Here is a 115,343-nt window from a genome sequence, read left to right as displayed (position 1 = left end):
GCCCAGCAGTTTAATGAAGCGTGTCAGATCGTTTGCCAAAGAGCATTCTACAAATGTTTCAACGGTATTGCTGAGCTGCTATATGATGCTGTTAGGCCGTTATTGCGATCAGAAAGAACTGATCGTCGGCATGCCTGCGATGGTGAGACCTGAAGAGCGATTTGATTCCTCTATTGGGCATTTTCTCAATATGCTGCCTATTCGAGGTGAACTGAAAGCGGGAGAAACTTTTTCTGAGTTTGTTTCGAGATTGCAATTCACAATCCTCGACGGACTGGATCATGCGGCTTATCCTTTTCCAAAAATGGTGCGGGATTTGAATATTTCTCGCCAGCAAGCAGGTTCACCTGTTTTTCAGACAGCTTTTTTCTATCAGAATTTTCTTCAAACTGGAAGTTATCAAAGTCTGTTGAGTAAATATAAGGATTCCTTTTCTGTTGATTTCGTTGAGAGTATTCATCAAGAGGGTGAATACGAATTGGTGTTTGAGCTATGGGAAGAAGAAGAGAAAATGGAGCTGAACATCAAATACCATACTGGGCTGTTTGATACCGCTTCTATTTCCGCTATGTTCGATCATTTTGTTTATTTAACAGAACAGGCTGTTGGGAGTCCTTCTCAGTCTTTAAATGAGTATTCTTTATTAACTGACGAAGAGGAACAAATGATTCTCAGAACGTGGAATGCTACTGACAAGAATTATCCACATGCGTGTTTTCATGAGTTATTTGAGCAGCAGGCGAAAAAGACGCCTAATCGGACGGCTGTCAGCTATAAAGGTGAAACATTGACGTATCGGGAGCTTGATGAAAAAAGCACACAGCTGGCCATATATTTGCAGGCGCATGGAGCGGGGCCGGATCGCTTGGCAGGTATCTATGTGGATCGATCGCTGGAAATGATTGTGGGTTTATTGGCGATTCTCAAGGCAGGAGGAGCATATGTGCCGTTAGACCCGTCTTATCCGGCTGAGCGATTGGAATACATGCTGAAGGACAGTGAAGTCTCCATTACACTGACTACTTCCGAATTGGCCAATACTTTAAGCTGGAATGGGATTCAGACAATTTTGTTAGATCAGGACTGGGATGAGATCACTCAAGCCGCTTTTGATCGTCGTGTTCTTTCGCGCACCGTCAAGCCGGAAAACTTGGCTTATGTCATTTATACGTCCGGCAGCACAGGGAAGCCAAAAGGTGTCATGATTCCGCATAAAGCGTTGACAAACTTTCTCGTTTCCATGGGTGAGACGCCTGGTCTTTCATCAGCGGATAGCCTGCTTGCTGTGACAACCTACTGTTTTGATATAGCTGCTTTAGAGCTATATCTCCCTTTGATAAAGGGGGCGCAGTGCCATATTTGCCAAACTGAACATACAAAAGACGTTGAAAAACTGAAGCGCGACATACAAGATATGAGACCGACAATCATGCAAGCAACCCCTGCGACATGGAAAATGCTCTTTTATTCAGGCTGGAAAAATGAAGAGGGAGTCAAGATTCTATGCGGAGGCGAAGCCTTACCTGAAAAGCTAAAGCGGTATTTTCTCAATACGGACAGCGAAGCCTGGAATATGTTCGGACCTACGGAAACAACAGTCTGGTCTGCGGTCCAGTGTGTGAATGAAGAAAGCTCTCATATCACGATAGGCCGGCCTATCGCAAATACCCGGATTTATATTACCGATTCGCAGCTAACGCCTGTCCCGGCTGGTGTCCCGGGAGAGCTTTGCATTGCGGGGGACGGAGTGGCAAAGGGCTATTACAAACAGGGTGAATTGACGAATGAAAGATTTATAGACAGCCCTTTTGAGCCTGGGTCAAAGCTTTATAGAACTGGTGACATGGCACGCTGGCTTCCGGGAGGCAGGATTGAATATATCGGCCGCATCGACAACCAGGTGAAAATACGCGGATTCCGCATTGAGCTTGGCGATATTGAAAGTCGGCTTAATGAACATCCGGCTATTCAGGAAAGCGTCATTCTTGCAGCTGAACAGGACGGAGACGAGAAGCTCGCTGCCTATTATACAGTGAAAGATGCAAATTTATCTCTATCATCAAGGGAGCTGCGGAATTATTTAAAAAACAGTTTACCAGCCTATATGGTGCCTTCTTATTTTACCCAGCTTGACCAAATGCCGTTAACACCGAACGGCAAGATAGACAGAAACACTCTGAAGAAACAAAAAGTGACAGCGAAGCAGCCAAGGCAAGGGAATGTTGCTTCTGTGAAAATACAGGAAACTATTTTATCTATTTGGCAAGATGTACTGAACGTTTATGACATTGAGCAGGAAGACGGATTTTTCGATGTGGGAGGCGATTCGCTTCTCGCTGTTACGGCGTCCGAACGCATCAAGCATGAACTATCCTGTGAGTTTACTGTCACAGACTTGTTTGAATACTCAACGATCAAAGGCATCAGTAAATATATCACTGAACAGCAAATGGCGGATACTGGTTTCTCTTTGACTTTAGCATCAGCGGAAAAGTCAGATAAGCCTATTCACATGCAAAATGTTACTGGTGATCTTCCGGATTATTATGAGGACAGTGTAGCGATTATTGGGATATCGTGTGAATTTCCAGGTGCGAAAAACCATGCTGAGTTTTGGGAGAACCTTAGAGACGGCAAGGAAAGTATTAAATTTTTCAGTACAGAAGAGCTTCGGAGTTTTGGTGTTTCAGAGGAACTGACTGAGAGCTCACGGTATGTCCCGGCTAAATCTTCGATTGAAGGGAAGGACGAGTTCGATCCAAGCTTCTTTCAAATATCACCTAAAGATGCTGAATTTATGGATCCGCAGCTGCGGATGCTCATGACTCACTCCTGGAAAGCGATAGAAGATGCAGGTTACGTGTCCAAACAGATTCCGGAAACGAGTGTTTATATGTCGGCAAGCAATAATTCATATCGCGCGCTCTTGCCAAAAGAAACAACGGAGAGCCTTGAAACGCCGGACGGTTATGTATCGTGGGTGCTTGCACAGAGCGGAACCATTCCGACGATGATTTCTCATAAGCTCGGATTGAAAGGGCCTAGCTATTTCGTTCATGCCAATTGTTCTTCTTCTTTAATCGGATTGCATTCCGCCTATCAAAGCCTGATGTCTGGTGAATCTAATTATGCTTTGGTCGGCGGAGCGACATTGCACACCGAGTCAAATATCGGCTACGTGCATCAGTCAGGTTTGAATTTTTCAAGCGATGGGCATATTAAGGCATTTGATGCCTCTGCCGACGGAATGATTGGCGGTGAGGGCGTTGCCGTTGTATTGCTGAAAAAAGCGGCGGATGCCGTAAAAGACGGCGACCATATCTATGCGTTGTTAAGAGGCATAGGTGTAAATAACGATGGAGCTGATAAAGTCGGTTTTTATGCTCCAAGTGTAAAAGGACAGGCGGACGTGATTCAAAAGGTCATGAATCAAACGAATATTCAGCCTGAATCTATCAGCTATGTGGAAGCGCACGGTACAGGTACGAAGCTTGGAGATCCAATCGAGCTGTCAGCGTTGACGGCAGTTTACAGGCAGTATACAAATAAAAAACAATTTTGCGGAATCGGATCGGTCAAATCCAATATCGGACACGCTGATACGGCCGCCGGGCTGGCAGGCTGCATTAAGGTTGTGATGAGCCTTTACCATAATGAGCTTGCTCCTAGCATCAATTATAAGGAGCCTAATCCAAATACAGACTTAGCTCATTCTCCTTTTTACGTCGTCGATCAAAAGAAAGCATTGAGTAATGAAATAAAAACGCACAGGGCTGCACTTAGTTCGTTCGGGCTTGGCGGGACAAACACTCATGCGATTTTCGAGCAATACAAAACAGTTTCTGCTGATCAGAAACAAACAGGGGCCTGCATCATTCCGATATCGGCAAAAAATAAAGAGCGGCTGCATGAGTATGTACATGGCATTCTGGTTCATTTGGAAAGAAGAGGGCTTGAAAGCGGCCGTCTGGCTGATTTTGCTTATACCCTTCAGGTCGGGCGAGAAGCAATGGAATATCGGGTTGCCTTTATCGCTGATCATGTGGATGAGTTAAAACAAAGGCTGGCTGATTTTATCAATGGAAATTCATCAATAGAAGGCTGTTATCAAGGAGAGAAGCAGCAAGCCAAGGATGTTTCATGGCTGACAGAGGATGAAGACAGCGCGGACCTGATTGGGAAGTGGATCGCAAAAGGAAAAGTGAACAAGCTGGCGGAGATATGGAGTAAAGGAGCGCATATTGATTGGCTACAGCTTTACAAAGATGTGCGTCCAAACAGAATGAGTTTGCCGACATATCCTTTTGCAAAGGAACGATACTGGGCATCACAGGATGATCACAAACTTTCGGGAAGAATGTCCGCTAAACAGACAGGCGTCAGTGCATTGCATCCGCTGCTTCATCAAAATACGTCAGACTTTTCTGAGCAGAGATTCAGTTCAGTTTTTACAGGTGAGGAATTCTTTCTGACAGATCATGTGGTGAGAGGGAAGCCGGTGCTCCCTGGGGTTGCCTACCTTGAAATGGCGCAAATGGCTGTAAACAAGGCGGCAGGCAGCACGAACGAACAGGATGTCAGAATCAAATTGAATCACGCCGTTTGGGTTCAGCCTGTAGTGGTCGAGAGTCAGCCGGTTCGTGTGCATATCAGTCTCTTTCCAGAAGAGGATGGGAAAATCACATATGACATTTACAGTACCGGAGAAGGGTCAGACTCAGCCATACACAGTCAAGGCAGTGCGGAACTGATAACTGCAGCAGAAAAGCCGGCTTGGGATCTTGGTGAATTACAGCGCCGCTGCAGCCGGAAGGAGCTTTCGCCTCACCAATTTTACGAGGAAGGCAGAAGCAGAGGAATGTTTCATGGTCCGGCATTCCAAGGAATTCAGAAAGTGAATATCGGAAACAGAGAGGTTTTGGCACGATTGCAGCTGCCAGCATCTGTTTCTGACACACAGGAACGTTTTGTGCTGCATCCAAGTATGATGGACTCCGCTGTTCAGGCCGCCACAATCTGTATCATGCAGGAATTTACTGAGCAAAAATTGATTTTGCCGTTTGCGCTTGAAGAACTTGAAGTGATCAAAGGATGTACGTCTGCGATGTGGGCATATGCCCGGTTAAGTGACGGTGATCACGGCGGGGATATGGTGCAGAAAGCGGATATCGATTTGTTTGACGAGACTGGGGACGTATGCGTAAGGATGAAGGGATTTTCAACAAGAGTATTGGAAGGAGAAGTTCATTCGCCAAAACACTCAGTTACACATGAGCGGTTAATGCTCGAGCCGATTTGGAATAAGTGTGAGGTGAGCGATAAAGAGGTGACATCTTACGGAGAGCATCTCGTTGTCTTCTGTGAAACCGAACGAAAGGTCAGCGACGGCATTGCATCCCGCATGCAGAATGTGCATGTCATTACTTTGAATGAAACTGAGGGGAATATCGCTGAACGTTTTCAAAGCTATACACAGCAGGTTTTTGAACTCATACAAAAGAAAATTCGCTCTAAAACTAATCTGATCATTCAAGTGATTGTGCCGGGGAAAGGCGAGAAGCATTTGTTTGCGGGTATGTCCGGATTACTCAAAACAGCAGAATTGGAGTACAGCAAACTTACAGCTCAGGTCATTGAGGTCGAGAATCCGGAAGAGATCATTGGCCTTCATCAAAAGCTGATAGACGACAGTCAGAGGCCTGATGACAAACAGATCAAATATGAAGCTGGAGACCGCTTTGTCAAAGGCTGGCGTGAAATAGTGCGTCCGGCAGCTGCTGAGCTTCATATGCCATGGAAGGATAATGGCGTTTACCTTATCACGGGCGGAGCGGGGAGCTTAGGGCTTTTGTTTGCAAAAGAAATTGCCAATCGAGCCGTTCATCCGGCCATCATTCTTACGGGACGCTCAGTCTTAAATGAGCATAAGGAGCAGGAGCTTGAGGCTCTCCGAAAGTTGGGTGCAGAGGTTATCTATAAACAGGCTGATGTTGGAGATCAAAAGGCGGTCTCACGGCTCATGGATGAAATCAAAGAGACGTACGGCCATCTCAATGGAATTCTTCACGGTGCAGGCATCATAAAAGATCACTTCATTGTGCATAAAACAAATAAAGAGTTTCAAGAAGTGTTACAGCCAAAAGTGAACGGTTTGTTTTATCTGGATGAATGCAGCAAAGATTGGCAGTTGGACTTTTTCATCTTGTTTTCATCTGTGTCCGGTTGTTTAGGAAACACTGGACAAGCAGACTATGCAGCAGCCAATACATTTATGGATGCATTTGCCGCGTACAGAAACGCGCTTGCCATGTCTAAGAAGCGGAACGGCACAACCATTTCCTTCAACTGGCCGTTATGGAAAGAGGGCGGTATGCAAGTTGATGCTGAAATTGAAAAGAGTATGTTGAAAAACGCAGGAATGGTCCCGATGCAAAGTGATCACGGCATTAAAGCCCTTTATCAAGGAATCGCTTCAGAAAAACAGCAAGTCTTCGTGATGGAAGGTCAGCTTGCGAAAATGAAGCAAAAATTGCTCTCTTCCGGGTCTAAAATCAAACGGATGGATCATAAAAGCGCAGATAAACATAACAGCCAAACCCGTAAATTGGAACAGTCTTTCATCCAGATGGTCGGAGAGATTTTAAAAGTAAACACTGAAGATATTGATATCAATACAGAACTCAGCGAGTACGGATTCGATTCGGTTACGTTTACTGTATTTACAAACCGGATTAATGAAGTATACCGATTGGAGTTAGCGCCGACCATTTTCTTCGAATATGGAAGCATACGAAGCTTGACTGAATATGTAATGTCTGAGTATCAGGATGAATGGCTGCGTCAAGGTGTAGCCGTCAGCGGGACTGATGAACCATCCAACTCTTTACCTGCTGCAGACAGCCTGCAAGCTTCATTGAGTCACATGGTCAGCGTCATTTTAAAAGTGAACGTTGAAGATATCGATATCAATACAGAACTGAGTGAGTATGGCTTTGATTCAGTTTCATTCACTGTATTTACGAATCAGATTAATGAAGCATATCAATTGGAATTGACGCCGACCATTTTCTTTGAATATGGAAGGATTCAAAGTTTGGCTGACTATCTGATAGATGAATACAAGGAAGCCTTTGCTGAGGAGAACGTAATATCATCGGTTCCTGAAAAAGATGAAGAAACAGCTCCTGCGGCTCCAAGCATGACAAAGAGGAGAAAACAGCGCTTTAAACAGACTGTTATGCCAAAAGAGGAAAGAAACACAAAACAGACTGCCGATTATGAGCCGATCGCCATTGTCGGCATCAGCGGCCGATTCCCTGGAGCCAATGACATAGATGAATTCTGGAGAAATCTTGAGGAAGGCAAAGACAGTATCACGGAAGTCCCGAAAGACCGTTGGGATTGGCGGGAGCATTATGGAAATCCTGATTCAGAAGCCAATAAGACTGACATCAAATGGGGCGGATTTATTGATGGTGTAGCAGAATTTGATCCGTTGTTTTTTGGGATATCACCCCGTGAAGCCCATTATGTAGATCCTCAACAGAGGCTGTTAATGGAATATGCATGGAAGGTGATAGAAGATGCCGGATGCTCGCCGCAGAGCCTTTCAGGTACAGGGACAGGCATCTTTATCGGCACAGGAAATACAGGATATAAAGATTTATTTAATAAAGAAAATCTGCCGATTGAAGGTCATGCCGCAACAGGCCATATGATTCCTTCGGTCGGTCCGAATAGAATGAGTTATTTCTTAAATACCCATGGTCCAAGTGAACCGGTAGAAACGGCTTGTTCAAGCTCGCTTGTTGCGATTCACCGTGCTGTGACTGCTATGCAAAGCGGCGACTGTGAGATGGCAATCGCAGGAGGCGTGAACACGATATTAACCGAGGAGGCGCACATTAGCTACAGCAAAGCTGGCATGCTGAGCAAAGACGGTAGATGTAAAACATTCTCTGCTGATGCGAATGGTTATGTCAGAGGAGAAGGTGTCGGAATGGTCATGCTGAAAAAGCTGGCAGATGCTGAGCGCGATGGGAATCATATTTACGGCGTCATTCGGGGTACGGCAGAAAATCACGGAGGAAGAGCCAATACTCTGACATCGCCTAATCCGAAAGCGCAAGCTGATTTGCTGGTGCGTGCATATCGCCGGGCAGGCATAGATCCGAGTACAGTCACATATATCGAAGCGCACGGAACGGGGACTGAATTGGGAGATCCGATAGAAATAAACGGGCTGAAAGCCGCGTTTAAAGAACTGTCTAATATGGATGAGCACATACAGCCGGAAGTTCCGGATCATCGATGCGGGATCGGCTCAGTTAAAAGCAATATCGGTCATTTGGAGCTGGCAGCGGGTATTTCAGGCCTGATTAAGGTACTGCTGCAGATGAAGCATAAAACCTTGGCCAAAAGTCTGCATTGCGATACGCTCAATCCTTACCTGCAGCTTACTGACAGTCCATTTTACATTGTTCAAGAAAAAGAGGAATGGAAAGCTGTCAAAGACCGGAACGGAAACGAAATCCCGCGCCGGGCAGGAATAAGTTCTTTTGGGATTGGCGGAGTAAACGCCCATATTGTGATTGAAGAATACATTCCAAAAGCAGGTTCCCGACATGCGCTTACTGAACATCCGAACATTATTGTGCTGTCGGCTAAAAATAAACAAAGGCTAATGGATCGGGCTGCACAATTGCTGGGTGCCATTCGTGACAAAAAGTATACAGATCAAGATCTGCACCGCATCGCCTACACGCTTCAAGTCGGGCGGGAAGAAATGGATGAACGTATGGCTTGTATTGCGGGCACAATGCAGGAGCTTGAAGAAAAACTGCAAGCGTATGTTGACAGCAAGGAAGGGACTGAAGGGCTCTTCCGCGGACAGGCGAATCGAAACAAAGAAGCGTTGGCCCTTTTTTCTGCCGATGAGGACTTGGCGATGGCTATTGAGGCTTGGATCAGAAAAAGGAAATACGCCAAGCTCGCGGATTTATGGGTCAAAGGTGTCGCGGTCAATTGGGCTAAACTGTATGACGAGGCGGCCAAACCGCGTCTGATGAGCCTTCCTTCATACCCGTTTGCGAAGGATTACTATTGGCTTCCGGCAGAGGAACGTCTTTCAGAACCGGACAACATAGAGTTCGTTGATCAAAGTGAAAAGCGCACCTCATGTGTTTTGACAAAACAATGGAGCGCAAGTCCGATTGCCACAAAAACGCCGGGGACAAGGGCTGTTGCGATTCTCAGCAATGAAGAGACGGCAGACTTGGCAGCTGAAGTATCAAAGCATTTCCCGAAACATCTTATATTAAATGTGAGCCGGATTGACAATGAACAGTTAAGTAATGATTGGAAACAGTTTGACGGCCTTGTGGATTTAATCGGTTGCGGCGGACACGAGGAAGAACAGCTACATTGGATTAGCTGGATTCAAAGGCTGGTTGAAGACGGGCATAAAGAGGGAATCATGCTGCTTTGTGTGACGAAAGGGCTGGAATCATTCCAAAACCCTTCCGTGCAGATGACAGGAGCCTCCCGTGCTGGCTTGTATCGTATGCTTCAAAGCGAATACAGCCATTTGAGATCAAGGCATATGGATGCGGAAGACTCTGTTCATCCTCATATTCTCGCGAAGCAGATCGCTGAGGAGTTTTATTCCGATACTGAGGAGACAGAGGTTTGCTACAGAGAGGGCTTGAGGTACCAGGCATACTTAAAAGCGCATCCGGTAACCTGGAAAGGAATCGAAGAGCGACAGACCTTCCCGGAAGAACATGTGCTTCTCATTACAGGCGGGACAAGAGGAATCGGACTATTAAGCGCCCGGCATTTTGCGGAACACTATGGAGTCAAAAAGCTGGTTTTGACAGGACGTGAGCAGCTTCCTCCGCGAGAGGAATGGGCTCATGCTGAGACATTAAATACCTCTGCGGCGCAGAAAATTCAAGCGGTGCGGGAGCTGGAGGCACAAGGCATACAAGTTCAAATGCTGTCACTCTCTTTGTCTGATGAGACACAAGTACAGCAAGCCTTACATGAAATCAATCAAACAATGGGGCCAATTGGCGGAGTCATTCATTGTGCAGGAATAACGGACATGGATACCTTGGCGTTTATCCGCAAAACAGCTGATGATATGCAGCAGGTACTGGAGCCAAAGGTGTCGGGGCTTACAACCCTATATCGCTATGTAAGTCATGAGCCACTACAGTTTTTTGTATTATTTTCTTCTGTTTCGGCCATTATTCCGGCACTTTCGGCTGGACAAGCTGATTATGCCATGGCTAACAGCTATATGGATTATTTTGCAGAAGCACATAAGGAAAGTGCGCCAATCTTCAGCATTCAGTGGCCGAATTGGAAAGAAACCGGTATGGGAGAAGTGACAAATCAAGCATATCGAGAAAGCGGCTTGCTGAGCATTACGAATTCAGAGGGCTTGCGTTTTCTGGATCAAATCTTATCCGGGACCTTGCAGCCGGTTGTCCTCCCTGCTATCACGAATCAGGAAAATTGGAAGCCAGACCGGCTGATGGAGCGGCGGATCCGGCAAGAATCTGGATTGAAAGAAGAAGCTTTGCTAATATCACAACCTGAAAAAATCGGGAAAAGCGAAGAGCCTGCTAAACATGAGCTGCTTTTAGATGAAACGCGGACATGGCTTGTTGCTTTGTTTTCTGAAGAGCTCAGAATCGAACGCGAACACCTGGAAATTGATGATCTATTTCAGGATTATGGTGTAGATTCTATTATCTTGGCACAGCTGCTCCAGCGTATTAATCGAAAGTTAGACGCAGCGCTCGATCCATCTATTCTTTATGAATATCCAACAATTCAGCGCTTTGCTGATTGGCTTGTAGGATCTTATGCCGAATCCTTGACTGCTCTGTTTGGAGACAAGATAGCGGAAAATGCGGAAGCATCTTCGGCAAATAGAACTGAGACAGTCACACCTCACCCTGCGGAGGATCCAGCTTCTGTCAGCAAAAGACAGGTGCCGGTGTCCTCGTCACCGAGTTCTTATGCAGAGGATGATATCGCCGTTGTCGGATTATCTTGCCGCTTTCCGGGGGCGGATACACTGGAATCATATTGGTCGTTATTATCTGAGGGACGCTCGTCAATCGGACCGGTTCCAGAAGAGCGCTGGGGTTATCAGTCACCGTATTATGCCGGAGTCATTGACCACATCAGCCATTTCGATCCTGATTTCTTCCTGCTCCATGAAGAGGATGTAAAGGCGATGGACCCGCAAGCGTTATTGGTATTGGAAGAATGTTTGAAACTTTGGTATCACGCCGGATATACACCAGATGAAATAAAGGGTGAATCCATCGGTGTCTATCTTGGAGGCAGAAGCCAGCACAAGCCTGATGAAGAGAGTCTTCTTCATGCGAAGAATCCTATCGTGACAGTCGGCCAGAATTATGTAGCGGCAAATATTTCACAGTTTTTTGATGTTCGCGGCCCGAGTGTTGTGTTAGATACAGCATGTTCATCAGCTTTAGTCGGCATGAACATGGCTATTCAGGCCTTACACAGCGGGGATATGAAAGCTGCTGTAGTGGGCGGTGTCAGCTTGCTTGGTTCAGACGCCTCTCACCGGCTGTTTGAGCAGCGCGGCATTTTAAGTAAGCATTCATCCTTCCATGTGTTTGATGAGCGTGCTGATGGCGTTGTTTTAGGTGAGGGTGTCGGAATGGTTCTGTTAAAAACGGTAAAACAGGCCATACAAGACGGAGATACCATTTATGCTGTGGTCAAAGCGGCCTCGGTCAATAATGACGGAAGAACCGCAGGGCCGGCAACACCTAATTTGGAGGCGCAAAAGGAAGTCATGAAGGCTGCGCTTGCCAAAAGCGGAAAACAGCCAGAGGACATCAGCTATCTTGAAGCAAACGGATCAGGTTCAATGGTAACCGATCTGCTTGAGCTTAAAGCGATACAATCCGTGTACCGTTCAGGGAACGCAAATCCCCTTTCGCTCGGATCAATCAAGCCGAATATCGGACACCCGCTTTGTGCTGAAGGAATCGCAAGTTTTATCAAGGTTGTTCTGATGATGGAAGAGCGCAGTGTTGTTCCATTTTTATCAGGTGATCAAGAGATGTCACATTTCGATAAGCAGAAAGCGAATCTCACGTTCAGCCGATCGCTGGAAAAATGGACAGAACCGCTGCCTGCTGCGGCCATTAACTGCTTTGCCGATGGGGGGACAAACGCCCATGTCATTTTAGAGGCGTGGGATGAAGATAAACAACGTGTGATTAAGCGTAGTCCAATATCGCCTCCTGAATTAAAGAAACGGGTGTTTTCGGCTGGCTCGTCAAAGCCGGAAGAGGAGACCTTAAAAATGGGCACAGCAAACATATGGGATACTTATGAAGTGGAGGTCTAACGTGAAAAATATAACGAAGCAACTCACTCTATCGTTAAAAAATCCGTTTATTTATCACCATGTGGTTTACGGACAACATGTTCTTCCGGGTTTGGCTTATATTGATATGATTTACCAGATATTCAGAGAACACGGCTATTCCTTCTCAGAGCTTCAGCTGCGGAACTTATCCATTTACCAGCCGTTGACTGCTAGACAGGATTCGGTAACTATGCTCGATATCGATTGCACAGAGAAAAATGAAGGGCATTGGCAAATATCAGTTAAAGGCTTCGAAAAACGCCGTGATAAAGAAGCGTCAGATGAAAAGCTCTATATGAAGGCTGATATGCACACCGACGTGCCGGCAGTGTTTGAAGAAACACTGGAGCTCAATCACCTCAAAGCAACTTCGGACACAATTGTCCAGCTCGATGATGTGTATGAACAGTGCAGACGTCAGGAACTTGTGCATAGCGGATATATGAAAGCGAATGGACATATTTATGAAGAGGAAGAAGGTGTGCTCCTTGATCTTTCTCTTGGCTCCGAAGCCATGCTTCATGCAGAAGGCTTTATGTTTCATCCGGCTCTCATTGATGGGAGCGGAGTGGGAGCCAACAATTTGCTTACATCCTTGCTTAAAGGGGAACAGAGGCTGTTTTTGCCTCTGTTCTATGAATCCTTTTCTGCTTCAGCCCTTTTGCAGACGCATTGCATGACAAGAATTAAGCGTTCATCTGTCCGTCAGGAAAAAGAGCTCATTTATGTAACGCTTGAATTTTTTAATGCTTCGGGAGAAAAGGTGGCTGAACTGAAAAACTTCACAAGTAAATTAGTGCGTGAAGCAGAGCTTATTCATGGAGGCCGCAAGGATTTGCCTCAAAGCCAGGAGGCGAGAAAAGATACAGCCGAACTTTCGCAGGCTGCAGAAGGAATCAAAGAGGTGTCTTCGTCAGCCGAGAGTACGGGGACATACGAGGCAGCTGAACAATTCGTCAGCCAATTAATCGCAGACAAAATCAATAAGCCGGTCGAACAGATTGAAAAGCAGGTCGGCTATTATCAAATGGGCCTGAATTCTTCCGGGTTGCTTGAAGTGGTAGAAACCATCAGTGACAAAATTGGTGAGAGCCTTTCACCGACGCTCCTGTTTGAGCATACCACGATTGCGGAGCTGTCAGCGTTTCTTGCCCAGGAGTACGGTGAGCATTTTACCGCCTCTCATTCTATTGATCAGAATGAACAAAAGCGTGCCGCTTTTCGCGCAATCGATCGCGGTACTGCTGAAAGCCGGAAGAGACGTGTACATGAGGATTCTGCCCGAACTGCACCTCTGAAGGCAGCGGAGGGAGACATTGCGATTATCGGCATGGCGGGCCGGTATCCGAATGCAAACAATATTCATGACTTTTGGAACAATCTGAAAGAGGGAATGGATTGCATTAGCGAGATTCCCGAGTCGCGCTGGGATGTGAGGCGCTTTGAAGGAATCACCTCCCCTTCAGGAAAAAGCATTTCTAAGTGGGGCGGATTTATTGATGATCCTGATTGCTTTGATCCCCAATTTTTCAGAATCACGCCTAGAGAAGCGGAGACAATGGATCCTCAGGAGCGGCTGTTTTTAGAAACATGCTGGGAAACGATTGAGGATGCTGGCTACACGCCGAAGACGTTGGCCACACCTAGAGGACGGAACAAAAGACAGCATGTAGGTGTTTTTGCCGGCGTCATGCACAAGGACTATACATTAGTCGGTGCTGAAGCAGCATCGAAGGAAAATGTGTTCCCTCTCTCTCTCAACTACGCGCAAATTGCCAACAGAGTGTCCTATTTTTGTAATTTCCACGGTCCGAGTATGGCGGTTGATACGGTATGTTCCTCATCTTTAACTGCCGTACATCTGGCGTTGGAAAGCCTTCGCCACGGAGAGTGCGAGGTCGCATTAGCCGGCGGTGTTAACCTTTCTCTGCACCCAAATAAGTATATGACGTACGGTGTTTGGGATATGTTTTCCACTGACGGGCACTGCCGCACGTTTGGCAAGGATGGGGACGGCTATGTGCCGGCAGAAGGAATTGGTGCGGTCTTATTAAAGCCTTTGCGCCAGGCCGAGAAAGATGGAGATCGGATTTATGCAGTAATTAAAGGAAGTGCAGTCAACCATGTAGGAACTGTAAGCGGGATTTCTGTGCCAAGTCCTGTTTCACAAGCTGATCTGATTGAGACATGCTTGGAGAAAACAGGGATTGACCCGCGGACTGTCAGTTATGTGGAAGCGCACGGAACCGGTACGTCTTTAGGAGATCCGATCGAATTACAGGGTCTGGTAAAAGCGTTCCGCCAATATACAGAGGATCGTCAGTTCTGTTCAATCGGTTCTGTCAAGTCAAATATCGGGCATGCGGAATCCGCCGCAGGTATCAGCGGTTTAAGCAAAGTCGCCCTTCAGCTTCACCATCAAACCCTCGTGCCTTCTTTGCATTCAGAAGAGCTGAACCCGTACGTTGACTTTGAAAAGTCGCCATTTTATGTGCAGCATAAAACCGAAACTTGGAAGCAGCCTGTTATCAATGAGAATGGTGAGAGAATCATCTATCCGCGCCGGGCAAGCATCAGTTCGTTCGGTGCAACGGGTTCTAATGCACATATGATTTTAGAAGAATACATTCCTGAAGCAGCGGAGCAGACCATGTCTGTATGTGACACCACACCGGTGATTCTTCCGCTTTCTGCCCGGAATCAAGAACGTCTTCATGTGTATGCGGAACGTCTCCTCGATTTTCTTCATGAGGGTCTTGAAATCAGAGATGTGGCTTATACATTGCAGATTGGCCGTGAGCCGATGGAAGAGCGGGTTGCTTTTTTGGCAGGCGGGATTCAAGAATTGAGAGGTCAATTAGAAGCATATCTAAAAGGACAGGAAACCATTGAGCATTGCTGGAAGGGCCGAATGACAAAAGAAACCGGTGATATTTCACTTTCAGCGGAAACAGTACATAAATGGCTGGAACAAGAAAATCTAAACCTGATCGCTGAAAAATGGGCCGGTGGATCTGCGGTTGATTGGAAGCTCTTATACGGGGAAAACAAACCTAAGCGGATCAGCTTGCCGACATACCCTTTCGCAAAAGTGCGGTATTGGGTGCCGGAGAAAGAGACAGAGACTGACTTGCCAAAACAGAATTTGACCCAAGGCCATGCCATTCATCCTCTCTTGCACGAAAATGTGTCTGACATGTCGGGCGTGCGTTTTCGTTCAGAGTTCACAGGGCGTGAATTTTTCTTAAAGGATCATGTCATTAAGGGTCAGCACATTTTACCCGGTGCAGCCTTGTTAGAAATGGTTCGGGCAGCTGCAGAAAAGGCGGCTGCGAACCAGATGCATGCAGATATTCGTCTTCAGGATATCGTTTGGATTCGCCCTGTTGCCGTCACAGATCTGCAATCAGACATATACATTCACCTTTATCCGGAAGACAATGGTGATATTTTGTTCGAAATCTGCAGGGAGAGTGACAGTGCGGGGGAGGAACCGGTGATATACGGCCAAGGAAGCGTTGTGCTTTGCCAGACTGAAGAAGCTCCTAAACTGAATATTGAAGAGGTGAAAGCAAGCTGCAGTAGACGCATTCTGCCGCCTTCTGTATGCTATGACGTTTATGCGGAAATGGGAATTGAGTACGGTGACGGCCACAGAGCGATTGATACTATATATGTCGGGGCAAACGAAGCTCTAGCTAAATTGAGTTTGCCGTCTGTCGTTTCACATACCCAAGATCATTATGTTTTGCATCCGAGCATGATTGATGCGGCATTTCAAGCTTCTATCGGTCTGAGGCTTGGAACAGAGGATGCCAGTTTCACAGAAAGCCAAGCAATGCTGCCTTTCGCATTGCAGGATGTCCAAATTTTCAAAGATTGTGAGCCTTCGATGTGGGCCCGCGTGAAATACAGCGAGGACAGTACCGCTGCGGATCGTATTCAGAAGCTTGACATCGATTTGTGTAATGAAGCGGGCCAGGTATGCGTGCGAATGAAAGGTTATTCTGCCAGAACTCTAGAAAACGAGACAGATTTAGCAACTGGCATACTTTTATTCGAGCATATATGGGAAGAAGCAGCTGTTACAGAGAAAAATGAGTTAATGGAATATCAGAGGCATAAAGTTATTGTTTGTGATATGGCAGAAAGGCAAATCGAAAGAATCCGGAACAAGTTTGACTGTACGGTATTGGAAAAAAGCGGGCAAGCAGTTCATGAGCGGTTTAAAGCGTATGCTTTACAGTTATTCGAAGACATTCAACAGCTACTAAACTCAAAACCTGGCGGTAATGTGCTCGTTCAAGTCGCTGTTCCTGCATTGGATGAACCGCAGCTGCTAAACGGCTTAACGGGACTTCTCAAAACGGCCCAGCTGGAAAACCCAGCATTCAATGGCCAGCTGATTGAATTTGATTCAGGGATATCTGCAACCGATCTGGCTGAAAAATTAGCAGAATGCAGGCAATATCCTCATGATAACCATATCCGATATTGGCAAGGAAAACGGTATGTAAGCAAATGGAAAGAGGCGGCAGCTGATCAACCCGTCACCGACATGCCATGGAAGGATAAAGGGGTTTATCTGATTACAGGCGGTGCAGGGGGGCTTGGTTTCCTATTTGCAAACGAAATTGCAAACAAAACGCGTGAGGCTGTCATGATTCTCACAGGCAGGTCTCCGCTCAATGAAAGAAAGCAGTCACAGCTTCAGAAGTTACAGGAAATGGGCGCGCGTGTTGTTTATAGACAAACCGATATGACTGAAAAAGAAGCTGTTTATGCTTTAACGAAAGAGATTCAAGAGGAATATGGCGGCTTAAATGGCATCATTCATAGCGCAGGCATTATAAAAGATAATTTCATTATTAAGAAAAAGAAAGACGAGATTCAAGATGTGCTCGCTCCAAAGGTCACCGGCCTGATTCATCTTGACGAAGCAACGAAAGATATCCCGCTCGACTTTTTTATCCTTTTTTCTTCAAATGCCGGGACAGTGGGAAGTGCAGGACAGGCGGATTACGCAATGGCAAATGCTTTTATGAATACATTCAGCGAGTACCGGAATGTCCAAGCAGCACATCACAAGCGCTACGGGAAAACCCTTTCCATGAGCTGGCCGCTGTGGAAAGACGGGGGCATGCATGTTGATGCTGAAACCGAAAGGATGCTGACGAGAGATACGGGTATGGTCGCCATGGAAACAGATGACGGAATTCAGGCATTATACCATGGGTGGGCCTCAGGAAAATCGCAGCTGATGGTGGCTGCAGGCGCGGCAAGCAAAATCCATTCATTTTTGGATCAAACAGGAAATGGACAATCTCCAAATGGAAAATACAAAAGTGAAATTCAGCATACTGAAAATGCGAGTTACGTGATGGGAGCCGACGAAGAGATGCTGAGAGAAAAAGCAGAGGATTATTTCAAGAGTGTGCTTTCCTCAGTTACAAAGCTGCCTGTCAGCCAGATTGACACCGAAGCTCCAATGGAGGATTACGGAATCGATTCAATTATGATCATGCATGTTACCGGACAATTAGAAAAAGTATTCGGTTCATTGTCTAAAACCTTGTTCTTTGAATACCTGAATATTCGGTCATTATCACAGTATTTTACTGAATCACATAGAGAAAAGCTGTTACACATCTTGGGGATTGAATCAGAAACATCTTCTTCAATAGAGGAAAATAGAAAGCCAGATTCTGAGACCGAAGAGAAAAAAGAAATTCCGGTTCGCCGCAGAAAGTCCGGATTCGTCCCCATGCAAAGAAACGGGCAAAAGCAGTCTGCTGAAAAAGAAACGGAAGAGATTGCGATTATCGGAATCTCCGGACGCTATCCGCAAGCAGACAACATCCATGAACTGTGGAAAAACTTGAGGGACGGACACGACTGTATTACCGAGATTCCTGAAGACCGCTGGGACCACAGTCTCTATTACGATAAAGATAAGGACAAACCAGAAAAAACGTACAGCAAGTGGGGAGGCTTTATTAAGGATGTAGATAAGTTTGACCCGCAATTTTTTCATATCTCTCCTCGTGAAGCAAAATTAATGGATCCGCAGGAGCGTTTATTTTTGCAATGTGTTTACGAAACGATGGAGGATGCCGGATATACAAGAGAGCACCTCGGCCGTAAACAGGATGCTGAGCTTGGCGGAAACGTAGGCGTTTACGTCGGTGTCATGTACGAAGAATATCAGCTGTACGGAGCGCAAGAACAAGCGCGTGGCCGGTCTCTGGCTTTACCGGGAAATCCGTCCTCTGTAGCAAACCGGGTATCCTATTATTTCGATTTCCATGGACCGAGTATGGCTCTGGATACGATGTGCTCTTCTTCATTGACCGCTATACATTTGGCTTGCCAAAGCTTGCAGCGCGGTGAATGTGAGGCAGCTTTCGCAGGGGGAGTCAATGTTTCAATCCACCCCAATAAATATTTGATGCTTGGACAGAACAAATTTATGTCAAGCAAAGGCAGGTGTGAAAGCTTTGGACAGGGAGGAGACGGCTATGTACCGGGAGAAGGCGTTGGAGCTGTACTCCTTAAGCCATTGTCCAAAGCGATTGAAGATGGCGATCACATTTATGGAGTCATTAAGGGCACAGCCATTAACCACGGAGGAAAAACAAACGGATACTCAGTCCCTAATCCAAAAGCTCAGGCAGAGGTCATTAAAAAGGCGGTTACAGAGGCGCAAATTGACCCGCGGGCTATCAGTTATATCGAAGCGCATGGCACAGGCACTTCACTCGGAGATCCTATTGAAATAACAGGACTGGCTAAAGTGTTCTCAGAACATACGAAAGACAAACAATTTTGTGCCATAGGCTCAGCCAAATCAAATATCGGGCACTGTGAGAGTGCAGCGGGCATTGCGGGATTAACAAAGGTATTGCTTCAAATGAAATACAGACAGCTGGCGCCTTCCCTTCATTCAAAAGTGCTGAATCCGAATATTGACTTCTTCAATTCTCCATTCAAAGTCCAGCAAGAGCTTGAAGAATGGAAGAAGCCGATCATTGAAGTAAATGGAAAAGAAATTGAATATCCGCGAATCGCAGGCCTCTCATCATTTGGCGCCGGAGGGGGTAACGCCCATATTCTAATAGAAGAATATGCTTCGAAATCTGAGCCAGAGCATTCTTCAGCGGGACAGACGGCTGTTATTGTGCTTTCAGCAAAAAATGAAGAGAGACTTCAAAAACGGGCGGAACGATTGCTGGATGCTCTCCGTGAGGGGCGTTATTCTGAAGCCGATCTGCCTCGTATCGCATATACGCTTCAGGTCGGACGGGAAGCAATGAATGAGCGTTTGGCGTTTGTGGCTGAAAATATGCAGGAGCTTAAAGAAAAGCTGAATGATTTTATATCTGGAAAAGAACACATTGATCACTTATATCGGGGACAAGTGAAGCGAAATAAAGAAACCATGGCAGTTTTTGCGGCTGATGAAGATATGGCGAAGACAATTGAAGCATGGGTTCGCAAAGGAAAATTCGCAAAGTTTTTAGACCTCTGGGTCAAAGGGTTAAATATCGATTGGAACATGCTTTATCAAAATGGTAAGCCGCGCCGTATCAGCTTGCCTGCCTATCCTTTTGCAAGAGACCGTTATTGGATAGAAGAAGCTGTGGTGAAGACAGTTGAAAAAAGACCGGTGAAGCCTGCTGTTACACCACAGTCAGTCATCCAAGCGCCATTTATTCCGGAAAAAGTCAGCGATAAGCCTGCCAATATTTCGTTACAGCCTTTGATGGCAAGCAGTCAGGAAACACCGCAAAGTACATCTGTTCTGCTGCAGCCGGTTAGAAAGCAGCAAACCATAACTGCTGAAGTCTTATGTGATGAATTGTCGGCAAGCTTAGCAGACGTGTTATATATGGATCAAAATGAAATCGACCCGGACGAGGCATTCATTGATATCGGCATGGACTCCATTACCGGTCTTGAATGGATAAAATCAATCAATAAGAAATTTGGTACATCGCTTCTTGTGACCAAGGTTTATGATTACCCGACAATCCGTGATTTTGCCGCTTTCTTAAAAGATGAAGTAAGCACACAAGCTGATGGAGAAAATGCAGAAAACCATCAGCAAAAATCAGAGGAGACGTATACACCGAACCAACGGGAATCCATCTCATCTAAACCGGATAATATTTCGTTGCAGCCTTTAGGCCATCATGAGCTGGAGCAGCAGAAACCAGTTGAAGACATTCAATATGCAGCTGCGGAAATTTCTGTTTCCAGTCAATATGCTGGAACAATTGAAACACTGAATGATGAATTAAAGGAAAGCATTGCTGAAGTGTTATGCATGGATTCCCAAGAGGTCGATATCGATGACACCTTTATCGATATCGGAATGGACTCCATTACAGGACTAGAATGGATAAAAGCAATCAATAAGCAATATAGCACATCATTTTCAGTTACCAAAGTTTATGATTATCCAACAATTCGTCAGTTTGCAAATATGTTAAAAGCCGAGCTTGTCAATCATAGTAATAGAAGTAAAGAAATAGCGGATGAGCTTTTCCAAGAGAATAAACAGCCTGAAGCACCAGCTAAAGCGAAACCCTCGGAGCGTTCGATTCAGCCCGTTCGGCTGCCAGCGATGAAAGCGCCTGAACAGAAACCAGACCGATCTCATCAAGGTTACCGAGACGATGCGATAGCCATAGTCGGGATGGCAGGCAGATACCCCGGTGCCAAGGATGTAAGAGAATATTGGGATCATCTGGTCAATGCAAGAAATGCGATCCGTGACATTCCGAAATCACGGTGGGATGTAGACAAATACTATGACCCGGCACTGAATCAAAAGGGGAAAGTCTACTGCAAATCACTGGGGATGCTGGATGATATTGAACATTTTGATCCGCTGTTTTTTAATATTCCGCCGTCAGAAGCTGAACTGATAGACCCGCAGCATCGAATCTTTTTGCAGGAAGGCTATAAAGCATTCGAGGATGCCGGATATAATGCGCAAACGTTAAGCAATAAAAAGTGCGGTGTTTATCTTGGCATTATGAGCAATGAATACGGAGTGATGCTGAATAGGAATCAGGCAAGAGCAAGCGCCACCGGAAACAGCTTTGCGATAGCGGCAGCGCGTATTCCGTATTATCTCAATTTAAAAGGACCGGCGATTCCGATCGATACGGCATGCTCATCCTCACTAGTCGGTACACATTTAGCGCGTCAAGCATTAGTAAACAAAGAAATTGATATGGCGCTGGTGGGAGGAGTCACCTTATACCTGACACCGGAATCTTATATCAGTATGTGTGAAGCCGGCATGCTGTCTCCTGATGGACAATGCAAAGCATTTGATAATGGCGCAAATGGTTTTGTTCCCGGAGAAGGGGCAGGAGCGCTCGTTTTGAAACGGCTGAAAGATGCAGAAGCGGATCGTGATCACATCTATGGTATTATTATCGGTTCGGGCATTAATCAGGACGGGAAAACAAACGGAATTACGGCACCGAGCGTGAAAAGCCAAATGGATCTGGAACGGGATATATATGAGACATATGGCATACATCCTGAAAGCATTAGCTATGTTGAAATGCACGGCACCGGAACAAAACAAGGAGATCCAATAGAATTAGAGGCGCTGTCAACCGTATTTAAAGAGAAAACAGACAAAAAGCAATTTTGTGCGATCGGTTCAGTGAAAAGCAACATTGGCCATACATCAGCGGCAGCGGGTGTTGCCGGGGTTCAAAAAGTGCTGATGTGCATGAAACATAAAACGCTGGTGCCTACATTGAACTTCTCTGAACCTAATGAGCATTTTCATTTTGAAGAATCGCCTTTGTATGTAAACACTGAGCTTAAGCATTGGGAAACGGCTGATAGAAAACCGCGGCGGGCCTGTGTGAGTTCTTTTGGATATAGCGGAACGAACGCCCACCTCGTGATTGAAGAATATCAGTCTGATAGAAACAATGATCCATTGCCAGATCGCCATCATTCAAAGTTATTTGTGCTCTCAGCGAAAAAAAGGCAGCAATTGAAGGCTTATGCCCAATCGATGAGAGACTTCGCAGATTCTAATAAAGATATCAATCTGGATGATATGGCATATACCCTTCAGACTGGCCGGGAACCAATGGACTACCGAATGGCATTTTTGGCTGATTCGAGAGAAATGCTTATCAAAACGCTTGAAGACTATATTGCAGATATTCCGAATACAGAAATGTATGACGCGCATGTCAAAACGAAGAAAAGTGAAATGAAAGTGTTTGAAACAGATAATGACGCCAAAGCCCTGCTGGAAACGTGGATTGAGAAAAAAAGGCTGGAGAAGCTGGCGGAATTATGGGTAAAAGGATTGCGAATAAACTGGAACGAGCTTTATGGCGATCACATGCCTCGCCGAATCAGTCTGCCTGCTTATCCGTTTGCAGAAGAGTACTATTGGCTGCCTAATGAAGATGCTGCAGAAAAAGACAGCCGTTCGGCATTGCCATCTGCTGCACGGCCTACGAAACAGAGCTTGTTACAAAAACAGTGGCAGTATTGCCCGATTACATCAGCAGAACGTAGGAGCCAAACGGTTGCCATATTGGCAAACGCAGAAACAAGGTCATTGGCTGGAGAGCTTTCCCAGTATTTCTCGAGCTATCGCATCATTGACAGCCAAGAGCTTGAGCATCTGTCAGACGCCGACTGGGAAAATGTCGGCGGAGCAGTGGATTTGATCGGATGCGGAATGAGCCATGAGCAATCGCTAAACTGGATCAGTTGGCTGCAAAAACTGATTGAGTTTGGCCGTAAACACAAGCAAGAATTGACTGTCTTGTGTGTGACGAAGGGGCTCGAGTCTTACGAAAATAAAGCTGTTAATCTGTCCGGTGCATCCCGGGCCGGTCTATACCGAATGCTCCAAAGTGAATACAGTCACCTTACATCAAGACATATGGACACAGACCATGTAACAGCTGAAAAGGAGCTGGCCAGACAGATTGCAGATGAATTTTATGCTGACAGCAGAGACACCGAAGTCTGTTATCGAGACGGACGGCGTTATCGCGCATATTTGGACGAGCGAACAACAGATGCTGTTAATCAAAAAGAATTATCGTTTCCGTCAGACCAGGTGCTGCTGATTACAGGTGGGACAAGAGGGCTTGGATTGGTGTGTGCGCGTCATTTTGTGCAAACATACGGGGTGAAACGATTGGTTCTCACCGGCCGTGAAGTCATGCCCCCGCGTGAACAGTGGGAGTTTCTTAAAGCGAAAAACACGCCGCTTGCTCAGAAATTGAAAGCCATCCAAGAGTTGGAAGCAATGGGCGCTCAAGTACAAGTACTGTCTCTTCAGCTATCCGATCCGCTTGCTGTCAAACAAAGCATCGAGACGATTCAGCAAACGATGGGAGCGATTGGCGGAGTGATTCATTGTGCCGGGGCAGTGAATAAACATAGTCCGGCATTTATAAGAAAATCAGCAGAAGAAATTCAAGCCGTGCTGGAGCCGAAAGTCGGAGGGCTTCAAACCTTATTTGACCTGCTCAAAGATGAGCCGCTGCAATTCTTTGTTTTATTTTCATCTGTATCAGCGACCGTCCCTGTGCTTGCGGCCGGACAAGCTGATTATGCAATGGCGAATGCATTTATGGATTATTTTGCAGAATCACATAAAGATAAATATCCGATCGTCAGCATTCAGTGGCCAAATTGGAAGGAGACCGGCTTAGGCGAGGTTCGAAGCAAAGCTTTAGAACAGACCGGACTGTTAGGCTTGAATAACGAGGAGGGATTGCAGCTTCTGGATCAGATTCTTTCTGAAAAACAAAAAGCTGTTGTCCTGCCCGCGATTCACCATACAGATGTATGGCAGCCGGGTAAGCTCATGCAGCACTCACTGACGGATAAGGCTTTCCAGCGTGCTGAGACAAGAGAATCAGACAGCGCTCAAAGCTTGTTCTATGGAACAGTAGAATGGCTTGTGACTATTTTTTCTGACGAGCTGAAGATAGGCGCCGAAGACCTTGAAACTGATGAGCCTTTTCAAGAATACGGAGTAGATTCGATTATTTTGGCGCAGCTATTACAGCAGATTAATCAAAAGTTAAAAGGAGATATCGATCCATCTATTTTATTTGAATACCCCACAATAGAATCTTTTGCAAAGTGGCTGATTTCTGAATATAAATCTGCCTTACCAGATGCTGTACATTCAGCTGCTTCAAAAGGACACGTGCCTGATGCGGCATCATTGCCGCCCGATCAGGCTTCCGCGGCGAAACAGCAAATGCAAAAGGCAAGCGACATAAAACCGGCGCTTCATGCAGAAGACATCGCGATCGTTGGCCTGACATGCCGATTTCCCGGAGCGGAAACGCTGGAGGCATACTGGGATTTAATACGTGACGGTCGATCAGAGATCAAACCCGTGCCGCCTGAACGCTTTGGCAATTCCAGCTCGTATTATGCCGGGGTAATTGAGGATCTGAACCGATTTGATCCTGATTTCTTCCTGATGTCCGATGATGATGTCAGAGCAATGGACCCGCAGGCTTTGGCAGTATTGGAAGAAAGTCTGAAGCTGATGTATCACGCCGGGTACACCGAAAAGGAAATGAAAGGCATGCGGGCTGGTGTCTATATAGGAGGTCGCAGTCAGCACAAGCCTGATCAATACAGTCTTTCAAAAGCGAGAAATCCGATTGTGGCTGGAGGACAAAACTATTTAGGCGCTAATATTTCACAATTTTTTGATTTACGAGGACCGAGTATTGTTTTGGATACAGCTTGTTCCTCTGCATTGGTCGGCATGAATATGGCCATTCAGGCTTTACGAAGCGGAGATATCGAGGCAGCGGTTGTCGGCGGTGTCAGTTTGCTCGATACAGATGCACATCGAATGTTTCAGGAACGCGGACTTTTAAGTGACAAGCCGTCTTTCCATGTATTTGACAAGCGAGCAGAAGGCGTCGTTTTAGGAGAAGGCGTGGGAATGGTTTTAGTCAAAACGGTCAGCCAAGCACTTGAAGACGGAGATTCCATTTATGCTGTCATTAAAGCCGCAGCTGTAAACAATGACGGAAGAACGGCAGGCCCGTCCGCGCCGAATCTTGAGGCGCAAAAGGACGTGATGCTGTCGGCGCTTGAGAAAAGCGGCAAAAAGCCTGAAGAAATCAGTTATCTCGAAGCAAATGGATCTGGTTCAGTTGTGACGGACTTGCTTGAGCTTAAGGCGATTCAAGCGATTTACCGTTCCCGCTGCAATGCTCCATTAGGATTGGGGTCGGTTAAACCTAACATCGGCCACCCTTTATGCGCAGAAGGGATAGCAAGCCTGATTAAGGTCGCTTTGATGCTGAAACATAGACAATTGGTTCCGTTCCTGTCAGGTGATGAGAAAATGACGCATTTTAATATTGAGGAAACGGATTTGTACTTTTGTAAAACACAAGCCGAGTGGAAAGAGAAAACGCCGTCTGCAGCGATTAATTGTTTTGCCGATGGAGGAACGAATGCCCACTTGATTATAGAAGCCTGGGATGACTCGGCTGATCGGCCGATCAGAAGAAAGCCTTTGCCGCTGCCGGCACTGCATCGGCGGCCCGTTTTAACAGAGAATCGAGCCCTATCAGCTCAAACTGAGCGGGGACAAGGGTTTTCAGACAAGAGTGCTCCTAAAGAAATGTTTTGGAAAACTTTCAAATAAGAGAGGAGTGGGAACATGATAACTGAACAACTGCGCATCTCATTAAATAATCCTATCATGTGCAATCACAAGGTATATGGACAAGCGTTATTACCCGGCCTTGCTTATATAGATCTGATTTATCAAGTATTCCAAGAACATGGTTACGCTTATCAAGAGCTAGAACTGAAAAATCTGACCATTTTTTATCCTCTGATCGCGGAAGCATCGTATGACATTGCCCTGACAATCCAAGTGTCTGAAAGCAAAAAAAGGGACATGGTCCATCTTAATTGAAGGGCAAAAACAGCATGGAGAGTCGTTATCAGGTCATAGACGATATGCTTCGGCCGAGATGCATCATAAAGCACCAGCTGCTTTCACGGAAAAGATTGACCTTCATCAATGGAAAAAAGCGGCCGGCCGAATTCTGAATTTGGACGACATCTATGATCAATGCCGCCGTCAAGAATTAGTGCATACAGGCATGATGATAGCAGAAGGACAGGTATATGAAACAAAAGAGGCCGCTTTGATTGATGTATCTGTCGGACAAGAAGCATTGCTTCATTCTGAGGCTTTTATGTTTCATCCGACGCTCATCGACGGCAGCGGTTTAGGGTCAAGCGGCTTGCTCTCAAGTGTAAATAAAAACGAACAGACTGTGTATCTGCCTTTGTTTTTCGAATCCTTTACAGCTTCGGAGCCATTACAAAAAGAATGTGCGGCGCGCATTCAAGCTTCCTCCGTGCGCCAGAAAAACGAGCTTACTTATATGACCATTGAATATTTTAATTCTTCTGGACAAAAAGTAGCCGAACTCAAAAACTTCGCAAGCAAGTCTGTCCGGGATGCGAAGGCCTTTCAGCCTGAAAAAGAAATCGATCAGCTCCAGGAAGAGAGTGTGGTAAAAGAAACTTCTGTCTCTCATGACGCTGGCCGGAAATACAATGCGTTTGAAAGGTTACTGCGTCAGTTGCTGGCTGAACAGCTTGAAAAACCGGCAGAACAAATGGATATTCACGCCGGGTACTATGAGCTTGGGTTAGATTCGCCATCCTTGCTTGAAATTGTTCAGGCGATAGGATCTCATGTTGGAGAAGATCTCTCTCCCACTTTGCTGTTTGAATATACAACGATTGCAGAATTATCAGCGCATTTGGCTGAAAACTATTTGTTTGGAGAGGCGGACGATGCTGTCCGCCAGCCTCCTGCATCACTGCCGGAGTCTTTAGATGCTCTTTCTTCCCCGCCAAAAAAAGCGGAGGACATTGCGATCATTGGGATGGCAGGCCGTTATCCTAAGGCGAAAAACATACAAGAATTTTGGGGAAATCTTAAGGCTGGAACAGACTGCATCAGTGAAATTCCGAAATCACGGTGGGAATGGAAGGAATTCGATGAACTGACAACACCTTCAGGAAAGCCTTTTTCAAAATGGGGCGGGTTCATTGAGGATGCCGATTGCTTTGATCCGCAATTCTTCAGAATTTCTCCCAGAGAAGCAGAAACCATGGACCCTCAAGAACGCTTGTTTTTAGAGACATGCTGGGAAGCCATTGAAGATGCAGGCTATACGCCTGAGACAATTGCTGCACAGCGAGGCACCAATAAAAGACGGCATGTCGGCGTCTTTGCCGGTGTCATGCATAAGGACTATTCTCTTATAGGTGCTGAAGCTTTATCCGAACAAAATCCCTTTCCTTTGTCCCTGAACTATGCGCAAATCGCCAATAGAGTGTCTTACTACTGTAATTTCCATGGACCAAGCATGGCAGTGGACACGGTCTGCTCATCTTCTTTGACTGCCATTCACTTGGCAATAGAAAGCATCCGGAATGGGGAATGTGAGGCTGCGATAGCAGGGGGTGTCAATTTATCTCTGCACCCGGCTAAATATATCAGCTATGGCAGTGTGGGGATGCACTCGAGTGACGGCTATTGTCATACATTCGGCGAAGGCGGTGACGGATACGTTTCTGGAGAAGGGGTTGGAACGGTATTATTAAAGCCTCTGCGAAAAGCTGAACAGGATGGTGACCGGATCTATGCCGTCATCAAAGGAAGTGCCATTAATCATGTAGGCAAAGTCAGCGGTATTACGGTTCCGAGCCCTATAGCGCAAGCCGATGTTATAGAAACCTGCTTAGAAAAAACAGGAATCGATCCGCGTACGGTCGGCTATGTGGAAGCGCATGGCACCGGCACCTCTTTAGGAGACCCAATTGAAATTCAAGGATTGGTGAAGGCTTTCAGCCGAAATACGCAGGATCAGCAATTTTGTTCGATCGGTTCTGTGAAATCAAATATTGGCCATGCAGAATCTGCAGCCGGCATCAGCGGGTTAACGAAGACCGTTCTGCAGCTGTATTATAAAACGCTGGTCCCATCCCTACACTCAGAAGAGCTGAATCCTTATTTGGAGCTGGATCAATCACCGTTTTTTGTTCAGCGCGAAGCAAAGAAATGGGAGCAGCCGGCATTGACGGAAAACGGAATGGAGATTAAGTATCCCCGCCGTGCCGGTGTAAGTTCGTTTGGAGCGTCAGGGTCCAATGCGCATATCATTTTGGAAGAATACATCCCGAAAGAGGACGCCTCAGCCTCTGTTTCGGTGAAATATGAAGAGGCAATTATTCCCTTGTCGGCGAGAAATATAGACAGGCTGCAAGCATACGCCGGCAAACTCATTGAGTTTCTTCACGAGGACATTAATCTTTTTGAGCTTGCTTATACACTGCAGGCAGGACGGGTGGAAATGGAGGAGCGGGCAGCCTTCATCGTGAAAGACATAAAGGATCTAATTCATCAACTTCAAGCATTTGTAAAAGGTGAAGAAGCCGATCGCTGCTGGACCGGACAGGCCAAAGAGGGCCAAGGGTTTACCGGGGCAAAAGCGGGGGATTTGGAGAACATCGCGGAATCTTGGGTTCAAGGAAAACAGGTCAACTGGGATGAACTATACGGCGCTCGCAAGCCGCTTAAAGTAAGTGTTCCAACCTACCCGTTTGCAAAAGAACGCTACTGGATACCGGCACCTGAGACGAAAATCAGCGGCAGAACAACGAATTCTGCATTACATCCGCTGCTGCATAGGAATACGTCAGACTTTTCTGAGCAGCGCTTTAGCTCTAGCTTCACAGGCAAGGAATTTTTTCTATCAGATCATGTTGTGCAGGGACAGAAAATCCTGCCGGGTGTTGCCTATTTAGAAATGGCAAGGGAAGCAGCGGAAAAAGCAGCGGGTGATCTGGGAGAGGGACAAAGAATTGTGTCGCTCAGAGACATCGTCTGGATTCGTCCTATCGCGATTGAAAGTGAACCAAAAGAGATACATATTGGCCTTTATCCTGAGGAGAGCGGAGAGATCAGCTATGAGATTTACAGCAAAGATGAAAACCAGATGATACACAGCCAAGGGACTGCAATCCTAGGGGCTGAACCGGACATTCCTGTTTTAGATATTAAAGCGCTGCAGGCGGAATGCAGTCTGGACACAGTGACATCAGAGCAATGCTATGCGGCGTTTCGGAAGATAGGGCTTGACTATGGAGAGGGCTATCAAGGGATTAAAAAAGTGCTTATCGGACACGAACAATTGCTTGCAAAAATCTCCTTACCCGCTTTTTTGGAAGACGGTAAGAAGCAATTCATGCTCCATCCGAGTTTGATGGATTCCGCTTTCCATGCATCGATTGGTTTTATCGTTAGCTCAGTCAATACGGATGCTCAAGTCCATAAGCTGTCTCTGCCGTTTGCAATGCAGGAACTTAACATTCTTGCCTCTTGCCCTTCTGAAATCTGGTCTTATATTAGATTCAGTTCAGACAGTAAGGCAGAGGACAAAATCAGAAAGTATGATATTGATCTATGCGATGAAGATGGGAATGTCTGTGTGCAAATGAAGGGGGCTTCCATTAGAGCGCTGGAAGGAGAACCTCAATCTCCGGAAGCAATAGCAGCGGGGTCTTCATCGATAGGACATACAATGATGGTTCCTGTCTGGGAACCAGTGTCTCCAAATGCGGAGAGCGGTGTCTCGGCTGCCGGTGGACAAGCCGTTTTATTAGGGGGTACTGAGCACGAACAGAAGTTAATGAAACAATACTATCCTCAGGCTGTGGTTTTGGATATCCAGCCGGCAGATCACATGGAAACGATAGCAAACAAGCTGCAAGCGTGCGGCAGCATTGACCATGTACTGTGGATTGCCCCGCTACACTCGGAGCAAATGTTTATTGAAGAACAGGAAGAAAACGTTCTTCACGTATTTAAGCTTGTGAAAGCACTTCTTCAATTAGGCTATGGCGGGGAAAAGCTGGAATGGTCAATTATCACCATCCAAGCGCAGCCGATTACTCAGCATGAAGCTGTCAATCCTGCTCATGCTAGCATTCATGGACTCATTGGCACAATGGCTAAGGAATATCCGCATTGGAAGATCCGGCTGATTGACCTTGAAGAAGGCTGCACTTGGCCGATCAAACAGATGTTTACACTCCCTGCAGACCGTCTTGGGCACGCGTGGGTCTATCGGAATCACCAATGGCATCAGCAGCAATTGATTCCCTATCAGCAATCCCCGTCAAATGATACGTTATATCGAACCGGCGGAGTGTATGTGGTTATTGGAGGATCTGGGTACATCGGAGAGGCGTGGAGTGAGTATATGATCCGCCGCTATCAGGCGCAGATCGTTTGGATTGGACGCAGTCAAATCAATGATGCCATCCAGGCAAAATTAAACCGTCTCTCGGCACTTGGACCTGCGCCTTACTATATTGCAGCCGATGCTGCGGATATGCATTCATTGCAGCAGGCTTATGAACAAGTGAAAAAACGCCATCCTCATATTCATGGGATCGTTCATTCTGCAATGGTTTTATTTGAACAAAGCCTGGAAAATATGACGCTCGAAGAATTCAGAACTGGATTGGCGGCAAAGGTGGATGTAAGTGTTCATATGGCCCAAGTATTTCAGCAGGAGGATTTGGATTTTGTTCTATTTTTCTCTTCGCTTGTGTCCCATATCAAAAATGTGAAGCAAAGCCATTATGCCTCTGGCTGTGCGTTCGCAGATGCATTTGCTTACCGGCTGTCCCAAAGCTGGAGTTGTCCCGTTAACGTCATGAATTGGGGATATTGGGGGAACAGTGAAGCGGCCGAAGATGAAAATTATGTGCAGCTCATGAATCAAATTGGCTTAGGCTTAATTGAACCTGAGGAAGGGATGAAAGCGTTAGAAGCCCTGCTTTCAGGGCCTGTCAGCCAAACGGCTTTCATTCATACGACTAAACCTGTTGCAGTCGAAGGAGTGAATCAGAAGGAATTCATCACCCTTTACCCGCAGCAGCCTTCGATAGACGCCGAAAGCCTGAAGAGACGCCTGCCGGAAACTCGGAAAATAAAAAGAGTAACACACGAGGAGCTGGACGCTCTCCTTTACAGACTTCTATTAGCGCAGCTGCAGACGGCCGGGCTGTTTGATGGTCATACATTATCGGTTGAACGTCTTCAACGAAACAACAATACTCGTGAGTTTTATGAAAAGTGGCTCCGGCAAAGCAGCGAATTCCTTCTGCAGCAAGACTACCTTAAAAAAGATGGAGATTCTTTGGTGAGGAAGGACAAGGCAGAGGATATAGACATGCTTTGGAATGAATGGGATGCAAAGAAATCAGAATGGCTCCAAGACAGCAACACAAAAGCGATGGTTGTATTAGCTGAGGCCATGCTGAAAGCATTACCGGATATCCTGACAGGGAAGGTGCCTGCGACGGATATCATGTTCCCTCATTCGTCAATGGAATTGGTGGAAGGTATTTATAAGCATAACCAAGTTGCAGACTACTTCAATACAGTGCTCGCTGATACGTTAACAGCTTACGTAGATGAACGGCTGAAACAGGACCCTAAAACCTCCATTCGCATTATGGAGATAGGCGCAGGCACTGGCGGCACGAGTGCCGGAATCTTTCAAAAACTGAAAACCTATCAAAATCATATAGGAGAATATTGTTATACAGATCTTTCAAAGGCGTTTTTGCTGCATGCAGAAAAAGAGTATGGGGCGGAAAATTCTTACCTGACATATCAGCTATTTGACGTAGAAAAACCGATCGATCAGCAGGAAATCGAGGCAGGCGGCTATGACGTTGTAATTGCCGCTAATGTCCTTCACGCGACAAAAAATATTCGCCAAACGCTGCGGCATGCAAAAGCTGTGATGAAGCACAACGGATTGCTGTTACTAAATGAAATGGCGGGAAACAGCTTGTTTCCGCACATCACCTTCGGACTGTTGGAAGGCTGGTGGCTGTATGAAGATCCTGCGTTGCGAATTCCCGGCTGTCCTGGTCTATATCCAAACAAATGGAAAGAGGCCTTAGAAAGCGAAGGCTTTGAATCCGTGTTCTTCCCGGCAGAAGCAGCACATGACCTCAGTCACCAGATCATAGCAGCCTCAAGCAACGGAGTGGTGCGCCGTATGGCTATGGACATGGCGCCTCCTGCAGAAAAGAATTTTTCACCAGTGAGGAAGGAGCCGGCATCTGTCCAAAACGTAGCTTCAGAGATAGGCGGATCATCAAATGATGCCGTCTTGATAGAAAAAAGCACCGAGTATATGAAAAAACGAATCGGACAAACATTGAAAATCCCTGCAAGTAAAATTGATTCATCTGAACAGCTTGAGAAGTACGGCATCGATTCCATTGTCGTTGTTCAGCTCACGAATACATTGCGTAAGGAACTGGACCATGTGAGCAGCACTTTATTTTTTGAGTATCAGACAATAGACGCGTTAGTGGAGCACTTAATCAAAACGAAAAAAGAAGCACTTATGAGACTGACAGGCCTTGACCATCAAGTGCAAAATGACAAGCCGGTAGCAATCAATAACAAATCTTCACAGGAGGCTGGGCAGGTGCCTGACACAACCCGGCGCTATCGTAAGCTTGGCCGCAGCCGCGAGATAGAAGCACCATCACTGGCACAAGCACCGGTCAGCCGTGATGTTGCCATTATCGGCATATCCGGGCGTTATCCTCAGGCGGAGACAGCAGAAGAATTTTGGAACAATCTAAAAGAAGGAAGAAATTGTATAGAGGAAATCCCGAAAGACCGCTGGGATTGGAAAGCATATTACGATAAAGAAAAAGGAAAAGAAGGCTCGATTTATACAAAATGGGGCGGATTTATCAAAGGTATGGATACTTTTGATCCTTTATTCTTTCAAATTTCTCCGCTAGAAGCAGAAAGAATGGACCCTCAGGAGCGATTATTTCTGCAAACCGCCTATGCGAGTATTGAAGATGCGGGATACACACCAGACTCGCTCTGCTCAAGCAGAAAAGTCGGCGTCTTTGCCGGAGTAATGAACAAAAATTATCCTACTGGCTACGGTTATTGGTCCATTGCCAACAGGGTATCCTATTTGCTGAATTTCCAAGGCCCGAGCCTTGCTGTTGACACAGCATGTTCGTCTTCTCTGACAGCGATCCATTTGGCGTTAGAAAGCATTTACAGCGGATCAAGTGAGTGCGCCATTGCCGGCGGCGTCAATTTAGTTGTCGACCCTGTTCACTATCAGAACTTATCTGTCATGAACATGCTCTCTGAAACTGACAAATGTAAATCATTCGGTGATGACGCAGATGGGTTTGTTGATGGAGAAGGAGTGGGTGCCGTCATTTTAAAACCTTTGCAAAAAGCAATAGAAGACGGTGACCATATATATGGGGTGATAAAGGCCAGCTCCATTAACAGCGGAGGCAAAACCAACGGATATACGGTTCCAAATCCGAATGCCCAAGCCAAGCTGATTAAAGAAGCCATTCAGCATGCCAATATCCCAGCCAGAACGATCAGTTATCTGGAGGCACACGGAACAGGCACTGCATTAGGAGATCCGATTGAGATTGCTGGATTAACAAAAGCGTTTGAGGAAGATACACAAGAAAGACAGTTCTGCGCGATCGGCTCCAGCAAATCCAATATTGGTCATTGTGAAAGTGCAGCCGGCATCGCCGGTTTGACAAAAATACTGTTTCAGTTTAGATACGGTCAAATCGCACCATCATTGCATGCTGAGCGTTTGAATCCAAATATTGAATTCAGTCAAACTCCGTTTATCGTTCAGCAAAAGCTTGGTGAATGGAAGCGGCCGATCATTGACGGTCGGGAAGTGCCGAGACGCGCCGGATTAAGCAGTTTTGGTGCCGGAGGGTCAAATGCCCATCTGATTTTAGAAGAATATATTCCAAAAACCGAGGCACAAACACCTCAAGCTCCTCCTCCTGCTCTGATCGTGCTGTCAGCGAAAAACAGTGAACGGCTTCAAGAAAGAGCGGAGCAGCTGCTCAATGCCGTTCGCGAAAAAAGGTACAGTGAATCAGATCTGGTCCGGATTGCCTTTACGCTGCAAACAGGCCGTGAAGCAATGGAGGAAAGGCTTGGCTTTATTGCCGAATCAATAGAAGATCTAGAGAGCAAGCTGCAAGATTTTATCGAAATGAAAGCAGAGGATCTATATCTGGATCGTATCGACGATAATAAACAAGCATTAGCGCTCTTATCAGCTGATGAAGATACGGAGAAGATGATAGACGCCTGGATGAGCAAAGGGAAATTTACGAAATTACTGGATCTTTGGGTGAAGGGCTTGTCTTTTGACTGGACAAAGCTGTACGGAGCTCATAAGCCGATCCGAATCAGCCTGCCGACATATCCATTTGCGAAGGAACATTACTGGGCATCAGGTGTTGAAAAGAGAACATCGTCCTTTGAAAACAATATAGAACACCAAGAGCAAGAGGACTTCGAGGTGATGACCTTTAAAGAAGTATGGAAAGAACAGCAGGTGTCTCTCACATCGAAAAGCTTCACAACTCTCGTCTGTTTTCTGACTGACAGAGACAAGCAACAAGCATTCGCTTCAGCTGTGAAAAGCTTTGATTCAGAGACCAAGGTCATATTTGTTTCTCAAGGCGAAACGTACGGCAAACAGTCTCCATACTCTTATCAAATTGTACGGAAGGACCCCGGCACTTTTGAGAAAGCCTTTCGTAGGATTCAGGAAGAACATGGAGAACCGGATGCAATCCTCTATTTATGGGCGACGGAGGATTCAAGCTGTAGTCAGGATTATTCCTGTGCAGTCTATTTATTGCAGGCTATGGCGGCCGCGAAGCTTCAACCTGCCCGTGTGTTATTGGCTGGATGTTTTGAAAGTGGTCTTGACCGAAGTTATCTGGAATCATGGATAGGATTTGAACGTTCACTCGGGCTAGTCCTTCCGAATACGAAAGTGACAGGAATCTTTCAGGATGCTGATCAAATTCCAAAAGAATCAATGGACGATTGGACAAGCAAGATCTGGACGGAATTACAGGCTTCAACTGAACAAACCGTCTTGTATCAGAATGAGAAACGTTATGTATGTCAGATTGAACAGACAACGTTACAGCCAGGCAACAGCAAATTGAAGTCCGGGGGAACTTACCTGATTACAGGCGGTTTAGGAGGGCTCGGTTATTTATTCGCCAAGCATTTGGCTAAAAACTATGCTGCGAACATCATTCTGACAGGACGAACGCCTATCAATAAAGAAAAACAAAAGCAGCTAAAAGTATTGAAGGATTTAGGCGGCGAAGCCATGTATGCAGAGGCGGATGTGTGTGATCCGATCGCAATGGGAGACTGCGTGAAACGCGGAAAAGACCGGTACGGCACCATCAATGGTGTCATTCATGCCGCCGGTATCGAGAGCGGGTCCTCTATTTTTGAAAAAGAGATGGATAGCTTCAAGCGTATTATTGAACCGAAAATCAATGGAACGATCGCACTTGACGAGTGGTTTAAAAAAGAAACCCTGGATTTTATCTGTTACTTCTCTTCGTCTTCTGCTATTTTAGGAGACTTTGGTTTTTGTGATTATGCGGTAGGGAATCGGTTCCAAATGGCCTATGCACATTACAGAAACGAGCTTCATCGCGGCCATACGTTTGTTATCAACTGGCCTGTATGGAAGGACGGCGGGATGACGATCGGGAATGCCGAAACTACCGAGATGTACCTGAAGTCAAGCGGTCAGCGCTTCTTAGAAGCGGAAGAAGGCATACGTATGTTTGAACACATTTTGTCTCAGCAGGATGCGCAGCATCTTATCATCGCCGGTCAGCCAAGCCGGGTCCGCCGCTTTTTAGGAATGACTGAAAGTGCCGTTCCAGAACCGGACATGATAGCCCCGCCTGCACAAGAAACATCGGGCGGGATGAAGAACCTAAGCGTTGAAAAACGTTTGGAAATGGACTTGAAAACGCATATTCACACCTTGCTTAAGATCTCAAAAGACAAGCTAGACTTGAATAAGAACTGGGCCGACTTTGGATTTGATTCCATCTACTTGGCTAAATTCTCGAACGTGTTAACTGACTATTACAAAGTCGAGATAACGCCTGCTTTATTTTTTGGCTATTCGACTTTAAAAGAATTAATCCGCTTCTTTTTAACGGATCATAAAGGCCTGATCGAGGAATTTTACCGGGGTGATGCATCTGATACTCAGAATCAGGCTGAAGCTGAAGTGCCGGTTTCTGCAGCGCTTCAATCGGAAAACAGCCATAGAAGCGGCCGGCAGCTTTACACAGAGCCTATCGCCATTATCGGAATGAGCGGCAGGTTTCCTCAAGCTGATTCGGTTCATGAATTGTGGGACAATCTGAAAAACGGAAAAAAATGCATTTCAGAAATTCCGAAAGACCGCTGGGACTGGCGTGAAGTCAAAGGACATCCAGAGAAAGCAGAAGTGCCGAGATGGGGCGCATTTTTGAAAGACATAGACCGATTTGATCCGCTGTTTTTTCACATATCGCCTAAAGAAGCCGAAAGTATGGACCCGCGCCAGCGATTGTTTCTGGAAGAAGCATGGCATACATTTGAGGACGCAGGATATATGGGAAATCGGATTAAAGGAAAGTCCTGCGGCGTTTATGTGGGTGTGGAAGAAGGAGAATATGCCCACTTAACCGGTGATACGGATTACATTACCGGCACTCAAAACGCCACATTGGCTGCGCGAATTGCATACGCATTAGATTTAAAAGGACCTAATATGGCGTTGACGGCAGCATGTTCCTCAGGACTTGTAGCCATTCATCAGGCTTGCGCAGCCTTGCGTCAGGGAGACTGTGAAATGGCTTTAGCCGGCGGCGTCAGTCTGAATATTTCTCAAATGTCTTATGAGGCGCTGACAAAGGCGGAAATGCTTTCTCCAGATGGACAATGCAAAGTGTTTGATCAGGATGCCAATGGGCTTGTGCCTGGTGAAGCGGTAGCAGCTGTTCTGCTGAAACCATTATCAAAGGCAATTGAAGATCAAGATCACATTTATGGATGTATAAAAGCAAGCGGCGTGAATTATGACGGCAAAACCAATGGAATGACAGCTCCCAATCCTTTTAGCCAGGCGGAATTAATAGAAAGCATTTATGAAAAATATCAGATCAATCCGCTGGATATTCAATATGTGATGGCGCACAGCACTGGATCAAATCTGGGAGATCCGCTTGAAGTACAGGCATTGACGGGTGCGTTCAGCAAATATACGAAACAGAAGCAATTCTGCACCATCGGCTCAATTAAATCATTAATCGGACACACATTTGCAGCTTCCGGTGTGGTTGCTTTGATCAGTATGCTGATGGCTATGAAAAATCAAACCATTCCGGCTACCCATGAATGTGAATCGAGCAATCCCTATATTCAGCTTGCAGAAAGCCCTTTTGTGCTTCACAAAGAGAACCAGCCATGGATCAGAAAAAATCATAATCCGAGGATGGGGACAATCAGCACAACGGGCATCAGCGGTACGAATGCGCATGCAGTAATTGAAGAATACATTCCGGATGAGCAGGCATCCGCGCATCAAGAACCAACCGAATGTCCGCAAGTTATCGTGCTTTCTGCTCAAAATGAGGATCGGCTTCACGATGCTGTTCTGCAAATGCTTGAGTATGCAGAGCAGAATGACAGCCTTTCATTACCTGATGTTGCGTATACACTCCAGGTTGGAAGAAAAGCAATGGAAGCAAGACTGGCGATCGTAGTGAATAATCAGGAACAACTGGTGCGAAAATTGAAGGAATTTGCAGAAGCGGTGAAGAATGGTGAATCATTCGGCCAATTTACATCCTTTTATACAGGGAATGTGGAAGAGATTTCAGAAGAAAGAGATGAAACATCTCTGAAAACGGTCGTCATAGAAAAAGATTTTAAAAAGATAGCAGATTGGTGGACGAAAGGAAATCATATTTCTTGGGAACTGCTCCATGAAGACAATAATGTCCGTATCGTTCCGTTACCTGGCTATCCATTTGCAAAGGAACGCTATTGGATCTCATCAGATAAGAATAGTAGACCATCGTCACAAGTCGCCCAAAGTGAGACTGACGAGTCCAATGAAGAGAAACACATTCAAGACATCATCGTACAATTTCTGGAACGAGAGCTGAGCCTGTCACGGCATCAAATCAATTTCAAAAGAAACGTTCGAGAATACGGGATGGATTCAATTCTTGGCCGAAAGCTGATGCGTCATTTAGAAAAGACCATTCAGATCAAGCTGACCGGCCGGGAGCTTCTTGAATTCCAGACAATCCAAGCGCTTTCTGCTTATGTGGCTTTAAAAGCTGAAGGAAAAAACCGAAGCGCGGAGGCTCTGCCGCAAAATCAAACCAACAGCCTGTACACTGACGAGCAAATCATCGGTTTGATGCAAGAGGTGGCGCAAGGGAAATTGGATTTTAAGAGTGTGCAAAACATCATAGAAGGGAGTTAATCGTATGAACCATAAAGAAATTCTCGATGCCTACAGATCAGGAGAATTAACGATTACTGAGGTAGAAGAACATCTTCAAAGTATGAAGCGTCAGTTGAAAAGCCCGCTTTCAGAAGGTCAAAAAGGGTTATGGATGCTTCAAAAAATGTCTCCTGATATGGGCGCATATAATATTCCTTTATGCTTTCGCGTCAGCAAAAAATTACATGTCGAGACGTTCAAGCAAGCCCTTCTGTTTGTACAGAAACAATATCCTGTTTTAACGAGTGTGATTCAAGAGGAAAATGGCATTCCATATCAAACGGTTCAGCCGTCGCAGGCTCTTCATTTTGAGGAAGCGGATATCTCAGCTATGCATTCAGCTGAGGTATTGCCCTGCCTAAAAGAAAAAGCTAAAGAACCTTTTCATCTGGAAACAGGTCCGTTAATGCGCACATATCTGTTTCATCAGTCAAATGAGGCATGCATTGTGCTTATCACGGTTCATCATATTATATTTGACGGTGTGTCAATGCTGACATTTATATCGACGCTTTTAGAGGCGTATCAACAATTGCTGCGAGGCGAAGAGCTGGTGCTGCAGACTTTACCGGCCGATTATCCTGACTTTGTTGACTGGGAAAATCGTATGCTGGGCGCTAGAGAAGGGGCTGAGCACCTTGCTTATTGGAAAGAGCAGCTGTCCGGAACGCTGCCTATTCTTGAGCTGCCGGCCGACCGTCCCCGTCCTTCAGCACAAAAATATAAGGGGCAAGCTTACAAAAGCTTGCTCCCTCATAACCTGAGCAAGCAAATAAAGTCGTTAGCCCGTTCTCATGATGTGAACGAATCTGTTGTGTATCTTTGTATTTATAAAGTGCTGCTGCATCACTATACAAAACAAAAGGACATCATTGTCGGAGTCCCGACAATGGGGCGGCCTGAAGACGGTTTTGAATCGATCATTGGGTACTTTATTAATATGATGGCTGTTCGGAGTAAAGAGATAGGAACCCAAACATGTCAAGAGTTCCTTCGAGACCTGCAGCTGACAGTGGCAGACGGACTTGACCATGCGGCATACCCGTTTCCGGCACTGGTAAGAGAACTGAATGTAGACCGCTCAGCAGCGGATTCTCCGATTTTTCAAACAGCCTTTCTCTACCAGAATTTCTTTCAGACAGCAGGCTTACAAAAAATGCTGAAGCAATATCAAGCTCTTGGCATCAAATATATCGAGGACATTCGGCAAGAAGGGGAATTCGAGCTGGCACTGGAAGTGTATGAACAAGAAAACGAAACAGTGCTTCATCTTCTGTATAACCCTGATATATATGAATTATCTTCCATTGAAAGAATGATGGAGAACTACATCAAACTCACTGAGAACATCATTAACGATCCGTCTTTATCACTTGAAACATACTCTTTACAGCTAGATCAGGAACAAATCAGCTTGTTCGAGCAATGGAATGCGACAAAGACAAATGACTCCAAAGACAAGTGCATACATGAGATTTTTGAGGAAAAAGCGAAAAAAACCCCCGATGCGATAGCGGTCGTATTCGAAGAGGAGACTCTTACATATAAGGAATTAGATCAAAAAAGCACATCGCTGGCCATTTACCTTCAAGCACAGGGGGCTGGACCAGAACGACCGGTAGGGATTTGTGCAGAGCGTTCGTTTGATATGCTGATCGGAATTTTAGGGATTCTGAAAGCTGGCGGGGCGTATGTGCCTCTAGATCCGAACTTCCCTCAAGAACGATTAGCGTACATGCTCAAAGACAGTGAAGCGTCCATTGTCCTTACACAATCTAAAGCTCATGACAAAGTAAACAAGATAACTGATGACAATGTAAAAGTCATCAATATCGATTTGGCTTGCAGTCAAACGGACACTGCTCAACAAAAAAGTGAATTGAAACGAGAAGTCAAACCCCATCATCTCGCATATATCATTTACACCTCGGGCAGTACGGGACAGCCTAAAGGAGTCATGGTAGAGCATCAGAGCATTATGAATACGCTGAATTTTCTTGAATCCCAGTATCCTGTCACTGCTGGGGACGCTTATTTATTAAAGACGAACTATGTTTTCGACGTATCCATATCGGAAATATTCGGCTGGTTTATCGGAAATGGCCGCCTTATTATTCTTCCGCCAGATGGAGAGAAATCACCGCAGCTGTGCATGGATGTGATTGAAAAATATCATGTGACCCATGTTAATTTTGTCCCTGCCATGCTGCATGTATTTTTAGAAACGGCAAAAGACAACAGGAAATTTACTGAAGAAGGACCAATCAAATACATGATGGTTGCAGGAGAAGCCTTTCCTAAGGAATTGGTGAAAAAGGCAGTATCCATCTTTAAAAACTGCCGTGTTGAAAATATTTACGGACCAACAGAAGCCTCCATTTACGCGACTTATTTCGGATGCGGAACAGGAGATATCGCCAGTCATCATACGCCAATCGGCAAGCCTGTATCCAATACGAAGATTTATATCGTGGACCAGCATTTAAAGCCTGTTCCGATCGGAAAACCTGGTGAGCTTTGTATCGCAGGCGACGGATTGGCAAGGGGCTATTATAACCAGCCTGGCCTGACAGCGGAAACATTTATTGACAATCCGTTTGAAGCTGGGACCAAGCTTTATAAATCCGGTGATTCAGCAAGATGGCTGCCTGACGGGAATATTGAATATTTAGGCCGCATTGACAGCCAGGTTAAAATCCGAGGTTTCCGAATTGAATTAGGTGCAATAGAAACGAAACTGAGTGAATATCCGGGCATTTTAGATCAGGCAGTAGTGGTCAAGCAGCTGGAAGGACATAAAAAGCTGGCTGCATATTATACGGAGCAAATTGGACATCCGCCTATCGATCTAAACGATTTGCGCCGCTGCCTGAAATCCAGCCTGCCGGAATATATGATACCTGCGCACTTTATCCGCCTGGATGAAATGCCGTTAACACCAAGCGGGAAAGTGAACCGCAAGGAATTGGAACATCGGAAGGTCATTTTAAATCATAGAAAAACACAACATTTACAGTTATCAGAAGTAGAGGGAAAAGTGCAGCTCATTTGGGAGGATATGCTGAAAGTCAGCGGTTTTGGGCCAGAGGACGGATTTTTCGATGTGGGAGGCGATTCACTTCTTGCCGTGGCCGTGGCGGAACGAATCCAAAAAGAATTTGACTGTGAATTCAGTGTAACGGAGCTGTTCGAGTACGCCAATATCCGGGCCAGCAGCCAATACATTATTGAAATGAAAAACACAGATGCGGCGGACATACCTCAAAATGAAAGCAAGCAGAATGTGAAGAGGGTGAAACAAACGGAACAGACGGAGCAGCAAGCGCTGCCGTTGTATTTTGAAGACAGTATTGCCATTGTGGGAATCTCCTGCCAGTTTCCGGGAGCGAAAAATCATCATGAGTTCTGGAATCAAATTAAAGAAGGCAAGGAAAGTATTCAATTTTTTTCAAAAGAAGAACTGCGAGAATACGGAGTGCCTGAAGAATTAATTCAACATCCTGATTACGTTCCTGTGCAATCTGTGATTGAGGGAAAAGATTTGTTTGACCCAGGTTTCTTTCAAATCTCTCCTAAAGATGCTGAGTTTATGGACCCTCAGCTTCGTCTCTTATTGCTGCATTCATGGAAAGCAATTGAGGATGCGGGCTATGTGGCAAAAGAGATTCCGGAAACAAGTGTATATATGTCTGCAAGCAACAATTCCTACAGAACGTTATTGCCGAAGGAGAGAACAGAAGGACATGAATCTCCGGATGGCTATGTCTCATGGGTATTAGCCCAAAGCGGAACGATCCCGACGATGATCTCGCACAAACTCGGATTAAAGGGGCCAAGCTACTTTGTTCATTCCAATTGTTCTTCTTCACTAGTAGGTTTGTATCAAGCGTACAAAAGTCTAACAGCTGGTGAATCTGAATACGCGCTTGTTGGAGGCGCAACCTTGCACGCGCAGTCAGGAATAGGCTATGTGCATCAAAACGGATTGAATTTTTCAAGTGACGGGCATGTTAAGGCATTTGACGCCGCAGCTGACGGAATGGCTGGAGGAGAAGGTGTAGCTGTCGTCCTATTGAAAAAAGCTGTGGATGCGGTAAGAGACGGAGACCATATTTACGCCATCATGCGCGGAATAGGAATCAATAATGACGGAGCTGATAAGGCCGGCTTTTATGCACCTAGCGTAAAAGGCCAAACAGAGGTCATACAGAGCGTATTGGACGAAACAGATATCCATCCTGAAACGATCAGCTACATTGAAGCACACGGTACAGGGACTAAATTAGGCGACCCTATTGAAATTTCCGCCTTAAACAAAGTGTACAGGCAATACACGGACAAAACACAATTTTGCGGAATTGGTTCGGTGAAAACCAATATCGGACATTTGGATACTGCCGCAGGGTTAGCCGGCTGCATTAAGGTTGCCATGAGCTTATCTCATAACGAACTTGCGCCAACTATCAACTGCCAGGAGCCGAATCCTAATATTCACTTTGACAGCTCTCCATTTTATGTTGTCCGCGAACGAAAATTATTACAGAAAAATCAAGGTGTACATCGGGCAGCGCTGAGCTCGTTTGGGCTTGGCGGAACGAACGCTCATGCCATATTCGAACAATATGAAAATGCCCAAGATACAAGAGCGGATAACGAAGGAAATCCTCCGTACCTCATTCCGGTATCGGCAAAGAACAGGGAGCGGCTGCAAGCATATGTAAAGGAATTGCTGACATTTGTCAGTCAAAATGATCTGACACAACACTCTTTAAGGGATTTGGCATACACCTTCCAGATCGGCCGGGAGGCGATGGACACAAGAGTTATTTTTATGGCGAGCGATTTGGAAGAATGGAAGCTGCAGCTGGAGCGTTTTGTGAATGGACAACCGTTGACAGAAGGCTGTATTCAAGGAGAAAAAACGCGAGTGAAATCCGCTGATCTCTTGCTTGGGGATGAGGAAACGGAAGAACTGGTTGCTTCATGGATGTCCAAAGGCAAACTGAAGAAGCTTGCCGAAGTGTGGGCCAAAGGTTTTCAGGTTGAATGGCGCCATCTTTACCCGAATGCGAAGCCGCGCCGCATGAGTCTGCCGACATATCCTTTTGCTGAAGAACGGTACTGGCCTGACATCAGCACGGGCAATCGTAAAACAGCTGAACCACGCTTGCATCCTTTGGTGCACCAGAATACATCTGTTTTATCGGAGCAGCGGTTCAGCTCCTGCTTCACAGGACAGGAGTATTTTATTGCTGAGCATATCATTAAAGGGATGGCGATTTTGCCTGCAGCTGTCACGCTTGAAATGGCAAGAGCCGCTATAGAGCAAGGAATTGGCGGTTTAGATGATGAGGAATCCGGAATCCGCCTGAAACATGTGGTTTGGATGCGTCCGGTTGTAGCGGGAGATGAGCCGGTTACAGTAAACATCGGGCTCTATGATGAAGACGGCGGACATATTCTTTATCGGATGTATGGTGAACCGGAATCCGCTGACGCAGACCCAATTGTATATAACCAGGGCATAGCGGAATTATTTCAGCCAAAGCATGCGGAGGTATTGGATCTAGAGGCGATAAAGAATCAATGTAATCAAGGCTTCATGGACACCTCCTTATTTTATGAAGGCATGATCGGAGCCGATTACGGTCCCGGATACAAGAGTGTGGAGACCGTTTATAAAGGAGACGGCCAGCTGCTCGCCAAATTATCGCTGCCGGGATCTGTCTCTCATACAGCAGCCGATTATGCTCTTCATCCAAGTTTATTGGATGGGGCGTTACAGGCGGCTGAATATCTGCAAAACGTCACCAGGGCGGAGCTTTCTGACAGTGAAGACTTTAAAGCCGCGCTGCCATTTGCTTTAGAGGAGCTTGAAGTCTTTCATGAATGCGTTTCTGATATGTGGGTTTATGTTCAATTCAATTCAAATAATAAACCGGGCGATCTGATACAGAAAGTTGATATTGATCTATGCGATGAGCATGGCAGCGTTTGTATACGGATGAAGGGATTTTCGACGAGAGTGATGGAGAATGACATACAAACAGAATCATCACATTCAGAAACCTTACTGCTTCAGCCCGTTTGGAAAGAACAAAAGGCTGGCGGAACAGCGGATAAAGAATATGCAGAGCATCTCGTGTTCCTCTGTGAATGTGATCAGGATATAAGAAAAAAGATCGAAGCAGAAATGGAGCATGTCCATGTCTTCATCCTGGAAGCAAGGCCTGCTTCAGTGGATGGGCGTTTTCATTCGTATACGGAACAGGTGTTTAGAAAAGTGCAAGCGCTGATTCGCGAGAAACCGAAAGGAGATATTCTGATTCAGATCGTGACCTCCGCAGAAGGCGAGCAGCGATTGTTTTCTGGATTGACCGGGCTGCTGAAAACGGCCGAATTAGAAACGGCTAAGCTGACCGGACAAATGATTGAAATCAGCAGTGAAGAAAGCGGGGAAAGCATCGCCCGCAAACTGAAAGAAAATCAAATAAGCAGCGGCACCCATATCAGATATCAAAACGGCACACGATTTATTGCAGATTGGAGTGAAATGAAAGCGGCAAGCCGTAACATCAGCATGCCGTGGAAAGACGGCGGCGTTTACCTCATCACAGGCGGTGCCGGTGGCTTAGGCCTTATGTTCGCAAAAGAAATTGCTGAACAAACGAAAAATGCGACAGTCGTTCTGACGGGCCGTTCACCTCTGAATGATAATAAAAGAGGGAAGATTGAAGAGCTTCGCGCCATAGGGGCCGAGATCACCTATCAGCAAATGGATGTTGCCGATAAAATCGCAGTGTACCAGTTAATGAACAATATCCAGAAAGAACATGGCCGTCTTGATGGCATTCTTCATAGCGCGGGAATTATTAAAGATAGCTATTTGGCCAAGAAATCAGCAGAAGATTTGCATGACGTGCTGGCGCCTAAAGTAAAAGGACTCGTTCACCTGGATGAAGCCAGCAAGGATTTGGCATTGGATGTTTTCATTCTCTTTTCATCTCTTTCGGGAAGTTTAGGCAGCATTGGTCAGGCTGACTATGCGGCAGCCAATGTATTTATGGATATGTATGCCGGTTACCGCAGTACGCTAGCCGAACAGGGTCAACGGCATGGCAAAACGCTTTCTGTAAACTGGCCATTATGGAAAGAGGGCGGCATGAAGGTCGATCGTGAAACGGAGAAAAGACTTGTGCAGCTGGCCGGAATTGTTCCTCTGGAAGCAAAACAAGGCATACAGGCTTTTTATCAAGCGTTCAATAGTGAGGCAAGCCAGGTCATGGTGATGGAAGGAAACGTTCAGAAGATAAAACAAAACATGCTGTCAAAAACCGCCTCAGCACCTATTGAAAAGAGGGAAACAGAAAGCATGACTGAACCGGCAAAGAGCATTGACACAGGGAGTTTGCTGGATAAAGTAAAGGCGATGTTAAAGCGGGAGGTCGCCAAGCTATTAAAGGTTCCATTTGAAACGATTGATGACCATGCCGAAATGACGGTGTATGGGTTTGACTCCATTTCTATGACGGAATTCACCAACCATATCAATCGGGCATATAAACTGGCGCTGACGCCAACCGTCTTTTTTGACCATCCGACGATCCATGAGTTCGGCAAGCATTTGTCAGAAGAATATCAAGCGGTATTTGCGAAAACATTTGCTGTACGCACCAGGTCTAAGGTTCAGGCTCAGCCTGCATTTGAACAGGATAAAACCATACATGGCACCTCAAAAAGACGCCGAAAGCAGCCGGTTATGCATCCGGCAACCATACAGAGTGAATCCGGGCCCGAGCCAATCGCAATCGTCGGAATAAGCGGCATTTTTCCTATGGCAAAAGATGTGGATGCCTACTGGAAGAACTTAAAAGAAGGCAAGGACTGCATGACGGAAATTCCGAAAGACCGCTGGGATTGGCGCGAATATGAAGGGGACCCTGCGAAGGAAGCCAATAAAACGAATGTAAGATGGGGAGGTTTTATTGACGGCATTGCGGAATTCGACCCATTATTCTTTGGCATTTCCCCGCGTGAAGCTGAACAAATGGAGCCGCAGCAACGCTTATTATTGACTTACGCATGGAAAGCGATTGAAGATGCAGGGTATTCGGCAAAAAGTCTGTCAGGCACAAAAACAGGCGTCTTCATCGGAACGGGTAATACAGGATACAGTTCTCTTTTCTCTAAAGCGAACTCGGCAATAGAAGGGTCAGCGGCAGCTAACACGAGCCCGTCAGTCGGTCCGAATCGTGTCAGTTATTTCCTTAATCTGCATGGGCCGAGTGAACCTATTGATACGGCGTGCTCCAGTTCATTGGTAGCGATCCATCACGCCATTTCCTCAATCGAGGAAGGCACTTGTGAAATGGCATTAGCCGGCGGCGTTAATACGATTATTCTGCCTGAGGTGTATATCAGCTTTGATAAAGCGGGTGCCCTGAGCAAAGAAGGCAAATGCAAGACGTTCTCAAATCGAGCTGATGGTTTTGCTCATGGGGAAGGAGCCGGCATACTGTTTCTGAAGAAGTTAAAAGCGGCCGAGGAAGCGGGAGACCATATTTATGGAGTGATAAAAGGAAGCGCAGTGAACCATGGGGGGCGTGCGGCGTCTTTAACGACGCCTAATCCGAAGGCCCAGGCGGAAGTCATACAAACGGCATTCCAAAAGGCGGGAATCGATCCCAAAACGGTGACGTACATTGAGGCGCACGGAACAGGTACGGAGCTTGGAGATCCGGTTGAAATTAACGGATTGAAAGCGGCTTTTAAAGGGCTGGGTGTAAAAGAAGGAGACACTTCTGCCAATCATTATTGCGGCCTCGGTTCAGCGAAGACAAACATCGGTCATTTATCGCTTGCAGCCGGTGCAGCAGGAATTATTAAAATTTTAATGCAGCTTAAACACAAAACCTTAGTGAAAAGTCTCCATTGCGAGCCTGTCAATCCGTATATTCAGCTTGAAAACAGCCCATTTTATATCGTTCGGGAAACAGAAGAATGGAAAGCGCTACAGAATGAGCAGGGGCAGGATCTGCCTCGCCGTGCAGGCGTCAGTTCATTTGGTATCGGCGGGGTAAATGCCCACGTGCTCATCGAGGAATATATTCCGAAGGCGGACGCTGGCAGCATAACGTCGATCACTTCTGAACATCCAGGTATTTTCGTCCTATCAGCTAAAAATGAAGCAAGACTGAAAGAATACGCACAGCAGCTGGCTGAAGCGTTAGACCAGCATATTTACAAAAACGAAGATCTCGCAAATATTGCTTATACACTGCAAGCCGGGCGAGACGCGATGGAAGAACGGCTGGGGATCATTTCCGGGTCAATTGAGGATTTGCAAGACAAGCTAAAAGACTATGCAGCCGGCAAAAATAATGTGGAGGATGTATATAGAGGGCGGATTGATAAAGGAACGCTGCAAATGCTGACGGAAGATGAAGAAATTCAAGAAGCGGTTGAAAAATGGATGAAGCGCGGAAAGTATGCAAAACTGCTGGAATTATGGGTGAAAGGGCTTGATGTGGACTGGGCGAAGCTGTATGGCGAGAATGAGCCGCATCGCATCAGCTTGCCGACATATCCGTTTGCGAAAGACCGTTACTGGATTTCTGATTATGTCGCAAAAAGGGGAAGCGTTAAAGCCGACAAAAAAGCATCTCACATCAGCGCATCTGTGTTACATCCATTAATGCATCAAAACACTTCGAATCTCTCGGAACAGCGGTTTAGCTCAATCTATACGGGAGAAGAGTTTTTCCTTGCAGATCATGTTGTCAAAGGCCAACGGATCTTGCCGGGAGTGGCCCATCTTGAAATGGCGCGAGCTGCCATTGAGCAGGCTGCAGAGGTACAAAACGGTCAGTATCGCATTACGCTCAAAAACACAGTGTGGGTGCGGCCGATTGTAGTCGGGGAGCAGCCGCTGCAAGTACACATCAGGCTTTTTCCGGAGGAGTATGGTGACATTACGTATGAAATCTACGGCAACCCGGAAACAGCCGGTGACAAACCAATTGTATACAGTCAAGGCGGAGCTGAATTACATCCTGCTGCGGATACGCCGGTCATTGATTTAGCATCCCTGCGAAATAAGTGTCAGCAAACTCATTTCTCCGTAAACGAAGTATACGACACCTATAAAATGATTGGTTTTGACTACGGTCCAGCTTATCGCGGTGTAGAAAAGATTTATACAGCTGAACATTTTGTATTGGCAAGATTGTCATTGCATCCTTCTGTTTTAGATACAATTAGCCAATTCAGCATGCATCCGGGTCTGATGGACTCCGCTTTACAGGCATCCAGCATTTTGACAGGCGCAGGAGATAACCGGCTGACGCTGCCTTTTGCGGTTCAAGAGCTTGAAGTCTTCGGGACATGTTCCTCGAACATGTGGGTATACGCCAGATACAGTGAAGGCAGCAAATCGACTGATAAGGTGCAAAAGCGGGATATCGATATCTTAGATGAGAACGGCAATGTTTGCGTACGGTTAAAAGGTTTGTCTTTCAGAGCGGCAGAAAGCGATCCTAGATCAGCAGAGTCTGACCAAACGATGGAAACTTTGATGTTTGAGGAAAAATGGATGTCTAGGGAGATCGACAAAGACGGTCCGGAACCAGAATATGAACGGCATATTATCATGCTGTGTGAAATGAACGGACTCTCAAAAGACAGCATTGAATCAAAGCTCAAAGGAGCGGAATGTATAGTATTGGAGTCTTACCGGGAGGGTCTGGCAGAGCGATTCCAAGATTATGCCGAACAAGCGCTTGAGACGATACAGAGTATCCTCAAAAGCAAGCCGCAAGGCCATGTTCTGATCCAAATGCTTACCTCCGCGCAAAGAAAGCATTACTCTTTCTCAGGACTTTCGGCGCTCCTTAAAACGGCCGGGCTGGAGAATACAAAGCTGATCGGCCAGACGATTGAAATCGATACAAACGAAACTATGAATAGGATCGCAGACATAGTCCAAGAGAATAAAAGAAACACAGGAGATCAGCGCATTAAATATGAAAAAGGCAAACGGTACATCAATGAATTAAATGAAATTCATACGCCTGACCGTGAAATCAGATTGCCGTGGAAGGATAAGGGTGTGTACCTCATCACAGGCGGCGCAGGAGGACTTGGATTTATTTTTGCGAAAGAAATTGCAAGCCAAGTCAAACAGCCTGTTTTGATTCTTACAGGCAGGTCCGCGCTTAGCGCTGATCAGCAATCACAGCTTAGCGAGCTGCAGCGTTTAGGTGCCCGTACAGAGTACAGACGGGTTGATGTGACTCAAACGGAGGCTGCGTCCGAGTTAATCACAAGGATCACAGCTGATTATGGCGATTTGCATGGCGTGATTCACAGTGCTGGACTGCTTAAAGACAACTATCTCATGAATAAAACAAATGAAGAACTTAAGCAGGTCCTCGCTCCTAAGGTAAAAGGGCTCGTAAATGTGGATGAGGCAACCGAGCATCTCGCGTTAGATTTCTTTATCCTTTTCTCTTCCATATCTAGTGTCACCGGCAGCGCGGGACAGGCGGATTATGCGATGGCTAATGCATTTATGGACAGCTATGCCGCTTATCGTAATGCGCTTGTGACCGCCATGTACAGACACGGCCAAACATTGTCGATCAATTGGCCGCTGTGGAAAGAGGGCGGCATGCGTGTAAATAAAGAAACTGAAAAAATGACAATGAAAAATACGGGCGTTACGGCTATGCGAACTGAAACCGGCATTCAGGCACTTTATAAAGGATTGGCTTTTGGTAAAGATAACGTCATTGTCATGGAAGGTATCAAAGACATGATGAGAGAAAAGCTGTCTCAAAAGCCGTCTTCTGAAGATGTTCCGAATAAACCAGCGCAAGAGCCTGTGACCCAGATAGCAAGAATGGATCAAGACAGCTTATTGGACCAAATACAAGACATTTTAAAGCAAGCAATCTCTCAATTGCTCAAAATCAAAACTGAAGAGATTGATCCGGATATGGAGTTTAATCAATATGGATTTGATTCAATCACTTTGACTGAATTCGCTAATATATTGAATGAACAATACAAGCTGGATCTGACCCCTACAATTTTCTTTGAGCATGCAACTGTTTCTGCATTTGCCGTGTATTTATCAGCAGAATATCAAAATACATTCTCTGCGCAATTTGCAGTGCCTGTCAAGGAGGATCTGCCTGTACAGCCTGCGGAAAAAGCCATGAAAGACATCAGGTTTTCAACCGAAAACCGTTTTGGCAAACCGAAGGAGCTGCCAGTGAAGAAGGCAGCCGAGCATGCGCCTGAGCCCGAACCCATTGCCATTGTAGGGATGAGCGGAGTTTTCCCAAAAGCAAAGGATGTTGAGGAGTACTGGATGAATTTGAAAGAAGGAACAGATTGTATAACAGAGGTTCCAAAAGACCGCTGGGATTGGCGTGAGTACTACGGAGACCCGCTAAAAGAAGCAAATAAAACGAACGTCAAATGGGGCGGTTTTATTGATGGAGTAGCCGACTTTGATCCGTTGTTCTTCGGCATTTCTCCGTTGGAGGCTGAGCAGATGGAGCCTCAGCAGCGTCTATTAATGACCTATGCTTGGAAAGCGATAGAAGAAGCGGGACATTCAGCCCAAAGCCTATCAGGAACCAAAACGGGCTTATTCATCGGTACTGGGAACACGGGATACAGCTCTCTTCTCTCAAATGTAGATATCGAAGGCTCAGCGGCTGCTAATATGAGTCCTTCTGCCGGACCGAATAGAGTCAGTTATTTTCTGAACATTCATGGACCGAGCGAACCGATTGACACGGCATGTTCAAGCTCACTGGTCGCCATTCATCATGCAGTTTGTGCAATTGAAGCTGGAAACTGTGAAATGGCGATCGCGGGAGGCGTCAACACGGTTGTCACACCGCAAGGCCACATTGCCTACGATAAAGCAGGGGCTCTGAGCAAAGAAGGAAAATGCAAAACGTTCTCTGATAAAGCCGATGGATTTGCGGTCAGTGAAGGTGCAGGCATCCTCTTCGTGAAAAAACTAAAGGCGGCGGAACGCGACGGCGATCATATTTACGGTGTGATCAAAGGAAGTGCGGTAAATCACGGAGGCCGCGCGAATTCTCTGACGACGCCTAATCCGAAGGCTCAGGCAGAAGTCGTAAAAACCGCTTATTTGAAGGCGGGAATCGATCCGAGAACTGTGACGTATATTGAAGCGCATGGAACCGGAACGGAACTTGGCGATCCGGTAGAAATTAACGGGCTGAAGGCTGCATTTAAAGAACTGTACGAGAAAACGGGAGATCCTTCTGTTCATGCCAGCCATTGCGGACTGGGTTCAGCGAAGACAAACATCGGCCATTTATCGCTCGCAGCCGGTGTAGCCGGTGTCATCAAAATCCTGTTGCAGCTAAAACACAAAACGCTGGTAAAAAGTCTGCACAGTGAGACGATCAATCCGTATATCAGGTTGGAAGACAGCCCATTTTATATCGTGCGGGAATCCAGGGAATGGAAAGCGCTGCGGGATGAAAACGGACGGGAGCTGCCTCGCCGAGCCGGAGTCAGTTCATTTGGCATAGGCGGTGTCAATGCCCATGTGGTCATTGAGGAATATATTCCAAAAGAAACTGCTCCTTCTGAACAAGCGCTAGCAGTGACATCACAGAACCCGGGCATCTTTGTCTTGTCGGCAAAGGAAGAAGATCGCCTGAAGGACCAAGCACAGCAATTGGCGGATTTTATCAGCAAACATTCAATCTCAGATCGTGATCTCACTGATATTGCTTATACACTCCAAGAGGGGCGCGATGCAATGGAGGAGAGATTAGGGATTATCGCTGTCTCAGTTCAAGATTTGCTGGAGAAACTGTACCTCTTTATAGAAGGACAAACCAATGCGACCAACATGTATAGAGGCAGGGCGAATAAAGGGATATTACAGACACTCAGGTCAGACGAAGACATTCAGAAAACACTCAAAAATGACTGGGAACCCGAAGTTTATACAAAACTGGTTGAATTATGGGTAGCAGGATTAAAAATAGATTGGAATAAAATGTATAACGGAAAACAGCCTAACCGCATCAGCTTGCCGACCTATCCATTTGCAAAAGAGCGCTACTGGATAACGGATATGAAAGAGGAGGCAATCACACAAAAGGCACCGACAAAAACTGTTGATACAGCAGTTTTGCACCCATTAGTACAAATCAACACTTCTGATTTGACAGAGCAGCGTTTCAGCTCAATCTTTACAGGCGCTGAGTTCTTTTTCAACGACCACAAGGTGAAGGGAAAGCCGGTCATGCCGGGGGTCGCGTATCTTGAGATGGTGCATGCAGCCATTTCGCAGGCAGTGCGAGGGCTCAAAGATCATCAATCTGTCATTCATATAAAAAATGTTGTTTGGGTACAGCCGATTGTGGCGGACGGTCAGCCTGTCCAAGTGCATATCAGTCTTGATCCTCAGCACGATGGTGAAATTGCTTTTGAAATCTTTACAGAAGACGGTGAGAACACACGGAAGGTACACAGTCAGGGCAGTGTTGAGATAAGAGAGGCAGGAAACATTCCTTCTCATAATATCAGCGCGCTGCAATCACAATGCAGTCAAAGCACACTTTCAAATGAACAGTGCTATGAGTTATTTAAAGCGATCGGCATAGAATACGGGCTTGGTTTTCAAGGAATACAGCAGCTTTACATTGGCCGTAACCAAGCGTTGGCAGAGCTTTCGCTGCCGTCTGGAGTATCTCAAACGCTGAACGAATTTGTACTTCATCCGAGTATGACGGATTCTGCTTTGCAGGCGTCGATCGGGTTAAAGCTGAATTCCGGAGATGAACAGCTTTCATTGCCTTTTGCTCTGCAGGAGCTTGAAGTATATAGCCCATGTACAGAAAACATGTGGGTCTCTGTCACCTCGCGTCCAAACGAGGACAGAATACAACGGCTGGATATTGATCTATGTGATGAACAAGGCCAGGTATGTGTAAGAATCAGGGGCATCTCCTCAAGAGTGATAGAAGAAGACATACAACGCCCGGGAAAAATAAAACCCTCTGACAGCAAGGCGTCTCTTAATGGAGCGCTTCTAATGGCGCCGGTATGGGATCAAGTGCAAACGGGAAATAGCAGGATCATTCCGTCTGCTGATGAGCGTGTTGTCATTCTAGGTGGGGATGAAAACAGCAGAAACGCTGTACAAAGACAGTTCCCGCTTGCCAAAGAGCTCCATATCAAGCCGCATGATTCGATTCATCAGTTGGCAAACCAGCTTGATGCATTAGGGGCATTTGACCATATTGTGTGGATTTCTCCTTCCCATGTTGCGGAGTGCGAAATCGGTGATGACATGATTGAAGCCCAAAACCAAAACGTTATTCAACTGTTCAGGCTCATTAAGGCGATGCTTTCTTTAGGCTATGGAGAAAAGACGATAAGCTGGACGGTCGTGACAGCGAATACGCAATGTGTTGATCAGCATGACATTGTCAATCCAATTGATGCCGGTCTTCACGGTCTGATCGGCTCGATGGCAAAAGAATATACAAATTGGCAGATAAAACTGATCGATGTAGATCGAAATGAAGATTGGCCGGTGGCCGAAATCTTTTCCTTGCCTTTCGACCAAGAGGGAAATACTTGGGCGTGTCGAAACAAAACCTGGCACAAACAGCGTCTGATCCCTGTACACAGCAATCAGCCTGTGCACACCAAGTATAAACACGGAGGCGTTTATGTGGTCATAGGCGGTGCGGGCGGAATTGGAGAAGCTTGGAGCGAATATGTGATTCGAACATACCAAGCGCACGTCGTTTGGATTGGGAGAAGAACAAAAGATACATCCATTCAAAGCAAGCTGGACAGACTTGCGCGTTTTGGGCCGGCTCCGTTTTACATCGAAGCTGATGCCGCAAACCGAGAGGACTTGGAACGCGCTTATGCAGCCATCAAACAAATACATCGGGAAATCAACGGAATCATTCATTCTGCCATCGTTTTGCAAGACCAAAGCCTGATGAATATGAATGAGGAACGTTTCAGAAATGTTCTTTCTGCAAAAGTGGATGTAAGTGTGCAAATGGCTCAAGTCTTCCAGAAAGAGCCGTTGGACTTTGCTTTGTTTTTCTCTTCCGTACAATCATTTGCAAGAGCTTCAGGACAGAGCAATTATGCTGCCGGCTGCAGCTTTAAGGATGCTTTTGCCCATCGGCTTTCACAAGTATGGCCTTGTACAGTAGCTGTGATCAATTGGAGTTATTGGGGCAGCATTGGTGTTGTTTCCTCACCTGATTATCAGCGAAGAATGGCGCAGGCGGGCATAGGCTCTATTGAAGCCCCTGAAGCGATGGAAGCGTTGGAACTGCTGCTCGGGGGGCCGCTGAAACAGCTTGTGATGATGAAGATGGCAGACTGCGGAACGGACAATGACTCAGGACAGAATGACGAAACAATTGAGGTGTATCCGGAAACTCACAGCTCCGCCATTGAGAAACTGCGAAGCTATCACCCGGGAGACAGCACAAAGATACAACAACTGTTATAGGAGGGGAAGCGCCAATGCGAAACACAGAAGACATTCTCTGTAAGATGCTGTTAGCACAATTGCAGTCCATAGGATTTTTCAAGGAAAATAACCCCCAGCCGGTGCTGCAGAATTTCTATGGCAGATGGTTTGAGGAGAGCCTATCGATTTTGGAGCGGCATGGTTTTCTTCAACAAACGGCAAATGGATTCGCCGTAACCCGCTCAACAGAGGACATAAATGAATTGTGGAACGAATGGGATGAAAAAAAAGCAGACTTGCTTCAAGACAGTAACATGAAAGCCATGGTGGTGTTAGTAGAGACTGCACTTAAAGCCTTGCCGGATATTCTGACCGGCAAGGCATCTGCCACCGATATCCTTTTTCCGAACTCATCTATGGAGTTAGTGGAAGGAATCTATAAAAACAATCAAGTCGCAGACTATTTTAACGATGTGCTGGCAGACACCTTGGCTGCCTTTATGCAGGAGCGTCTAAAGCAAGAGCCTGAAGCAAGGATTCGTATACTAGAAATCGGAGCGGGAACAGGCGGTACAAGCGCTGCGGTTTTTCAAAAAATGAAAGCCTATCAGTCACATATAAAAGAATATTGCTATACAGATCTCTCCAAAGCGTTTTTACTGCATGCGGAAAAAACATACGGTCCGGACAACCCTTATTTGACGTATAAGGTATTTAATGTGGAAGAGCCGGCGGCTGAACAATATATAGAAGCGGGCGGATACGATGTAGTTGTCGCAGCAAATGTGCTTCATGCGACGAAAAATATCCGGCAGACATTGAGAAATGCCAAAGCGGTTTTGAAGAAAAACGGCCTGCTCGTTCTGAATGAAATTAATGACCATAATATATATTCACACCTGACCTTTGGATTGTTAGAGGGCTGGTGGCTGTATGAAGATCCCGATCTGCGTATCCCGGGCTGCCCCGGTTTATATCCAGACACATGGAAAATGGTGCTTGAGAGTGAGGGCTTTCGTTATGTTTCCTTTATGGCTGAACAATCACATCAGCTCGGCCAGCAGATCATTGCAGCGGAAAGTGACGGAATCGTCCGTCAAAAAACGCGAACAGCAAAACCAGCAGAAGAAATTATAGATTACCATCTAGATGAACATCATTCTCAAACGAAGGATAGTGAAGAGGGTTCTCTTCTTGAACAAACGACACAATTTGTGAAACATACGTTAGCAAAATCGATAAAACTTTCACCGGAGCGTATACATGCAGAAACAACGTTTGAGAAGTATGGAATCGATTCTATTTTGCAGGTGAATTTTATTCGTGAGTTAGAAAAACTGACGGGGGAGCTTCCGAAAACAATTTTATTTGAACACAGCAATACGAAAGAACTCGTCGATTTTCTGATAAAGGAGCATGGAGGGAAGCTGCGGACATCACTGCTGAAAGAAAAATCACAGCCCGCAAATAAAGAAACCTCTATTCAAGCGAAGCCAGTAAAATCTGAACAGCCGTTTACATATCAAACGCGCCGTTTTAGCGGAGACCAGCAGGTAATTAAAACTCAGCAAGCAAAAGCGAATCCAAAATCAGAAACCGAAACAGCGAAAAACGAAAAGGCAATCCTTTCTCATAGAACCACACCGAATCATTACGGCACAGAAGATATTGCAATTATCGGCATAAGCGGACGTTATCCGATGTCTGAGAACGTAGAAGAGCTCTGGGAGCATTTAATAGCTGGGGATAATTGTATTACAGAGGCTCCGCAATCAAGATGGCGGACATCTTTAGTAAACACTTTGTCGAAAGAATCATTACAATCGTCAGATAAGAAGCGCTACGGCGGATTTTTAAAAGACATACATGCGTTTGATCATCATCTTTTTGAAGCGGATCAGAATCAAGTAATGGAAATGACACCGGAACTTCGTTTATTTTTAGAAACCGTCTGGGAAACATTTGAGGACGGCGGCTATTCCCAAATCCGATTAAATGAACTGCAGGACAACGGAACGGGAGTAGGTGTCTTTGTTGGAAACATGTATAATCAGTATTTTTGGAATATCCCTTCATTAGAACAAGCGGTGCTGAGCTCTAATGGCGGAGACTGGCATATTGCAAATCGCGTTTCTCATTTTTTAACCTGACAGGACCAAGTCTGGCTGTCAGCTCCGCATGCTCCAGTTCATTAAACGCAATCCATCTTGCATGTGAGAGTTTGAAACTGAAAAACTGTTCGATGGCAATAGCCGGCGGTGTCAATTTAACACTGGATCTCTCTAAATATGATGCGCTGGAGCGCGCAAATCTTTTAGGGAACGGAAATCAAAGCAAGAGCTTTGGCACAGGAAGCGGGCTTATTCCGGGTGAAGGTGTCGGAGCCGTCCTGCTAAAACCGCTCTCTAAGGCGATAGAAGATCACGACCATATTTATGCCGTCATCAAAAGCAGCTTTGCCAATCATAGCGGAGGACGGCAGATGTATACAGCGCCAGACCCGAAGCAGCAAGCTGCATTAATCTCCAAGTCCATTCAGCAATCCGGCATTGATCCGGAAACAATCGGCTATATAGAATCTGCGGCAAATGGTTCAGCGTTAGGCGACCCGATTGAAGTAATCGCACTATCTAATGCATTTCATCAGTATACAAATAAGAAACAGTTTTGTGCGATAGGCTCTGTAAAATCGAATCTTGGACATTTGGAGGCGGCTTCCGGCATTTCTCAGCTCACCAAAGTTCTGTTGCAGATGAAAAATGGGACGCTTGTGCCGACGATTAATGCCGCCCCTGTCAATCCAAATATTAACCTGGAAAACACAGCATTTTATCTGCAAAAACGAACAGAGCCGTGGCAGCGGTTAAAAGATCCCGATACAGGAAAGCATCTGCCCAGAAGAAGCATGATTAATTCTTTCGGAGCGGGAGGGGCCTATGCGAATCTCATTATAGAAGAATTTATTGGCGCTGCATCTGAGCAGCAACATCCAGTGCCTCACCAGCAGGACTATCTGGCCGTTTTTTCTGCGAAAACGAAATGGAGCCTGCTCAGCTATATTGAAAAACTGCGAGTGTTTTTAGAAAAAAAACCATCTACTTCTATTGGAGCAGTTGTACGCTCACTGCACAGGATTAACCATGACTTAGAACATCGGGCTGCATTTTCGGTATCGTCGACGCAGGAATTGATTGAAAAACTAAAGATTTTCCAAAAAACAAAAGAAAGCTCACTCCAGGATGGTATCTATACATCCTTTGATTTACAATCAGGTGCGATTTCTACAAATGCAGGGTCAGCTCATGAAGAAACAAGCTTAACAGCACAGCAATGGGCTGCGGGGGCTTCGATTCATTTTGACCATATACATCAAGGGAATGAAACTGGCTGGATCAATCTGCCTCACTATGCATTTGACCATCAAACAGTCTTTCAATTTGGTGCCCTGCCTCATGAAGAAGGGAAAAGGCATGATGAGCAAACGGCTAATCATCCGCTGATACAAGATTCATTCGCATACGATGAGCCTTACGTTCAAGGCCATGTGTTCAACAGCGAACGGGTGCTCGTCGGTGCAACCTATGCAAGTCTTGCGATTGACGCGTTTTTTGAAATGTTCCCTGAAGAAATCAGCGGTCGTATCAGTAAATTAAGTTATCTAAATCCTGTTGTCTTAAACCAAGGGCAAACAATTGAAGTAAAAGCTGATCCTCTTCAGAAAGATCATGCAATCGATTTGCAAATCATGTATCGTGAGCGGGCATCTGAGACGTGGAAGCCTGCCGCAATCGGGCAATGCCAAAAAGATCATTTTGAAACAAAAAAAGTCAATATCGAAAGTGTAAAACGTTCGTTAACAGAGCTGGATCATATTGACCAAATGTATCAAACCGTCGACGGCGGCGCTGAGTGGGGAGACTTGTATAAAACCATCACTCATCTGTACAGAGGCAATAATTCAATCCTTGCAAAAGTGCGTTTGTCTCAAAACGGAATGGCAAATGCGCATCATTACACTGTCAGCCCATTGATTACAAACAGTGCTTACCTGGCAATTCTCAGTTTCATAGAACAATTAGACATAAAGGGGCATTTCTTGCCATTTGGAATCAACGATATTCAATTCACAAAAAATAAAATAAGAGAAGATTGCTGGCTTTTGATTACTTTCGTTAAGAATACCGGTGAAATGCTGCTGTTTGACATAGACGTGATGAATGAAGCGTCAGAGACGGTGCTGCGCTATTCAGGTTACTCTTTAAAGCAATTCCGCTTAACAGATCGAGGAAGCAAAGAGGAAAATCAGGAAGTTCAAATACACGATATAAGAGACCGTATCCGAAGTTATCTCACAGATAAACTGGCTGAGAAGACGGCCAATCCATCAAAACTGTCTCTTGCAAAAGTTCATATCATGGATTTAGGGATCGATTCTTCCCAATTGATTGCGTTGACAAGAGAGCTGGAATCAGAGACAAAGATTGAGCTAAATCCTACATTGTTTTTTGAATATCCGACTCTTCAAGAACTGGCCGATTTTTTTGCCGAAAAACATGAAAAATCCTTTGTTCAATTGCTTGGAGGAACCAAGCAACAGCAGAAATCCCAGAATATAAAAGAAAATAAAATAAAGCAAATGCAAACCTATGAAAGAAAGACGGATGAAACAAAAGAAACGGCAGACGGCATAGCCATTATCGGCATGTCGGGGCAGTTTCCAAGAGCAAACAATGTAACGGAATTTTGGGATAACCTGATTCACGGGAGGAATTGTATTTCTGAAGTGCCGGAAGAACGCTGGGATTGGCGAAAATATACCGAAAATACTGATGGGAAGCAGTCAAGCCTTCAATGGGGCGGATTTATAGAAGGCATAGGTGAGTTTGACCCGCTGTTTTTCGGCATTTCACCGAAAGAAGCAGCGACAATGGATCCCCAGGAGTTTCTGCTTTTGACACATGCGTGGAAGGCGATGGAAGACGCCGGTATAACAGGCCAAGCCTTATCCAGCTGCCCGACAGGAGTTTTTGTCGCAGCCGGCAATACCGATGCGGCTGTGATTCCTTCCTTAATGCCAAACCGTATTTCCTATGCACTGAATGTAAAAGGGCCAAGTGAATATTATGAGGCTGCCTGTTCCTCAGCTCTTGTCGCTTTGCACAGAGCGATTCAATCCATTCGAAACGGCGAATGTGAGCAAGCCATTGTTGGCGCTGTGAATCTCCTGCTCTCACCAAAGGGTTTTAGCGGCTTTGATTCAATGGGATATTTGAGTGCGGAAGGGAAAGCCAAGTCCTTTCAAGCAGAGGCGAATGGATTTGTTCGAAGTGAAGGTGCAGGGGTTCTCATCATTAAACCTTTACAAAAAGCCATTGAAGACTCTGATCATATTTATTCTGTCATTAAAGGGACAGGTGTATCGCATGGCGGCAGGGGAATGTCACTGCACGCGCCTAATCCGGTTGGAATGAAGGATGCGATGAAGAAGGCTTACCAAGGGTCGCAAGTAGATCCGAAAACGGTGACTTATATAGAAGCGCACGGGATCGCATCGCCAGTGGCTGATGCTATAGAAGTGGAAGCGTTGAAATCGGGATACAGACAGCTCGAATCGGAGCATTCACACCAACTGCAAGGAGAAATGCCTTGTTACATCAGCAGCTTAAAGCCGAGCATCGGGCATGGAGAACTGGTCTCAGGCATGGCTGCTCTTATGAAAGTCAGCATGGCGATGCAGCATAAAACAATACCTGGTATTCCCGGTTTTGATTCATTGAATGATCAGGTGTCAATAAAGGAAACGCGTTTCCGGATGATTGACGGGAACCAGCAATGGGAAGAAATACAGGATGATGCAGGCAGAACGATACCTCGCAGAGCAAGCATTAATAGCTATGGTTTTGGAGGAATAAACGCGCACATCATCTTAGAAGAATATGTTCCTTCTCATACAGAACCAGCAATTGAACATACAGATGAGCCGCACATTGTGGTGCTTTCTGCAAAAAACCGAGACAGACTAAGAGCCGTTGTTCAACAGATGCTTGACTATGTAAAACAGCAAAAAGCACTGTCTTTACAAAATTACGCTTACACACTTCAAGTCGGACGAGAAGAGATGAGTGACCGGATGGCCCTGGTTATCCGCAGTAAGGATGAACTCGTACTCGGATTGGAAGAGTACTTAACAGCTGCGGAAAAAGCAGAAAAGCCGAAAAGCACTGTACCTTGCTTTATCGGAAATTCAGAAGAAGGCATGTCAGATATCGGTGCCTTGCTTGAGGGAACATTGGGCGATATCGTGATGCAGACACTATTGTCTGAAAACCATCTTGAAAAGATCGCGTTTTGCTGGGCAAAAGGAGTGCAAATTCCATGGGAGCAGCTTCATCAAGGAAAAGGTGCGCGGAGAATATCATTGCCCGCCTATCCGTTTGAAAAAAGAAATTGCTGGAATGGCTTTCTGTCACCAGAAATAGCACCTGCTTTTTCAAATGATGAGATTCCCCCTCACAAAAGAAATGATATTCAAATGATATCTGATGTATTGGGCATGACACCTGAAGAATTAAATCCTCAAAAGGCATTACAAGATTACGGGTTTGATTCTATCGTTTGTATACAGTTATTGCAGCAATGGCAAGCAGAAGCTGGCCTGTCAATCAGCCTGGCAGAGCTGCAAACGTGTCAAACCGTGCAGAATATGGTGGACTTGATAGCAATGAAACGGGAAAATACAGTACAAGACCAGTCAGTCCAGACTGTCAGCCGGTCATTTCCGGAATTAATACCGTTAAACGATGGCAAGCGGGGGCGCCCTGTATTTTGGTTTCATGGAGGAGTAGGCGGTGTAGAAATCTATACGCCATTTGCGAAGAAAAGCCAGCGTCCTTTTTACGGCATTCAAGCCAAGGGCTTTATGACAAATCATGCTCCTTTACACGGGATTGAACAAATGGCTTCCTATTATATAGACATTATGCGATCCGTACAGCCGGAAGGCCCTTATGATGTAGGCGGATATTCCTTAGGCGGACTGCTCGCATATGAAGTAACACGCCAGCTGCAAAGCCAGGGCCTTGCTGTAAAAAGCATGGTCATGATTGATTCCCCTTACAGTCCTGGACGTGAACAAAATGAGCCTTCTGTAAAAACGTCAATGCTTCAAACGATAAATACGATGCTGGCATCTATTGTTCAGCCGGAAAAGCTTACAGACGTTCTCATCAGCCGTGAAGAGGTAGATGTTGACAGAGAGGAAGAGGAATTTTTAACTGAACTGATTGGTTTAGCAAGAAAGCGGGGATTAAACAAACCGGAGAAGAGAATACGGACTCAGCTTAACCAAATGGTCAAAGCTCAGCATGCTTATGAATTTGAGGCGTACACTGTCCAGCCGCTTGTGGATCCTGAAGCGGTAAAATGTTTTTATTTCCGCAATAAAAGCAGATCTTTCCTTGGCGACTTGGACATTTACTTTACCATTTCAAATGAAAAAATACCGTTGGATGATACTGCCTACTGGGAGGAATGGGAGCGGCAAATCCCTCAATTCCATCTGGTGGATGTCGATTCCAGCAATCACATGATGATGTTAACAGAATCTAAAGCGTCCAGCGCCATGCTGGAGTTTTGTGAAAAACTATACTCAAACAGAGGCGTGGTAAACGCGAATTTCCTTAAGGCTTTTCGCAAAAAACATGAAGCCAGCGAAGAAAACGCTGATGAATTGGTAAAGCGCTGAGGAAATATAAAATCCCCCTTTAAAAGGGGGATTTTTATCTGCTGGAAGAAATCAGCTGAGGTGTGAAAGTGAATCTTTCCTTGCAAGTGAGACCGGAAGACTTTCTAATCCTCTTAAAAAAGCATTTTTTCTCCATTTCAACTCTTCTGGCGTTACCGTAAGTTCAATTTGCGGAAATCGTTTCAGCAGTGCGTTAAACGCAATTTGTCCTTCCAATCTTGCCAGCGGCGCTCCTAAACAGAAGTGTATCCCAAAGCCGAAAGAGATATGCCGATTAGGTGTTCTGGTTATATCGAATGTTTCTGGATTTTCAAATCGTTCAGGATCTCGATTGGCAGAACCGATTCCTATAAAAATCATGTCTCCCTTTTTGATAGAATGGCCTTGGTAGGAGAAGTCTTCAATGGCCCACCGATTTGCCATCATAACGACAGGGGAGGTGTAACGCAGCAATTCTTCAACGGCTGTATCTATCATTTCAGGATGCAGTTTCAGTTTCTCTAATTCTTCCTTGTGCTGAAGCAATGCAAGGGTGCCAGAACCGATTAAGTTAACCGTCGTTTCAAGTCCTGCTACCACCAAAAGGAACAGCATAGAGTAAAGTTCTTTTTCACTTAACGTTTGGCCGTCTTCTTCAGCATGCACAAGTTTACTGATCAAATCGTCTTTTGGCTGTATTCTTCTTTCTTGAATTAACTTGCCAACATAGTCTTTAAACTCCCGAAGAGCCTGATTGGTCAGTTCTCGGTTGGCCTCTGAAGTATCAACCATGGCATTGGTCCATATTTGAAACTGTGCCCGATCCTCTTTCGGTATGCCCATCATTTCAGAAATCACGATAAACGGTAACGGAGAGGCAAAGGATGCCATAAAGTCTGTTTCATTCTCTTTTTCCATTTCATCTAACAATCGTTCAGTAATTTGTTCGATGCTGATGCGTAGATTTTCAATGGTGCGGGGGGTAAATGCTTGGTGAACCAGTGACCTTAAACGAGTATGGTCAGGTGTGTCTTTTGCCAGCATATGATCTGATACAAAATCAACGTCTTCACTGACATTGAGCATTTCAATTTGTTCTTTGCTCATTACGTTTTTAACGTCTCTTGTAATTCGGTTGTCTTTAAGAAATGCCATGCAATCATCGTAACGGGTGATTAACCACGCCGGATATGTACTTCCAAAACGGTGTAATTCGAATCGATGAATGGGTGCGTGTTCTCTAAAACGGCCTAAAACTGAAAAGGGGTTTTCATGAAACTCTTTAGCATGCGGATGAAACATCAAATTTTCCATTTTCATTCTCCTCGCCTAATAGATTAAGACAGATGCATTTATTCAGTTTAGACCAGATGTAAAAGAAAGCTTTGCGCAATCTGTATAACAGAATTTCATTGGAAACGACAACCTGTTATGTCTAAAACTATATATCTATTTTAGGTGCCGTTCAATAGTTTTGGAACGAAAATATCGGCTTGCGGGTAAGGAAATGGTTCCATGCAAAAAAGCGCCTTTGGAGCAATTTCAAAGGCGCTGTATTCTTTCGACCAGGTGAAAAGTTTCTTCATTTGTTTTGTACATCAATAGTATATACCGCACGATCTGTCAGTACCTTCAATCCGCCATTTTCTTGGTGAATGTGAATATCCCCTAATAAAGGAATTTCATAAGCGTTCTGCGGAAGCGGTACGTCCCCAGCTTCAGTAAAGGTTGTTCCTTCGCCTTCCAGGACGAGTTCGTCATTTGCAACATAGTCGTCAGGGTGGTTTGCGCTGCGTATGCCCACTTTTTGAAGGTGAAGAACAATCTGATCCAAATCTGAAATCTCGTCTTGGTTATTGGTCAGTTCGCCTTTTCTAATATCAAGCGTCTGGCCGATCCGCTCTCTCAACCATTCAGAAAGATCAATGTTGTTGAGTGCCATCAGTCATTCCTCCTTTTGATCTATACTGTAACTATTCCCAATTGTTTTATGTTTTACACTCTGCTGGGATATACCGGCTTATGTATGCTAAAAACACTGCTGACCCTTTAACGAACCAGCAGTGTTCACGAAGATCATGAAATCTTATTCACCAGGAATAGCTTTCTCAGCATTGATTGCTCCGGCACCGTAAATATTCGGGTCTTCGCCTGTCCATTTATCAGCCCCATTTTTGAGCAGCTCTTTCACTTCGTCCGGCGTAAGATCTGGATTTTGCTGGAGTATTAAGGCGGCGATTCCCGCACAGATCGGCGTTGCCATTGATGTCCCCGACATTGTAAAATACTGAGACCCTACACGGCTTGATTTTTGCAGCTTATCGATATATGAATTCGGTGAGCGAAGGGAAATGATGTTTACGCCTGGTGCTAAAATATCGGGTTTTTCTTTCCTGTATACAGTCGGTCCGCGGCTTGAGAAAGAAGCAACTGTATCATCTTCGCTGCTTACTGTATTGTTATCGTCAAACGCGCCGACAGTAATGACTTTTTCGCTTACACCAGGGCTTGAAATTGTCTGCGGATCAGGGCCTGAATTTCCGGCAGCAACACAGACGACAATCCCGGCGTTCCAAGCTTCTTCAACTGCTTTGACTAATGGATCTTCCAGTTCATTGTCATAACGCAGCGCATCGCCGCCAAGGGACATGCTGATAATATCAATTGGTTCATCCGGATTGTCCTCATTATATTGAATACACCATTCGACGCCTTCAATAATGTCCGCTAACGTGCCTGAACCTTGTTTGTTCAGCACTTTTACTCCGATTAAATTGGCTTCCGGTGCAGGTCCGCGGTATTGGCCGGAAGATGACGCGCCGCTGCTTGCGACATCACCTGCGCAGTGTGTGCCATGTCCATTATCATCATACGGCTCTGTTTTTTGGTTTACCATATCGGCAAATCCAATAATTCTTCCCTCTAAGTCAGGGTGCGGGTAGATTCCTGTATCGACGACTGCGACTGTAACGCCTTTACCGGTTAAGGTTTGCCCGCGTCTGACGACTTCCTTTGCATGGCTTGCTTCGGCTGCTGTGTCAAGAAGCGCTTTGACTTCGCGGTTTAAATACACTTTGCGAATATCGCTGCATTCAGAAAGAAGAGAATGCAATGCTGAAGGGGTAACCTCTGCGCTGCAGCAATTGATTTTGTTAAAACGGTTTTTTAGCTTACTGCGTTTTTCTTTTTGTAAAACCTGTCCCGCCATTTGAAAGCCGGCCTCATGGCAGCCTTCCTCGAATTCAATGATGACCGACATTTTTTTCTGTTTTTTAATTTTGTTTCAAAAAACTGATGTAAAAAGCAAGGAGTCCACTTGAAGGGCTTGTAGAGCTGCAAGACGCTTTCACGCAACGGCCAATCAAGCTTATGAGCGTTTGCTCTCACCATTTGTACCATAGAGTAGCCAAACATCGATTTTCCTCCTATTATGAAGTTCTCTGTATACTCTATGAGTGGATCGTATGTTTGGTAAGTTTGTTTGTCCTTTAGAGGAGGCGGACAAGAGTTTGTTTTTATGAATCTTTTGAATCTGATACGAAAGAATCATGTGTACTGTTAATCATTGGGTATTGAAAAAGAACGTTTGTTCGTATTATCATTTATATATATCAAACAGGAGGGAGCGATACTCGTATGAATATCTTCTTACGCCGGTCTTTGGAAGATCAGATACCAATCAGCATTATATATATGAAGAAAGACGGCACCATAACAAAAAGAACGATTATCGTCAGGCAGAAAAGCAAAACACAAATTAAAGCTTTTTGTTTTACGAACCATCAGATCAGAACGTTTTTATTGGACTCTATCCTCTCCTGTGACTTTGTGCGAACAAGGAAGCAAGAACCCTGGTTCGCAGGACTATAACAGGCTGTCCGCTTATGCATCCCGGACAGCCTGGTTTTTAGTAAAACCTTCCTTATTCCTCTATACATTTAATTACCAAGTGAGGTTATTCCTACCTTTTCTGTTTTTCCTCTCAATCTTTTTTCACTGATATTTGAATATAACCGCTGATAAATGTGACATTCAATTGATTTTTTGAAACCGGGAACTTTTTCACTGATGATATGGTGTATACAATGGTAAGATAAAACCTATTGACTATACCTCATATAATGAACCTTGCCATTCTTGTGAAAGGAGTTTAACATGAGAAGATTTTTACTAAATGTCATATTCGTCTTAGCCATAGTCTTATTCATAAGATATGTTCATTACTCATTAGAACCTGAACCATCTAACCAGCCGGATACATATTCAAATTTCAGCAGTCTGGCAGAGAATGAGGACCCTGCTGATTATGATATTTCTTATCAAGAGAAAAAAGGGAGCAAAATTTTAATCATGTCTCCGCACGGCGGAAGAATTGAAGGCGGAGTAAGTGAGCTTGTGCGTTATTTCAACGATGACTACTCGACTTACCTGTTTGAGGGCTTAAAGTCACATGATAATCAAACGCTGCACATTACAAGCACCAACTTTGATGAGTCATTGGCTGAAGAGAAGATCAAGGAGCACCAGTACGTTGTCGCTTTTCACGGATATAAAGGAGAAAAGAAAAATACACTTGTCGGAGGAACAGACCGTAAGCGGGCGAAAATGATTGTCAGAGCTCTTGAAAAAAGAGGGTTTTCCGCTGAATTAGCGTCCTCTCAAAGCGGCCTTGCAGGATTAAGTGCAGATAACATTAATAACCAGGGGGAAACCGGGCTGAGTATCCAGCTGGAAATCAGCCGTGAACAGAGAGAAGCCTTTTTTGATGATTTTTACTATAAAGATAGGAAATACACGAAAACCAGTGAATTCTACTCTTATGTCCGGGCGATAAAACATGTACTTGAAAAAGAATATTCCTAATAAGCAAATCAGAGGACAAAATTAAGGAAGATCAGTAGACTTGAAATGGAATCCAATGAAGGAGGCAATCAAATGGCAGATCATCATTTTTATTTAAAAGCGAATTGGCCGGGAAAACGCAATGATGTCGGCACAATCGAAAGCGGCAATCTCATCACGTCTATTTCTATTCCTAAAGAAATGGACGGACCGGGGGAGGGGACCAACCCGGATGAAATGCTTCTTGGGGCAGCGGCAACCTGTTATATTATTACGCTTGCTGCTATGATGGAAAGAAGCGGACTGGAAAAAGAAGATCTGCAGATGGAATCAGAAGGCATAGTCGATGTGACAAGAGGGATCTTTACATACAAAAAAATCATTCACCGCCCCGCAGTAGTCCTCAGACACGATGCCTCAGAAGAAGACGTTGCGTTAGCCCGCAAGCTTTGTGAAAAAGCGGAATCTTCCTGCATGATCTCACGAGCCATTCAAGGAAACGTCGAACTGCAGCTAGAAGCTGCTGTAAAAATTTCTGAGCAATCATAAAAAAGCAGACGGTCACTGACAGGCCGTCTGCTTTTTTTCTTTATTAGGGGCTTTTGACTGATTTAACAGCACAACGCCTGCAATAATGAGTGTCAGCCCAAATATACCCTTCAAGCTGATGGTTTCGCCAAAAAGCAAAAAACCGACTACCGCTGTAAGCGCCGTCCCGATACCGGACCAAGTGGCGTAAGCGCTTGATAAGTCTATGGTTCTTAAAGAAAAGCTTAAAAATGTGAAGGCGGACAGAAATCCGGCAGCCACTCCGATAATAGGCCAGAATTGCGTAAAACCTTCGGAGAGTTTGAGCATTGTGCTCCCAAATACCTCAGATAATATGGCAAGAGCCAAATAAAGAAATCCTCTCATATACAACACTCCCTTACTGCCAATTAAGCAGCACGACACCTGAAATTAATAGACCCATCCCAATAAATCCTTTTACATTCAGTTTTTCCTTGAAAAATTTTGCCCCGATAACGGCCGTCAGCACGGTACCCACGCCGCTCCATGTCGCATATGAAAGGCTTAGAGGGATGCGGTTTAAAGTAAGCGACAGCATATAAAAGGCAAGGGAATAACCAATCACGACCAATGCACTCGGCTTCCACTTTTTGAAGCCGTCAGACACTTTCAGCATGGCCGCTCCGATTGATTCTGAGCATATGGCAATTGTGAGGAATAAGTATCCGATCAACATCGTAATCCTCCTCACTCAAAATATGATAAATGTAAGGTAATGAAAAGATCATCAGCTAGAAAAATATTAGTGCAAACCTATGTATGAGTCAAGAGATTCATTTCAACTCAGATTCGGGGGATAAAAAAGACCCCTTTTATAAGGGGTCTGCCGGGTTTAGTAGTAATATGGGTACGGGGGATAAGGATATCCGCCATAAAAATAAGGGTTAAATAAAGCACTTCCTACAAGTCCGCCTACCAGCCCGCCAAAAAAAGGTCCTCCGTAAAATCCAAACGGCCGTCCAAAGCCATAGCCAAATCCAGGTCTTCCAAATCCAAAACCTGGCCGTCCAAAGCCGTAGCCGAACCCTGGTCTGCCAAAGATTCTTGCATCATTTTCGTCAGTGAAATATTCCACTTCGTTCATTTTTTCTTTCCTCCAATAATAAAGTGTAGATGATGCAGTGTATTCAGCCTACCCAAATTTGATTGGGCGTTCAGCTGAAAAAGAAGGAGAGTGAATTGATTGGGCCTGTATCAGTCTGACTGGGCCATGGCGCCGCCTCACGTACATGCTTATCGTGCTAAAACAACCAGTGAACAGGGGCATTATCATATCATTGAAGGTTTTACTCAGCCGGCAAACGGAACGAATACGGATCGCCATACACACTACTTCACTGGGATTACTTCGTTTGAAAATGGCCATTTCCACCGCTATTACGGGATCTCGGGCCCTGCCATTCCCAGGGCTGACGGCACACATTATCACGAAATTGAAGAAAATACTTATCTCGCTTATAACGAGCCGATTCAGATCCGTTACGGAGGCGTTGTGTACGATCCCCGAAATCACAGCAAAAAAACGCATCGCCATCATTTGAAAGGCAAGACACGGGAAATCGTCGGAAATGAGCCTCTTGGCTGGTAGAAGAGATGTTTACTGCTGCAAAAAAAGGGCAAAATGGATAGGTGGTTATATATGATGAATGTTATAATGGGGGGAGATTTGTAAAAGAGAGTGATACATAGTGAAAAATAACAAACAGCCCGTTGTCATATTAGTCGGACCAACGGCAGTGGGGAAAACCAATTTAAGCATTCAGCTTGCTAAGGATTTGAACGCGGAAATTATCAGCGGAGATTCCATGCAGGTTTATAAAGGAATGGACATCGGGACAGCTAAAATCTCTGAACAGGAGACAGAAGGTGTGCCGCATCATCTGATTGACATTCTAGACCCGGCAGATTCTTTTTCCACCGCGGATTATCAAGGTTTGGTCAGAAATAAAATCAGCGAAATCGCAAAAAAAGGAAATCTTCCGATGATTGTAGGCGGTACGGGGCTTTACATTCAATCCGTCCTTTACGATTATACCTTTACGGAAGAGGCGAACGATCCGACGTTTCGGGAAGAAATGCAGAAGGCTGCGGCGCAGGAGGGAGCTGAATTCCTTCATGCTAAGCTGGCTGCGGCTGATCCGGAGGCAGCAAAAGCGATTCATCCGAATAATACAAGAAGAGTAATTCGCGCACTGGAGATTTTACATACATCTGGTAAAACGATGTCACAGCATTTAAAAGAGCAAAAGCGGGAGCTGCTGTACAATGCTGTATTAATCGGGCTTACAATGGACAGAGACACGCTTTACGACAGGATTAATCAGCGAGTTGATCTGATGATGGAAGCCGGACTTCTGCCGGAAGTGAAACAGCTCTACGATCGAAAATTGAGAGACTGTCAATCGATACAGGCAATCGGCTACAAGGAGCTGTACGCATATTTTGACGGATTTGTGACACTTTCTGAGGCTGTCGAGCAATTAAAACAAAACTCCAGACGGTATGCGAAACGCCAGCTGACGTGGTTTCGCAACAAAATGCCGGTTGACTGGTTCGATATGACCCCGCCTGTTGATATGGAGCTGAAAAAAAAGGAAATTTTCACACATATAGCAGGAAAACTGCAACTTTAATCGAAACTGTATGATATAGAGAATCAAGGAGGACGAAACATGAAACCGATTAATATTCAGGATCAGTTTTTGAATCAAATCCGCAAAGAAAATACGTATGTCACTGTTTTTTTACTGAACGGCTTTCAATTGCGCGGCCAGGTGAAAGGCTTTGATAACTTTACCGTATTGCTAGAATCGGAAGGTAAGCAGCAGCTTATATATAAACATGCGATCTCGACTTTTGCACCGCAAAAAAACGTCCAGCTTGAATTAGAATAGACCATAAAGATAAAAACGAAATAGAAAAACCTCGGGCTGAAAGCCCGAGGTTTTTTGTGTCGCAGAAGTTCCTATAGAGATTACAAAAAATATAGGAAATTGGTTATTTGTGTAAAACTCCTATTGTTGTACAATGATTTGTGATCATGCTGGAAAGGGGAGAGGGAAATGAATCACAAACGAAAACGTGCCATATCATGGGGTCTGGTGTTTTTCTTAACACTACTGTTTGTCACGCTGCCGGTATCTAAAACTTGGGCTGCAAGCGTAAATGGCACGCTGATGCAGTACTTTGAATGGTACCTGCCTAATGACGGACTACATTGGAAACGCTTGCAAGGAGATGCGGGGCATTTATCTGAAATTGGAATCACTGCTGTATGGATTCCGCCTGCATACAAAGGAACGAGTCAATCTGACAATGGATATGGCCCATATGATTTGTACGATTTAGGAGAATTTCAGCAAAAAGGGACGATGCGCACAAAATACGGTACAAAACCGGAGCTTCAGTCAGCGATCAGCTCCCTGCATTCGCAAAACATCCAAGTATACGGTGATGTTGTTTTGAATCATAAGGCAGGCGCGGATGCAACGGAAGATGTAACCGCGGTCGAAGTGAATCCAAACGATAGAAATCAGGAAACATCAGGAGAGTATCAAATAAAAGCATGGACAGGCTTTCATTACCCGGGCCGCGGAAGCACGTACAGCGATTTTAAGTGGCATTGGTACCATTTCGACGGAGCGGATTGGGACGAATCCCGAAAGCTGAACCGCATCTATAAGTTTCAAGGGGATGGAAAGGCATGGGATTGGGAAGTATCAAGGGAAAACGGCAACTACGATTATTTGATGTATGCAGACGTCGACTATGATCATCCAGATGTTGTCGCAGAAACGAAAAGATGGGGTACCTGGTATGCAAACGAGCTTCAACTCGACGGTTTTCGGCTCGACGCTGTTAAACATATTAAATTTTCTTTTCTGAGTGAATGGGTAAAGGCAGTCAGACAATCAACAGGAAAGGAAATGTTTACAGTTGCAGAGTATTGGCAAAATAACCTGAACGAGCTCGAAAACTATTTGAATAAAACTGATTTTAAGCAATCTGTTTTTGATGTCCCGCTTCACTATCATTTGCAGGCTGCATCCTCACAGGGGGGCGGCTATGATATGAGACATTTGCTGGATGGCACTGTCGTATCGAAGCATCCGATGCAAGCGGTAACATTTGTGGAAAATCATGATACACAGCCGGGGCAATCATTGGAGTCGACTGTACAAACATGGTTTAAGCCCCTCGCTTATGCCTTCATTTTAACAAGAGAGGCTGGTTACCCGCAGGTTTTCTATGGGGATATGTATGGAACAAAGGGTTCATCGTCAAGGGAAATTCCGTCGCTCAAAAATAAAATAGAACCCATTTTAAAAGCGCGTAAACATTATGCATACGGGACCCAGCATGATTATTTTGACCATGAGGATGTGATTGGCTGGACGAGGGAAGGTGATCAATCGGCCGCCCAATCAGGATTGGCTGCATTAATCACAGACGGTCCTGGCGGGTCAAAGAGGATGTACGTCGGAAAGCAAAATGCCGGCGAGACATGGTATGACATTACTGGGAACCGCTCCGATCCTGTTACGATTCATTCTGATGGATGGGGAGAGTTTCATGTAAACGGAGGTTCTGTATCCATTTATGTACAGAAGTAAGAAAGGGAGGGGCTGAAAGGCTAACACAGCAGCCTCTCTTGTTTTTTATCTTGCGCGGTCTTTTTTATAATGAGAACATAAGAAGGAGGAAAGTGTATATAATGTAAAAAATTGAACGTAAGAGGAGTGAACGAATGTTTTCTGAATCTGAAGCGGAGTTGAGACGAATCAGAATTGCACTTGTCTGGATTGCTGTGTTCTTATTGTTTGGTGCGTGCGGGAGGGATGAAACAGTAATTGAAACAGATAGCGGAGATTCTTATGAAACGCCCCAGCCAAGTTCATTTCCGCTCGAAAATAATCATTTTGGAATCGTAAATGACGGCAATATAGAAATTTATGAGTATAATGAGGCTGATAACAAGGTAAAGCTTAAAAAAGCGTTTCCGTCTGATGAGCTTGAATAAAATTCACAAGCATGGAATTTTACAAAGCAGAGGCAGGCCGCTAAACTGAATACTGACACAGAACATACAGAGGGTGAAATGATGAAGCATAAGATTATTGTCAATCACTGGGAAGAAATCTGTGAAGACGATTCCTGCTATGAATATGGAACGAGTATTATTGTTAATGGAAAAGAATTAATCAGAGAAGCCTCAATTATAAGCGCATTGAAGGCAGTTTTAGAAGAAATCGGCGCTGACGCAGAAATAGAAGAAACAGTCGAAAGCGAAAAATGCTGTGACAGTATAAGAAAAAAAAATCTAGACTACTAAGCAGTTTTTTTCATGTTATGATATACATCGGCTTAAAAACGACACTTCGAGTAGGATGAGAGATGATTCTCGTTCTGCTCTCTTTTTTGGGCCCTGATGAGGGTGCCAGAGAGAAAATATGAATTTTTTATTAAAACGAATCTATATATTGTGTTTTTGCCAGAGGGTAGTATACTATATATAGTGTTAGTAGTTGAGAGATTCATATTTTTTGATAGGTCGTGATAAAACGTGGTACAAATCATATTTGATTCAAAAACAGGGAATGTTCAGCGCTTTGTGAATAAAATAGACTTTCAGCAAATACGCAAGGTGGACGAAATTGACCACCAGGACACTCCGTTTGTTTTGGTCACCTACACGACAAACTTCGGCCAGGTACCGGCATCAACACAATCATTTCTCGAAAAATACGCCCATCTCTTATTAGGAGTCGCTGCGAGCGGCAATAAAGTATGGGGCGATAACTTTGCGAAAAGCGCCGATACCATTTCAAGACAATATCAGGTGCCGATTTTGCACAAATTTGAACTCAGCGGCACATCTAAAGACGTTGAATTGTTTACTCAGGAGGTAGAAAGAGTTGTCACAAAATCAAGTGCCAAAATGGATCCAGTTAAATAACGAAATCATGATCCAAAAAGATGGAAAATTCCAGTTTGATAAGGATAAAGAGGCTGTACATAGCTATTTTGTAGATTATATCAATCAAAACACAGTATTCTTTCACGATTTAAAAGAGAAGCTGGATTATTTGATTGAAAATCAATACTATGAAGAAGAATTTTTAAGCCTTTATTCTTTTGAAGACATTAAAGAAGTGTTTAAGACAGCTTACGCTAAGAAGTTTCGTTTTCCTTCCTTCATGAGTGCGTTTAAATTCTATAATGACTATGCTTTGAAAACGAATGACAAGAAAAAAATCCTCGAGCGTTATGAGGACCGGATCTCAATTGTTGCGCTGTTCTTCGCAAACGGCGACACTGAGAAAGCAAAAGAATATGTCAACCTGATGATCAATCAGGAATATCAGCCGAGCACACCGACATTCTTGAACGCTGGCAGAAAACGCCGCGGAGAACTGGTGAGCTGCTTCTTGCTCGAAGTCAATGATTCTTTAAATGACATTTCAAGAGCGATCGATATCTCCATGCAGCTTTCTAAACTGGGCGGCGGGGTTTCTCTTAATCTGTCCAAGCTTCGCGCGAAAGGTGAAGCCATCAAAGATGTTGAAAATGCCACAAAAGGCGTTGTAGGCGTTATGAAGCTTCTTGATAACGCGTTCCGTTATGCTGACCAAATGGGACAAAGACAAGGATCTGGTGCGGCGTATTTAAACATTTTCCACCGCGATATCAATGATTTTCTCGATACGAAAAAGATTTCTGCCGACGAGGATGTGCGCGTCAAAACACTTTCTATCGGTGTAGTCATTCCGGACAAGTTCGTTGAGCTTGCGCGTGAGGACAAAGCGGCTTATGTATTCTATCCGCATACCATCTATAAAGAGTACGGACAGCACATGGACGAAATGGACATGAATGAAATGTACGATAAGTTCGTCGACAACCCTCGGGTGAAAAAAGAGAAAATCAACCCGCGGAAATTGCTCGAAAAACTGGCGGTGCTTCGTTCTGAATCAGGCTATCCATACATCATGTTCCAGGATAATGTCAACAAAGTACATGCGAATAATCATATTTCAAAGGTGAAATTTTCTAACCTTTGCTCTGAAGTGCTGCAGGCATCTCAGGTTTCTTCTTACACAGACTACGATGTAGAAGATGAAATCGGCTTGGATATTTCCTGCAACCTGGGATCGCTTAACATTCTCAACGTGATGGAGCACAAATCGATCGAAAAGACTGTTAAGCTTGCGACTGATTCTTTAACTCACGTATCTGAAACGACTGATATCCGTAATGCACCTGCTGTAAGACGGGCAAACAAAGCGATGAAATCAATCGGTCTCGGCGCTATGAACCTTCACGGATACCTGGCGCAAAATGGCATCGCGTATGAAAGTCCAGAAGCGCGCGACTTTGCGAACACATTCTTTATGATGGTGAACTTCTACTCTATCCAGCGTTCTGCAGAGATCGCAAAAGAGAAGGGCGAGACGTTTGATCAATATGAAGGATCAACCTATGCAACTGGTGAATACTTCGATAAATACGTTTCAGCTGATTTCTCGCCGAAATACGAAAAAATCGCAAATCTGTTTGAAGGTATGCATATCCCGACGACAGAGGACTGGAAACAATTAAAAGCATTTGTCGCTGAACACGGCATGTATCACAGCTACAGATTATGCATTGCGCCGACAGGCTCGATTTCATACGTTCAGTCAAGCACGGCATCTGTCATGCCGATTATGGAACGGATTGAAGAAAGAACATACGGCAACTCAAAAACGTACTACCCAATGCCTGGGCTTGCATCTAATAACTGGTTCTTCTACAAAGAAGCCTATGATATGGATATGTTCAAAGTCGTAGATATGATCGCGACAATCCAGCAGCACGTTGATCAGGGAATCAGCTTTACATTGTTCCTAAAAGATACAATGACGACTCGTGATTTAAACCGGATTGATTTGTATGCACATCACAGAGGAATTAAAACCATTTACTATGCAAGAACGAAAGATACTGGGCAAGACAGCTGCCTTTCTTGTGTTGTTTGATTAAAGGAGAGTTTATAGTGACGAAAATTTATGACGCAGCAAACTGGTCAAAGCATGAAGACGACTTTACCCAAATGTTCTATAACCAAAATGTGAAACAGTTCTGGCTTCCGGAAGAGATTGCTTTAAACGGCGATCTCCTCACTTGGAAGTACCTCGGGAAAAACGAGCAAGACACGTATATGAAGGTACTGGCCGGATTGACTCTTCTTGATACAGAGCAGGGGAATACAGGAATGCCGATCGTGGCTGAACACGTAGACGGCCACCAGCGGAAAGCCGTGCTGAATTTTATGGCGATGATGGAGAACGCCGTTCACGCAAAATCGTACTCTAATATTTTCATGACACTGGCACCGACTGAAACGATTAATGAAGTATTCGAATGGGTCAAACAAAACAAATTTTTGCAGAAAAAAGCGCAAATCATCGTCGGACTCTACAAAGCGATTAAAAAAGATGACGAGATTTCACTGTTCAAAGCAATGGTTGCATCTGTGTATTTAGAAAGCTTCCTATTCTATAGCGGTTTCTATTATCCGTTATATTTCTACGGACAAGGAAAACTGATGCAAAGCGGTGAAATTATCAACCTGATCCTTCGTGATGAAGCGATTCACGGTGTTTATGTCGGACTTCTCGCTCAAGAAATCTACAATAAGCAGACAGAAGAAACAAAAGCAGAGCTTCGCGAATTTGCCATTGACCTTTTGAATGAGCTTTATGAGAATGAGCTTGAGTATACCGAGGACTTATACGATCAAGTCGGACTCTCGCACGATGTCAAGAAGTTCATCCGCTATAATGCGAATAAAGCGCTGATGAACCTTGGATTTGATCCTTACTTTGAAGAGGAAGACATTAATCCGATCGTTCTAAACGGATTAAATACAAAAACAAAATCACATGACTTCTTCTCCATGAAGGGGAACGGGTACAAAAAAGCGACCGTTGAGCCGATCAAAGATGATGACTTTTTCTTTGATGATGAAAAAGAGCAGATATAATATCTGCTCTTTTCGGCTTGAAGGTTGAAATAGGAGGACGCAGTAATCATGGGAAAAATGGATGAAATCATCTTGGTCGCTCCGCGCGATGAAGTGTTTAAAAAAGAAAAATTGACTTTTCAAGGCGTAAACAGTGAAGATGCCCGAGTAGCAGAAATTATGGCTCAAATTGAGGCGACCTATTCTGAAATGAGAAGGGGAGACGCAGAAGAAGATCCTCATTATAAACAGCCGATTCCTTATGTCGTCATTAAACGCGAGGATGAAGTTTTCCTTTATGAGCGGCTGGCTGGCGGCGGAGAATCACGTCTTCACAATAAGCTTTCTCTTGGCTTTGGCGGCCATATGAATCATATTGAAGGAGCTGCATCCTTTGCCGAGGTCTTAAAGCTGAACACAGACCGGGAGCTTGATGAAGAACTGCAAATCGAAGAAGAAGATAAGCAGGCCATTGTCACATTAGGTTTGATAAATGATGATGACAACAGTGTCGGTAAAGTGCATATCGGTATTCTATCTGCGCTTCAATTAAAGCCAGGCTCACATGTGGAAGTCAAAGAGAAAGAGCAAATCGCGGGTAAATGGATGAAAATTTCTGAACTAAAACAAACAGACATTTATAACCGTCTGGAAACATGGTCGCAATTCGTGGTTGACATTCTTGAATAAAAAAACCCGGTTTCTCATGAAGAGGAACCGGTTTTTTTATCAGGCATGCTCGTCCGCAGCAGTATTATGATTCTAGGAAGACCATAGCGTCAAAGCCGGTATTCTCAGCTCTGGCAGCAAGGGCATCGGCATGATCTTTGGAAGAAAAAGCGCCGATCTGAACTTTATATAATCCGTCCTTTAAGAGCACAATGGCGTCAAAGCCCTTAGACTCTGCACTGCTTGCAAGATTGTCCGCATTTGCTTTGACCTTAAAAGCCCCGATTTGAACCTTATATAACCCTGAGTTGGATGTCTTTTGAAGGCTGAAGGCTTGCTCCAACCCGTTTGCATGTCCTCTTGCCAAGCTTTGAATAAAACTGCTCGTTTTAAGCTTGTTCGCATCAGTAACCGTATCAATAAAACCGTTTTCCGTAAGCAGGGCAGGCATTGAGGATTCCCTTAATACGTGAAAGTTTGCTGTTTTTTTACCGCGATCGGAAAAGTCGACAGCTTGTATGACTTCAGAGTGAATCTCTGATTGGTAAGTCGTTGTCGGTGCTCCGACTCCCGGATAAATGTAGCTTTCGAAACCTGTTCCGCCCCCGGAATTAATGTGAATGGATAAAAAGAAATCGGCTCCCCAGTTATTTGCAGCATTTGTCCGGTCGCTTAAGCTGACATATTGGTCGCTTGTCCGGCTCAGCAGCACAGTAACACCCTCATACTCATTCGTCAATATAGTGCGTAAAGCTAAAGCGATTTGCAAGGTTAACGTTTTTTCTTGGAGACCATTGCCTGTTGCGCCTGGATCGGACCCGCCATGACCTGGATCAATAAAAATTTTAACCATTCTCCATCACCTCATTACAGGATATGAAAAAAGACGGCTTCTGCTTGTACGATTATCATCCGGCAGAAAAATGAGGAAATAACCCCTATTACCCGAAAAATTATTTCTCGGGAAAGCGCACAATTCAACAGGATGCGACAGGAAGGTTGCTAAAAGTGTGCCTTCTAATTGGCTTAAAAAAGGGGGTTATTCAATCGAATTCAGCAGAAAGCGGAGGGGGAAATGATGATGACATCCATATGCTGCTTCAGTCTTTTTGCGGCCCGACTGTGGTTTTGGAGGTCAGTCAGAACGTACTCAATGGAAATAGCGTTCAGACATTCTTTTTGTTTCCTATTAATATCCCTCATGGTTCGCATGGGTTAACGTTTATACTCACTCTTTTCCTCGGTGCCATTATTTTCTCTCCAGTTCTTCATCGGATTATTGGCATTTGTATTTGAAGAAGTATGGGGATTTGACATCATCCTAGGCTTAGTCTCTCAGGAAAGTTGATTTCCCGGGTGTTTACCCGGGTTTCTTCCAAAAAGTTGCTGGTTTTTATACATCACCCAAAAAATCCTCTTTCTCGATGATCCGACAATCGGTTTAGATATCCTGCGAAAGGAAGAATACACAGAAATTTCTTCATCCTATCTTCTCACCTCCCATCAAATTGATGACGTTGAACGTTTATGTAAACGGATCATCCTGATTGAGGAGGGAGAAATCAAATTCGACGGACCAAAAGTAGAGCTGTCACAATTGACGAACAGTAAGAGAGAAGCTTAGCTGTTGAAGTAGACGTCGTTCATGCAGACTCGGGTTTACTTTCATGTCAACCTACTGAAGTGAAAGGGAAATATATCTGATAATTCACAAACTCCTCAGCTCATCACAAGCATATCTGCGCAATATACTGTTTTCAATATAAATAACAGAGGCTGGCATTGAGAATATCATGACTGAGGTTATACATCGAAGAAATATCACCTTCATAGCTGATTGTTCTAACAAATTTGCTGAAAATAAAATCTCTTGGTTTGTCCACCCTTTGTTCGTGAATACAATAAGAAATAAAGTATTTCTCGGGAAAGCGCAGGATTCCCCATTGTTCCCGAAAAAAAGCATTTGTTTCGACACATGATAGGCGTTTGTCACATAAGGCATACGCTTGAATATCATATAGAGAGAACTGAGAGGTGAAAATGTTGGAGCGCGCTGTGACTTATAAAAACAACGGACAGATCAACATTATTCTTAACGGACAGAAGCAGGTGCTGACAAACGCTGAGGCAGAGGCGGAATATCAAGCGGCTTTGCAAAAAAACGAAGCTAAGCACGGCATTTTGAAGGAAATAGAAAAAGAGATGAACACACTGGTTGGAATGGAGGAAATGAAACGAAACATTAAGGAAATATACGCTTGGATTTTTGTCAATCAAAAACGTGCGGAACAGGGCTTGAAGGTGGGAAAGCAAGCGCTGCATATGATGTTTAAAGGAAATCCGGGAACTGGGAAAACGACAGTTGCGCGGCTTATCGGCCGGCTGTTCTTTGAAATGAACGTACTGTCAAAAGGCCACCTGATCGAAGCGGAACGCGCGGACTTGGTCGGGGAATACATTGGCCACACCGCCCAAAAGACGAGGGATTTAATCAAAAAGTCATTAGGCGGCATTTTGTTTATAGACGAAGCCTATTCCCTTGCAAGGGGCGGCGAAAAGGACTTCGGAAAAGAAGCGATCGACACGCTCGTCAAGCATATGGAAGACAAACAGCATGAATTCATTTTAATTCTTGCCGGATATTCACGGGAAATGGAGCATTTTTTATCATTGAATCCCGGTCTCCAATCCAGATTTCCCATCTCCATCGATTTCCCGGATTATTCCGTCAATCAGCTTATGGAAATTGCGAAACGAATGATCGCAGAGCGGGAATACCAGCTCAGTCAGGAAGCCGAATGGAAATTAAAGGATTACTTAATGACAGTCAAAAGCACAACAAGTCCCATTAAATTCAGCAATGGCCGTTTTGTCAGAAATGTCATAGAAAAATCGATCAGAGCGCAAGCCATGAGACTTCTAATGGGCGACCAATACTTAAAAAGCGATTTGATGACCATTAAAAGCCAAGATCTTTCAATCAAAGAAGACGCCGCTGGCTCGATATAGACCTCTTCCTGTGAGAGGTCTTTTTTTCTAATGTATTTCTTGCTTTTCACAGCAATCGATTTGTGGTATACACATGCAGGGTTTGGTATGATAATACTACTGCCCAATATGCAATAGAAAGGAACATCCATTTGAACGAACAAGAAATAAGACAGGAAAAGGCCATTTTAGTCGGATGTCAGCTGCCGCATATCACAGATGAACATTTTGAAAATTCCATGGAAGAGCTTGCATCACTGACAAAAACAGCAGATGGAACGGTATTGACCAGCGTCACGCAAAAACGAAACCGGGCTGACGCAGCTACATATATAGGAAAAGGGAAGGTTGAAGAGCTGAAGACGCTCGTTGAAGAGCTTGAAGCCGATCTTCTTATTTTTAATGATGAACTGTCACCAAGCCAGCTGAAGTCCTTGGCAACTGCGATTGAAGTAAAAATCATCGACCGCACGCAATTGATATTAGATATTTTTGCGAAAAGAGCAAGAACAAGAGAAGGAAAGCTTCAAATCGAGCTGGCTCAGCTCCAGTATGCTCTCCCGCGTCTGACGGGACAGGGGATCAACCTTTCCCGGCAAGGCGGAGGGATCGGCGCGAGAGGACCGGGGGAAACAAAACTGGAGACCGATCGCCGCCATATTAGAAATCGCATTCATGAAATTAACACGCAGTTATCCGCTGTCATTCGCCATAGAAGCCGCTATCGGGAAAGAAGAAAGAAAAACGGTGTGCTGCAAATCGCTCTTGTCGGGTATACGAACGCGGGGAAATCAACGTGGTTTAACCGCTTGACAAGCGCTGACAGCTATGAAGAAGACCTTCTGTTTGCCACGCTGGACCCTATGACCAGAAAAATGGTGCTGCCAAGCGGCTACAGCGTGCTCCTGTCAGATACGGTCGGATTTATTCAAGATCTTCCGACGACACTGATCGCTGCATTCCGCTCAACGCTTGAAGAAGTAAAAGAAGCGGATGTGATTCTGCATCTGATTGATTCCTCAAATGAGGAGTACACAGGGCACGAAAAAACGGTGCTTCGCTTGCTGGAAGAGCTTGAAGCAGATGATATCCCGGTGCTGACGGCTTATAACAAACGCGATCAAAAGCTGCCTGACTTTATCCCGTCCGTTGGAAAGAATCATATCATGGTCAGTGCAAGATTTGAGGAGGATGCTGAAAAGTTTAAGGAAACCATCCAGCGTTATTTGCGCCAAGAACTGTTAACGCCTTTTGAAGCGCAGGTACCGGCAAGTGAGGGCAAGCTTCTCTCCAGAATCAAATCCGAAACGATGGTTGACCGTTTTCATTTTAATGAAGAAAACGAACAGTACGACATATCGGGATATGTACAAGAAGAGCAAGGTATCATCGGTGAATTGAAGAAGTATATGTAAGAAGGGAATACAAGGACATGTTCGAAACTTTAACACACGGAGATTTATTAAAAAAAACAGCAATGGAAGTGGAAACGGAAATTGCCGGCGTTCATAAACAAATAGAAGAAATCAGTGAACGCAATGAATGGAGAGTGCTTCAAAGCTATAGAAAACACAAGGTGAGCGACACTCATTTTACGCCGTCTACAGGATACGGCTATGATGACATCGGAAGAGATACACTTGAAAGCATTTATGCAGATGTGTTTGGCGGAGAAGCCGGGCTTGTCAGGCCTCAAATTATATCAGGCACACATGCGATTTCTATTGCTTTATTCGGTGTCCTCAGACCGGGGGACGAGCTGCTTTATATCACAGGCAAGCCGTATGATACGTTAGAAGAAATTGTCGGCGTCAGAGGCGGAGAAAATTCTGGATCGTTAAAGGATTTTCAAATCGGCTACAATGCGGTTGACCTGACTGAAGACGGAAAAATAGATTACGATGCTGTCGCTGCAGCTATCAATCCGAAGACAAAGGTGATCGGCATTCAGCGCTCAAAAGGATATGCCAATCGTCCTTCTTTCTTAATTAGTGAAATCAAAGAAATGATCCGCTTTGTAAAAGAAATCAATGAAAACCTTATCGTATTTGTGGACAACTGTTACGGAGAATTTGTAGAAGAGCTGGAACCTTGCCATGTAGGCGCCGATCTCATGGCGGGATCTCTTATTAAAAATCCGGGAGGCGGTCTTGCCAAAACAGGCGGGTACCTCGTTGGAAAATCTAAATGGATCGAGGCTTGTTCATACCGAATGACTTCACCGGGCATCGGCCGGGAAGCCGGAGCGTCTCTTTACTCGCTCCAGGAAATGTATCAAGGCTTCTTTTTGGCGCCGCACGTTGTGTCACAAAGCTTAAAGGGAGCGGTGTTTACAGCGAGATTCCTTGAAAAACTGGGCTTCACTTCAAACCCGAAATGGGATGCGAAAAGAACAGATTTGATACAATCCGTTGAGTTTTCCGACAGAGAAAAGATGATTGCCTTTTGCCAGGCCATTCAATATGCATCGCCGATCAATGCCCACGTGACGCCTTATCCAGCCTACATGCCGGGATACGAAGATGATGTGATTATGGCAGCGGGCACATTTATACAAGGAGCAAGCATTGAATTATCAGCTGATGGCCCTATCCGCCCGCCATATGTAGCGTATGTGCAGGGAGGATTAACCTATGCGCATGTGAAAAATGCCATATGCAGTGCAGTGGATTCTTTAATGGATAAGAAATTAATTTGAATAGTTTAAAATTTTCACTGAATTTCATGTTAAGAATCCTTACATGTTATTGACACAAAATATAACATCACCTATAATGAAACTAAGTTAAGAAAAGGAGGAAATTGAGATGAGTGATAACATTCGCCGCTCAATGCCTTTATTTCCAATAGGAATTGTCATGCAATTGACCGAATTATCAGCAAGACAAATTCGGTATTATGAGGAAAATGGACTGATATTTCCAGCTAGAAGCGAAGGAAATAGACGATTATTCTCATTTCACGATGTAGATAAACTGTTAGAAATTAAACACCTGATTGAACAAGGTGTAAACATGGCAGGAATTAAACAAATTCTGGCGAAAGCATCGGCCGAGCCGGAACAGAAACAAAATGAGAAGACGAAGAAACCAATGAAACATGATCTGTCTGATGACGAACTGAGACAGCTCCTGAAAAACGAGCTTATGCAAGCCGGCCGTTTTCAAAGAGGAAATACATTCCGTCAAGGCGACATGTCCCGCTTCTTTCATTAATCCGTTAGCAACTGTTTTGCTATATACATTTACCTTTTAGAGGAGGAGTTTTACGAAATGGCAAAGTATACAAGAGAAGATATCGTAAAATTAGTAAATGAGGAAAACGTCAAGTACATCCGCCTGCAATTTACCGACATTCTTGGAACAATCAAGAACGTTGAGATTCCTGTAAGCCAGCTTCCAAAAGCACTTGATAATAAGGTCGTGTTTGACGGATCTTCTATTGAAGGTTTCGTTCGCATCGAAGAATCAGATATGTACCTGTATCCTGATCTAAATACATTTGTTATCTTCCCATGGACAGCTGAAAAAGGTAAAGTAGCACGTTTCATCTGTGATATTTACAATCCGGATGGCACACCTTTCGAAGGTGACCCGCGAAACAACTTAAAACGGATTCTGAAAGAAATGGAAGACCTGGGCTTCAGTGATTTCAATCTAGGACCTGAGCCTGAATTCTTCTTATTCAAATTAGACGAAAAAGGCGAACCGACTCTTGAATTAAACGACAAAGGCGGATATTTCGACTTAGCTCCAACTGACTTGGGAGAAAACTGCCGCCGCGATATCGTTCTTGAGCTTGAAGAGATGGGCTTTGAAATCGAAGCATCTCACCACGAAGTAGCGCCTGGCCAGCACGAAATCGACTTTAAATATGCCGGTGCAGTCCGCTCTTGTGACGACATCCAAACGTTTAAACTAGTTGTTAAAACAATTGCCCGCAAACACGGTCTGCATGCGACATTTATGCCAAAACCGTTGTTCGGTGTGAACGGTTCAGGTATGCACTGCAATCTATCACTCTTCAAAGATGGCGTTAACTCATTCTATGATGCAAACGCAGATCTTCAGTTAAGTGAAACAGCGAAACACTTCATTGCAGGTATCGTGAAGCATGCAACAAGCTTTACAGCAGTAACAAACCCGACAGTGAACTCTTACAAACGTCTTGTTCCTGGCTATGAAGCACCTTGCTACGTTGCATGGAGCGCGCAAAACAGAAGCCCGCTTATCCGTATCCCGGCTTCCCGCGGCATCAGCACACGTGTTGAAGTGCGCAGCGTAGATCCAGCTGCGAATCCGTACCTAGCACTTAGCGTCTTGCTTGCTGCAGGTTTAGACGGAATCAAAAACAAACTAGAAGCGCCAGCTCCAATCGACCGCAACATCTACGTGATGAGCAAAGAAGAGCGCATGGAAAACGGAATCGTCGACCTTCCTGCAACACTTGCTGAAGCATTAGACGAATTCAAATCAAACGAAGTGATGGTCAAAGCTCTAGGCGAGCACCTATTCGAGCACTTCATCGAAGCAAAAGAAATCGAGTGGGATATGTTCCGCACACAAGTTCATCCTTGGGAGCGCGAACAGTATATGTCTCAGTATTAATCTCTCAATCCCTTGGCACTATTGGTGTCAGGGGATTTTTAAATTTTGGTCATAATATTAAGAGATCGATATTTTTGGTCCTTGACCAAAATATGACCAAAAAAATTTGAAGTTATGAATCTAACTCCACAATTGAGGACACGTATTTCTCGTAATCCTTTATTCGGTTTTGGTCAAGCTTCTTACTAATATGTGAATAAACATCGGCAGTTACCATCATGCTTTTATGTCCTAAACGTTCTTGAATGTATTTCATATCAGCGCCTGACTCTAAAAGTAAAACAGCATGTGTATGCCGTAATGCGTGGATAGGCATTTTATTTATGTCAGCTCGCTTTAAAATACGATTAAACGCATTAAAAAGGGTGGACTTAGGTAAAAAATTCCCGTCAACTCTGCAAAATACTAAATTGAGATCATGTTTATAATCATCCTGTAACATTTGTTTATTCTCAAATTGCCACTTCTTATGTTTTTGTAAAGCAGCAGAAAGGGAAGCGCCAATTGATATTCTTCTTTTGGATTCATAAGTTTTAGTTTCGCCGAAGAGTTCAGCAGCTGTTTTTGCAGAAAAATCTAGGGTGTTTTTAATGTCTATGTAATTCTCTCTTAAGTTGATATCTGTCCATTGAAGAGCAGCAGCTTCACCTTTACGCATACCGGTCTCTATGAGCGTTCTAAAAAAGATGTAATATATATAGTTATACTTATATGCTTCCTGAAGAAATTTCGGAATATCCTCAGAAAGCATGTATTCGAGTGTACCTTTTTTCTTTTCATTCTTATTTGATATTGTGACCCCGTAACAAGGGTTTTTTGCTAATTTTCCTATGATGACAGCTTTACTAAAAGCATTAAACATTGTACCGTGTATAATTTCCACAGTGCGTTTGCTGTACCCCTGATCAGTTAAAAAGTTAAGGAATTTTTGATACATAATAGGTTTAATATCTGTAATCTTGATGTTTTTGAAGTAAGGAAGAATATGATTCTTGATGTTTCGTTCGTGGAGTTCATATGTATTCTTTCTAACGGTGTCTTTTTTGTATTCATGTAGCCAACTAAATAAAAATTGCTCAAGTGATATGGTTTCTGTATCAAATTCAAATCCAGCAGCTATTTGCTTTTCTTGTTCTGCAGCAGCTTTTTGAGCTTCTTTCTTTGTTTTAAAACCACTCTTTGATTTTATTTTGTATTTGAGAGTAAAAGGGTCTTTAAAGGAGACACGATATTCCCACTTGTCTCCTCTTTTTCTGAATGTAGCCATATTTACCTCCTGAGAGAGTTTTAAGAATTATTATAATTAACTGTAAAAGGAAATGGGTTTGAATTATTTTCGTAATTTTGTTTTTCTTCAATCCAGTCTTGCAACAGTCCTTGACGATAGAACGTAGATTCATTACCACACTTTGAACAATAACGAGCATTACCGTCTAGTATTGATTCACAACTTTGTTGAACAAAGTTCCATCCTGTGTCATCTGTTTGATATGTGTCGGCGCATTTATTAATTAAATATGCACTGCAAATTTTACATATATCACCTTCGTGATTCACTTGTTCGTTTTGGCATTTAGGACAAATAAGTGCTCTTCCATTTTTGTCTAATTGGTAACCACTATATATCAACTCTGTTTTCTCCTTTTTATTTATTAGTTTGTTATTTCCACAAATAGGACAATATTTTGCTGATTTATTAACAAAAGAATGAGCACAATTACGGCAAAATATTGAATTTTTTATAGTTGAAATAAATTGTTTAAAACATTTTAATTGAAGGTTAATCATTGGCATCAACGTATTGTATAAATCAAAACTTAATGATTTTAATCTTACCTTTGCAGCTCGCTTAGATATTTTGAAATAGTTAATTAATTCAGCTTCCGTTTTTATGTCTAAATGTTTAACTAATACAGCAGGAGCGAGTACATTTCTAGCAAATGAGTTCACCTCGTTTTCTAATACTCTATACTTTGATTCAGTCATCTTACTTCTTCTTAGTATAGTTTCCTCGAGTTCAACAAGATGGTTCATATATATATGGCCTATTTCATGCATTAAAGTAAAACGGATTCTTTCTGGTATCATAATTGTATCGTTATAAGCAATTGTGTGGTTTATCCCATCATAAATGGTGTAACCATCTTTACTTTGAAATGCCTCTATTATTTCAGGGATGCTCATTTCGTGTATTTCTGCTAATTCAGAATACGAAATTAATCCCCATTTATTTCTTTTGATTATTTTGAATGGGTCTATTGGAAAGTCAGAAATATTTTCGTTAGCAAAAAAATAACTGACTTTCTGCATCACTTTAGTGTACCGAGCTTTTTTAGGAAATTTCATTCATCCATCGCTTCTTTTCCTCGTTTTTGCATTGTTTTTATTAATGCTTTTAAAGCATCCTTTTGTCCAGTATTCAAATTGTTTATATCTCTTGCAATTGTTCTTACTTCTTCATCAAATTCATTTAAAGTAGATTCGTTATTATCTCTTCCAAGAAGAAAATCAACACCCACGTTATAAAAATCAGCTATCTTCTTTAACATTTCGACGCTAGGTTTTGCTATATCATTTTCCCATGAATTATATCTTCCACGTTGAATTTCCAACTTATCTGCCACTTGGTACTGACTCAACCCTCTTTGTGATCTAAGTTTTTTTAGATTTTTACCTAAACTCATAATTGTCCTCCAGAAAAAAATTTTCCATTCGGGGTTGACGGATAATTAAATTATCCATTATAATCAGAACTACCGAAAGGAAGGTGATGGATAAAGTGACCAAAAAACGCCAATACTTTTCTAAGTGTCGCAAAGCCAAAGGCACACAAGAGTATGTGGCAAAAGAAAACGGTATTTCAACTGTCTATCTGCGTATGATTGAAAATGGAACATTTACTCCTGGCAGAGATCTAATGTTTCGATTATGTTATTATTTTGATCAACCGGCAGATAAATTATTTCCGGATTACTTTTGTAATACGTCTCTTAAGTATGCCAAAAGCGATAATTAAATTATCCATATTTGGATTATAGATAATTTAATCGCACTAGTCAACGGTTTTCTATTTTTTTTACTACTTTGGATAATTAAATTATCCATCATGGAGGGGAAATGAATTGCATTTAAAAATAATTAATAACAATGGAGATTTGATGGTAGAGAGTCGACAGGTAGCCAAATTGACAGGGAAACGACATACAGACTTAATTAGGGCTATCAAAAGTTATTTAGATATTTTAACCGACGCAAAATTGCGTCCGTTAGAATTCTTCGTTCCTTCAACTTATGAAGACAATAAAGGAGAAACACGATTATGTTATCTTTTGACTCGTAAAGGCTGTGACATGGTTGCAAACAAAATGACTGGTGAGAAGGGTGTTCTGTTTACAGCTGCCTATGTAACAAAGTTTGAAGAAATGGAAAACAAACTTAAGCCCAACATTCCTCAGTCATTACCAGAAGCTTTACGGCTAGCTGCTGATCTAGCAGAAAAGAATGAATATCTTCTTTTGGAAAATGCTCAGAAAAATCAAATGATAAATGAGCTACAACCTAAAGCATCTTACTATGATTTGGTTTTACAGAATAAATTCTTACTTTCAATCAGCAAGATAGCTAAAGACTATGGGATGAGTGGAACTAAGATGAACAAACTTCTCCATGAGTTAGGAATTCAATATAAGCAGGGCGACTGTTGGCTGCTATATCAGAAATACGCTGATAAAGGTTACACACAAAGTAAGACTCATGCAATCGACTCTGATAAAAGCAAGCTTCACACTTATTGGACTCAGAAAGGCCGATTGTTTATCTATGAAACCCTAAAAAATAAAAAAGGTATACTTCCGATAATTGAACGAGAAGAACGTGCATCGTAAGGAGGTGAATAAGAATGATTGAATTAACGATGAAAGCTGATTCTGATTCATTTAGAAACAACTTATATGATTTGCTTCAAGAAGTAGCAACTTCAATAATCGAGGACAATCGAAAAGAGCATGAACTTCCTTATATGATCAGTAAAGCTCAACTAGCTAAATACATTTTTAACGTCAGTTCACAAACGCTTGACGCACATGTCATTTACAGGGAGGACTTTCCTAAATTTAAAGTAGGGGAAAGAATATTATTTCCTCGAGACATGGTTTTAGAATGGATTCGAAAAAATATGGAAGTTGTTGAGTCTATAAAGACGAGAGATTAAAGGAGGACCAAAATGAAAGAACTACCCGCACATGTTGAAGAAAGACTTTACGAATTTTTCATGAAGTACTCTGTACCACGGATTCTTAAAAAGGAGGCTAAGATGAAAAATGCTCTTAAGCTTGCTGCTTTCTTTGCAGAATTTGAGCAAAAAATGATTAAAAAGAACCGATTAAAGGTTGCTAATTTCTCTAATAGACAAATGGTGAGACAATGTCATGTCTACTTAGAACTGAAAGGATTTGAAGAATGAAACTAAATCAATTTCTTGCATCAGATAAGGGCAAAGCTAAACGTAAATTGGCATCCGCACAGTTCCTATTAAACGAACTGCTTCCAGATGAAATAGAGAACAACAATTTTGATGAATGTATTGATCTTTGTTTATCGGCTGCTGAAATGTTCAAAGACATCAAACGGATGCATCATCCTGAACAAGTCGTTCAGCTACATGAAATTGCAACTCAATTTCTAAGTAAAGGTCTTGATGTCTCAATTGTAAGGAGGCCAGCATATGAATCTTGAGCATCCAATCATAACGGAAATTAACCATTATGGCTATCCAAAACAGTATCTCCAGTATGACCGGGATCGGGAAGAGGATGCCGATGAAGAAGATCAATAAAAAAAGCCCACACGGCAATGTGGACTAATATAAACAAAAACAATTCCATTTTAAATGGATCTCTCAACAAAATCAAATAGAGGAAGGTGTCTCATATGAATCCACTACAGGACTTTGAACTAAATGAAATTAATAACGGCGAACTGCCGGGGGACCGTCCACAGTTTGAAATCACTGATATGAACAGCCTGAACTGGGCTTTCCGAAAAATAGCTGCTCTTAAGTCGCAGGAAAAGGAAATCAAAGCGCTGGCGGCCACAGAAAAGCAACGTATTGAAGAATGGGAAAGGCAGGAGCTTAAGCCTTTAGCTGACAGTCTTTCATTCTTTGAAAACCTGGTTAGTGTCTATCATACAAAGCAGCTGCAGGAAGACCCGAAGACAAAAACACTTTCCACACCTTATGGGAAATCTAAAAGCCGGACAACAAAAGCAGCGCCTAAAGAAGTGGACAAGGAAAAACTTCTACAGCATGTGAAGGATGCTGGTATGGAAGAGTTTATAAAAGAGTCTGTGGCATGGGGTGATCTTAAGAAGACATTGATTGTCACTGAGATTGAAGGTAAACCGATCGTAGTTGATTCAAATGGAGAAGTTGTCCCGGGCGTAGAAGTGCAGCCGGAAACAGTCAGCTTCAAAGTGGAGGTGTAAGGGATGTTTCAAGTAACAGACGCGCAGCGTGAAAAGGAAAAAGCAATTGTGGGCTTTATCGGTCCAAGTGGTTCTGGTAAAACAGCCGGCGCCCTGCTGGTAGCTTACGGAATGATGCGTGAAGCATACCCAGAAGCAAGCGACGAGGAAATCTGGTCAAAGATCGGTGTCGTTGATACCGAGCACCGACGCGCAAAACTGTACGCTAATTTGCAGTTTGATGAAATTCGCATCGGCAGCTTTAAGCATATTGATTTTACACCGCCGTATACGACAGAACGATATCAAATGGCAGTCGAAGCAATTAAGAAAGCCGGTGCTGAGGTTGTCGTAATTGATTCACTCTCACACAACTGGCAGGGTGAAGGCGGAATAGTTGAAACACATGGCAGCATGTCCGGTAACTCTTTTCAAAACTGGGGTAAGCTTGCACCGGAAACAACCAAGCTTATTAAGACGTTAACACAAAATGACGTTCACATCTTAGCGACATTGAGAACAAAAACGGAGTATGTAGTGGAGCCAGATAATAACGGCAAAATGGCTCCGCGTAAGGTTGGAACAAAACCTGTACAGAAAGATGAAATGGAATACGAGTTTATGCTCAACTTCAATATTGATATTGATCATATGGCTGAGACGTCAAAAGACAATACGCGGATGTTTGAAGGCTCTTCAATCAAGCTAAACCCAGAAGTCGGCCGCAAACTTTATCAGTGGCTTGAGCTTGGCATTGACGTAAAGGCGGAAGAAGAAACAGAGCGCATCGGCTTGATTACTCACATCAAAATGATGATTGATGGCAACGAAAAGGCTGCGCAAATGATTGAGGAGTTCCAGATCAAAGCTAATCAGAAGCTTGAACAATGGAATATCAAACTTGCTAATGCTGCTATTGATAGATTAAACAGCGTTTTGGGAGGTGAGCCAGGTGAAAAATGATTCAAAGCTCGAAGAGATTCGGGGGCATGCGACTATATCTGATGTGCCCTGGTTAATCTCAGAGATTGATAGATTGAATAGTGGCATAGACAGTGTAATTTATGATTTGCGAAATGAAGACATCACCGATCCGCATGTAGTGGATTCAATTACTCAAAATCTTGTAGCTGTACTAAACGGCAAATAAACAAAAATTGGAGGAATTAAATATGTTCACAGTAGACCACAGCAAAGGCGAAGCTTTTGAACCAATTAAACCAGGAGAATATGAGGCAACGGTTATTAATTTTGAGGAGAAAACAGCAGCTTCATCCGGAAATAAGCGACTTGTCGTAGATTATGAAATCCGTTCTGACGTTGAACAGGCATGCCAGGGCCAGAAAATCCTATACGACAATTTCACTGTTACAGATAATGCAATGTGGAGATTTCATCAAGCATCAAAGGCCGCGGGCTTCCCGAACGGAATGAAATTTAAGGATCATATTGAATGGGCAAATGCTTTCCTCAATAAACCGATCCGCCTAGTTGTCGGGGAAAGAGAGCACAACGGCAAAAAATATCCAGAAGTTAAAGCGTTTAAGCCGTCAGAAGCGCCGGCGCCGGATACCGGCTCAATTACAGTGAGCGATGACGATGTACCATTTTGATCACAAGAAATACATTTGAGGGAGTGTATGGCTCCCTCGTTTTTAAAGGGGAGTTAATACATGTACGATTTTAAAAATATACCACAAGAGCTAAAAAACGCCCCTCAGTGGATTCTATGGCGTTCGGAAGAGCGTAACGGCAAAAAAACGAAAGTGCCATATCAGATTGACGGCAGCATGGCTCAATCAAGCAATAAGAGAACCTGGTCCACCTTTGCCACTATCATGAAGTTTTTCAATGAACAGGAGTATGACGGCATCGGCTTCATGTTTTCTAAAGATGATCCGTTCATTGGAATAGATATAGATCACTGTGTAAATGACGGTGTTCTATCTCCTTTCGCTCAGGAAATCATCCAGACGATCAGCTGCTATACTGAATACTCCCCGAGTGGGGAGGGTGTTCATATTATCGCGAAAGGTAAGCTCCCATTACGCGGACCGGGCACAGGGAGAAAAAATATAGATAAAGGCCTGGAAGTATACAGGCATGGTCGTTATTTCACGTTCACCGGAAACAGTCTTGATGTTGGACCTGTGCAGGAACGATCGGAAGAGATCAAAACCATCTTTGATAAATATCTAACAGAGAGGGAAGAAGCAAAATCAGTCAGCGCCCGATCACAATCAGGAAGCGATATGAGTAATCTTTCAAATAAAGAAATTTGGGGAAGGATGTTCAACTGTAAAAATGGAAAAAGCATTCAGGACCTTTTTAACGGCCAGCTGATTAATGGCGATCATTCTTCCACGGATATGGCTTTATGTAATCACCTGGCATTCTGGACGGACAAGGACGCATCAAAAATGGATTCTATGTTTCGTGAATCAAATTTGTTTCGCGAAAAGTGGGACCGGCAGCATTCAGCCGACGGAGCTACATATGGAGAAATGACTATTGCTGCAGCTATCTACTCGACCGGCCCCACAATATCCGACCTGATGGAGCAGCAAGAGCAGCCGTATGAAGTGTATTTCTCGCAGCCGCAGGCCTCACAGGTTGCTGACACAGAGGAAATCATAGACACGCCACCGGTCTTTCATCTGACTGAGCTAGGGAACGCTGAAAGGCTTGTATATTACCATGGCAAGAATATCAGATACTGTAACGAGCTCGACTGGTTAATCTGGAACGGGAAGATGTGGGAGGAAGACAGCAAGAGGCAGATCGAGGCATTAACTGCCCAAACTCTACGGGCCATTTACGGGGAAGCGAAGGCCACGGAAGACGGCTACAGAAAAAAGCAGCTTAACGATTGGGCTAAAAAATGCGAGCGTCGCAATATTCGAATGAACACCATCCTGGATACCCGGCCGATGGTTGCTGTAAGAAAACAAGAACTCGACTCTCATAAATATCTGTTTAACTGTGAGAATGGTGTGATTGACTTAAAAACTGGGGAGCTGCTGCCACATGATCGTGATTTTCTATTCACTAAAATTTCATCAGTGGCTTATCAAAAGGATGCCGACTGTCCAAACTGGAAGGCATTCTTAGAAAGCATTTTTATAGATGAACAAGGTCAGCCAAACTATGAAATTATTAATTTTATGCAGAAAGCTATTGGCTATTCATTAACCGGGGATACTACGGAACAAGTCATGTTCTTTTTGTTTGGTAATGGTCGTAATGGTAAATCAACGTTTATCAATACAGTTCAGCAGCTACTGGGCGACTATGGCCGGCAGACGAACAGCGACACATTCATAAAAAAGAAGAATGATAGTAGCATCAACAATGACATTGCCCGGCTCGACGGGGCGCGCTTTGTGTCGGCCGTTGAGAGTGAAGAAGGTCAGCAGCTGTCCGAGTCGTTGGTGAAGCAGATCACCGGGGGCGAAAAGATGTCCGCGCGTTTCTTGCGCCAGGAGTATTTTGAGTTTACGCCAGAATTTAAAGTGTTCTTTACGACAAACCATAAACCAATCGTAAAGGGAAGCGACGAGGGTATCTGGCGGCGTATCCGGCTTGTCCCGTTCACTGTCACCATTCCGAAAGAGAAAGTGGACAAAAAGCTTCCGCAGAAACTTGCTGCAGAAATGCCTGGTATTCTCAGGTGGGCAGTCGAAGGCTGCTTGAAGTGGCAGAAGGAAGGGCTTAAAGAACCAGAAGTGATCCGAAAAGCAACGGAAGGTTACCGCGAGGATATGGATATATTAGGGCCGTATATGTCAGAAAGATGTGTTGTTCATCCTTCCGCAAAAATTGAAGCAAAAGAGCTCTATAAGGATTACAAAAACTGGTGTTATGAAAATGATGAGATTGAACTCAAAAATCGTGCTTTTTATAGACAAATTGAAATTCGAGGGTTTAAGAAGGAAAACGGAGCGAAAAATAAAGTCTTCTTTTATGGTATAGGGCTAAACAAATATCAGAGCCACTTGAATTTTTCGGAAAGGGTTAACGAAGGGGTTAATGAATCAAATGCAAACAGTGACTCCAAAAAGGTTACTTCTATAAATAGAAAAAAGCTATAAATCCTTTAGTACCAAGGGGTTAAGGCTCTATCTGTAGATTATAATTATTTTTAGGGTTAATAAGGGTTAATGATTTTGTTTGTTCCCCTCACATGAAAATTAATTAATAAAAAATAAATATATATATAGGGCTTTAATACAAAATGCATTAACCTTCGTTAACTCATTAACCCGTTTTGATAAAAAGAGGTGAGAAAATTGCACCCAAAACAAATTTGTTCCGACTTAGAGGTATTGGGCTCTCGTTTGGTTCTTGATGGAAACGATCTTTATATTGAGAAACCAGAGAAAGTCTATCCGGAACTTGAGGCGTTTGTCCAATCTTATAAAAAGCGAATTATCCGGTATTTGAAAGGTGAATACTCGGATCATGAACATAATGTAAAACAGACAATAGATAAAATCATTAATTATTTCATGGGCATTGATCAAGATATAAATAGAAAAATAGATGACTGGTTCAATCATGATTATGAATCAGTTATGAAGGTGATGAAATTGCTTGTTCTCCTTTGGGAGAACGGCTGGAGGGAGCTAAAGGAATCCGTTTCAAACTTTGAAAGTGAGGAAACGGACCGGCTTTCCATAGAAATTTATGATCGGGCCATGTCGTATTTTAAGGGGAAGAAAGCATGACAATTATTCACTATAACTATTCGGAAACGGAGTTAAAAGAAATTCTGGACAGCATGATCATTATTGTGGATACGAGAGAGCAAAAGAATCAGCATGTTCTTGATTATCTCCGTAAAAAGAAAGTGGCAATCAAGTTCAAAGGAATGAAAACCGGCGATTACTCGGCCATGATTCCCAAGAATGATGAATTTGGAATCAGCCGTGATATGTATTTGAATGCAGCAATTGAACGGAAAAATGGAGTGGACGAGCTAGTGCAGTCGATTAAAGACCGTTCTCGTTTTGAAAATGAATTGATTCGAGCGTCCAAGCATCCGTTCACTCTTCTTGTGGAAGACCTGGAAGGGTACCAAAAGATTCTTAATGGAAAATATCGTTCAAAGTATGAACCGAAAGCGCTGCTGGGCAGCTTGAAAACATTTGAAGTTCGTTACAACTTTTCAACGGTTTTTATCAGTCCTAATGCTACCGGCAATTACATTTATCATCACTTTCACTATATGGCTAGGGAACTGCTGAAAGGCGGGCTTGTGTAAATCTTAATAAAACAATCAAAGGGAGGATGTAACATGGCATTTGTAGGTTTTGAAGAATCGAAGGAAGTACGGCAACTGGCTGAAAGCATAATTGACGAGCATCACCCACATTTAAAAGACGCTAAACAGCAAATAGGTTTTTATCTCCGTGAGGGTAACAGCAAATGGGCAGGAAAGGCGAAGAAATGCACAGCATTCGAACGTCATATGACGGATTACATGCTATTCGTGTTTATCAATAAGGCTGCATGGAAGACGATGCCGGAGGAACAACGCGCTGCCCTGGTAGATCATGAGCTTTGCCATTTTACTCGTGAAGAATGGGAAGAGCCTGACCCGAAAGACCAAAGTAAATGGGTGACTGTGTACGGCGCTGCCACTGATCCAGACAGCTGGGGAATCCGAGAGCATGACGTTGAGGAATTCTCTGAGATTATCGAGCGCCATGGTTTATGGGATACCGGTATTGAAACATTTGCCGAGGCAGTCCGTGAAGCTGATCACCAAATGACCATTTCAGACGTGCAGCGCTTATCGAGGGTGAAATAAATGGGGGTAGTTAGAAACTATCTTTTAGGGGATTTTGCATACATCGAAACCGAACGTGAGTTCGTTTTGGTGATAAAAAATAAAATTTTACGGTCCGTATGATAACAGTAAATTTAAAGCCATTTTGTATGCGTTGGAATGTGGGCTCAAAAGTAATAACAGGTGATCAGGCATGAAAAGCATCGAGTTATTTGCTGGTATCGGGGGTATTTCGCTTGCTGCTGAATGGGCAGGCATTAAAACAGTAGCATTCTGTGAACGAAATGTCTTCTGTCAGAGGGTTTTAAGAAAGAATTTCCCGGGCGTTTTCATCGTTGATGATGTTTGCGCTTTGAACAGACGGCTTTTAGAGGAAAAAGGAGTGATCGAACCAGGTGAAACAATTGGCATTCTTTCGGGAGGATATCCCTGCCAGGGTGAAAGTGTTATCGGGAAAAGAAAAGGAGATCGGGACGATAGATGGCTTTGGCCTGAAATGTTCCGACTCACAAAAGAATTACGACCCGATTGGGTTGTTGGAGAGAATGTTGCTGGACACATCACAATGGGTTTGGACACAGTCCTCTCCGATTTGGAAAGTGAAAACTACCAAGCAAGGGTATTCGTACTTCCGGCTGTCAGTGTCGGTGCGCCGCATCAAAGATACAGGACATTTATTGTTGCCCACTCCGGCCGCCAGTCAAAATCACAAACCGATCAGGCCTTTAACTCCTTCGGAAGCGAAGGGAACACACGGGGTGATCTTGCCAGGTGGCTTGGGCCATCAATTTCCCCATCTTACTGGCAAATACATCAATCCCCAGCTGTTGGAGTGGATGATGGGTTTCCCAATCGGGTGGACAGAAGTATAGCTTTAGGAAACGCAGTTGTCCCTCAGCAGATTTACCCGATATTCAAAGCTATTATGGATCAGGAGGCGACAAAGTGATTATCTCTATTGTAGCAACTCTCTTCATGTTTAATTCAGGTGCACTTATCTTGTGGATTTGCTTAACCGAACGTCGTATACAAAAATGGGAACGCGAAAAATAGAGGAAAGGAGGACGGGTGTGACAGAACAACTTTCATTCCTTCATCCTGTGGATTTGAAGGCAGTCCGAAAAATCGTGATCAAAGAACTCAAAGATTATCGAGCTTTGAAAGTACAGCTTGAGAATAAAAAGGAATCGGTTGACGCTGGCATCAGCCCGTTTCCTTCTATCAGAGACTCTTTCATATTAAATGAATTGAAAGTCAAACAGATGGAACGGGCGTTAGAAAACAGCCTGGACGATGAAGAACGCTTGATCATTGAGAAAAAATACTTAACCGCCAGCCAAACAAAAGACATTCATATCTATATGGAACTTGGCATAAAAAAGGACACCTATTATGAAATAAAACAGCGTGCCATCCTACGTATTGCCACAGCACTCGGAATTATCTGAGTGCTTTTTCATGTCGTATTTAAGAGTAATAAGAGCTATAATTGGAATTGGAGAAAATTTCATAGAGAGGAATATAAAAAATGACAGATATCTTTAATTCAGTTGCTGGAGATATAATTACCTACATAATACTTGGTTTAGTGGGTTTTGCATTGATTAATCCTATCCGATCTAAATTAAATAAAAAAAAGGAAAAAAAAGAAGAAGGAAACAAATTATCAGAAAAAACATGGGAGCTTGCTGATACTATACCCTTCCTGGCTACGGATATTAGAAGATATATTCATCTAAAAAAAGAGCTTAGCAGATTCGAAAAAAATAAAATGAATGATATGATTCCAAAGATTTCTGATACTATAAAATTAATAGAGAGTCGATCAATTGATACTATAAATAAAATTTGTGAATTCAATACTACAGAATTCAGTTCGAATTTTAGTAACCAATTAAGTACAATTATTAAAATACAAGACATGTGTAGAAATATCGAGAGGATAATTACTCTTCATAATAATGACTTAAAAGCAAAACTGGAATTATTGGATAACCAACAAGAAAATCTAGAAAAAATGCGTTTGACACTTATTGAACAAACAAGAACAATAGAATCTTTAAGCTGAGTCCAACCTTCTTTCTAGAAAAGGAAGGTTTTTTTATCGACAATTTCCCGACAAAACAGGGGACATTTTAGGGGACAAAAAGGGGGACTATTTATGTTTCAAATCTCGATAAACTTAACCTATCAACGAAATACGATAAATAAAACTTATCAAAATATACGGGAGAAGCGTCTTTCCCTTATCAAGACGAATTCGGATACGGAACAAAGGTGTTGAGGAATGAAGCCGAAACGAGAGGAACATTCTGAGCCTGGATAGCAGCTAGTCTGAGGCGTCCGTATCGGGAGAATAGTAATATCGTGTTTCATTGTGCGATCTTGCTATACTTGGCTTCCTCTCGGAGTATGTGTGAGATCAATTCAATTAAGCTGTTAGCATAAGGGGGTAAAGATTAGCTGGCTTTATGAGGATTTTTTGCCAAATGGCTAAAACTTCTAAATGAGTGGTCGATATTCTATTTGGGTGATATTATGACTAGAAATTTGGGAGAATCCAAAGTAATTCTAACTTATTTAGAAAATCGGTATGGAAAAATTTTTAATCTAACAATGGATGAAGAAAAGGAACTACAAAAAACAATTATTTTAGATCATGAAGAAGATGATCTGAAAAAAATGTTTAACAGAGTAGAAGGAGCCATTAACATTGCAAAAGATAGTCAGTCTTTGAATGTTCAACCTTTCTCGTTTTTCATGGTGATGATTACTGTTTTATCTTCTGCAGCTGTAGGGGTATTGACTGCTTCTATGGCATTGCTCAACAGCATTTTTGGAAAATATTTAGATGATAAAAAAATGAGCAAAAAAGAAATTTCAGATCTGTTGACCTCGCTTGATTTCACACCTGTTTTTCACTCAGTGATATGGGCTGTTGCTATACCATTTTTAATTGTCTTAATTGTATGGGGTTTATATCATAGGAGTGTAACAAAAAATATAGATAAACGATACAGTGTCTATATTTTATTGAAAGAGTGTATAGATGATTATGATAAAATAAAGCGTCAAGTAGAACCAACAGAAGAATAATATTATATGTTAAAAGAAAATTAAAGATGACAATAGTAAGCATCCAGCGGGGTGCTTTTTTTGTTTTAAGACTACCAATTATTTATGAAGGGTACTTTCGTTCGACAAATTCTGCAAATTGTTCCTTTTTGCACCCTATTCGCTGATAATTGTGATAGAGGTGAGGTTATGAATTTTGATACGAAATATCTTATTAGGTGGGGGATTCCAGGTTGGGTTTTTATGTTTTTAATTGGAATACCCTCTTTTTTGCTCCTGATCCAAAACGAATTAATTCAATTTAAAGTTGATATAACTAAAATTCTTGGTGTATTAGTTTCCCTAGCTTTTATAGGGGTAACAATAGGGTACATTATGCAACAAATTTATTTTTCATTTAGATGGTCTGGGAAAAAAGATGTTATTAAAGATGCAGTGAAGTTAGTGGATGATTTTGATAAACATATAAAAGAGGCAGGAATAAAAGAAGAGCAACGAAATAACGTTGAAAATTATTATGTGTTTGAATATATATGGCATAGAGAATTGGTGAGATTAAATGAAGATCAAAGAGATTATATTGCAGAACGATATAGACATATACTTAGCACTATCCATAGTTTAGGTGCTCTCAGAATATCAATCTTTTTATCATTAATCACAAACATAATCCTTTTCATATGTTTTAATGTTAAATGTTATTTTAACTCTCTTGTGGATGTGCAATTTTATTTGTTATCTTTTATAAGTTATGTTTTATATCTTTTGATAATTGGTTTGTTATTATGGATTGTTTCAAAAGGATTTAACCATTATTCATCTAATATGAATGCTTTTCAGGGCTATTTTTTAAATGAACTTATTAATATAAAAAAATTGAAAGAAAGCGTGATTCTAAATAGAGCACGCTTTTTTATATTCTCTGTAAACTGCTTCCGATAAATCTCAGGATAGACAATTGGCGGTTAACGGCTTGAGTGCGGTGGTAGTTTAGAGAGAATAAACATTAAAGAGAATCGTTCGACAAATTTCGCAATTACTTTCTTTTAAACATGGTTTAACCGATAATAAAAAATGAAAAATATTGAATTGGAGCGTTAAAATGAAGGATTGGAAACAATATTTATACCAACCAAAACCATTCTCTGAGTTATTATTAAAAGATTCTATTATTGTAATTGATACTAATGTTTTATTAGCCGCTTATCAGTGGAGAGAAGTGACTGTTAAGGAAGTTTTAAAAACTTTGCGGCGAATAAAAGATGAAGGTAGGCTTAGAATACCCTTACAAGTTATAAAGGAATTTTCAAAGAATAGAACAAAAGAAATAAAGCAAAGAATGAATGATATTGACCAGGTAATTTCAAGTTTACAAAGAGATAATAAACCCATAAGTAAACGAGTTCCAATGTTAGAGGGAATAGATATCCTTCAAAACATTGAGGTGCTACAAGGTAACTATCATAAAGCTCTTAACGAATACAAAGATGAGTTAGTAAAATTTAGAGATCATCTAAAAAACCTATTTTATGAAGATCATTTCATGGACAGCATTCTGGAAATTGCAGAAGGTGTCATTCTTTTTCCTCCGAAAGGAAAAACCGATAAGGATCTAATAAAAGAGGCTGAAGAGCGTTTTAAAAATAAAATACCTCCCGGTTATAAAGATAATCCAAAAGAAGAAAACAGTTCAGGGGATTATGTTATATGGTCATCAATTTTACAATTAGATACTAATGTGATTTTTGTTAGTGGAGATAAAAAAGAAGATTGGGTATACCAAGATAATAAAGGAAATCCAATTGTAGCAAGACGTGAATTAGTTGAGGAATTTTTTATGCAGACTGGTAAGGATTTTGCTCATGTTACGCCTAAAGATTTTATCACACATTTAAATCCTAGTGTGAGTGAAAATGTTAAAGAAGATTTGTCTAGTTATTTAATTGTAAGTGAATCAGATCAAAAAAGTATTAGTTCATTATATAAAAGTTTATTGATAAATATAGCTAATATATCTAGGAAAATAAAATTATTATGTAAAAAATATAATGTTCCACAAGGTGCTGATATTTTTTCTGCCTTAAATAATTTAGTGAATAAAGGTGTATTGGAAAATAATGATATGTATCAAATACAAATGTTGATTAATTTCACAGATGATGTAAAGAAGTATAAACCACCATATATTATTATATTGAAAGAAGTTGAGTCTTCGGAGAAAATTAATAGGCTATTGGAAAATAAATTAGATGAAGATGATGAGTTTTATACACATGCACCCTTATAGTAATAGGGTGTTTTTTTTATTATTGAATTTATGGAGGAATTCCAAATGGAATTAAAAAGTGAGCATTGCGGAGACGTTCATACAATCGTTTTGTAGGAGCAGAGAAGGAAGAATAGTGTGGTCGTTGGGTATACACAGCGCCCGGCTTGCCAGCATAGAACCATGTTCTTCGTGATAACCCCACAAATAAGAGACCTGCAAAAACGTATCAGAAGCGTAAAGAATCAATATGGAAAACCAAGAGACTAAAGAAAGCTGAGAGTCTTCTTGCAGAGTATGGACGTTTAAAAGAGTGCATTAGCCTACTTATGCAGCCATTAATAGATTAGGCAAATAAAGAGCTGAACCAATGAACGATTTGCATTGAAGGAGGATCAAGGATGCCACCTAAACCATTAAGGGAGTGTAAGGCCCAGGGGTGTAAGGCCCTTACCAGGGATGGGTACTGCCTTGACCATAGCAACGTCCAGCATGAAGAAACAAAACATTACAACAAACATTCAAGAAACAAAACAATAACAAGTTTTTATAAATCAACAGATTGGAAACGAACAAGACAACTTGCATTGATACGAGACAATTATCTTTGTCAGCACTGTTTGAAAGATCATTGCTTCACACCGGCTGACATGGTGCATCACATTGTGGAAGTAAAGGAAGAGTGGGCGAAAAGATTAGACTTGGACAACCTTGTAAGCCTGTGTAATGCCTGTCACAACAAGGTTCATGGTGGAAAGGGCAAGTGACCCTCCCCCCTATCCAAATCTCTGGAAAGGAAACGTTTGGAGAACGGCGCCCCCTCTTCTGCAAACAAACACCGCTTTTCAAAGTTCCAGAAAAACAAAATACCCTCCCGGCGAAATTGCCGAGAGGGCTTGGTACGACTGGTTTTGTTGTTAATTCCATCGTATCACGATTGGTGAAAAAAACAAGCAAAAAATGCATTTTTTTTGATGTGAAATGAGGTGAGAACATGCCGAGGCCTGCAAAATCCGCGACGCTTCAATTGATACAGGGCAACCCAAATAAAAAGAATACGGAAGAGCTGGCCGCCCGGGCTGAGCACGAGAAGAAAATGAAAATGCGATCCGATAATATAAAACCGCCAACGTGGTTGGATAAGGTCGGGAAAAAAGAATTCAAACGGATTGCTGCTCTATTAACAGAAGTTGAAATCATCACGGAAGCGGACATCAGCATGTTGGCTGCCTATTGTAACGCATATTCGCAGTATGTATCAATTTCTAAAATCATTGAAGAAGACGGGATCATGGTTCATACAGAAGGAAAAGACGAAGACGGCAACCCAATAAAGCTTGTTGGTGAAGAACATCCGTTATTAAAGCGGCAAAAGAATTATTTTGATCAAATGAAATCAGCTGCGAATGACTTTGGCCTTACACCGTCTGCTCGGGCAAAACTTGCTATCACCCGTACCCAGGAGGAGCGGGAAAAGACGGCTGCGGAGAAGGAGTTTAAAAACGTATGAAGACAATCAAACAGTTTCTCATTGATTACTCGCGCGAAGTGATATCGGGTGAGATTGTGGCGTGTGAAAAACACATTTGGGCCTGTGAGCGTTTTTTAAATGATGTGAGTCGGGAAGGCACAAGGGAGTTTCCTTATGTGTTTGATGATGAAAAAGCCCGCCGGTTCCTATACTGGATGACCCAATTTAAACATACGAAAGGCCCTTTGCAGGGTGAAAACATTGTGCCTGAGCCTATTCAAATATTCATCTTTGGCAATGTGTACGGATGGGTGCATAAGGATACCGGCTATCGCCGATTTAAAAAAGTCTATTGGCAGGTCGGCCGTAAAAACACCAAAACGCAGAGCCTGGCTTGTGTCGGTTCCTATGAGGCAATGGCTAACGATGAATATATGTCCGAGGTGTACATTGGTGCCACAAAAACAGAACAAGCAAAAATATGTTGGAACGAAATTAAGGCACAGATTATGCAAGCTGACCTTTTGAACAAGCCGGAGAAAAAATATCGGATTGCATATGGAAAAATTGAACACCCTAAAACACAGTCTAAAATTGAGGCGCTTTCTAAAGATGCCGGAAAAACTGGCGATGGTTTTAACCCGCAATGCGGCATTATCGACGAATACCATGCGCATAAAACCTCAGAAATTTATGATGTCCTGGCTTCCGGTATGGCTGCCCGGGCTCAACCATTGATGTTGATTATTACTACGGCAGGATTTGAATTGAATAATCCTGCTTATCGTGTTGAATATGATTACGTGTCTCGCATATTGGACCCGAATAAGGTGGAACAAAATGAACAGTATTTTGTGATGATCAATGAGCTTGATAAAGGTGATGACGTCAAAGACGAAAAGAACTGGATTAAAGCTAACCCGATTGTCGCTGCCAATGAGCATGGATTGAATTATTTGCGCGGAGAGTTGGAGGTCGCGCTTGCCGTCCCGGAGAAAATGCGGAATTTCATGACAAAGAACATGAATATCTGGGTTAACATGCGGGAGAACGGCTATATGGATATGCAAGCCTGGACAGATTGTGGTTCTGATAAAATTCCGGATTTGAAAAACCGAGAGTGCTATGTCGGCATTGACTTATCAAAAACAATTGATTTAACGGCAGCATCTTTTATCTTTCCATTAGATGACGGCAGTTTTGCTGTAGAAAGTCACGGATTTATGCCGGAGGATACATTCCATGAAAGAATGAAGACAGATAACGTCCCATATGACTTGTGGAAGAACAAGAGGTGGTTAACGACAACAGATGGTGCCGTTGTTGATTACGACTATATCAGGGCCTACATTAAGAAAATGGAGAAAGAAAACGGCTGGCGTATCAAGGAAATAGGTTATGACCCATATAACGCCACACAGTTTGCTCAGCAAATGGAAGCGGATGGATACACAATGATTGAGATACGGCAGGGCGTAGCCACGTTGTCTGAACCAACAAAAGATTTTAGAGCAAAAGTCAAAGCGAAAAAAATCATTCATCCTAAAAATGATCTGTTAACATGGGCGATGGGTAATGCAGTAACAAAAGTAGACGCCCAGGAGAATATCATGCTTGATAAATCCAAATCAACTCAGCGTATTGATCCGGCAGCAGCTTTAATTAATGCGTATGTGCGCGCTTCTCAGATTAATAATGAAGTTGATTTAAATGCTTATATTCAGTCAGCTTCTTTCTCTTTCTAAAGGTGGTGTAAGAGTGAAGAAAATATTGAAGGGCTTTCTACTCTTTTTGAATGATTTTCTATTTATCATTGGAGCTGCTTTTGTTCTGACTGCTGCATATCGTTTGAACGCAAACATCGGTCTTATTCTGACGGGTGTCTTTTTTATGTTTTATGCTGCGCTTTTAAGCAAGAAAAGGGGGTGATTAATTGTTTTTAGAAGGATTGTTTTCAAAAAGATCAAACGAATCTGCCCCCTGGAACCTTGCTGATCCACCTGAGTGGATAGTTGATATGTTTGGCGGTTCCAAAACGGCAAGCGGCGAGCGTGTAAGTGAAGCTACTGCACTGGTTCATCCTGATGTGTTTTCCTGTGTGAATGTCTTATCCGATGATATTGCTAAACTTTCGATTCATACATTCCAGAAGGTTAATGGAAATATCAAAAGTGGGATGCATCATCCCATCGCTTCATTACTTTATCTTAAACCGAATCAATATATGACAGCTTTCACTTGGAAGAAGCTCATGATGACTCATGTTTGTACCTGGGGCAATGGATATTCGTATTTAAAGCCTGATAAAAATGGTTTTATTACTGATTTGCTACCGTTAAATCCGGCCCATACTCAACCCTATGTGGACCCGAATACAGGAATTTTGTGGTATGAAACCATCATTAATTCAAAAAGAGTGGAATTATATGCTGACGAGGTTTTGCATTTCAAAGGTATGACTGAGGACGGGATTAACGGTAAAAGTCCAATAGGCGTTATAAGAGAGCAAGTCGGGGCTCAATCAGCTGCTACAAAATTTAACGCAAAGTTGTATAAGAATGATGCGACTCCCAGGGGTATTCTGAAAGTGCCCACCTTGTTAGAGGAAGGCGCGAAGGACCGGGCAAGGAGAGAATGGGACAGGGTAAATGCAGGGAGAAATATTGCCATTATTGATGCCGGGCTTGATTATCAATCAATTTCAATGCCATTGCAAGAGGCGCAATTTGTAGAATCAATGAAATTTAATAAGGCTCAGATTGCCTCTATTTTTAAAGTCCCTTTGCATAAGATCAATGAGCTCGATCGGGCGACGTTTAGCAATATCGAACACCAATCTATTGAATATGTAAAAAATACGCTACAGCCGTGGTTAGTATCGTTTGAACAAGAGTTCATTACTAAGCTGTTTACCGATGACGATATTAAAAAGGGGTACTATACCAAATTTAATGTTAATAGCGAATTACGCGGTGATGCAAAATCAAGGGCTGAGTATTACGAAATTATGGAACGGATCAGCGGTTTGAATATTAATGAAATCCGAGCATTAGAAGAGCGAAATGCCATAGAAAATGGAGACCGTCATCTTGTTTCTCTAAATTACACGTTCTTAGATACGCTTGAGCAATATCAAATGAGTAAAGCAAGATCAGTTAAAGGGGGTGAAAACAAAAGTGAACAAGGAAGTACGTCATCTGACAACGAAAGTTGAGTTACGCTCTGCCGGTGAAGGCGAAGAGAAAAGGCATTTTATTGAGGGATACGCTTTGAAATTCGAAAAATGGTCCGAGCCGTTGGGAGGGTGGTTTAAAGAAATCATCAGCCGGAACGCCCTGGATTCTACAGACCTATCTAACGTAGTCGCTCTTTTTAACCACCGTCAGGATTATCCCTTAGCGAGAAATACCGTTTCTGAGGACGTAGGGAGGCTGGAACTAGAGACAGATGCAATAGGTCTCAAATTCCGTTTTATCCCTACAGACACGTCATACGCGAAAGATTTAATGGTGAATGTTAGAAGCGGAGTCGTTAATCAGTGTTCTTTTGCTTTTTCTTTGGATTACAGAAATGGAGAGCCAGATGAGTGGCAGCATAATGATGAAGAAGGAGTTTATGAACGGCGAATCAATGCTATAGATAGAATCTTTGACATATCGCTGGTCACAACACCTGCCTATAACGATACGGAGGCTGTTGTTAGTGAACGAAGCTTGGCTAAAGTGGAGCAGTTAAGAGAAATGCGTGCTGCCCCAATTGAAAAATTAAAAATGGAGCTTGAACTTTTAGACCTGACAATTTAGGTCTATTTTTTATGTCCAAATTCAAGGAGGAAATACGAATGACAGTTGCTATGACGAAAAAAGAACGTGAATTGAGACAAAAATTCACACAGAAAAAACAAGAGGCATCCAATCTTCTGAATGAAGGGAAGTCCGAAGAAGCCCGCAGTATGCTTGATGAAGCCAAGGCGCTACAAAAACAAATCGAGCTTATGTCAGAAGAGCGTGGCTTGGAACTGCCGGCATTGGGTGAAGAGCGAAACTTTGCACCGGAACTTGAACCAAAGCCTGATGAAGAACCCGAACAGCGCAATATCTTAACAGCCACAAAAGAGTACCGGGATGCTTGGTTTAAAGTGCTGACCGGACGCAGCCATGATCTTGGCGAAGAAGAAAGAAGTATGATGCAGCGTGTCCTAAAAGAAAATCGCTCATTGTCTTCTGGGAATGATAAAGACGGGGGATACACTGTACCAGATGATATTTCAAAAGAAATTCTGAAATCTATTCAGGAGCTAAACTCAGTACGTAATTTGGTTCGCGTTGTACCAAAAACTGCTCCATCAGGGAGCTATACAGTCCGAAAGGGTGTGGCTGGAAAACTTTATAACACGGCCGAGAAAGAACAAATCAAAGAACTGAAAAACATGGAATTTGATCAAATCTGGTATAACGTGAAGAAATTCGCCGGATTTATGCCTGCGCCTAGCGAGCTCTTAAATGATTCATTTGTAAACTTTGTTCGTGAGATCGTGGACTGGCTCTCTGAATCTGCTATCGTAACAGAAAATGATGAAATCTTTTACGGAGTAGGCGGCGAGAAGAACGTTGAAGGAATCATTTCTAGCGGGAAATTCAAGTCAATCAAGGCACCGTCTCTCATCACTATTAAGTTCTTGCGGAAAGTCAAAAACCAGATTAAACGAGGATACCGTAAAAATGCAAAATGGGTGATGAACACAGAAGCGTTTGAAACGCTGGCAAACATTGAGGACAAAAACGGCAGAGGTATCTTGGCTGAAGACCCTAGAAATGAAGACAATTTCCTTTTGTTTGGTCGTCCAGTTGAAGTCTATGACGAAATTGTTACTGACGAAAAAACACAAAAAACACACATTCTTTTTGGTGATTTCAAACGCGGCTATTTCATGTTTGATCGTCAAAAATTTGAAATCAAATCAACTGATGTGGGCGGAGATGCTTTTCTCACTGATCAAACATATTTCCGAGGTATTGAGCGTTTTGACGGTAAAGTTGTTGATCCAGAAGCAGCTATCATTGTGACTGATCTTGTTGTTGGAGAAGAGGCACAAGTGGAAACACCATCGACTGAATCTGCGGACTTAGGTAAATAAAAAACGAAAGGATTGATTTAACATGGCAGATTTTTTAAATGAAAGTAACGGAGCAAAAACATCAGCAAGAGACAATGGATCAGGGGAACCAATTACGGATGTCTCTATCGCAGACAACAGCGAACAAAATCCTCTCTATGTAAAAGGCCTTCAAGGCGAACCCGGGCCTCAAGGTCCTAAAGGGGATACCGGTCCGCAGGGTCCAAAGGGAGACAAAGGAGATACTGGTCCTCAAGGTCCAAAAGGAGGTGCTGGACCACAAGGTGAGCCAGGTCCCCAAGGTCCAAAGGGTGACAAGGGTGATCCTGCTGTTATCGGTGAACAATCCATCTCGCATGAAATGCTGCAGGAAAAATCAGTCCGTAGCATTAACATTGGAGCGGGCAGCGTTATGATGGACCACTTAAATAGTGAAGTGAAAAACGTATTAGATGGGCTTCAAAAACAAATTGATGAGCTGAAACCTTCAAAGTCTGCCGAATGAAAGACAGGTGATGTCGAATGACAGAAGAAGAAAAAGTTGAATTAGAGAAGGCAAAAAAGTTCCTCCGGGTTGATGGTGACCAGGAGGATGATTTGATTTTAGACTTTATTGAATCTGCAAAAGAATATATTACATCTGCCACCGGTCTTACATTTCCGAATAACTCAGCACGGGCAGCTATGTGCGTAAAAGCTTTTGTGACACATTGGTATGAAAACAGGGAGATTGCCGGCACGACATCCAATTTGGACGGCGTGCTGACTATGATGATCAATCAATTGAAATATACGGTCCCCGAGGTGAAGCCTAATGCTGAATGATATGCGTTACAGGATTCAATTTCAGAAAAAGAAGCCTGCTGGTCGTCTGCCTGTGGATGGAAAGGACAGCTGGGAAACGGTTATTGAATGCTGGGCTAAAGCTGAGGGTTTAAAAGGCCGAGAATATTATGCTGCGGCTGCGATCCAGAAGGAAAAGACAGTGGAATTTACAATTCGACATCGCGAAGACATAGACGAGCATATGCGAATCATCTTTCGTGAAAAAGCTTATGAAATCGAGTCGATCTTGCCTAACTATTCGCGCCGGCATTTCATTACAATTAAAGCAAATGTGGTGAGTTGATGAATTTCGAGCTGGAATTGAAGGGGTTTAAAGAACTGGAAACTACATTCGCAGACTTAGCCCGCAAGGACGAAAAAATCCATAAAGCAACCGTAAAAGCAGGCGGTGCTGTATTGGCGGAAGTAATCAATGATAATGCTCCGCGGTCAGCTATTGGGGGTAAGCACCCTCACATTGACGAGGACATTATAGTTGGAAACAGGATAAAGCGAGATGAAGACGGAGAAATATATGCCGTTGTCGGCCCCACAAAGGACACTAAATTCCGTGTTCACTTGCCGGAGTTTGGAACCATTCATCAGGCAGCAAATCCTTTTATTCGAAACAGTATGATTCAGGCAAATGTTAAGATGCTTGATGCTATGGAAAAGGTCATAAAGGCGGGGTATAAGCTATGACTCTTTTAAACCTCATCGAAAGATCAATGCAATTAAAGGACAAGGTATTTGAAGCGCTGGAAACCCATCCGGCGCTTTTATTATTAATTGATCCTGCAAATATTTATGAATTGGCCGTACCAGAAGGGCTTGAAAGTTCTCCTCCTTACATTGTGGTTCAGGAGATAGACTACAGAACAACTAAATGGGCTGATGGGAAGCCGATACAAGACAGCGCCGTTTATCAGATTGATGTGTACCACAATAGTTCATGCGATCCTATTTTTGCCCCTATTGTGGACGTAATGGGCGGCCTGGAATTTCAGACAACGGTCCCTATCAATGAATTTTTACAAAAAGAACGGCTTATTCGAAAAGGATATCGGTTCGAAGCGAACATTTTATTATAATTGGAGGTTTTAAGATGCCTGAATACAGTTCAGTTACAGGTTTGAAGAATGTGAAATTTGCGCCTTTAAAAAAGGCGGGTAAATTTTTTGTTCCCACAGAAATTCTTGACTACGAATTTGCAATTAATATGAAAGTTGAAACAGAAACATCCACAGAAAAACAATATGCGGATGACAAACTTGTCGATCTTGCAGTTTCAACTGGTTCAACTAAATTAGACATTGAAATGCGGGATCTGCCAATGGAGATTCTCTCTAAATTACTTGGAATTGAACAGGATGAAAACGGATTGTACTTGTTTAAGAAAAATATCATTCCTCCATGGGTTGCGATGACGTTCCAAGGACCTAAAGCAAACGGCAAGTCTCGTCATGTGGGCTTGGTAAAAGGGAGATTCTCTTTGCCGGGTGATGAATGGAAAACAAAACAAGATAAAACGGATTTCCAAACGATCAAACTTTCAGCGGAATTTGTTGATAGAGAACAGGACGACGTGTTCAAAATCGTTGCGGATGAAGATGGAGAAAAATTCGATATAGATCACTTTTATAAGGCAGTTTTTGGGGACGCCTATCAAAATAAACAAGACACAGAAGAAAATGTAAGTGCTGATCTTGGGAAATAAAAGGGGGAAGCTGAAAAGCTTCTCTTTATTTAGTTAAAATCTATTTAACCAAAAGGAGGAGTCATTATGGCTCAGAAACATATTTCTATCAAATTGTGGTTTGAAGACGAAAAAAAGTTTAAAACTTTTATTGCACCGCGAACAAATACAAAGACACTTCTTGAAGCGCTGAGATTAAATGCTGAAGCGGAAAAAACATCAGATAATCTTGAAAAGAGCATCAAAACATTGGAGAAACAAATCCAGTTTATTGTGAAAATATTCCGTGACCAGTTCACTTATGACGAGTTCACCGAAGGGCTACAATCATTTGAAGTGACAAAAGAAGTCAGCCGAATTCTCTCAGAGGTAGCTGGATACAAAGAAATTGAGGAAATGGATCAAGATTTTTTGCAGGAGAAGACGGAGAAGAATACACCTACGAACGAGGAATCCAGCAAATAAATGAAATTTATTCCACACTGCTTGAACAAGGATGGAAAATGACTGAAATAGATAACATGGACATTTACCATTACTTAGAGGTTTTGGCTGAAAAGAATAAGCCGAAAATTAAGACGGTAACAATTGACCAAATCTTTTAGACAGGTGCTCACCTGTCTTTTTTTGTTGAGTTTATGCCAGGAAAGCGGGGTGTTTACATATGGCTCAACCAATAGGAAATATGGTTGTTAAAGTAGGTCTTGACGATACAGGTTTTAATCGAGGTATTGAAGGCCTAAAAAGGCAAATGCGCCTGGCAAACTCAGAAATGAAGGCGGCCGGCAGTATTTATAAAAATACCGGTAACCAAACGAAACTCCTTCAGTCGCAAATGGAAGGGCTAAACAATAAATATAAGATTCAAGGCCGTTTAGTCCAAGAACACCGTCAGAGATATGATGAATTGGCCCGTCAAAAAGGAAAGGACAACCGCGAGACACAAATCCAAGCTCGGCGCTTAAATGATGCAATAGCTGTTCATCAAAATTTAGGAAGAGAACTACAACAAGTCAGCAAAGAATATGAAACCTTGTCAGGAAACACGAGCCGAGCTGCAAGTGTTTTTTCTGTCTTTAAAAAGGATTCACAAGAGGTATCAAAAGAATTAAAGGCTGTCTATGATTCTGCGACTGAAACAGGGAAGGCGCTGACAGCTATCGGGGCTGTTGGAGCACTTGGCATTGGGGCGACTGTAAAGGCTGCCGCCAGTTTTGAAAAGGAAATGAGCCGGGTTGCAGCGTTAGCAAATGCAACAGATGACCAAATGGCCGCGCTTACTGAAACTGCCCGCCATCTTGGGGCCGTAACACAATACACAGATGGTCAAGTAGCCGAAGGAATGCAGTATTTAGCCATGGCCGGCTATAAAACCAATCAAATCATCGGCGCAATGCCTGGGTTATTGGCAACTGCTGCAGCTGGGCAAACCGATTTAGGTGTTACAGCTGATATTGTCTCAGACATCTTAACGGAGTTTCATATAAAAGCAGAGGACACGAACCGCGTTGCTGATGTTATGGCTTATACGTTTACCAATTCGAACGCTAGGCTTGAGGAAATTGGGCAAACCATGAAATATGCGGCTCCCGCAGCAAAAACCGCGGGCGTGAGCATGGAAGAATTGGCCGCGGCAACCGGGATCATGGCGAACAGCGGGATTAAAGCTGATATGGCCGGAACAGCTTTGCGATCAACATTAACTCGTTTGGCTGCGCCTCCAAAGCCAGCAGCATCGGCAATCGAAGAGCTGGGGCTTAAAGTAACGGATTCAACTGGGAAAATGCGTCCGTTAGCGGACATCATAGGGCAAATCAACGAGAAAACCAAAGACTATACGGAGACAGAACAAATCAGGATTGCCAAACAGCTTGCCGGACAGCATGCTCTATCAGGCTTCATTACTTTAATGCACGCTGGAAAGGATAAACTCCAAGACTTCACAAAAGAATTGGAAAACAGCGGCGGCACAGCTGAGAAAATCGCTGATAAGCAAATGGACAACCTGGCCGGTTCATTTGAATATCTAAAGTCGGCCACAAATAACGCTGTTATTACACTTGGAAATCAATTTATCCCAGTGATACGTGCTACAACAGACGTCATTACAAGTGCTGTGACATGGTTTGATTCCTTGCCTTCTTCAGTGGCAAGCACAATTGCCATTACAGGTGCAGCGGTCACTGTGTTCTCGCTCTTGGGCGGGGTTTTCCTGCTGACATTAGGTTCTATTCCTAAAATGGCTGCGGGTTGGAATATGCTTCGCACAGCTGGGGCTTATTTAACCGGAAATGTGAATCGTGCTTCTACAAGTCTAACTGTTTATTCTGCTGAGGCGATTGCGTCCGGCACAGCTTCAAGAACAGCAGCAGCGGGCATGACTGCCACTTCAACAGCTGCGGCAGTAGCATCCACAAGAATGGACCGTTTTCATCAAACCTCTGCACTTGCCACAACCCGGGTAGGACGGCTTGAACAAACGACAACCAGAAGCGCAAGAGCGATGAGTGGCCTTAGTGGCGCTTCCCGTGTAGCAGGACTTGGCTTGAGCTTGTTTGGTGGACCAGTTGGAACGATCGCCGGATTAATCCTTTCTTTTGCTCCTGAACTGCTCAAGTTCGGTTCAGGGATCATCAAAGCTGGAGTGAATGCAGTAAAAGGCGCTGGCGGGTTTATGCAGCTTGCGAAAAGTGGGTTTGGTCTTTTTAACATTCTAAAAAAAGGTGCCGGGATTGTTGGTCTTTTGCGCGGTGGACTTAGTTTGCTTGGGGGACCGATCGGAATAGCTGTTACTGGTGTCACTCTTCTAGCTGATGCGGGATTTAAGTATTATGACAACTTGAAAAAAAGGGTGTTGCCGGCGACTATCGATTTTGGCGATAAGGTTTCTGAATCCACTTCCAAAGCGATTAATGCCTATGAAGATATGAACACCAAAGTCGGTGCCAAACTGAATTATTACTATTTAACAAACAAAAAGATCACGAAAAAGATTGCTGATAACATGTCCGCCGAGTATGAGAAGATGGGTCAAACCATACAGGATGGTTATCAGAAGAGCACTGATAAATCTTTAAAGGTGTTAAGTGATTTTTATGCTTCAAATAAGGAAATGTCCGAAAAAGAGAAGACTGAAACATTACAAAATATCAAAGATAGTAATAAAAACAAGCAAAAAGAGATTTCTGGATATACCAAGCGCATCAAAAAGATTTGGGAAACTGCTGCTCGTGAACACCGGGATATTACCAAAGGCGAATGGCAGGAAATCGAAGCAATTATACGCAAAATGAATAAGCATATTGAAACGGCACTCACTAAAAGTAAGGATGAGCAAACCGTTATTGCCGGAAAATTGAAAGACAACAAAACACAACTATCCGCCAAAGAAGCTGCTGCTACAGTCAAAAACAGCAAAAAAGCAAAAGATAAAGTTATTAGTAATGCCGAAAAACAATACAAAGGCGTCGTGAAAAATGCTGACCTTGAGTATTATGTCAAGAAATCCATTACCAAAAAACAACATGATCACACAGTTAGCTCTGCGAAGAACCAAAAAGACCAGGTGGTTAAACAGGCGGAAAAAACTCATAAAGGCGTAGTAAGTGAAGCGAAAATGCAAGCTGCCGGGCATATAAAAGAAGTAGATTGGGAGACAGGAGAAGTGCTCGGGGAATGGGATACATTTCTTGTTGATCTGGCAGGTGTTGTCAATAAAATTACAGGCGGAATCAATACTGTTCTTGAGTTCATGCACATTCCTACC

The 115,343-nt window shown here is 43.6% G+C and carries 64 protein-coding genes and 3 pseudogenes (2 of these 67 only partly in view); 57 read left to right on the top strand and 10 right to left on the bottom strand.

Annotated features, from left to right (window positions below):
• The 5 genes and pseudogenes from AU387_RS11855 to AU387_RS11835 all read left to right on the top strand — a co-directional run.
• On the top strand, positions 1–12,406 hold the 3' portion of the coding sequence (locus AU387_RS11855) for a non-ribosomal peptide synthetase (protein ID WP_059335769.1). It extends 2,747 nt beyond the left edge of the window; only the last 12,406 of its 15,153 coding nucleotides appear in the window; its start codon lies beyond the left edge, outside the window; it ends in the stop codon at positions 12,404–12,406.
• Positions 12,390–26,123, top strand: coding sequence for a type I polyketide synthase (locus tag AU387_RS11850; protein WP_082687895.1), 13,734 nt, complete (start codon positions 12,390–12,392; stop codon positions 26,121–26,123). The genes AU387_RS11855 and AU387_RS11850 overlap by 17 nt, the downstream gene beginning before the upstream one ends.
• Before the next feature lie 15 nt (positions 26,124–26,138).
• Positions 26,139–38,940 (top strand): annotated as a pseudogene (locus AU387_RS11845) (SDR family NAD(P)-dependent oxidoreductase).
• A gap of 82 nt (positions 38,941–39,022) precedes the next feature.
• Positions 39,023–55,510: a non-ribosomal peptide synthetase gene (locus AU387_RS11840; RefSeq protein WP_082687906.1), complete on the top strand. Its 16,488-nt coding sequence runs from the start codon at positions 39,023–39,025 to the stop codon at positions 55,508–55,510.
• A gap of 14 nt (positions 55,511–55,524) precedes the next feature.
• Positions 55,525–63,215: pseudogene (locus AU387_RS11835) on the top strand (beta-ketoacyl synthase N-terminal-like domain-containing protein).
• A gap of 51 nt (positions 63,216–63,266) precedes the next feature.
• Here the strand turns inward: AU387_RS11835 and AU387_RS11830 are convergent.
• The 3 genes and pseudogenes from AU387_RS11830 to aprX all read right to left on the bottom strand — a co-directional run bounded on the left by AU387_RS11830 (position 63,267) and on the right by aprX (position 66,608).
• Entirely contained in the window at positions 63,267–64,508 is a 1,242-nt protein-coding gene (locus AU387_RS11830; protein WP_059292736.1) for a cytochrome P450 family protein, read from the bottom strand.
• 268 nt (positions 64,509–64,776) lie between these two features.
• A complete protein-coding gene (gene ymzB, locus AU387_RS11825; protein ID WP_059335766.1) occupies positions 64,777–65,136 on the bottom strand; it encodes a protein YmzB in 360 nt (119 codons plus the stop codon).
• A 144-nt stretch (positions 65,137–65,280) separates the two neighbouring features.
• A pseudogene (aprX, locus tag AU387_RS11820) lies at positions 65,281–66,608 on the bottom strand (serine protease AprX).
• A gap of 222 nt (positions 66,609–66,830) precedes the next feature.
• Here aprX and AU387_RS22080 point away from each other — a divergent pair.
• The 3 genes from AU387_RS22080 to AU387_RS11805 all read left to right on the top strand — a co-directional run bounded on the left by AU387_RS22080 (position 66,831) and on the right by AU387_RS11805 (position 68,585).
• Complete coding sequence (locus tag AU387_RS22080) at positions 66,831–67,064, top strand: WYL domain-containing protein (RefSeq protein ID WP_044155805.1); 234 nt, start codon at positions 66,831–66,833, stop codon at positions 67,062–67,064.
• A 285-nt stretch (positions 67,065–67,349) separates the two neighbouring features.
• Positions 67,350–68,057, top strand: coding sequence for a poly-gamma-glutamate hydrolase family protein (locus AU387_RS11810; RefSeq protein WP_059335764.1), 708 nt, complete (start codon positions 67,350–67,352; stop codon positions 68,055–68,057).
• Positions 68,058–68,129: 72 nt separating this feature from the next.
• A complete protein-coding gene (locus AU387_RS11805) occupies positions 68,130–68,585 on the top strand; it encodes an OsmC family protein (protein ID WP_059292734.1) in 456 nt (151 codons plus the stop codon).
• Positions 68,586–68,597: 12 nt separating this feature from the next.
• Here the strand turns inward: AU387_RS11805 and erbB are convergent, their stop codons facing one another.
• The 3 genes from erbB to AU387_RS11790 all read right to left on the bottom strand — a co-directional run bounded on the left by erbB (position 68,598) and on the right by AU387_RS11790 (position 69,690).
• Complete coding sequence (gene erbB, locus AU387_RS11800) at positions 68,598–68,951, bottom strand: SMR family multidrug efflux transporter EbrB (RefSeq protein WP_044155801.1); 354 nt, start codon at positions 68,949–68,951, stop codon at positions 68,598–68,600.
• 13 nt (positions 68,952–68,964) lie between these two features.
• Positions 68,965–69,282, bottom strand: coding sequence for an SMR family multidrug efflux transporter EbrA (gene erbA, locus AU387_RS11795; RefSeq protein WP_059335763.1), 318 nt, complete (start codon positions 69,280–69,282; stop codon positions 68,965–68,967).
• 156 nt (positions 69,283–69,438) lie between these two features.
• Complete coding sequence (locus tag AU387_RS11790) at positions 69,439–69,690, bottom strand: hypothetical protein (protein WP_044155798.1); 252 nt, start codon at positions 69,688–69,690, stop codon at positions 69,439–69,441.
• Positions 69,691–69,816: 126 nt separating this feature from the next.
• Here AU387_RS11790 and AU387_RS11785 point away from each other — a divergent pair, with 126 nt between their 5' ends.
• The 10 genes from AU387_RS11785 to AU387_RS11740 all read left to right on the top strand — a co-directional run bounded on the left by AU387_RS11785 (position 69,817) and on the right by AU387_RS11740 (position 78,300).
• Complete coding sequence (locus tag AU387_RS11785; RefSeq protein WP_081638307.1) at positions 69,817–70,194, top strand: YmaF family protein; 378 nt, start codon at positions 69,817–69,819, stop codon at positions 70,192–70,194.
• A gap of 100 nt (positions 70,195–70,294) precedes the next feature.
• Positions 70,295–71,239: a tRNA (adenosine(37)-N6)-dimethylallyltransferase MiaA gene (gene miaA, locus AU387_RS11780; RefSeq protein WP_059335762.1), complete on the top strand. Its 945-nt coding sequence runs from the start codon at positions 70,295–70,297 to the stop codon at positions 71,237–71,239.
• Positions 71,240–71,278: 39 nt separating this feature from the next.
• Positions 71,279–71,500, top strand: a complete 222-nt coding sequence (gene hfq, locus AU387_RS11775) for an RNA chaperone Hfq (RefSeq protein ID WP_003221097.1) — start codon at positions 71,279–71,281, stop codon at positions 71,498–71,500.
• Positions 71,501–71,668: 168 nt separating this feature from the next.
• A complete protein-coding gene (gene amyS, locus AU387_RS11770) occupies positions 71,669–73,219 on the top strand; it encodes an alpha-amylase (RefSeq protein WP_059335761.1) in 1,551 nt (516 codons plus the stop codon).
• A 134-nt stretch (positions 73,220–73,353) separates the two neighbouring features.
• A complete protein-coding gene (locus tag AU387_RS11765; protein ID WP_024121496.1) occupies positions 73,354–73,626 on the top strand; it encodes a YmzC family protein in 273 nt (90 codons plus the stop codon).
• An 81-nt stretch (positions 73,627–73,707) separates the two neighbouring features.
• On the top strand, positions 73,708–73,938 hold the full coding sequence (locus tag AU387_RS11760) for a hypothetical protein (RefSeq protein ID WP_024121497.1): 231 nt from the start codon (positions 73,708–73,710) through the stop codon (positions 73,936–73,938).
• Between the two features lie 231 nt (positions 73,939–74,169).
• The gene (nrdI, locus tag AU387_RS11755; protein WP_044155794.1) at positions 74,170–74,562 is read left to right on the top strand and encodes a class Ib ribonucleoside-diphosphate reductase assembly flavoprotein NrdI; all 393 of its coding nucleotides are present in this window, start codon (positions 74,170–74,172) and stop codon (positions 74,560–74,562) included.
• A complete protein-coding gene (gene nrdE / locus AU387_RS11750) occupies positions 74,522–76,624 on the top strand; it encodes a class 1b ribonucleoside-diphosphate reductase subunit alpha (RefSeq protein ID WP_044155793.1) in 2,103 nt (700 codons plus the stop codon). Before nrdI ends, nrdE begins: the two co-directional genes overlap by 41 nt.
• A 17-nt stretch (positions 76,625–76,641) precedes the next feature.
• A complete protein-coding gene (nrdF, locus tag AU387_RS11745) occupies positions 76,642–77,631 on the top strand; it encodes a class 1b ribonucleoside-diphosphate reductase subunit beta (RefSeq protein ID WP_044155791.1) in 990 nt (329 codons plus the stop codon).
• Positions 77,632–77,679: 48 nt separating this feature from the next.
• Positions 77,680–78,300 (top strand): hypothetical protein, encoded by a 621-nt coding sequence (locus AU387_RS11740; protein ID WP_044155790.1) that lies wholly within the window; start codon positions 77,680–77,682, stop codon positions 78,298–78,300.
• Between the two features lie 64 nt (positions 78,301–78,364).
• Here the strand turns inward: AU387_RS11740 and AU387_RS11735 are convergent, their stop codons facing one another.
• Positions 78,365–79,132, bottom strand: a complete 768-nt coding sequence (locus tag AU387_RS11735) for an N-acetylmuramoyl-L-alanine amidase (RefSeq protein WP_059292729.1) — start codon at positions 79,130–79,132, stop codon at positions 78,365–78,367.
• Positions 79,133–80,319: 1,187 nt separating this feature from the next.
• Between AU387_RS11735 and spoVK the strand changes: the two genes are divergently transcribed.
• The 5 genes from spoVK to glnA all read left to right on the top strand — a co-directional run bounded on the left by spoVK (position 80,320) and on the right by glnA (position 85,874).
• On the top strand, positions 80,320–81,288 hold the full coding sequence (spoVK, locus tag AU387_RS11725; protein ID WP_044155785.1) for a stage V sporulation protein K: 969 nt from the start codon (positions 80,320–80,322) through the stop codon (positions 81,286–81,288).
• Between the two features lie 131 nt (positions 81,289–81,419).
• Positions 81,420–82,682 (top strand): GTPase HflX, encoded by a 1,263-nt coding sequence (gene hflX, locus AU387_RS11720; protein ID WP_059335760.1) that lies wholly within the window; start codon positions 81,420–81,422, stop codon positions 82,680–82,682.
• Between the two features lie 17 nt (positions 82,683–82,699).
• Complete coding sequence (locus AU387_RS11715; protein ID WP_044155781.1) at positions 82,700–83,965, top strand: methionine gamma-lyase family protein; 1,266 nt, start codon at positions 82,700–82,702, stop codon at positions 83,963–83,965.
• A 109-nt stretch (positions 83,966–84,074) separates the two neighbouring features.
• Complete coding sequence (gene glnR, locus AU387_RS11710) at positions 84,075–84,482, top strand: transcriptional repressor GlnR (protein WP_010334345.1); 408 nt, start codon at positions 84,075–84,077, stop codon at positions 84,480–84,482.
• A 57-nt stretch (positions 84,483–84,539) separates the two neighbouring features.
• The gene (gene glnA, locus AU387_RS11705; protein ID WP_059335759.1) at positions 84,540–85,874 is read left to right on the top strand and encodes a type I glutamate--ammonia ligase; all 1,335 of its coding nucleotides are present in this window, start codon (positions 84,540–84,542) and stop codon (positions 85,872–85,874) included.
• Positions 85,875–85,986: 112 nt separating this feature from the next.
• Here the strand turns inward: glnA and AU387_RS11700 are convergent, their stop codons facing one another.
• From AU387_RS11700 to AU387_RS11690, 3 genes are read right to left on the bottom strand one after another with little or no spacing between them, the layout of a single operon-like run.
• Entirely contained in the window at positions 85,987–87,141 is a 1,155-nt protein-coding gene (locus tag AU387_RS11700) for a site-specific integrase (protein WP_059335758.1), read from the bottom strand.
• A 20-nt stretch (positions 87,142–87,161) separates the two neighbouring features.
• Entirely contained in the window at positions 87,162–88,220 is a 1,059-nt protein-coding gene (locus AU387_RS11695) for an ImmA/IrrE family metallo-endopeptidase (protein WP_059335757.1), read from the bottom strand.
• Positions 88,217–88,558, bottom strand: coding sequence for a helix-turn-helix domain-containing protein (locus tag AU387_RS11690; RefSeq protein WP_059335756.1), 342 nt, complete (start codon positions 88,556–88,558; stop codon positions 88,217–88,219). The genes AU387_RS11695 and AU387_RS11690 overlap by 4 nt, the downstream gene beginning before the upstream one ends.
• 95 nt (positions 88,559–88,653) lie before the next feature.
• On the opposite strand from AU387_RS11690, the gene AU387_RS11685 reads away from it, so the two are divergent.
• The 34 genes from AU387_RS11685 to AU387_RS11520 form a co-directional block, all read left to right on the top strand.
• The gene (locus AU387_RS11685) at positions 88,654–88,890 is read left to right on the top strand and encodes a helix-turn-helix transcriptional regulator (RefSeq protein WP_059335915.1); all 237 of its coding nucleotides are present in this window, start codon (positions 88,654–88,656) and stop codon (positions 88,888–88,890) included.
• A 106-nt stretch (positions 88,891–88,996) separates the two neighbouring features.
• Entirely contained in the window at positions 88,997–89,758 is a 762-nt protein-coding gene (locus AU387_RS11680; protein WP_095532961.1) for a Rha family transcriptional regulator, read from the top strand.
• A 14-nt stretch (positions 89,759–89,772) separates the two neighbouring features.
• Positions 89,773–90,084, top strand: a complete 312-nt coding sequence (locus AU387_RS11675; protein ID WP_059335755.1) for a MerR family transcriptional regulator — start codon at positions 89,773–89,775, stop codon at positions 90,082–90,084.
• A 12-nt stretch (positions 90,085–90,096) separates the two neighbouring features.
• Positions 90,097–90,336, top strand: a complete 240-nt coding sequence (locus tag AU387_RS11670) for a hypothetical protein (protein WP_033881116.1) — start codon at positions 90,097–90,099, stop codon at positions 90,334–90,336.
• Positions 90,333–90,608, top strand: a complete 276-nt coding sequence (locus AU387_RS11665) for a YqaH family protein (protein WP_014479853.1) — start codon at positions 90,333–90,335, stop codon at positions 90,606–90,608. Before AU387_RS11670 ends, AU387_RS11665 begins: the two co-directional genes overlap by 4 nt.
• Positions 90,609–90,803: 195 nt before the next feature.
• The gene (locus AU387_RS11660; protein ID WP_059335754.1) at positions 90,804–91,358 is read left to right on the top strand and encodes a host-nuclease inhibitor Gam family protein; all 555 of its coding nucleotides are present in this window, start codon (positions 90,804–90,806) and stop codon (positions 91,356–91,358) included.
• 3 nt (positions 91,359–91,361) lie between these two features.
• Positions 91,362–92,300, top strand: a complete 939-nt coding sequence (locus tag AU387_RS11655) for an AAA family ATPase (RefSeq protein WP_059335753.1) — start codon at positions 91,362–91,364, stop codon at positions 92,298–92,300.
• On the top strand, positions 92,290–92,487 hold the full coding sequence (locus AU387_RS11650; RefSeq protein WP_019260095.1) for a hypothetical protein: 198 nt from the start codon (positions 92,290–92,292) through the stop codon (positions 92,485–92,487). Before AU387_RS11655 ends, AU387_RS11650 begins: the two co-directional genes overlap by 11 nt.
• Positions 92,488–92,509: 22 nt before the next feature.
• Complete coding sequence (locus AU387_RS11645; protein WP_059335752.1) at positions 92,510–92,950, top strand: DUF669 domain-containing protein; 441 nt, start codon at positions 92,510–92,512, stop codon at positions 92,948–92,950.
• A 60-nt stretch (positions 92,951–93,010) separates the two neighbouring features.
• Entirely contained in the window at positions 93,011–95,428 is a 2,418-nt protein-coding gene (locus AU387_RS11640; protein ID WP_059335751.1) for a phage/plasmid primase, P4 family, read from the top strand.
• 198 nt (positions 95,429–95,626) lie between these two features.
• The gene (locus AU387_RS11635) at positions 95,627–96,064 is read left to right on the top strand and encodes a hypothetical protein (protein ID WP_059335750.1); all 438 of its coding nucleotides are present in this window, start codon (positions 95,627–95,629) and stop codon (positions 96,062–96,064) included.
• On the top strand, positions 96,061–96,600 hold the full coding sequence (locus tag AU387_RS11630; RefSeq protein ID WP_059335749.1) for an ERCC4 domain-containing protein: 540 nt from the start codon (positions 96,061–96,063) through the stop codon (positions 96,598–96,600). The genes AU387_RS11635 and AU387_RS11630 overlap by 4 nt, the downstream gene beginning before the upstream one ends.
• Positions 96,601–96,633: 33 nt before the next feature.
• Positions 96,634–97,149 carry a putative metallopeptidase gene (locus AU387_RS11625; protein ID WP_019260090.1) on the top strand — a complete coding sequence of 172 codons (516 nt, stop codon included), beginning with the start codon at positions 96,634–96,636 and terminating at the stop codon, positions 97,147–97,149.
• A 172-nt stretch (positions 97,150–97,321) separates the two neighbouring features.
• A complete protein-coding gene (locus AU387_RS11620) occupies positions 97,322–98,077 on the top strand; it encodes a DNA cytosine methyltransferase (protein ID WP_059335748.1) in 756 nt (251 codons plus the stop codon).
• Between the two features lie 121 nt (positions 98,078–98,198).
• Positions 98,199–98,576, top strand: coding sequence for an ArpU family phage packaging/lysis transcriptional regulator (locus AU387_RS11615; protein WP_232460786.1), 378 nt, complete (start codon positions 98,199–98,201; stop codon positions 98,574–98,576).
• An 80-nt stretch (positions 98,577–98,656) separates the two neighbouring features.
• Entirely contained in the window at positions 98,657–99,196 is a 540-nt protein-coding gene (locus tag AU387_RS11610; protein ID WP_059335747.1) for a hypothetical protein, read from the top strand.
• A gap of 470 nt (positions 99,197–99,666) precedes the next feature.
• On the top strand, positions 99,667–100,224 hold the full coding sequence (locus tag AU387_RS11605; RefSeq protein ID WP_063623057.1) for a hypothetical protein: 558 nt from the start codon (positions 99,667–99,669) through the stop codon (positions 100,222–100,224).
• A gap of 168 nt (positions 100,225–100,392) precedes the next feature.
• Positions 100,393–101,145: a BA5345 family protein gene (locus tag AU387_RS11600; protein WP_059335745.1), complete on the top strand. Its 753-nt coding sequence runs from the start codon at positions 100,393–100,395 to the stop codon at positions 101,143–101,145.
• A gap of 160 nt (positions 101,146–101,305) precedes the next feature.
• Positions 101,306–102,490: a PIN-like domain-containing protein gene (locus AU387_RS11595; RefSeq protein ID WP_059335744.1), complete on the top strand. Its 1,185-nt coding sequence runs from the start codon at positions 101,306–101,308 to the stop codon at positions 102,488–102,490.
• Positions 102,491–102,870: 380 nt separating this feature from the next.
• A complete protein-coding gene (locus tag AU387_RS11590; protein WP_059335743.1) occupies positions 102,871–103,236 on the top strand; it encodes an HNH endonuclease in 366 nt (121 codons plus the stop codon).
• A gap of 227 nt (positions 103,237–103,463) precedes the next feature.
• On the top strand, positions 103,464–103,979 hold the full coding sequence (locus AU387_RS11580) for a phage terminase small subunit P27 family (protein WP_059335742.1): 516 nt from the start codon (positions 103,464–103,466) through the stop codon (positions 103,977–103,979).
• Positions 103,976–105,685, top strand: a complete 1,710-nt coding sequence (locus AU387_RS11575; protein ID WP_059335741.1) for a terminase large subunit — start codon at positions 103,976–103,978, stop codon at positions 105,683–105,685. Before AU387_RS11580 ends, AU387_RS11575 begins: the two co-directional genes overlap by 4 nt.
• Positions 105,686–105,698: 13 nt before the next feature.
• Positions 105,699–105,869 (top strand): hypothetical protein, encoded by a 171-nt coding sequence (locus AU387_RS21770; protein WP_162868971.1) that lies wholly within the window; start codon positions 105,699–105,701, stop codon positions 105,867–105,869.
• Positions 105,870–105,873: 4 nt separating this feature from the next.
• Positions 105,874–107,154: a phage portal protein gene (locus AU387_RS11570; protein WP_059335740.1), complete on the top strand. Its 1,281-nt coding sequence runs from the start codon at positions 105,874–105,876 to the stop codon at positions 107,152–107,154.
• On the top strand, positions 107,117–107,743 hold the full coding sequence (locus AU387_RS11565) for an HK97 family phage prohead protease (protein WP_059335739.1): 627 nt from the start codon (positions 107,117–107,119) through the stop codon (positions 107,741–107,743). The genes AU387_RS11570 and AU387_RS11565 overlap by 38 nt, the downstream gene beginning before the upstream one ends.
• A 38-nt stretch (positions 107,744–107,781) precedes the next feature.
• Positions 107,782–109,077 carry a phage major capsid protein gene (locus AU387_RS11560; protein WP_059335738.1) on the top strand — a complete coding sequence of 432 codons (1,296 nt, stop codon included), beginning with the start codon at positions 107,782–107,784 and terminating at the stop codon, positions 109,075–109,077.
• A gap of 22 nt (positions 109,078–109,099) precedes the next feature.
• Positions 109,100–109,561: a collagen-like protein gene (locus AU387_RS11555; RefSeq protein ID WP_059335737.1), complete on the top strand. Its 462-nt coding sequence runs from the start codon at positions 109,100–109,102 to the stop codon at positions 109,559–109,561.
• A 17-nt stretch (positions 109,562–109,578) separates the two neighbouring features.
• Positions 109,579–109,881, top strand: a complete 303-nt coding sequence (locus AU387_RS11550) for a head-tail connector protein (RefSeq protein ID WP_059335736.1) — start codon at positions 109,579–109,581, stop codon at positions 109,879–109,881.
• On the top strand, positions 109,871–110,185 hold the full coding sequence (locus AU387_RS11545; protein WP_059335735.1) for a phage head closure protein: 315 nt from the start codon (positions 109,871–109,873) through the stop codon (positions 110,183–110,185). The genes AU387_RS11550 and AU387_RS11545 overlap by 11 nt, the downstream gene beginning before the upstream one ends.
• Positions 110,185–110,583, top strand: a complete 399-nt coding sequence (locus tag AU387_RS11540; RefSeq protein ID WP_059335734.1) for an HK97-gp10 family putative phage morphogenesis protein — start codon at positions 110,185–110,187, stop codon at positions 110,581–110,583. Before AU387_RS11545 ends, AU387_RS11540 begins: the two co-directional genes overlap by 1 nt.
• Positions 110,580–110,972 carry a hypothetical protein gene (locus AU387_RS11535; protein WP_059335733.1) on the top strand — a complete coding sequence of 131 codons (393 nt, stop codon included), beginning with the start codon at positions 110,580–110,582 and terminating at the stop codon, positions 110,970–110,972. Before AU387_RS11540 ends, AU387_RS11535 begins: the two co-directional genes overlap by 4 nt.
• A 14-nt stretch (positions 110,973–110,986) precedes the next feature.
• Positions 110,987–111,598 (top strand): major tail protein, encoded by a 612-nt coding sequence (locus AU387_RS11530; RefSeq protein WP_059335732.1) that lies wholly within the window; start codon positions 110,987–110,989, stop codon positions 111,596–111,598.
• Between the two features lie 66 nt (positions 111,599–111,664).
• On the top strand, positions 111,665–112,042 hold the full coding sequence (gpG, locus tag AU387_RS11525) for a phage tail assembly chaperone G (protein WP_019712660.1): 378 nt from the start codon (positions 111,665–111,667) through the stop codon (positions 112,040–112,042).
• 199 nt (positions 112,043–112,241) lie between these two features.
• Positions 112,242–115,343, top strand: partial view of a phage tail tape measure protein gene (locus AU387_RS11520; RefSeq protein ID WP_059335731.1) — the 5' portion only. The gene runs 1,386 nt beyond the window's last position; 3,102 of the gene's 4,488 nt are visible here — the first part of the coding sequence; it begins with the start codon at positions 112,242–112,244; the stop codon falls past the right edge of the window.

The organism is Bacillus halotolerans, from assembly GCF_001517105.1.
GTDB lineage: Bacteria > Bacillota > Bacilli > Bacillales > Bacillaceae > Bacillus > Bacillus halotolerans.
This window is presented reverse-complemented; position numbering and strand designations above follow the sequence as displayed.

What these genes read in the sequence shown, in the direction of transcription:
- AU387_RS11530 (WP_059335732.1), top strand. Translation starts at nt 110,987, where the DNA reads ATGCCTGAATACAGTTCAGTTACAGGTTTGAAGAATGTGAAATTTGCG.
- AU387_RS11830 (WP_059292736.1), bottom strand. Translation starts at nt 64,508, where the DNA reads ATGGAAAATTTGATGTTTCATCCGCATGCTAAAGAGTTTCATGAAAAC.
- AU387_RS11575 (WP_059335741.1), top strand. Translation starts at nt 103,976, where the DNA reads ATGAAGACAATCAAACAGTTTCTCATTGATTACTCGCGCGAAGTGATA.
- AU387_RS11590 (WP_059335743.1), top strand. Translation starts at nt 102,871, where the DNA reads ATGCCACCTAAACCATTAAGGGAGTGTAAGGCCCAGGGGTGTAAGGCC.
- AU387_RS11555 (WP_059335737.1), top strand. Translation starts at nt 109,100, where the DNA reads ATGGCAGATTTTTTAAATGAAAGTAACGGAGCAAAAACATCAGCAAGA.
- AU387_RS11690 (WP_059335756.1), bottom strand. Translation starts at nt 88,558, where the DNA reads ATGAGTTTAGGTAAAAATCTAAAAAAACTTAGATCACAAAGAGGGTTG.
- AU387_RS11550 (WP_059335736.1), top strand. Translation starts at nt 109,579, where the DNA reads ATGACAGAAGAAGAAAAAGTTGAATTAGAGAAGGCAAAAAAGTTCCTC.
- glnR (WP_010334345.1), top strand. Translation starts at nt 84,075, where the DNA reads ATGAGTGATAACATTCGCCGCTCAATGCCTTTATTTCCAATAGGAATT.
- AU387_RS11700 (WP_059335758.1), bottom strand. Translation starts at nt 87,141, where the DNA reads ATGGCTACATTCAGAAAAAGAGGAGACAAGTGGGAATATCGTGTCTCC.
- AU387_RS11655 (WP_059335753.1), top strand. Translation starts at nt 91,362, where the DNA reads ATGTTTCAAGTAACAGACGCGCAGCGTGAAAAGGAAAAAGCAATTGTG.
- AU387_RS22080 (WP_044155805.1), top strand. Translation starts at nt 66,831, where the DNA reads ATGAATATCTTCTTACGCCGGTCTTTGGAAGATCAGATACCAATCAGC.
- AU387_RS11790 (WP_044155798.1), bottom strand. Translation starts at nt 69,690, where the DNA reads ATGAACGAAGTGGAATATTTCACTGACGAAAATGATGCAAGAATCTTT.
- AU387_RS11535 (WP_059335733.1), top strand. Translation starts at nt 110,580, where the DNA reads ATGACTCTTTTAAACCTCATCGAAAGATCAATGCAATTAAAGGACAAG.
- AU387_RS11560 (WP_059335738.1), top strand. Translation starts at nt 107,782, where the DNA reads ATGACAGTTGCTATGACGAAAAAAGAACGTGAATTGAGACAAAAATTC.
- AU387_RS11600 (WP_059335745.1), top strand. Translation starts at nt 100,393, where the DNA reads ATGAATTTTGATACGAAATATCTTATTAGGTGGGGGATTCCAGGTTGG.
- amyS (WP_059335761.1), top strand. Translation starts at nt 71,669, where the DNA reads ATGAATCACAAACGAAAACGTGCCATATCATGGGGTCTGGTGTTTTTC.
- erbB (WP_044155801.1), bottom strand. Translation starts at nt 68,951, where the DNA reads ATGAGAGGATTTCTTTATTTGGCTCTTGCCATATTATCTGAGGTATTT.
- AU387_RS11630 (WP_059335749.1), top strand. Translation starts at nt 96,061, where the DNA reads ATGACAATTATTCACTATAACTATTCGGAAACGGAGTTAAAAGAAATT.
- AU387_RS11660 (WP_059335754.1), top strand. Translation starts at nt 90,804, where the DNA reads ATGAATCCACTACAGGACTTTGAACTAAATGAAATTAATAACGGCGAA.
- AU387_RS11805 (WP_059292734.1), top strand. Translation starts at nt 68,130, where the DNA reads ATGGCAGATCATCATTTTTATTTAAAAGCGAATTGGCCGGGAAAACGC.
- AU387_RS11645 (WP_059335752.1), top strand. Translation starts at nt 92,510, where the DNA reads ATGTTCACAGTAGACCACAGCAAAGGCGAAGCTTTTGAACCAATTAAA.
- ymzB (WP_059335766.1), bottom strand. Translation starts at nt 65,136, where the DNA reads ATGGCACTCAACAACATTGATCTTTCTGAATGGTTGAGAGAGCGGATC.
- AU387_RS11665 (WP_014479853.1), top strand. Translation starts at nt 90,333, where the DNA reads ATGAAACTAAATCAATTTCTTGCATCAGATAAGGGCAAAGCTAAACGT.
- spoVK (WP_044155785.1), top strand. Translation starts at nt 80,320, where the DNA reads ATGTTGGAGCGCGCTGTGACTTATAAAAACAACGGACAGATCAACATT.
- AU387_RS11740 (WP_044155790.1), top strand. Translation starts at nt 77,680, where the DNA reads ATGGGAAAAATGGATGAAATCATCTTGGTCGCTCCGCGCGATGAAGTG.
- AU387_RS11785 (WP_081638307.1), top strand. Translation starts at nt 69,817, where the DNA reads ATGGCGCCGCCTCACGTACATGCTTATCGTGCTAAAACAACCAGTGAA.
- AU387_RS11540 (WP_059335734.1), top strand. Translation starts at nt 110,185, where the DNA reads ATGAATTTCGAGCTGGAATTGAAGGGGTTTAAAGAACTGGAAACTACA.
- AU387_RS11810 (WP_059335764.1), top strand. Translation starts at nt 67,350, where the DNA reads ATGAGAAGATTTTTACTAAATGTCATATTCGTCTTAGCCATAGTCTTA.
- erbA (WP_059335763.1), bottom strand. Translation starts at nt 69,282, where the DNA reads ATGTTGATCGGATACTTATTCCTCACAATTGCCATATGCTCAGAATCA.
- AU387_RS11580 (WP_059335742.1), top strand. Translation starts at nt 103,464, where the DNA reads ATGCCGAGGCCTGCAAAATCCGCGACGCTTCAATTGATACAGGGCAAC.
- AU387_RS11620 (WP_059335748.1), top strand. Translation starts at nt 97,322, where the DNA reads ATGAAAAGCATCGAGTTATTTGCTGGTATCGGGGGTATTTCGCTTGCT.
- glnA (WP_059335759.1), top strand. Translation starts at nt 84,540, where the DNA reads ATGGCAAAGTATACAAGAGAAGATATCGTAAAATTAGTAAATGAGGAA.
- AU387_RS11695 (WP_059335757.1), bottom strand. Translation starts at nt 88,220, where the DNA reads ATGAAATTTCCTAAAAAAGCTCGGTACACTAAAGTGATGCAGAAAGTC.
- AU387_RS11715 (WP_044155781.1), top strand. Translation starts at nt 82,700, where the DNA reads ATGTTCGAAACTTTAACACACGGAGATTTATTAAAAAAAACAGCAATG.
- hfq (WP_003221097.1), top strand. Translation starts at nt 71,279, where the DNA reads ATGAAACCGATTAATATTCAGGATCAGTTTTTGAATCAAATCCGCAAA.
- AU387_RS11625 (WP_019260090.1), top strand. Translation starts at nt 96,634, where the DNA reads ATGGCATTTGTAGGTTTTGAAGAATCGAAGGAAGTACGGCAACTGGCT.
- AU387_RS11610 (WP_059335747.1), top strand. Translation starts at nt 98,657, where the DNA reads ATGACAGATATCTTTAATTCAGTTGCTGGAGATATAATTACCTACATA.
- AU387_RS11850 (WP_082687895.1), top strand. Translation starts at nt 12,390, where the DNA reads ATGAAGTGGAGGTCTAACGTGAAAAATATAACGAAGCAACTCACTCTA.
- AU387_RS11545 (WP_059335735.1), top strand. Translation starts at nt 109,871, where the DNA reads ATGCTGAATGATATGCGTTACAGGATTCAATTTCAGAAAAAGAAGCCT.
- AU387_RS11670 (WP_033881116.1), top strand. Translation starts at nt 90,097, where the DNA reads ATGAAAGAACTACCCGCACATGTTGAAGAAAGACTTTACGAATTTTTC.
- AU387_RS11595 (WP_059335744.1), top strand. Translation starts at nt 101,306, where the DNA reads ATGAAGGATTGGAAACAATATTTATACCAACCAAAACCATTCTCTGAG.
- AU387_RS11735 (WP_059292729.1), bottom strand. Translation starts at nt 79,132, where the DNA reads ATGGTTAAAATTTTTATTGATCCAGGTCATGGCGGGTCCGATCCAGGC.
- AU387_RS11640 (WP_059335751.1), top strand. Translation starts at nt 93,011, where the DNA reads ATGTACGATTTTAAAAATATACCACAAGAGCTAAAAAACGCCCCTCAG.
- AU387_RS11760 (WP_024121497.1), top strand. Translation starts at nt 73,708, where the DNA reads ATGAAGCATAAGATTATTGTCAATCACTGGGAAGAAATCTGTGAAGAC.
- AU387_RS11675 (WP_059335755.1), top strand. Translation starts at nt 89,773, where the DNA reads ATGATTGAATTAACGATGAAAGCTGATTCTGATTCATTTAGAAACAAC.
- AU387_RS11765 (WP_024121496.1), top strand. Translation starts at nt 73,354, where the DNA reads ATGTTTTCTGAATCTGAAGCGGAGTTGAGACGAATCAGAATTGCACTT.
- gpG (WP_019712660.1), top strand. Translation starts at nt 111,665, where the DNA reads ATGGCTCAGAAACATATTTCTATCAAATTGTGGTTTGAAGACGAAAAA.
- AU387_RS11840 (WP_082687906.1), top strand. Translation starts at nt 39,023, where the DNA reads ATGAAGCGTCAGTTGAAAAGCCCGCTTTCAGAAGGTCAAAAAGGGTTA.
- AU387_RS11605 (WP_063623057.1), top strand. Translation starts at nt 99,667, where the DNA reads ATGACTAGAAATTTGGGAGAATCCAAAGTAATTCTAACTTATTTAGAA.